General features: G+C 65.3%; 97 protein-coding genes and 3 pseudogenes (1 of these 100 only partly in view). 49 read left to right on the forward strand and 51 right to left on the reverse strand.

What is annotated here, in order from left to right:
* Window positions 1-95: 95 nt before the first annotated feature.
* Window positions 96-326: a LysR substrate-binding domain-containing protein gene (locus tag ACXIZN_RS15710; protein ID WP_457960523.1), complete on the forward strand. Its 231-nt coding sequence runs from the start codon at window positions 96-98 to the stop codon at window positions 324-326.
* A 26-nt stretch (window positions 327-352) separates the two neighbouring features.
* Here ACXIZN_RS15710 and ACXIZN_RS15715 read toward each other — a convergent pair whose 3' ends face one another.
* The 7 genes from ACXIZN_RS15715 to ACXIZN_RS15745 form a co-directional block, all read right to left on the reverse strand.
* Entirely contained in the window at window positions 353-1291 is a 939-nt protein-coding gene (locus tag ACXIZN_RS15715) for a LysR substrate-binding domain-containing protein (protein WP_457955282.1), read from the reverse strand.
* A gap of 58 nt (window positions 1292-1349) precedes the next feature.
* A complete protein-coding gene (locus ACXIZN_RS15720) occupies window positions 1350-2834 on the reverse strand; it encodes a CoA-acylating methylmalonate-semialdehyde dehydrogenase (protein ID WP_457955283.1) in 1485 nt (494 codons plus the stop codon).
* A 45-nt stretch (window positions 2835-2879) separates the two neighbouring features.
* On the reverse strand, window positions 2880-3779 hold the full coding sequence (locus tag ACXIZN_RS15725; RefSeq protein WP_457955284.1) for an MFS transporter: 900 nt from the start codon (window positions 3777-3779) through the stop codon (window positions 2880-2882).
* Window positions 3779-4306, reverse strand: a complete 528-nt coding sequence (locus ACXIZN_RS15730; protein WP_457955285.1) for an MFS transporter — start codon at window positions 4304-4306, stop codon at window positions 3779-3781. The genes ACXIZN_RS15725 and ACXIZN_RS15730 overlap by 1 nt, the downstream gene beginning before the upstream one ends.
* Complete coding sequence (locus tag ACXIZN_RS15735; protein WP_457955286.1) at window positions 4303-5280, reverse strand: NAD(P)H-dependent flavin oxidoreductase; 978 nt, start codon at window positions 5278-5280, stop codon at window positions 4303-4305. The genes ACXIZN_RS15730 and ACXIZN_RS15735 overlap by 4 nt, the downstream gene beginning before the upstream one ends.
* A gap of 532 nt (window positions 5281-5812) precedes the next feature.
* Window positions 5813-6181: a hypothetical protein gene (locus ACXIZN_RS15740; protein ID WP_457955288.1), complete on the reverse strand. Its 369-nt coding sequence runs from the start codon at window positions 6179-6181 to the stop codon at window positions 5813-5815.
* 345 nt (window positions 6182-6526) lie between these two features.
* The gene (locus ACXIZN_RS15745) at window positions 6527-6991 is read right to left on the reverse strand and encodes a DUF4238 domain-containing protein (RefSeq protein ID WP_457955290.1); all 465 of its coding nucleotides are present in this window, start codon (window positions 6989-6991) and stop codon (window positions 6527-6529) included.
* A 1806-nt stretch (window positions 6992-8797) separates the two neighbouring features.
* On the opposite strand from ACXIZN_RS15745, the gene ACXIZN_RS15750 reads away from it, so the two are divergent.
* Window positions 8798-9157 carry a hypothetical protein gene (locus tag ACXIZN_RS15750; protein WP_457955291.1) on the forward strand — a complete coding sequence of 120 codons (360 nt, stop codon included), beginning with the start codon at window positions 8798-8800 and terminating at the stop codon, window positions 9155-9157.
* Window positions 9158-9218: 61 nt separating this feature from the next.
* Here ACXIZN_RS15750 and ACXIZN_RS15755 read toward each other — a convergent pair whose 3' ends face one another.
* Entirely contained in the window at window positions 9219-9677 is a 459-nt protein-coding gene (locus tag ACXIZN_RS15755) for a hypothetical protein (RefSeq protein ID WP_457960742.1), read from the reverse strand.
* On the opposite strand from ACXIZN_RS15755, the gene ACXIZN_RS15760 reads away from it, so the two are divergent.
* Both ACXIZN_RS15760 and ACXIZN_RS15765 read left to right on the forward strand, forming a co-directional pair.
* Window positions 9629-10312, forward strand: coding sequence for a tyrosine-type recombinase/integrase (locus ACXIZN_RS15760; RefSeq protein ID WP_457955292.1), 684 nt, complete (start codon window positions 9629-9631; stop codon window positions 10310-10312). The two genes, ACXIZN_RS15755 and ACXIZN_RS15760, sit on opposite strands and share 49 nt — an antisense overlap.
* Window positions 10313-10608: 296 nt before the next feature.
* On the forward strand, window positions 10609-12456 hold the full coding sequence (locus ACXIZN_RS15765) for a zinc-ribbon domain-containing protein (protein ID WP_457955294.1): 1848 nt from the start codon (window positions 10609-10611) through the stop codon (window positions 12454-12456).
* 54 nt (window positions 12457-12510) lie between these two features.
* Here the strand turns inward: ACXIZN_RS15765 and ACXIZN_RS15770 are convergent, their stop codons facing one another.
* Window positions 12511-13578, reverse strand: a complete 1068-nt coding sequence (locus tag ACXIZN_RS15770; RefSeq protein WP_457955295.1) for a HigA family addiction module antitoxin — start codon at window positions 13576-13578, stop codon at window positions 12511-12513.
* Window positions 13579-14096: 518 nt separating this feature from the next.
* On the opposite strand from ACXIZN_RS15770, the gene ACXIZN_RS15775 reads away from it, so the two are divergent.
* From ACXIZN_RS15775 to ACXIZN_RS15785, 3 genes are read left to right on the forward strand one after another with little or no spacing between them, the layout of a single operon-like run.
* A complete protein-coding gene (locus ACXIZN_RS15775) occupies window positions 14097-14360 on the forward strand; it encodes a multiubiquitin domain-containing protein (protein ID WP_457955297.1) in 264 nt (87 codons plus the stop codon).
* Window positions 14335-15543: a ThiF family adenylyltransferase gene (locus ACXIZN_RS15780; protein WP_457955299.1), complete on the forward strand. Its 1209-nt coding sequence runs from the start codon at window positions 14335-14337 to the stop codon at window positions 15541-15543. The genes ACXIZN_RS15775 and ACXIZN_RS15780 overlap by 26 nt, the downstream gene beginning before the upstream one ends.
* On the forward strand, window positions 15521-15952 hold the full coding sequence (locus ACXIZN_RS15785) for a DUF6527 family protein (protein ID WP_457955301.1): 432 nt from the start codon (window positions 15521-15523) through the stop codon (window positions 15950-15952). The genes ACXIZN_RS15780 and ACXIZN_RS15785 overlap by 23 nt, the downstream gene beginning before the upstream one ends.
* Before the next feature lie 666 nt (window positions 15953-16618).
* Here the strand turns inward: ACXIZN_RS15785 and ACXIZN_RS15790 are convergent.
* Genes ACXIZN_RS15790 through pglW form a run of 6 tightly spaced genes read right to left on the reverse strand, consistent with a single transcriptional unit; the run spans window position 16619 to window position 34487 of the window.
* A complete protein-coding gene (locus ACXIZN_RS15790; protein WP_457955303.1) occupies window positions 16619-18724 on the reverse strand; it encodes a DEAD/DEAH box helicase in 2106 nt (701 codons plus the stop codon).
* Window positions 18721-20043: a BREX system ATP-binding protein BrxD gene (gene brxD, locus ACXIZN_RS15795; RefSeq protein WP_457955305.1), complete on the reverse strand. Its 1323-nt coding sequence runs from the start codon at window positions 20041-20043 to the stop codon at window positions 18721-18723. Before brxD ends, ACXIZN_RS15790 begins: the two co-directional genes overlap by 4 nt.
* Window positions 20040-22709, reverse strand: a complete 2670-nt coding sequence (pglZ, locus tag ACXIZN_RS15800; protein ID WP_457955307.1) for a BREX-2 system phosphatase PglZ — start codon at window positions 22707-22709, stop codon at window positions 20040-20042. The genes brxD and pglZ overlap by 4 nt, the downstream gene beginning before the upstream one ends.
* Complete coding sequence (locus ACXIZN_RS15805; protein WP_457955309.1) at window positions 22706-26497, reverse strand: PglY protein; 3792 nt, start codon at window positions 26495-26497, stop codon at window positions 22706-22708. The genes pglZ and ACXIZN_RS15805 overlap by 4 nt, the downstream gene beginning before the upstream one ends.
* The gene (gene pglX, locus ACXIZN_RS15810) at window positions 26497-30144 is read right to left on the reverse strand and encodes a BREX-2 system adenine-specific DNA-methyltransferase PglX (RefSeq protein WP_457955311.1); all 3648 of its coding nucleotides are present in this window, start codon (window positions 30142-30144) and stop codon (window positions 26497-26499) included. The genes ACXIZN_RS15805 and pglX overlap by 1 nt, the downstream gene beginning before the upstream one ends.
* Entirely contained in the window at window positions 30141-34487 is a 4347-nt protein-coding gene (gene pglW, locus ACXIZN_RS15815; protein WP_457955313.1) for a BREX system serine/threonine kinase PglW, read from the reverse strand. The genes pglX and pglW overlap by 4 nt, the downstream gene beginning before the upstream one ends.
* Before the next feature lie 614 nt (window positions 34488-35101).
* Here pglW and ACXIZN_RS15820 point away from each other — a divergent pair.
* The 7 genes from ACXIZN_RS15820 (at window position 35102) to ACXIZN_RS15850 (ending at window position 48037) form a co-directional block, all read left to right on the forward strand.
* Window positions 35102-35725 (forward strand): relaxase domain-containing protein, encoded by a 624-nt coding sequence (locus ACXIZN_RS15820; protein ID WP_457955315.1) that lies wholly within the window; start codon window positions 35102-35104, stop codon window positions 35723-35725.
* A 38-nt stretch (window positions 35726-35763) separates the two neighbouring features.
* Window positions 35764-38550 (forward strand): AAA domain-containing protein, encoded by a 2787-nt coding sequence (locus ACXIZN_RS15825; protein WP_457955317.1) that lies wholly within the window; start codon window positions 35764-35766, stop codon window positions 38548-38550.
* A 225-nt stretch (window positions 38551-38775) separates the two neighbouring features.
* Complete coding sequence (locus ACXIZN_RS15830; RefSeq protein WP_457955319.1) at window positions 38776-40254, forward strand: UvrD-helicase domain-containing protein; 1479 nt, start codon at window positions 38776-38778, stop codon at window positions 40252-40254.
* A 255-nt stretch (window positions 40255-40509) separates the two neighbouring features.
* Window positions 40510-41904: a hypothetical protein gene (locus ACXIZN_RS15835; RefSeq protein WP_457955321.1), complete on the forward strand. Its 1395-nt coding sequence runs from the start codon at window positions 40510-40512 to the stop codon at window positions 41902-41904.
* Window positions 41901-44516 carry a hypothetical protein gene (locus ACXIZN_RS15840; protein ID WP_457955323.1) on the forward strand — a complete coding sequence of 872 codons (2616 nt, stop codon included), beginning with the start codon at window positions 41901-41903 and terminating at the stop codon, window positions 44514-44516. The genes ACXIZN_RS15835 and ACXIZN_RS15840 overlap by 4 nt, the downstream gene beginning before the upstream one ends.
* A gap of 207 nt (window positions 44517-44723) precedes the next feature.
* Window positions 44724-46592: a DNA/RNA helicase domain-containing protein gene (locus ACXIZN_RS15845; RefSeq protein ID WP_457955325.1), complete on the forward strand. Its 1869-nt coding sequence runs from the start codon at window positions 44724-44726 to the stop codon at window positions 46590-46592.
* Between the two features lie 17 nt (window positions 46593-46609).
* Complete coding sequence (locus ACXIZN_RS15850; protein WP_457960524.1) at window positions 46610-48037, forward strand: EVE domain-containing protein; 1428 nt, start codon at window positions 46610-46612, stop codon at window positions 48035-48037.
* A gap of 153 nt (window positions 48038-48190) precedes the next feature.
* Here the strand turns inward: ACXIZN_RS15850 and ACXIZN_RS15855 are convergent, their stop codons facing one another.
* Complete coding sequence (locus tag ACXIZN_RS15855; protein WP_457955327.1) at window positions 48191-49285, reverse strand: hypothetical protein; 1095 nt, start codon at window positions 49283-49285, stop codon at window positions 48191-48193.
* Window positions 49286-49830: 545 nt separating this feature from the next.
* Between ACXIZN_RS15855 and ACXIZN_RS15860 the strand changes: the two genes are divergently transcribed.
* Both ACXIZN_RS15860 and ACXIZN_RS15865 read left to right on the forward strand, forming a co-directional pair.
* Window positions 49831-51693, forward strand: a complete 1863-nt coding sequence (locus tag ACXIZN_RS15860) for a DNA/RNA helicase domain-containing protein (protein WP_457955329.1) — start codon at window positions 49831-49833, stop codon at window positions 51691-51693.
* A gap of 81 nt (window positions 51694-51774) precedes the next feature.
* The gene (locus ACXIZN_RS15865; RefSeq protein ID WP_457955330.1) at window positions 51775-52032 is read left to right on the forward strand and encodes a hypothetical protein; all 258 of its coding nucleotides are present in this window, start codon (window positions 51775-51777) and stop codon (window positions 52030-52032) included.
* 337 nt (window positions 52033-52369) lie between these two features.
* Here ACXIZN_RS15865 and ACXIZN_RS15870 read toward each other — a convergent pair whose 3' ends face one another.
* Entirely contained in the window at window positions 52370-52984 is a 615-nt protein-coding gene (locus ACXIZN_RS15870; protein WP_457955331.1) for an SMI1/KNR4 family protein, read from the reverse strand.
* Window positions 52985-53087: 103 nt separating this feature from the next.
* Window positions 53088-54440: a hypothetical protein gene (locus tag ACXIZN_RS15875; protein WP_457955332.1), complete on the reverse strand. Its 1353-nt coding sequence runs from the start codon at window positions 54438-54440 to the stop codon at window positions 53088-53090.
* Window positions 54441-55967: 1527 nt separating this feature from the next.
* Between ACXIZN_RS15875 and ACXIZN_RS15880 the strand changes: the two genes are divergently transcribed.
* From ACXIZN_RS15880 to ACXIZN_RS15895, 4 genes are all read left to right on the forward strand, one after another.
* Window positions 55968-56390: a hypothetical protein gene (locus tag ACXIZN_RS15880; RefSeq protein WP_457955333.1), complete on the forward strand. Its 423-nt coding sequence runs from the start codon at window positions 55968-55970 to the stop codon at window positions 56388-56390.
* 368 nt (window positions 56391-56758) lie between these two features.
* Complete coding sequence (locus tag ACXIZN_RS15885; RefSeq protein WP_457955334.1) at window positions 56759-57490, forward strand: NUDIX hydrolase; 732 nt, start codon at window positions 56759-56761, stop codon at window positions 57488-57490.
* A complete protein-coding gene (locus ACXIZN_RS15890) occupies window positions 57487-58623 on the forward strand; it encodes a 5'-methylthioadenosine/S-adenosylhomocysteine nucleosidase family protein (protein WP_457955336.1) in 1137 nt (378 codons plus the stop codon). Before ACXIZN_RS15885 ends, ACXIZN_RS15890 begins: the two co-directional genes overlap by 4 nt.
* Window positions 58620-60620: a hypothetical protein gene (locus ACXIZN_RS15895; RefSeq protein WP_457955337.1), complete on the forward strand. Its 2001-nt coding sequence runs from the start codon at window positions 58620-58622 to the stop codon at window positions 60618-60620. The genes ACXIZN_RS15890 and ACXIZN_RS15895 overlap by 4 nt, the downstream gene beginning before the upstream one ends.
* A 530-nt stretch (window positions 60621-61150) precedes the next feature.
* Here the strand turns inward: ACXIZN_RS15895 and ACXIZN_RS15900 are convergent.
* A complete protein-coding gene (locus ACXIZN_RS15900; protein ID WP_457955338.1) occupies window positions 61151-62530 on the reverse strand; it encodes an MFS transporter in 1380 nt (459 codons plus the stop codon).
* Complete coding sequence (locus ACXIZN_RS15905) at window positions 62527-63915, reverse strand: glycosyltransferase (protein ID WP_457955339.1); 1389 nt, start codon at window positions 63913-63915, stop codon at window positions 62527-62529. Before ACXIZN_RS15905 ends, ACXIZN_RS15900 begins: the two co-directional genes overlap by 4 nt.
* 28 nt (window positions 63916-63943) lie before the next feature.
* Here ACXIZN_RS15905 and ACXIZN_RS15910 point away from each other — a divergent pair, with 28 nt between their 5' ends.
* A complete protein-coding gene (locus ACXIZN_RS15910; RefSeq protein WP_457955340.1) occupies window positions 63944-64756 on the forward strand; it encodes a glycosyltransferase in 813 nt (270 codons plus the stop codon).
* A 5-nt stretch (window positions 64757-64761) separates the two neighbouring features.
* On the opposite strand, the gene ACXIZN_RS15915 is transcribed toward ACXIZN_RS15910, so the two are convergent.
* Window positions 64762-65235, reverse strand: coding sequence for a MarR family winged helix-turn-helix transcriptional regulator (locus ACXIZN_RS15915; RefSeq protein WP_125737160.1), 474 nt, complete (start codon window positions 65233-65235; stop codon window positions 64762-64764).
* Between the two features lie 91 nt (window positions 65236-65326).
* On the opposite strand from ACXIZN_RS15915, the gene ACXIZN_RS15920 reads away from it, so the two are divergent.
* The 3 genes and pseudogenes from ACXIZN_RS15920 to kgd form a co-directional block, all read left to right on the forward strand.
* Complete coding sequence (locus ACXIZN_RS15920; protein ID WP_457955342.1) at window positions 65327-66130, forward strand: ABC transporter permease; 804 nt, start codon at window positions 65327-65329, stop codon at window positions 66128-66130.
* Between the two features lie 148 nt (window positions 66131-66278).
* Window positions 66279-66395 (forward strand): annotated as a pseudogene (locus ACXIZN_RS15925) (2-oxoglutarate dehydrogenase E1 subunit family protein); the annotation flags it as partial.
* A 270-nt stretch (window positions 66396-66665) separates the two neighbouring features.
* Window positions 66666-67235 (forward strand): annotated as a pseudogene (kgd, locus tag ACXIZN_RS15930) (multifunctional oxoglutarate decarboxylase/oxoglutarate dehydrogenase thiamine pyrophosphate-binding subunit/dihydrolipoyllysine-residue succinyltransferase subunit); the annotation flags it as partial.
* Between the two features lie 38 nt (window positions 67236-67273).
* Here the strand turns inward: kgd and ACXIZN_RS15935 are convergent.
* From ACXIZN_RS15935 to ACXIZN_RS15970, 8 genes are read right to left on the reverse strand one after another with little or no spacing between them, the layout of a single operon-like run.
* Window positions 67274-68047 carry an SDR family NAD(P)-dependent oxidoreductase gene (locus ACXIZN_RS15935; protein WP_457955343.1) on the reverse strand — a complete coding sequence of 258 codons (774 nt, stop codon included), beginning with the start codon at window positions 68045-68047 and terminating at the stop codon, window positions 67274-67276.
* Between the two features lie 30 nt (window positions 68048-68077).
* Window positions 68078-68836, reverse strand: a complete 759-nt coding sequence (locus tag ACXIZN_RS15940; protein WP_457955344.1) for an SDR family NAD(P)-dependent oxidoreductase — start codon at window positions 68834-68836, stop codon at window positions 68078-68080.
* A 21-nt stretch (window positions 68837-68857) separates the two neighbouring features.
* Window positions 68858-69892: an amidohydrolase family protein gene (locus ACXIZN_RS15945; RefSeq protein WP_457955346.1), complete on the reverse strand. Its 1035-nt coding sequence runs from the start codon at window positions 69890-69892 to the stop codon at window positions 68858-68860.
* Window positions 69889-70962: an amidohydrolase family protein gene (locus tag ACXIZN_RS15950; protein WP_457955347.1), complete on the reverse strand. Its 1074-nt coding sequence runs from the start codon at window positions 70960-70962 to the stop codon at window positions 69889-69891. The genes ACXIZN_RS15945 and ACXIZN_RS15950 overlap by 4 nt, the downstream gene beginning before the upstream one ends.
* Window positions 70959-71405 carry a Rieske (2Fe-2S) protein gene (locus ACXIZN_RS15955; RefSeq protein WP_457955348.1) on the reverse strand — a complete coding sequence of 149 codons (447 nt, stop codon included), beginning with the start codon at window positions 71403-71405 and terminating at the stop codon, window positions 70959-70961. The genes ACXIZN_RS15950 and ACXIZN_RS15955 overlap by 4 nt, the downstream gene beginning before the upstream one ends.
* The gene (locus ACXIZN_RS15960) at window positions 71405-73195 is read right to left on the reverse strand and encodes an acetyl/propionyl/methylcrotonyl-CoA carboxylase subunit alpha (protein WP_457955350.1); all 1791 of its coding nucleotides are present in this window, start codon (window positions 73193-73195) and stop codon (window positions 71405-71407) included. Before ACXIZN_RS15960 ends, ACXIZN_RS15955 begins: the two co-directional genes overlap by 1 nt.
* 26 nt (window positions 73196-73221) lie before the next feature.
* Entirely contained in the window at window positions 73222-73419 is a 198-nt protein-coding gene (locus ACXIZN_RS15965; RefSeq protein ID WP_457955351.1) for an acyl-CoA carboxylase subunit epsilon, read from the reverse strand.
* On the reverse strand, window positions 73416-75002 hold the full coding sequence (locus tag ACXIZN_RS15970) for an acyl-CoA carboxylase subunit beta (RefSeq protein WP_457960525.1): 1587 nt from the start codon (window positions 75000-75002) through the stop codon (window positions 73416-73418). The genes ACXIZN_RS15965 and ACXIZN_RS15970 overlap by 4 nt, the downstream gene beginning before the upstream one ends.
* A gap of 174 nt (window positions 75003-75176) precedes the next feature.
* Here ACXIZN_RS15970 and ACXIZN_RS15975 point away from each other — a divergent pair, with 174 nt between their 5' ends.
* On the forward strand, window positions 75177-75689 hold the full coding sequence (locus ACXIZN_RS15975; RefSeq protein WP_125737575.1) for a flavin reductase family protein: 513 nt from the start codon (window positions 75177-75179) through the stop codon (window positions 75687-75689).
* Between the two features lies 1 nt (window position 75690).
* Here the strand turns inward: ACXIZN_RS15975 and ACXIZN_RS15980 are convergent, their stop codons facing one another.
* Genes ACXIZN_RS15980 through ACXIZN_RS15990 form a run of 3 tightly spaced genes read right to left on the reverse strand, consistent with a single transcriptional unit; the run spans window position 75691 to window position 79336 of the window.
* Window positions 75691-76599 carry an MBL fold metallo-hydrolase gene (locus ACXIZN_RS15980; protein ID WP_457955352.1) on the reverse strand — a complete coding sequence of 303 codons (909 nt, stop codon included), beginning with the start codon at window positions 76597-76599 and terminating at the stop codon, window positions 75691-75693.
* A gap of 10 nt (window positions 76600-76609) precedes the next feature.
* Window positions 76610-78523, reverse strand: coding sequence for a flavin-containing monooxygenase (locus tag ACXIZN_RS15985; protein ID WP_457955353.1), 1914 nt, complete (start codon window positions 78521-78523; stop codon window positions 76610-76612).
* Window positions 78524-78550: 27 nt separating this feature from the next.
* Window positions 78551-79336, reverse strand: coding sequence for an SDR family NAD(P)-dependent oxidoreductase (locus ACXIZN_RS15990; protein ID WP_457955354.1), 786 nt, complete (start codon window positions 79334-79336; stop codon window positions 78551-78553).
* A 176-nt stretch (window positions 79337-79512) separates the two neighbouring features.
* Here ACXIZN_RS15990 and ACXIZN_RS15995 point away from each other — a divergent pair, with 176 nt between their 5' ends.
* Window positions 79513-79971 carry a nuclear transport factor 2 family protein gene (locus ACXIZN_RS15995; RefSeq protein WP_125737578.1) on the forward strand — a complete coding sequence of 153 codons (459 nt, stop codon included), beginning with the start codon at window positions 79513-79515 and terminating at the stop codon, window positions 79969-79971.
* Window positions 79972-80016: 45 nt separating this feature from the next.
* Here the strand turns inward: ACXIZN_RS15995 and ACXIZN_RS16000 are convergent, their stop codons facing one another.
* Both ACXIZN_RS16000 and ACXIZN_RS16005 read right to left on the reverse strand, forming a co-directional pair.
* The gene (locus ACXIZN_RS16000) at window positions 80017-80826 is read right to left on the reverse strand and encodes an SDR family NAD(P)-dependent oxidoreductase (protein WP_457955355.1); all 810 of its coding nucleotides are present in this window, start codon (window positions 80824-80826) and stop codon (window positions 80017-80019) included.
* The gene (locus ACXIZN_RS16005; protein ID WP_457955356.1) at window positions 80804-82105 is read right to left on the reverse strand and encodes a glycosyltransferase; all 1302 of its coding nucleotides are present in this window, start codon (window positions 82103-82105) and stop codon (window positions 80804-80806) included. Before ACXIZN_RS16005 ends, ACXIZN_RS16000 begins: the two co-directional genes overlap by 23 nt.
* Before the next feature lie 179 nt (window positions 82106-82284).
* Here ACXIZN_RS16005 and ACXIZN_RS16010 point away from each other — a divergent pair, with 179 nt between their 5' ends.
* The 4 genes from ACXIZN_RS16010 to ACXIZN_RS16025 are packed head-to-tail and all read left to right on the forward strand — an operon-like array spanning window position 82285 to window position 86023.
* Window positions 82285-83550 (forward strand): beta-ketoacyl-[acyl-carrier-protein] synthase family protein, encoded by a 1266-nt coding sequence (locus ACXIZN_RS16010; protein WP_457955358.1) that lies wholly within the window; start codon window positions 82285-82287, stop codon window positions 83548-83550.
* On the forward strand, window positions 83547-84770 hold the full coding sequence (locus ACXIZN_RS16015) for a ketosynthase chain-length factor (RefSeq protein WP_457955360.1): 1224 nt from the start codon (window positions 83547-83549) through the stop codon (window positions 84768-84770). Before ACXIZN_RS16010 ends, ACXIZN_RS16015 begins: the two co-directional genes overlap by 4 nt.
* A 28-nt stretch (window positions 84771-84798) precedes the next feature.
* Window positions 84799-85044 carry an acyl carrier protein gene (locus ACXIZN_RS16020; RefSeq protein WP_125737583.1) on the forward strand — a complete coding sequence of 82 codons (246 nt, stop codon included), beginning with the start codon at window positions 84799-84801 and terminating at the stop codon, window positions 85042-85044.
* Between the two features lie 34 nt (window positions 85045-85078).
* On the forward strand, window positions 85079-86023 hold the full coding sequence (locus ACXIZN_RS16025; protein WP_457955361.1) for an aromatase/cyclase: 945 nt from the start codon (window positions 85079-85081) through the stop codon (window positions 86021-86023).
* 49 nt (window positions 86024-86072) lie between these two features.
* On the opposite strand, the gene ACXIZN_RS16030 is transcribed toward ACXIZN_RS16025, so the two are convergent.
* The 7 genes from ACXIZN_RS16030 to ACXIZN_RS16060 form a co-directional block, all read right to left on the reverse strand.
* Window positions 86073-86498, reverse strand: a complete 426-nt coding sequence (locus tag ACXIZN_RS16030; RefSeq protein ID WP_457955363.1) for a lipocalin-like domain-containing protein — start codon at window positions 86496-86498, stop codon at window positions 86073-86075.
* 3 nt (window positions 86499-86501) lie between these two features.
* Window positions 86502-86837, reverse strand: coding sequence for an antibiotic biosynthesis monooxygenase (locus tag ACXIZN_RS16035; RefSeq protein WP_158634314.1), 336 nt, complete (start codon window positions 86835-86837; stop codon window positions 86502-86504).
* A 28-nt stretch (window positions 86838-86865) separates the two neighbouring features.
* Entirely contained in the window at window positions 86866-87624 is a 759-nt protein-coding gene (locus tag ACXIZN_RS16040; RefSeq protein ID WP_457955364.1) for an AfsR/SARP family transcriptional regulator, read from the reverse strand.
* A 373-nt stretch (window positions 87625-87997) separates the two neighbouring features.
* Window positions 87998-89128: an acyl-CoA dehydrogenase family protein gene (locus ACXIZN_RS16045; protein WP_457955365.1), complete on the reverse strand. Its 1131-nt coding sequence runs from the start codon at window positions 89126-89128 to the stop codon at window positions 87998-88000.
* Window positions 89129-89157: 29 nt separating this feature from the next.
* Window positions 89158-90180 carry an LLM class flavin-dependent oxidoreductase gene (locus tag ACXIZN_RS16050; RefSeq protein WP_457955366.1) on the reverse strand — a complete coding sequence of 341 codons (1023 nt, stop codon included), beginning with the start codon at window positions 90178-90180 and terminating at the stop codon, window positions 89158-89160.
* A 22-nt stretch (window positions 90181-90202) separates the two neighbouring features.
* On the reverse strand, window positions 90203-90928 hold the full coding sequence (locus ACXIZN_RS16055; protein WP_457955368.1) for an SDR family NAD(P)-dependent oxidoreductase: 726 nt from the start codon (window positions 90926-90928) through the stop codon (window positions 90203-90205).
* A gap of 118 nt (window positions 90929-91046) precedes the next feature.
* Window positions 91047-92006, reverse strand: a complete 960-nt coding sequence (locus ACXIZN_RS16060; RefSeq protein ID WP_457955370.1) for an alpha/beta hydrolase — start codon at window positions 92004-92006, stop codon at window positions 91047-91049.
* A 191-nt stretch (window positions 92007-92197) separates the two neighbouring features.
* On the opposite strand from ACXIZN_RS16060, the gene ACXIZN_RS16065 reads away from it, so the two are divergent.
* On the forward strand, window positions 92198-93424 hold the full coding sequence (locus ACXIZN_RS16065; RefSeq protein WP_457955372.1) for a multidrug effflux MFS transporter: 1227 nt from the start codon (window positions 92198-92200) through the stop codon (window positions 93422-93424).
* A gap of 60 nt (window positions 93425-93484) precedes the next feature.
* Here ACXIZN_RS16065 and ACXIZN_RS16070 read toward each other — a convergent pair whose 3' ends face one another.
* Window positions 93485-94936: an MFS transporter gene (locus ACXIZN_RS16070; RefSeq protein WP_457955374.1), complete on the reverse strand. Its 1452-nt coding sequence runs from the start codon at window positions 94934-94936 to the stop codon at window positions 93485-93487.
* Here ACXIZN_RS16070 and ACXIZN_RS16075 point away from each other — a divergent pair.
* Window positions 94916-95530, forward strand: a complete 615-nt coding sequence (locus tag ACXIZN_RS16075) for a TetR/AcrR family transcriptional regulator (RefSeq protein WP_457955376.1) — start codon at window positions 94916-94918, stop codon at window positions 95528-95530. The genes ACXIZN_RS16070 and ACXIZN_RS16075 overlap by 21 nt on opposite strands.
* Here ACXIZN_RS16075 and ACXIZN_RS16080 read toward each other — a convergent pair.
* Both ACXIZN_RS16080 and ACXIZN_RS16085 read right to left on the reverse strand, forming a co-directional pair.
* The gene (locus ACXIZN_RS16080; RefSeq protein WP_457955378.1) at window positions 95524-96957 is read right to left on the reverse strand and encodes a SulP family inorganic anion transporter; all 1434 of its coding nucleotides are present in this window, start codon (window positions 96955-96957) and stop codon (window positions 95524-95526) included. The two genes, ACXIZN_RS16075 and ACXIZN_RS16080, sit on opposite strands and share 7 nt — an antisense overlap.
* A gap of 463 nt (window positions 96958-97420) precedes the next feature.
* Window positions 97421-97810 (reverse strand): MerR family transcriptional regulator, encoded by a 390-nt coding sequence (locus ACXIZN_RS16085; RefSeq protein WP_457955380.1) that lies wholly within the window; start codon window positions 97808-97810, stop codon window positions 97421-97423.
* Window positions 97811-98138: 328 nt separating this feature from the next.
* On the opposite strand from ACXIZN_RS16085, the gene ACXIZN_RS16090 reads away from it, so the two are divergent.
* Window positions 98139-98495 carry a DUF3644 domain-containing protein gene (locus ACXIZN_RS16090; RefSeq protein ID WP_457955382.1) on the forward strand — a complete coding sequence of 119 codons (357 nt, stop codon included), beginning with the start codon at window positions 98139-98141 and terminating at the stop codon, window positions 98493-98495.
* Between the two features lie 28 nt (window positions 98496-98523).
* Here the strand turns inward: ACXIZN_RS16090 and ACXIZN_RS16095 are convergent, their stop codons facing one another.
* Window positions 98524-98760 (reverse strand): NYN domain-containing protein, encoded by a 237-nt coding sequence (locus tag ACXIZN_RS16095; protein WP_457955384.1) that lies wholly within the window; start codon window positions 98758-98760, stop codon window positions 98524-98526.
* 234 nt (window positions 98761-98994) lie between these two features.
* On the opposite strand from ACXIZN_RS16095, the gene ACXIZN_RS16100 reads away from it, so the two are divergent.
* Window positions 98995-99558, forward strand: coding sequence for a hypothetical protein (locus ACXIZN_RS16100; RefSeq protein WP_457955386.1), 564 nt, complete (start codon window positions 98995-98997; stop codon window positions 99556-99558).
* Between the two features lie 517 nt (window positions 99559-100075).
* On the opposite strand, the gene ACXIZN_RS16105 is transcribed toward ACXIZN_RS16100, so the two are convergent.
* Window positions 100076-100201, reverse strand: a complete 126-nt coding sequence (locus ACXIZN_RS16105; RefSeq protein WP_457955388.1) for a DUF2695 domain-containing protein — start codon at window positions 100199-100201, stop codon at window positions 100076-100078.
* Window positions 100202-100536: 335 nt separating this feature from the next.
* On the reverse strand, window positions 100537-100935 hold the full coding sequence (locus ACXIZN_RS16110) for a hypothetical protein (RefSeq protein ID WP_457955390.1): 399 nt from the start codon (window positions 100933-100935) through the stop codon (window positions 100537-100539).
* A gap of 302 nt (window positions 100936-101237) precedes the next feature.
* Here ACXIZN_RS16110 and ACXIZN_RS16115 point away from each other — a divergent pair, with 302 nt between their 5' ends.
* From ACXIZN_RS16115 to ACXIZN_RS16125, 3 genes are all read left to right on the forward strand, one after another.
* Window positions 101238-102347, forward strand: coding sequence for an MBL fold metallo-hydrolase (locus tag ACXIZN_RS16115; protein ID WP_457960526.1), 1110 nt, complete (start codon window positions 101238-101240; stop codon window positions 102345-102347).
* Window positions 102348-102485: 138 nt separating this feature from the next.
* Window positions 102486-103145, forward strand: coding sequence for a DJ-1/PfpI family protein (locus tag ACXIZN_RS16120; protein ID WP_457955391.1), 660 nt, complete (start codon window positions 102486-102488; stop codon window positions 103143-103145).
* 39 nt (window positions 103146-103184) lie between these two features.
* Entirely contained in the window at window positions 103185-103502 is a 318-nt protein-coding gene (locus tag ACXIZN_RS16125; RefSeq protein ID WP_457955393.1) for a hypothetical protein, read from the forward strand.
* 542 nt (window positions 103503-104044) lie between these two features.
* On the opposite strand, the gene ACXIZN_RS16130 is transcribed toward ACXIZN_RS16125, so the two are convergent.
* Together ACXIZN_RS16130 and ACXIZN_RS16135 are read right to left on the reverse strand one after the other, a co-directional pair.
* Entirely contained in the window at window positions 104045-104446 is a 402-nt protein-coding gene (locus ACXIZN_RS16130; protein WP_457955395.1) for a peptidase inhibitor family I36 protein, read from the reverse strand.
* A gap of 55 nt (window positions 104447-104501) precedes the next feature.
* Window positions 104502-105539: a hypothetical protein gene (locus ACXIZN_RS16135; protein ID WP_457955397.1), complete on the reverse strand. Its 1038-nt coding sequence runs from the start codon at window positions 105537-105539 to the stop codon at window positions 104502-104504.
* Window positions 105540-105837: 298 nt separating this feature from the next.
* Between ACXIZN_RS16135 and ACXIZN_RS16140 the strand changes: the two genes are divergently transcribed.
* From ACXIZN_RS16140 to ACXIZN_RS16185, 10 genes and pseudogenes are all read left to right on the forward strand, one after another.
* Window positions 105838-107226, forward strand: a complete 1389-nt coding sequence (locus ACXIZN_RS16140) for a helix-turn-helix domain-containing protein (RefSeq protein WP_457955399.1) — start codon at window positions 105838-105840, stop codon at window positions 107224-107226.
* Between the two features lie 819 nt (window positions 107227-108045).
* A complete protein-coding gene (locus ACXIZN_RS16145; RefSeq protein ID WP_457955401.1) occupies window positions 108046-109257 on the forward strand; it encodes an MFS transporter in 1212 nt (403 codons plus the stop codon).
* On the forward strand, window positions 109254-110024 hold the full coding sequence (locus tag ACXIZN_RS16150; RefSeq protein ID WP_457955402.1) for a hypothetical protein: 771 nt from the start codon (window positions 109254-109256) through the stop codon (window positions 110022-110024). Before ACXIZN_RS16145 ends, ACXIZN_RS16150 begins: the two co-directional genes overlap by 4 nt.
* Window positions 110017-110634, forward strand: coding sequence for a CGNR zinc finger domain-containing protein (locus tag ACXIZN_RS16155; RefSeq protein ID WP_457955404.1), 618 nt, complete (start codon window positions 110017-110019; stop codon window positions 110632-110634). The genes ACXIZN_RS16150 and ACXIZN_RS16155 overlap by 8 nt, the downstream gene beginning before the upstream one ends.
* 3 nt (window positions 110635-110637) lie before the next feature.
* Complete coding sequence (locus ACXIZN_RS16160) at window positions 110638-110835, forward strand: hypothetical protein (RefSeq protein ID WP_457960743.1); 198 nt, start codon at window positions 110638-110640, stop codon at window positions 110833-110835.
* Window positions 110781-110987, forward strand: coding sequence for a hypothetical protein (locus tag ACXIZN_RS16165; RefSeq protein ID WP_457955406.1), 207 nt, complete (start codon window positions 110781-110783; stop codon window positions 110985-110987). Before ACXIZN_RS16160 ends, ACXIZN_RS16165 begins: the two co-directional genes overlap by 55 nt.
* A pseudogene (locus ACXIZN_RS16170) lies at window positions 110890-111087 on the forward strand (hypothetical protein); the annotation flags it as partial. The gene ACXIZN_RS16165 and the pseudogene ACXIZN_RS16170, both read left to right, overlap by 98 nt.
* Window positions 111088-111230: 143 nt before the next feature.
* Window positions 111231-111752, forward strand: a complete 522-nt coding sequence (locus tag ACXIZN_RS16175) for a phytoene desaturase family protein (protein ID WP_457955407.1) — start codon at window positions 111231-111233, stop codon at window positions 111750-111752.
* A gap of 123 nt (window positions 111753-111875) precedes the next feature.
* Entirely contained in the window at window positions 111876-112085 is a 210-nt protein-coding gene (locus tag ACXIZN_RS16180; RefSeq protein ID WP_457955409.1) for a LuxR C-terminal-related transcriptional regulator, read from the forward strand.
* A 139-nt stretch (window positions 112086-112224) separates the two neighbouring features.
* Entirely contained in the window at window positions 112225-112374 is a 150-nt protein-coding gene (locus ACXIZN_RS16185; RefSeq protein WP_457955410.1) for a hypothetical protein, read from the forward strand.
* A gap of 53 nt (window positions 112375-112427) precedes the next feature.
* Here the strand turns inward: ACXIZN_RS16185 and ACXIZN_RS16190 are convergent, their stop codons facing one another.
* Window positions 112428-113309, reverse strand: coding sequence for an SDR family NAD(P)-dependent oxidoreductase (locus ACXIZN_RS16190; RefSeq protein WP_457955412.1), 882 nt, complete (start codon window positions 113307-113309; stop codon window positions 112428-112430).
* Window positions 113310-113385: 76 nt separating this feature from the next.
* On the opposite strand from ACXIZN_RS16190, the gene ACXIZN_RS16195 reads away from it, so the two are divergent.
* Window positions 113386-113979 carry a TetR family transcriptional regulator gene (locus ACXIZN_RS16195; protein ID WP_457955413.1) on the forward strand — a complete coding sequence of 198 codons (594 nt, stop codon included), beginning with the start codon at window positions 113386-113388 and terminating at the stop codon, window positions 113977-113979.
* A gap of 35 nt (window positions 113980-114014) precedes the next feature.
* Window positions 114015-114662 carry a hypothetical protein gene (locus tag ACXIZN_RS16200; protein WP_457955415.1) on the forward strand — a complete coding sequence of 216 codons (648 nt, stop codon included), beginning with the start codon at window positions 114015-114017 and terminating at the stop codon, window positions 114660-114662.
* A 177-nt stretch (window positions 114663-114839) separates the two neighbouring features.
* Here the strand turns inward: ACXIZN_RS16200 and ACXIZN_RS16205 are convergent, their stop codons facing one another.
* Window positions 114840-115343 carry the 3' portion of an SDR family NAD(P)-dependent oxidoreductase gene (locus ACXIZN_RS16205; protein ID WP_457955416.1) on the reverse strand. Its footprint extends 264 nt past the window's final position, so 504 of the gene's 768 nt are visible here — the last part of the coding sequence; its start codon lies off the right edge, out of view — the gene reads right to left on this strand; it ends in the stop codon at window positions 114840-114842.

Raw genomic sequence — 115343 nt, forward strand, 5'->3', positions numbered from 1 at the left:
CCGCCCCCGCCCCCGCCCCCCCCCCCCCCCCCCCCCCCCCCCCCCCCACGACCGGCCCGTGGTCGTGGCCGGCGAACGACGGACCGGCAACGGTCATTGAGACCACTAACTTCGACGAGTGGATCGAATCCGTCGCCGCCGACCGCGGCATCGGCGTCGTCCCCGAGGTCGCCATGCGACGGAACATCCACCCTGCCGTCCGGTTCATTCCGCTCCCCGACGCACCGCCGAGCCCGGTGGCACTCGTGTTCCGTCCCCACGTCCACGAGACCATGCTCCGGCACTTCGTTGACATCTCGCTCACTTCCGCCGGGGCGCACTCCTGACGACGGAGTGAGGGTGGTGCCGGCGCTCATGCGGTGGTACTGACGGAGTGGAGCCCGGGCGGAGCGACCACGATGTCGATGCGCTCGAGGAACCGCATCATCGCCGGGCCGAGTGGTGCGTCAGCTCTCCGGACGAAGATGGTTTCCGCGCGGCCCTGGCCCTCCGGCAACGGTTGGATGCGTAGGTGCTTGCGCAGCGCAGACGTACGCACCACGTTCGCCGGCAGCAGGGTCACCCCCATCCCCGCCGCCACACAGCCGAGAATTCCTTCTAGCGATCCGAATTCGACGAGCGAAGGAACCACACCTTCAGGAGATGTCGTGAGGCTGACCAGATTCTTCCGGTAACGGCATCCCTCGCGGAAGACCAGCAGCCGCATGCGTGTTCCTTCCTCGTCCCGCCGAGTTTCCGAGGCCGTCCCTGCCCGCGCGGACCAGGACGGCTGCGCCCTGCGACGCGAGGAGACGAGGACAAGCTCCTCCACGAACACGGTCCGTTCCTCAAGGGTGTGCGCGCCTACCGGCCCGGCGACAAACGCGCCGTCCAGGCGGTGATCGAGGACGTCGCGCACAAGGTCATCAGTGGGACCGGTCCGGAGGCTGACGTCGACGCGAGGGCAGTCCTCGGCGAAGTCGGCGAGCAGCTCAGGCAGTCGCCAGCCCGCGGTGGTCTCCATGGAGCCGAGAGCGAGGTGACCCACCGGGTCGTCGGCATCTGCGATGACGTTGACGCTCTCCTGCATCAGCCGGACGATGCGGCGCGCATAGGGCAGGAAGATCTCTCCGGCGCCAGAGAGCGTCACGCCGCGGGCATGCCGGTGAAAGAGCTGCGCTCCCACTCGGTGCTCCAACGCGCGAAGCCGGGTGCTCACGTTGGACTGCACGGTGTGGAGCCGCTCTGCCGCACCGGAAATGCTCTGTGACTCCGTGATGGCGAGGAAGAGGGCGAGGTCGGTGGTCTCCATGGATGCTCCTTCCCGGCACGCGGGCGGGTACCGCACCGCCCGCGTGCGCTGCTTCCGGTCAGTCGTTGGCCGGGAATCCCATGTTGATCTGGCTTTCTGAGGCCAGCGGCCAGCGAGAGGTCACCACCTTGCTACGGGTGTAGAAGTGGATGCTTTCGGGCCCGTAGACGTGCGCGTCGCCGAACAACGACTCTTTCCACCCGCCGAAGGAGTAAAAGCCGACCGGAACCGGGATGGGCACATTGACACCGACCATGCCGGCCTCGACGTCGAACGTGAATTCGCGTGCGGACCTGCCATCTCGGGTGAAGATGGCAGCACCGTTGCCGTAGGGATTCTGGTTGATCAATTCGAGCGCGTCCTCATAGGTGTCCGCGCGCAGGACGGCGAGAACCGGGCCGAAGATCTCGTCGTCGTAGACCGCCATCCCTGGCCGGACGTGGTCGATGAGGCTGACCCCGATGAAGAACCCGTCGTTGTCGAAAACCCTCTCCCTTCCGTCCACGACGATGGTGGCGCCGTCGTCGACGGCGGAGTCGAGGTAGGAGGCGACCCGGTCCCGGGCTTGACGGGTGATCAGCGGCCCCATGTCGGAGTCCGGCGAGGTGCCCGGACCGATGGTGAGCTTGTCGATGCGCTTGCGGACCAATGCGATCAGCTCGTCGGCGATGTCACCCACCGGAACCAGGACGCTGATCGCCATGCAGCGTTCTCCCGCCGAACCATATGCGGCCGAGACCGCGGCGTCGGCGGCCGCATCGAGGTCGGCATCGGGAAGCACGAGCATGTGATTCTTGGCACCGCCCAAAGCCTGGACCCGCTTGCCGCCGCGTGCCGCGCGCTCGTAGATGTCCCGCGCGATCGGCGTGGACCCGACGAAGCTGACGGCGCTCACGTTCTCGTGATCGATAAGCGTCTCAACCGCCTCACGATCACCGTACACGACATTGAGAATTCCGTCGGGCAGGCCCGCCTGGGTGAACAGCTCGGCGATCAGCACCGAGGCCGAGGGGTCCCGCTCGCTGGGCTTGAGGACCACCGCGTTGCCGCAGGCGATCGCGGACGCGACCATCCACAGTGGAACCATCACCGGGAAGTTGAACGGCGTGATGCAGGCGACCACACCGACAGGCTGGAGTGCCTGGTGCACATCGATGCCACGGGAGACCTGCTCGGAGTGGGCCCCCTTCATCAGGTGGCCGATGCCGGAGGCGAACTCGACGTTCTCCAGGCCCCGGCTGATCTCACCAAGGGAGTCGCCGAGCACCTTGCCGTGCTCGGAAGTGACGATGGCCGCAAGCTCGTCTTTGCGCTCGTCCAGTGCTTGCCGAACCCGGAAGAAGACGTCTGCGCGCTTGGTCAGGCTCGTGCGACGCCATTCGCGCTGGGCACGGCGTGCGGTTTCGACCGCGGCCTCGACCTCGTCGACGGCCGCAAGGCAGACCTGCTTCTCGGCGGTGCCGGTCGCCGGATCGAATACTGGTGCCTTGCGTCCACTGCCGATGACCTGCTTGCCGTCGATGTAGTGCGGGATGGTGTGCATGGAATTCTCTTCTCCAGGAGGTGTGGGCGAGTGGATGGGTAGCAATCAGGTCGCCGGACGGTCAGCCACGGGTGCCTCCGTGATGGAGGACGCGGGTGATTCGGGAGCGCGTCGGTCAGCCGCTTCCCAGGCCCGGAGTGACACCGCACCGTGTGCCCCCTTGCGAAGCAGGATCAGCGCCACGAGTGCGGACACGGCGGTCACCACGATGGGATAGGTGAGGCCGTCGAGCGATGACGCACCTCCGGTCATGGACAACGCGATGAGGGGGGTCAAACCACCAAAGACGCCTGTGCCCAGCTGGTAGGCGACCGAGATGCCGGTATAGCGGATCTGGGGCGGGAAGAGCTCGGCGAGGTAGGCCGCGGTCGGTCCGTACACCATGGTGACGAACAGGACCTGGATGGTGACAGCCGCGGACACCTGGATAAAACGACCCTCACTCGCGCCGTCACGCATCCAAGCGAAGAGCGGTACGTACGACACAGCCGACAGCAATAGCCCCGCGACGATGAAACGCAGCCGGCCGAGTGTGTCGGAGAGCCGCCCGAAGAGCACGAAGAAGGGTGTGCCGATCACCAACGCGACGCCGACGCACAGGTTCGCCGCCAGGAAATCCATTTTCATCGCGGTCTGCAGGAAGTACAACGAGTAGAACTGGCTGGTGTACCAGGCCACGCCGAGACCGGCGGTGACTCCGAAGAGGACGGTCGCGACCAGGCGGAGAGCGCTGGGGACGGCCAAGGTGTCCTTGATCGGGGAGCGGGACAGCGTTCCTGTTGACCGCATCCGCTCGAACACGGGGGATTCGTGGATCTTCAGCCGGACCATCAGGGAGAACAGCACCAGGACGGCCGAGAGCAGAAACGGAATGCGCCAGCCCCAGGCTGCGAAGCTGCTTTCGCCCAGTGCCAATCGGCAGACCACGATGACGGCGATGGACATCAAGAGGCCCAGCGTTGCGGTGGTCTGGAGAAACTCGTGTAGAACCCGCGCCGATGAGCGGGTGCGTGCTCGGCGATGTAGATCGCGGCCCCGCCGTACTCGCCGCCGATCGCCAGACCTTGGAGCAGACGCAGCAGCACCAACGTGATCGGCGCACCCAGGCCGATCACGTCGTATGTGGGCAGCAACCCGGTCAACGTCGTGGCGGCACCCATGACGAGCAGGGTCGCGAGGAAGGTCCGCTTGCGACCGACGCGGTCGCCCATCCTCCCGAACAACAGAGCGCCCAATGGCCGGACCACGAAGCCTGTGCCGAACGCGGCGACGGTGACGAGCAGAGCCACCGCCTGATTACCCTGCGGGAAGAAGTAGCCGGAGAAGACCACGGCGAGGCTGCCGTAGATGTAGAAGTCGTACCATTCGATCAGGGTGCCCACGCTGGACGCGGTCACGATCTTGCGCAGTGCGGAAGTGCTGTGGCTGTCCTCTTCCGGCGCGGAGCCGGGCGCGGCCGTCGTGTCACTCATGAGCGCACCCGGTCCAGAACGGCAACCGCCGTGGTCACCATCGACTCGACGATGGCGTCGGCCGGCTCGATCGAGTGGACGAGGCCGATGGCTTCGCCGACGATCAGGTTGGCGGTCTCGAAATCCTGGTCACGCACCGCTATCTCGAACTTCTCGCGGGCCGAGTCGACTGCTACCCACAGGTCCTTCTCACGACCATGCCATGTGTCCACGAACTTGTTGTGCAGCACCCGTCCGGTGTATTCGGAAGGCCAGTCCTTGCCGCGGACGATGTCGAACACGGACTGCCGGATGGTGTCGTCGCCGCTCAGTCCGACGCCACGTCGGTGTGCCTGCTCGCTCATGGCGGCTTCCTTACTCGCCCAGAGCCGGGTTCCGACCACAACACCCTGGGCGCCCAGAGCAAGGGCAGCCGCCAGCCCGCGGCCGTCGGCGACGCCGCCAGAAGCGAGAACCAGCGCGTCGAAGCCGCGGCGGTCGACGAGGTCGACCAGGTCAGGCACCAGCGTGAAGGTCGAACGGGTGCCGATACCATGCCCGCCCGCTTCGCCACCCTGAGCGGCGAGTACGTCGGCACCCACATCCAGGGCGCGACGAGCGTGCTCCAGGTTCCCGACCTGGCAGATCAGCGGCACACCCGCAGCCTTGATCGCGGCAGCGAACGGTGCAGGGTCACCGAAAGACAGAAAGACGGCCGCCGGCTTTCGCTCGAGCACCAGGTCGAGCAACGTGGGTTGCCTGGCCAAGGACCACGTGATGAACCCGCAGCCGATGCGAGCGTCGCTGCCGCTGTCGAGCTGATCCAGTTGTCGGGTCAGCCACTCACTCTCCCCATATCCGCCACCGAGCAGGCCGAGGCCGCCGGCCCGGGACACTGCGTTGGCAAGGCACGCATCCGCGACGTAGTCCATCGGCGCGAGGACGACCGGGTGGCGGAGGCCAAGCCGGGTCGTGAGCTCGGTCGTCAGGGTCATGGTGCCTCCCATAGGATCGTTTCCAGCGATAGCCGCACGGGCCGAGCGGACAAACAGACGCTAGTTGTGGTCCGCGCAACAGGACCAACGGTTCTTTGCGCTCGCTTCCATCGCAAAAACAGATGGCTTCCGCGAAGGCCGACCTCGACGACGCTCGAGCGTGGACGATACGGCAGGAGCCCGTCGGGGAGAAATGCTTCGCGCGCACGTCTCATGCGTGGGGGTTATAACTGTTGGCGCAGGACAGGCCGACCCGATTGGTCAGCTCGATCCGGGCTTTCCATTTCCTTCGGTCGAGAGTTCAACAAGGGGATTACTCCCCGTGTGACACGGTCTCGTGCCACAGCACAGGGCGGGTCACCGTGCTGTGGCGGGCGAGATGCTTTCGCCATACGACGCTGCCCGTGTAGGCAGGCACGACGTACTGCCGAGGAAGCGCCGGCCCACCGGGGAGCACACGCCGTCGAACACGACGACCACGTCGTAACGCCACCGGGCACCACTGCCGGACTCGGCAATGACCTCGTCGCCGTTATCGGTCAGGCCGGTGATCTCGACGCCGAAAACGACGCGCGCCACCCTTTTCCGCGGCCCGGTAGAGAATTTCGTGCACGTCCTTGCGTGCGAGCCCGCAATTCGGTGGCACACCCTCGATACCAAGGGTCGAAGGCGCGAGCACGATCCGCTCGTCGTGCCGGTCGCGGTAGTCGTTGCCGTCAAAGACATAGCCGGCTGCCAGCACTTCGTCGCGCAAGCCGAGCGCGTCCAGCGCCCGCAGGGAGTTGCCGGGTTGATTGATGCCGACCCCGAGCACGCCTGCCGACTCGCGGCTGTCGGCCACGTCGACCGCGAACCCGCGTCTGCCGAGAGCAGCAGCGGCGGCGACCGCCGATTCCGGCACCCACCACGAGAACGTTCGCCACCGCCATGTTGACTCCTTCGTCACCCGGCTGGTCCGCCGCCGTCGCCGACGAGACTAGGAATTCGTTCCAGTGGCGATCGACATCCCTTTTGACATAACCACGACACCGTCGTAGCGCACCGCAGTCCGGTCGGCTGGCACACGACCGTCGGGGACAACCGTGTGAATCTGTTCGGAGAGGGCCACTGCAATCTGCCGGTTCGACGGAACCGGCAGATACGCCGAATCGGATATCGAATTGAATGGTTTCCATCGGGTGGCCTCACATCTGCGGAATCCGGCCACCGTCGGCGCGCTGGCTCTAGCTCTGTGAACGGCCGTGCATCACTGCCACCACCTCGGCACGGGCCAATCAGGCTGAAGCTCGGTGTTGGCCCACCGATTCGGCCGGTAGGTGCGGATGATCTCCTTGTCCGCGTCCGAATCCAGGCCGATTCGCTCGATCTCCGTCGGTGCGGCGGACGGCGGAATCTGACGATGGCGGGCCGTGTTCCGCGATGGGCGTTCGAAGGCCCACCGTGACGCGTTGGCCAAGATCTCGAGATTCACGTCGGCGGCCTCGGTGTGATCGAGTTCATGAGCGCCACGAGGTGCGATATCAGGACGAAACATCACAAGCACAGCATCCGGCGCGAGCGGGAACACGACAACACCCGCCGTCGTGACGCCTGGACGTTCGGCACGGGGCTGTCCAGGCCCCCCGATCAGGACGACCGGTTCGTCGCAGGTGAGCAGGACCGGAGGAGTGCGGTAAACGACCCAGTTGCGCGCATACAGATACTCAGCCATTCGCTCGGCCGATCTTTGCCGGCAATGGCGAAGCGACCGCCCAGTACCTGACCGAGCGCCAAGGACGGAAGCACTTCATCGGCTTCACGCACGCGGCCACCGGTAGCGTGCAGGACGCGAACCACACCCTCCTCGGCGAACGCTTCGTCGGCACCGACCACGTCTTCCGACTGAACGGCACCCGCGTGGAAGCCTTCTCTGGCGTAGAGACCGCACTATTCGATCTCTTGGCTCACGGAGGAGTGACGCAGTACCGCCACAAGATCTACGAGCACCGCTCCGCCTGGCCCAGCGATTCCTGGGACAGCTCATGGGGCGGCCCGGTATCAATTCACCCGGATGGAACCGTACTCGCCGTACGCCTGCTCCCCTGACGTGACAATCCGTCGCGGAGACGCGAGGCCGACCGCATCAACTTCTTGGCCGATCCCCGACCTCCGCGTCCTCAGAGGTGATTACTGACCTTGTCCAGTTCCTGTCCGCCTGGTCGCGGCGTAATGCCAGACTTTCCGGATTCCTCTTGTTGCCAGCGATGTCCGGAAATGTGCGCGACGAACTCACGAGTATACTTAACGTGAATCCTCGTCTACACGTCGTCTCACCAACATCATGCTCACCTTTGATCAACCGTTCCGATCATCGGAGACGTCCTGGCTGCGCTAACCGCCCTGTCCGACGTTCATCAAGCAACCGTCAATCGTTCGCCTGGTTGAAGGGCGACTTGGCGTCTCCATACGGCTTTATTCGGCTCCACTAGGCACTGCATCTGGCGGGCGAAGCCCGGCGACAAGCCCGATTCGCCGATGACTTCAGCCGGCGATCAGGTCTCTGATGAACGCGGCGATCGCTACGAACATACTCGCCCCAGCGATGGACATCATCGCCCAGTCGTAACCCGGCCTGTCCGCCCTCGAAGACATGGCTGCCGCGCCGCGGACAGCCGAGCTTGGTTGCCGCTCTGGCAAGGCACCACGATCGAAGGTGTCACGCGGCCACATCAAGGTCGGAAGCCCAAGAAAACCCCTACCGCGGACAAGAACAGGAAGCCCGCGCTTGTAACCGACGTGGAAGTCGCACGTGCCGGCGATACCCCGAACAAGCCAGAGACACGGCCGATGCTTGACCGTCTCGACTCTGCAACGAGTCAGCCGAACTACGGTCAAGTAGAGCAGCAAGGCTACGACTGCGAAAAGCAAAGGCTGCCACAGCCGTTCCGAATAAAAATAGTATGCCAGGACCGCGAGAACTACTCCCCAAGCCCTGAACGGAGCCTTACGACGACGTCCTTTTGCCACGGATACCTCCCCACATCGATCGTGGCGGTCGCCTATGCGGAGAAACGACCGCCGCTCGAGTGACGGGGGTGGCACCAGTCGTCCTCCTGATACGACACATGACGTGTCTATGAGCTAATCCTGAGACTGGTGTTATCACCTGTGAAGCATGCGGGTGACAGAAGCTCGATGTGTATCCAGCCAAATTTGAGGCTTGATGACACATGAGCGGCAACTATTGACACCTGGACCACCATGGCACGACTGCCGCCGACGAGTGCAACGAGTGGAGGCTTCCTCTAGCTCGAGGTTCACATAGCCCCTCCCAATCCTCACGAACGGGTGATTCTGGGGTCGCGGGGTTTGCGTCGATCATTCCGGACACCACCATGGCATGGTGGGACAACGCGTCCCCGGGACCGCACGTGCAGTCCGGCCCCGGGAGCAGTTGATCGCGGCACTGGTGCCCGACAGCACCCAGCGCCACCCCCAACCTGCCCGGCTACCGACTCTGCCCGAGCCGCGACTGCCGGTGGAATCAGGCCCTGACCTGCTGATCGGCGCCGTCCGCATCGACCGGACCGGCCGCGTCAACGAACGCCTCCTGTTCCGCGCACTCGGCTGGAACCCAGGCCGACGGCTGGCACTGGACACGCTGCACGGGCTGATCGTGATCGCACCCGACCCGTCCGGCCAGCACGTCATCGACCCGCGCGGAGCCCTCACCCTTCCCGCCGCCGCACGCCACCTGTGCGGGATCGAACCCGACCGGCCCCTCGTCCTCGCCGCCTCGATCCACGAACAACTGCTCATCGTCCACCCCGGCACGACCGTCGCCCACCTCCTGACCGAGCACTACCGCGACGTAACCGGACTGGATCATGACGCCTGACCCCGCCCAGATCCTCGCCGCCCGCCAGACACTCGCCGAACTGGGCGTCACCCTCGCAGACCTACAGGACGAACCAGCCGAGACACCCGGCATCCCCACCCTGGCCGACTACCTCCCCCAGGTCATCGCCGCCGCAGGCCCCGGAGCCGCCCGCACCTACGGCAACTATTGGACACGCATGGCCACAGCCTGGGGCGACCGGCGCCTCGACCAGATCACCGCCACCGACATCGAGGCGATGCAACACGACGCCGCCACCCACGCCCGAACTCGCCGCAACACCCGCAACGGCCGACACGCCAGCGAACACGTCGTCGCGGCCGCCCGCGCGATCTTCAACCGCGCCATCGCCGACGACCTCATCCCCGCCGCGGCCAGCCCCGCCCACCGCGTCCCCAAACCCCGCCGACTCCCCAGCCCACGCCGCGCGCTCACCGCCACCGAACTCGACCACATCAACACCGCCGCCCGTTGCAGTGGCAACGACCCCGTCCTCGACGCACTCCTGCTCCGCCTCCACACCGAAACCGCCTGCCGCCGCGGCGNCCCAAACCCCGCCGACTCCCCAGCCCACGCCGCGCGCTCACCGCCACCGAACTCGACCACATCAACACCGCCGCCCGTTGCAGTGGCAACGACCCCGTCCTCGACGCACTCCTGCTCCGCCTCCACACCGAAACCGCCTGCCGCCGCGGCGGAGCCCTCGCCCTCCGCCTCACAGACCTCGACACCACCCAATGCCTCGTCCGCCTCGCAGAGAAAGGCGGCACACTCCGCTGGCAACCCATCAGCCCACTACTCGCCAGCCGCCTCGCCGACCACGCCACCGCCCGCGGCGCACACGAACCATCCGAGCACCTGCTGCGCTACCGCGACGGCCGAGCACTCACCACCCGACGCTACGACCACCTCTGGAAACGACTCGGCCAGCAACTCCCCTGGATCACCAACCAAGGCATCTCCACCCACTGGCTCCGCCACACCACCCTCACCTGGGTCGAACGCCACTACGGCTACGGCATCGCCCGCGCCTACGCAGGCCACACCGACAACACCGGACCCGCCACCACCACCTACATCAAAGCCGACCTCCAAACCGTCGCCACCGCACTCGCCGCGATGACCGGGCAACCCCACCCACTAGCCCAGCCATAGCAATCATTCGTCGTGGCTTCGTAGGACGAGTTCGGCTTATAACAGACAATCGCTGGTGGCCTCTTGACTCTGCCTGGGCAACCATGTCTCCGTAGGACTGCCTGGACGAACTTCACGCTCAGTGCCCAGGCCGCCCCGCGTCAACATCAACATGCGGCAGGCGTTCACCTCAGCTGCCCCTGGAATTTCCCGATTCCGGCGCATGCCTTGCGACATCGGTCCTTACGTCACGATTTGCTCACGTCGGTCACAAAGATGACCTTGGGGGCGATGAACGGTCGACGACAGGAGGTGCGATGACCCGCGCTGCCATGCAGGAGTGCTCAACCAGCACGTGTTCGAACTCGGCCGCGTTCTCGACGCGAACAAAGCCGGCGTGGTGCCGCGACTGCATCGGCGAGTTCATCTACAACGCTGGACTTCGTGCCGACGAACCATTCCCCGGGCTTCGAGCGTGGTGGCTCACGACATGCTTGACCTGCGGTGTGCAGGCGCACTATCGGCTCGAGCACATCCTCGACAAGAACCGATCCGGCGAGAAGACCTGCCGCGCTTGCTTTTTTCGGCGCTGGGGTACACGCAACGACACAAGCCTACTCAGCACCTTTGAACGAGCGATCAGCGATCTCCTGCAACACACGCCAGAGCAGATCCTCGAAGCAGTCCCGACCGACACAGTCCGCGACTCCCTGAGTTCCAGACAATGGCCGATGGAACGGCTCATGGCTCATCTCGACGCCCACAACTTCGACCTTGTAAGGATCTTCGACGAAGTCATCACATCCAGCACTGTAATGGTGACGAAATGCCGGGCCTGCCAGAAGCTCGCCGTCGACCGCGTCTCCGACACTGGGTGGGGATGCACGTGCTCGCGCAACACCCGAGCTTCGGTCCCCAATACTCCCGCCGCCGCGAAGACCTTCCTTACCGACTCGGAGTCACCAGCCCTCGAGTGGTGGGATCACGATCGGAACGATGAAACGACGCTCAAGGCAGTGACTGTCCGGGCAACTCGTTTGTGTCACTGGATTTGTCCGCAGTGTTCCCTTCGTTTCACGGCGAAGGTCAGGGAGATGGCCCTGGCACCCTCTTGCCCAGATTGCAGGAGCCGGGAGCAGAGCGAATGGCGAGAAACACTGGCGCGCTGGGATGTCACCCCTGTCTCCGAGGTCCCAGAGCTGCTGGCAATGTGGGCAGATGAAGGGTCTCCCCGCGAGGTGATGGTCGGGGACTCGAGGCTTCGACGGTTCCGCTGTGACAGCGGGCACTATCCGCGGATTGCGCCAGGGCGCCTTCTCGACTCGGGCTGTCCACACTGCCGTGGCAAGAAGACCGCCGCAAACAAGAAGTGGCTCGCTGACACCCTTCCCGAGATCGCCGGTCAGTGGCATCCGACCCGAAACGGCAAGCTGACTCCACAGAATGTGGTCTGGGACTCGAAGCGGACAGTGTGGTGGCTTGCAAAATGCTGCGGACACGAATGGCAGGAGTCGGTGCGCGATCGCGACAAGTACCAGCGCCTCCGCTGTCCGAACTGCCGCACCATCCTTGGCTCGCTCGCCTGGCAGAAGCCCGAACTCGCTTCCACCTGGAGCCCCGCGAACCCAGTCAGTGCCTGGCATGTACGCCCGCACGCTACGCTCGCCTTTACACCGGAGTGGGCCTGCCCTAACAATCCAAGGCACGCATGGCAGATGCCTCTGAGCTCGCGTTCGAGCGGCGGCGACTGTCCCGAATGTCGCGAGGCCGGGAAGTCGCGCGTCGAACTGGCCCACTATGAGGCGGCTGTCGACACGTTCGGCCAGGCACGATCCGGCGCGATCTTGCGTACTACCGGGCCCGCGGCCCGCTCCTGGACTGCCGACATCAGCGTCGAGGTCGCGGGGCGCACAGTGGTGATCGAGTATGACGGGGCGTACTGGCATGCCGACAAGTCAGAGGTCGACGAGCGCAAGAGCCGCGACTTTCTTGACGCCGGCTACCCGGTCGTCCGCCTGCGTGAGGACGGGCTCCCGCCCTTGCCCGTCAATCATCCAGAGTACCGGGAGTTCGGCGTTCTTTCGACCGCGCCGCGGCCAGCAGAGGTCATGCACCAGATCCAGGAATGGCTGCATCTGGTGCTAACCGATGGCACTGCGCAGTAGATCAAACAGCATCAGTTACTAGAGCCCGACAGGCTTGTAATGTGGCGTCGATACTCACCACTTTTGCAAGTAGCTGACTGCCGAAGGCGCATCTTTTGCTAGGGCACTACGCCAACTGAGTGACCCGGCGTTCTGCAGCCTGCCTACGATCACGATGGGATGCACACCAAGCAAGTCCGCAGCCCGAGAGAGCCAACTCTGCCCGGGACGCTCTGGCAGCTGCGGCAACTGTCCAGGCAGTATCCACTCAGCAGCAAGCCGGTCTGCTTCTTCTTCAATCTTCCGACCACGAGGATGTTCGTCATCAAGAATGACGCCAGCGTCGATGTGCTTCAATAGAACATGAGCGGTCTCGTGCAGGAGCGTGAAGAGTACTTTGTCGAGCCTATGCCCGCGGCCGGACAGTCCAATGACTGGAGTCCCGCCTAGATCGAACGATGCACCATCGATTTTGCTTCCCGGGAAGGCCTCTACATAGACCAGGCGCACTCCGACCTCAGCAAAACGCGACGGCAATCGGGCAAAGGCAGCAGGCTCTCGCACCTCCCGGCTCAAGTGCTCAGCCAAAGTCGCAAGTGCACTACTAGAGTACGAATTCACGGTACGGGTTCTGGCCAGGCGTCGCACGCAAGCCAGCCAGGTGACTTGAGTCGGGGACACTTGCTCGGCGGCGTTGCTTCGCCGGGCTGCCATCGGGAGTTCTGGAGCTTGCTCCAAATGGTCGATTTCCAGCAGTTCGCACAGCTGCTTCGCTTGTTCATGCAATGCGGCCGCGGAGATGATTCCACGCTTACGCAAGACAGCAAGCGGCGCCCTTTGGTTGAGCAAGGCACGGAGTCGCACATCACCCAGCTGCTGTTGAATCTCACTGTCTTGCCCTTGCCTCCACAAGTGGTATTCATCCTGAAGGCGCAGCCAGTACGCAGGGTTTTGCCCCATGGCGGCCGCGATTTGAGCGGCCGACTCCCGAGTAATCTCTTTCTTACCTGAAATAATCTCCGAAACGACCTGCGCTGGACGGTCGATGATCTCGGCGAACTCCGCTTGAGACCATCCCCAAGCCTCAAGCTCTTCCAAGAGGTGAACACCGACCGGGAACACTTCAACCGGCCTCACTGTCATCGCACTGCCTTCCGAGCTTCAGACGACATGATCTCCACCACTGACACACAGTCAGCCATAGTCGAGTCGAAATCCAGCAACAGCCTCGCCCCATCCGCAAGCTTGATTGAGCATCGTTCCCCGACTCCAGACGCATGGACTCGAAACTCAAGAGACCGCAGCGCCTCGACTTCACTGCGGCCTCCTGCGGCCACCAAGGTCTGATGTCGCCGCCGGACGGCCATCACCACCGACGCCGACCATTCAGCTGACCGGTAGGCCGGGTCGAACACGAGGAGTCGGAGCGTCACGTCGGCGTAACGCACTCGCATGACGACCTCCACCCATCACCTATAGGCCGATGACCTGTACGCACGTCGGAGCGTAGCGGGTGATCACGGCGGGCATACCGTGGACACGCGCGACGTCGATCATAATCGGTTACCTGTATTCATGCCTTCACCCCTTGACTGAAGAGCGCCAGTCAGCTTATGGTACCGCCGATCAGGTCAAATTCTTCAGAGTCAAAGGAGGCCACGATGACCGCGGACACCGCAGCAGGCCGGAAGCACTACGAGATCGTCGTCAACGGCCGCGAGAAGGTTGTCGACACCGACGAAGTCACGTTCGAGCAGCTGGTCCACCTGGCGTTCAACCCTGTGCCCAGCGGACCGAACTGGGTCTTCACCGTCACCTACCGCCGGGGTCACGGTCACAAGCCGGAAGGCACGCTCAAGCCCGGCGAGAGCGTGAAGGTCAAGAAGGGGATGATCTTCAATGTCACAGCGACTGATAAGTCGTGACCCCGCACTGAAGCGTCTGCGCGACGAGGGATACGCCATCGCGATCACCGCCGGCTACCTGGTCATCGACCATGTGCCCTACGTGACACCTCGGCGCGAGGTCTCCTTCGGCACACTCGCGTGCCCGATCAACGCCGCCGGCGACCAGGTCCTGCCGCCACAAGACCACACGATGAGGTTCGTCGGTGAGCAGCCGTCCACGAGCGACGGATCACCCCTCGCGAAGATCATCAACAGCGACGGCAACTTCACCGAAACGATCACACCGGAACTTGTGGCGCACTATTCGTTCTCCAGCAAGCCACAGTCCGGTCAATACACCGACTTCTACGAGAAGGTCACGACCTACACAGCCATCCTCGGCACTGAGGCACACTCGCTCGACCCGACCGCGACCGCGAAGGCCTTCCGCCCGTGCCTGAACGACGGCACGGAGGACTCCGTCTTCCACTACATCGACACTGCGTCCAGTCGCTCCGGCATCAACGCAATCAGCGGCAAGGTCAGCGGCCAGCGAGTCGCCATCGTCGGACTCGGCGGTACCGGCTCCTACATCCTCGACCTGGTCGCGAAGACCTGGATCAGGGAGATCCACCTGTTCGACGGCGACGAACTCCAGCAGCACAACGCGTTCCGCACCCCCGGGGCGCTAGCGAAGGAAGACCTCGAAGAGGTCAAGACGAAGGTCAGCTTCCTCGCCGCCACCTACTCGAAACTGCGGACCGGCATCATCAAGCACGAGTACCCCATCACTGAGACCAACGTCCACGAACTCACCGACATGGACTTCGTGTTCCTCGCCTTGACCGACGGCGCAGCAAAGAAGGCGATCGTCGCCGCGCTCGAAGCGACCGAAATACCCTTCATCGACTGTGGCGTCGGCCTCTACCGAGTCGACGACGCTCTGGCCGGCCAGGTCAGGACCACGACCAGCGCTCCCGATCATCGAGACGTCGCCCGCCAACATATTCCGTTCTCCGACGGCGAACCGGACGAGTACGACCAGAACGTCCAAATCGCCGAGGTGAACTGCCTCAACGCCGTGATGGCTGTACTCAAGTGGAAGAAGCTCAACGGGATCTATCTCGATCTGGACCGCGAGTTCAACAGCGTATACGTGCTGGACGGCAACACCATGATCAACGACACCGGGAAAGCCGATGCGGACCACGATCACACATAAATTCGTCGAGACGGTCCCCGACCATGTCGAGGACGGCATCGTCTACGTCAGCCTCACGTACGCCACCGCGGTCCACCGCTGCTGTTGCGGATGCGGCCACGAAGTCGTCACCCCCCTGCACCCCAAGCAATGGTCGATCACCTTCAACGGCGAGGCGATCTCACTATCGCCATCCATCGGCAACTGGAGCTTCGCCTGCAGGTCCCACTACTGGATACGCGCTGGACACATCCATACCGCCCGCACGTTCACCCGCGCAGAGATCACACACCTACGCGCTGATGACCAAGTCCTGCTCGATCAGCACTACGCTCACCCACCGCAGAGGCCATCCGACGACCCGACCGAGTCCAGTCCTAAATGGCGGGGCGGCATCAAGGCATGGTTCCAACGCCTGCGCCGCCCGTGACACTGCGTCCACACGTAGCTAGGTGGTTCGGACGCGGGCCGGGATCGATGTCCGAAGTGAGTGCTCAGACTACCGGTCCATCAAGCAAGGTCGTGATGAGAACCGGCGGGAACTTCCTGGTCTACACATGTCGACCGCTTCAAGACGCCATTCGAACAACCTCTGAGCATTCCCACAGTACCTAGAAAGTCCATACCGCCCACGCTGTTCACCAGCAGAGCATCCAGCCCGCGCGCCGTCGCGCGAAGATGCCGAGGACGCGTTAGACCTCTGGGAGGCACTATTGGACTACATGTTTGAGCTGACCGCGAAATTCACTGCGTTTCAACAACGGCGCAAGACGCCCGCTGTCAGCGCAGACAAGCAGTGACAGGCCCTCCGACGCTGCTGGGTGGCGCAACGGTCTCGAGGTCATGTATCTTCCACACATGACCTCCCAGAAATTAGGAGATCTGCCAAGGATTCGTGACCGCGTCCCCCCTCGGACACGTGGGGGCTCAAGACTCTAGGGAATTGAGCCTGAAATTCTAACGAACAACGACCATGAGACCCTCATCGGTTTCATGGTCGTTTGTCGTTGACAGCAAACTAGCTGTTCCTGCATGTATTGGTCTTCACGATCAGACCAGCCACACCGACGTGGCGAAGCGGATCACGCGTCGGCGTTCATCCAGTGACGAACCGCGTGGGCTCCCTAAGCAGAGCCGCCGCCGCATCCAGATCCGCGAGCCGTGCTGCCAACGTGGCCATGGCGAGCTTTTGCGGCAGGGCCTCGCTGAACTTCAGCCCTTCCATCGCCCGCTCATCGACGTCTGGCAGACACAGGCGCTGCGCGGCATCCGCGACGCCTGACCGCCACATTTCGCGGGTCAGGCCGGAGCGAAGCCGGACGGACACGTCGTCGAACCGCTGCTTCTCGTCGGCCAGCGAGCTCAAGGTCGCAGCGAGGGTGGCGTTGGCGCGGAATCCAGCCCACGTAAACCAGCGCACGTCCATGCCCTGCCTACTGATCACCGTGCCGCCGGGGTGTACCGAGGCGAGCCGGTCCTCGCGCAGCTCCGCCATAACCCGCGTGGCTCGCTGCGTCAGCTTCACTGGCGGATCCTCGCCGAGCAAAACGTCACGCGCGGCGCGGGCGAGATCGAACCCCACGCCACCAACGCCCGGTGTCATCCAGCGTGCGCGGCCGCCAGACTCGGCAGGCTCCACGAAGCACCGGCGACGCTTCCAGTCGATCCACGTGACCTTCCAGCTGCGACCACCGAGCAACAGCAGGCGAGGGCCCTCGACTTTCTCGGTCAGCAACGCCGGATCGGTCCGGCCGATCTCGCGGCGCCCTTCGAGGACTGTGAACTGCGGCGGAGCCGTGAACACCGCGGTCATCCCCATGAAGTGCTGGCGGCCGAATCGACGTTCGGCCTCCTCGCCGATGAACAGGAGTTCGCCGTCTTGGTCGAGAAACCCCTCCTCGACGAGGTAACGGGTGATCGGCTCCGCGCTACGGTCGAACGGCGCGAGCCCGTTCCAGGCCTCGCCCCACAGCCGGTTGCCGACCGAATTCTCCTGCAGGCATAAGGCGAGGATCTGCTGAGCGACGATGTGGCGAGGCTGAGGTGGCGCGTGCACCGGCTCGACGAAACCGCGCCTCCACAACAGAACCAGCGCGTACGCCCAGAGCAGGGAGTTCTCCTCGAGGGCGAGAAAGAGGCAGTTCCGGGTGCTGCCCGGCCGACGACCCGTCCGGCCCAGGCGTTGGAGGAACGACGCCACAGTGGACGGCGCGTTGATCTGGATGACGCGGTCGAGGTCACCGACGTCGATGCCAAGCTCCAAGGTGGAAGTGGACACAATGACACAGTCCCGCGCCTCGGCGAACGCCTGTTCGGCTTGCCTGCGTTCGTCAAGGGAAAGAGAAGCGTGCGACAGGTAGGTTGTCACGCCCCGCTCGCGCAGCGCGGCCCCGATTTCCTCGACTAGCTGACGCGAGTCGCAGAACACCAGCCGTTTCTCGCTGCGGTGCAAGGCCGCGATCACGGTGGCTGCGTTGTGCACCGAGCCGACGTAATCGATCTCGAGCTCGCCCGGCGGAGTGGCCCCAGAGGCCGGCTTGACGTCCGGGGCCACCACGCGGCCCTCTCGCGTAGCTCGGTTCGAACCCTGCAACCAAGTCACCAGCTCATGTGGATTGCCGACCGTTGCCGAGAGGCCGATGCGCTGGATCGGCGCGCCGGTGAGCCGGGACAGACGTTCGAGGACGGCGAGGAGGTGCCACCCTCGGTCGTCACCGGCGAAGGCGTGTACCTCGTCGACCACAATCGCCCGTACACCGGCGAAAAGCTGCTTGTGGTCGACGTTGACGCTGACCAGCATCGCCTCGAGCGACTCGGGCGTGGTGAGCAACAGGTCGGGCGGGTCGCGGAGGATTCCACGACGGGCGCCCGCCGCGATATCGCCGTGCCAGAGCCCGACTCGCCGGCCCAGCCACGCGGCATAGGTCTCGAGCCTCGGCAACAGGTTGTTCAGCAACGCCTTGAGTGGACATACGTACAGCACCGACAGGCCGGTCCAGCGATGTTCCTCCATCGCGCTCAGCAGGGGGAAGCTTGCCGCTTCCGTCTTTCCTCCGGCGGTCGGGGCGAGCAGCACCGCATCGTCTCCATCGAGGACCGGATCGATCGCCTGCTCCTGCAGGGGCCGCAGCGATCGCCAGCCCAAGGTGTTGACAATGTGGTGCACCAGCGCGGGATGCAGCCGCGCCAACGCCTGGGTCACGACAGATCCAGCTCGACGTCGTCCGCGCTCGCGGCGGCGTTGCGCTCGGACTCGGTCAACTCCGTGTTCGACACGGTCAGCGCATAGTGGACGCGGGGATCGAAGTCCGCGAACTCGTCGACGCGGTCCAGCACATCGGCCACCAGCTTGCGCAGGTACAGCCGTGGCGCGACGCCCACCTTGCCGCCGAGCTGGCCGGTCAGCGCCGAGGCCAGGGTCCGCAGGTACGCGTCGTCGACTTCCCTCGCGATCCTTTCGGGTTGCTGCGCGACGCTCGCATACAGTTCACGGGTCCGTTGTCCCAGCTCGACGAGCCGATCCAGGTCGAAGCCGAGCAGTCGGAGCTGCACGGCGCGAGGAGAGTCGAACCGGGCGTCAGTACTGAAGTCCGTCGCCAGTCGTTGGGCCAGCGGTGGCAGGCGCTGGACACCTTGTTGCCCGTCAAAGAACGCCGGTGTTCCAGTCATGACAACGAAGAGACCGGGAAAGCGTCCCGCGTCGATTTCGTCGAGCAGTTGCCGGAGCGCGTTGAGCCCCTTCTCCCGCACGTCGCCGCGCACACGCTGCAGTGTTTCGGTTTCGTCGAGCACGACAAGCAAGCCAGGGTGCCCACAGTCGCGCAACACGGTGAGCAGTCCCTGGAGGAAGCCGAGCGCCCCGAAGTGATCGAGGTCGCCACGTACTCCGGCGGTCCGGCGAGCAGCTGCGGCGACTGATTTTTGCCCGCCCAGCCACGCGATGAGAGCCTCCGCGGTGGCGTTGTCGCCGGCGGTCACAGCCTGCTGGTAGCCCCGCAGCGCCGCGGCGAACGCCGGGGTGGTCCGAGCGACTTCAGCGAGGCGCTGCTCCATTACCTGGCCGACTGCTGCAGTCAACGCTTCTTCGTCGTCTTCGGCGACTTCACCGGTCTCGATGACCTGTTCTTCAAGGGTGTAGAGCCAGGAATCGACGACGGCGCGCAGAGCACTGGGCTGATGGGTGGCGGTGGTCAGCCGCTCGGTAAGGCGCCGGTACACCGTTTCCAGCCGATGCAGCGGTGTCTCGGTCTCGGAAATTTGAATTTCGGTGGTCGCGAGTCCCTTACGTTTCGCGCGCTCGGCAAGCCAGCGCGTGAAGAACGTCTTCCCGGACCCGTATTCACCCCGCACGGCGTGGAAGGTCGCGCCTCCGCGCGCTACGGTCGCCAGATCTTCCTCCATCGCGCCGGCGAACCGGTCCAGGCCGACGGCGAGCAGGTCGAGTCCTGACTGCGGCACTGTGCCGCGTCGCAGGGCATCCACCGCCTCGCGTCGCCGCGCCTCGCTTGCCTGGACGGTCATCGCGCTCGCACTCCGAACTGCGTCTGAAGCATCTCGCGATCAAGCTTGACGCTGCGGTCGCCGTCGCGCAGCGTGAGTACGGGGTAACCATCGACGTTCACCAAGCGCTCCAAAGCCCGGACGAAGAACTCCGGACGGCGCGCGGCACGGCCTGCGCGCTCCGCGACTGCACTGAGCGAGAGCGTCCCGTCTGCTTCGAGCAACGCGTCGATCACCGCCGCCACGACCTGCTTGTCCGGTGCTTTCGGCACGAAAGCCCGTTGAGCGGCATAGAGGTCGGTGGCCACGATCCGGGTACCGACGGATTCGCCCGGCGCATCCACCGCGAACAGCGGTACGGCCGAATCTGGCTCGGGCTTTCGACGGTTGGGCTTACGAGCCCGCGAGGGCTGCTCCGGCAGAACCGTACGCCTCTGCTCCCACCAAGCTGGGGTCACGGCTTCGGGAGGAAGGACGTGCCAGCCAGTCGGCACGAGCTCGTCGGACGGAAGGAGGACGAGGATGGGCACGATCATCTCGGCAAGCGACGCGCCTCCGTGGTACCCGGACTTCCGGGAGGTGTAGCGGATGTCCTCGCGCCACGGCACGGTCACCCGGCCGTCGCCGAGCAGTACGCGCGGTCCGGCCAACTCGATCTCGCCGTCGTCTGCCGGGCCGGTGCGCCATCGGGCCGACGTCCCCTCGGCCTTGGACAGCTTCTCCGCCGACCGTTCCAGGACGTGTCCATGGTCGGATACGAGCACGACCGGACGCCCATATCCTCTCGCGGCGTCCAGGAGTTCACGCAGGTAGGTGATGTCTCGGATCGACCAGCCGGTGCGCTCGCCCTCTTGCCCGTGGTCGAGGGCGTCGTCGATCGTGTTGAGGACGACACCGACGACACCGTCCTCGGCAAGTGCGGTCAGCAGCCCCTCGGAGAGCCGGTGGCCGGCGTCACCCGCGAGGTCGTTCTTGTGGAACAACGCGGCTTTCCGCCGGTGCTTTTGCCAGAACGCGATGAAACCGGCTCGCTCGGCTGCTTGGTCGCCGACCTTCGGCACTCCGGAAAGCAGGCTCGCGCGGCCTGCCTGAGTCACCGAGGGGAACATCGTCACCGCGGCGACGCGTTCGCCCTGGCGCGGAGAGGCTTCTCGCCAACCGCCGGTGGCGGCTTCCTCGGCGATCGCGGTGGCGATCGCGGCGCTCATCCCGTCGAGGACGATGACCAGCGGCGAGCGCTGGCTGGCGACTGGGCGGACGACGGTGTTGAGGACGTCTTCGACCAGCAGACAGCCGCCGGGGTCGATGCTCGACGCACGAGGAACCCACTCTGCCAGTCTCGCGGCGAACTGCTCGTCAAGCCGGTCCCGCCGAGCACGTGCAGCCTGGTGCAAGGCCCGGTAAGCCTGAGCAACGGCTGGATCGCCGCCATCGCCGACCCACAACGTCGTCAGGGCACGGTCCGTCCACGCCCAGTCCATGACCTGGCGGTTCGCGGCGACCGCGACCGAGCCGACGTCCGGAAGCGGCAACGCGAGCCATCTGTGGACCCGTACCGCCATTTCCGCTGCTTTGAGACGGTCCGGTTCGAGCCGCGCCAGGCCATGGTCGCGAATTTCGTCGAGCGCTCGTTCGACCTCGGTGATGCTGCCTTTGACGGGCGTCGGTGACAGCGCACTCGCCAGTGTTCCTAGCGCGGCTGCGTAGCTGGACGGCAGGAACCGGCTGTCGCGAAGGGCTTCGGTGAGGTGCGCGCTCGCAGCGAGCTGCTCGGCACGGTTCGCGACTTCGAGGATCCGCTTCCGGGCTGCCTCCCCGCCGGACTCGGCCTCGCTGAGCCAGCGCTCCAACGTTCCCTCGACCGCGTCGGTGAAAGCACGCAATGCCGGCGGCCGGACGCCGGCCAGTAGCCCGCCGAAGGCCAGCGCGGCCTCTGGAGAGGCGTCCGGACGAGTCGCCACCCTGCCGACAAGGCCGAGTGGCATGGCGTCGGCTGCCTTTCCCGCGGAGGCCAGCCGCAGGACGATCGGAGCGACTTCACCAACCGAATTCGCCAACCAGTCGGTCATACCGGATTGCTCGGATTCGGCGAAGCGTGCAAACCGGTCCGGCCCGGTCGAGTGGAGCGACCAGGCGAGCAGGGCACCGGCATCGAGCGCGTCCTCGCGCAGCGTGCCGATGCCGAGCCGGGCGCCGATGAGCGTGCGCATGGCCGTGTCGCGCGTGAGCACCGACCCGCTGCGGGGCCAGCCACCCGGCGGTTCGGCTTCGAGCAGCGCGTCGATCAGCCACGGCTCGGCGCGAACGCGCGGATCGACGTCCGTGGCACCGAATCGCTGCGCCACGATCCGGGCACGGTCGGCGGTGTGGGTGGAGCGCCCGAGCGCGTAGCCCCGGATGTCCCAGCCAAGCTGGTCGTCATCGAGGCTCGTGGTCACCACGAGGACGTCGTCAGCACCTCGCTCCGCCTGATGCCGCTGCCACGCTTCGACAATGCCGAGCACGGAGTGCTGATCGGTGACATGCACCCGCTTCCGGTCTTGCTCGGTGTTCAGGGAGAAATCGCAGCTCCCGTCTTCGTACCGACCGTAGATCAGCACGAGCCGACGCTCCTTGGCCCGCGGCAGCCAGTCCGTGAGCAAGGTTTCGATCATCCGTTTGGTCAGCTGCGGCGGTGCTGTGGTCACGGCCGGTCCTCGTGGACGATGTGCCAGTCCAGGACGATCTCGACGTCCGGATGGTTCTTCGCGTAGTCACGAATCTCGGTCGAGAAGTCGTCCAGAATGGCTTGCAGCCGCTGTTCGACGACGCTGGCCGTGATCCGGCGCGCGGCGGGCTTCGCCTGTCCGCTGACTGGTTGTGGGTTCTCCGCAGGGCGGGGCTGCGGCGAGTCCAGCGGCAACCCCTCCTGAACCGACGGGAGGGTCGGTGCAGGAGGAGGCGTCGCCACAGCGGCGAGCGCCGCGGCTTCCTCGATCAGCCCGACGGCGCGACGGCGGACACCGCTCAGCACCGGAGGCAACGAGCGGGTGAACTCGTCGACTGCGGCCGTGTCGCCGATGTCGGCGAGCAGCCGACGGGCCTGCGTGTCGACGGTGTCCCCCCGGCCGACGAACCTGCCTACGGATTCGACGAGCTTCCAGTCGACTTGGTCGAGCGCGTCGAGCACCTGCGGCGCGGTGGCGATGGCATTGCCCAGCACCTGGTCGTTCACGTCGTGATCGTCAGCATCGGCGAGTTCGCGCACGATAGTCGTGGCGTCGCGGGTAGCCGAGAGCCGGGCGAGCAGGTTGGCGGCGTAGCGAGCGATGGTGATGCGGGCTGCCGTCACGGGTACACCCAGCTGGTCAGCCCGCGTCTCCAGCGTCCGGCGGAGGTTGTTGACCGCTGTCTCCAGGCTTGTCACCTTTTCGCGAACGTCGGAGGCGAGGCGGTTGACGTTACGCGCGACCAGATATTCGGGCACGTTCACCCCGAAGAGCGCCGACGCCCGGGTGCGCGCGACGGCGAACTCATCCGCTGACGGGAGTTCCTGAGCCCGCAAAGCGTGCCCGGGACCGATTTTGTCCAGCTCCGGCGCCTCGCGCAGCGGTGAACCATGCATGACCCAGGCGCGGTCGGACAGCAGCGCGTAGGTCGCGATGATCAAGTTGGCGACCGCTTTGTCCAGCCCGGTGTAGCCGAGCTCCTCAATCCACAAGCGGATGTTCTCGACGGAGTAATCGCCGTCGACGCCGTGCTGTCCGGCTGCCTGATCGATGCGGCGCCGCCACTCGGCGGAGACGTTGAGCGGACCGTCGGAGACTTCACCGAGTTCGAGCGGATGCACGATCCGCCTGACCAGTGCCAGCTGCGGCCGGTCGACCACGACTCGCCGCTTGCCCTCCTCCATCGCCTGTGTGATCCAGCCGAGGACGGTCTTCAACTCGCCGATGGTGATCGCCTTGCGGTTCCCGGTCGTGTCGAAGTCCGGGTGTTTCGGGTAAAGGGCGGAGAACAAGCCGTCCGCGAGGGCAAGCCCGTTCTGCTCGAAGCCAGCGCCGGCCAGCAGCCGTGGCGTGTGCCCGGGCTGCAGCGACAGCACGTGTCCCTCATCGCCGACCTGCGCGCCGAGTGTGGACTCTTCGGCTCGCGCGATGCCGTAGACCTGCATCAGGGACGCCGTGAGCTGGGATTCGAGGGTGTCGGCCTGGGCTTGCAGTTGGTGGCGGATCTTTACCCTGTTGTCTGCGGACATTTCCCCGGCGTAGTCGTCGAGCCGGTTGCGCTCGAGCAGATACTGGATCTTGAGCAGCCGTCCCAGCTGGTTGACCTTCTGCGTGGACAGGAAGTGCGGGACCCAGGTGATCGTGGCGCCGGTGAAGCCCTCGCGTCGAAGCCGGTTCACGCGGGCGATGTCGTCACTCGGCGGGTGGCCGTGCTGGTCGAAGGGGTAGTCGAGGATGATCCGGATCCGCCCGGGCACGCTGGGACCGAACTGCACGTCCGGCAGGTCCTGGCTGTCGCGGATGTTGGCGAACACGAATTCCGCGGTTCGGCGTGTCCCCTTCCACACGACCTCGCGTTCGCAGACGAAGTTCTCGACATCGCGAATGCCGAGCTTCTGCCACAGCTGTCGTTTGGTCCAGATCCGTCGGGCGCCGATCGAGTCCTGCTCGCCGACGGCGTCCAGCAACGGCTCGATGTCCAAATCGGACAGTTGCAGGCGGAACACCGGGTCCTCGTCCCCTTCGGACCGCAGCTCACCGAATTCCGCAGCCAGCTCACGCATCCGGGTGACCACCATGGTCCCGGGAGCAACGGTACGCGAGCGGATGGAGCCGTGGTTCAGGGCCGCCAGCCGTGCTCCGGTCAACCGTGCCAAAGCGGACACGTCCGGTGCCAACGCAGCCAGCATCAAGGTTTTGACGAAACGATCGTCGGCGATGAACCGGGGGTCACTCTCACTGCCGTACTTGGCCAGCAGGTTCGCGCGTACTTTCGTATGGAGTCGCTGTGCTGCCGCCGAATCCTGCCGCAAGCGCTCGGTGAAGGCTTCCCCGGTGCCGTCGGCGAGAACGTCCCACAGGTCACCCAGCGGGATCAGCTCGCCGAGTTTCATGTCGGCGCGGCGCCGGTACAGCATTTCCTGCAGAAGCTTGAGGCCGGTGCGTTCACGCTGGAGCGCACCGGACAGCGCGACGAGCACGTTGAGCAGCGCAGGTGAGAGCGGGTAGACGGCGCGGAAGTCCGTCCAGTCGGCACCGGTGGCGCCGTTGGCGTCCAGCAACACATCGCGCACAGCCGAGTTCGTGGACTCGATGGCGGCGAAAGCGTCTTCCAACGTGGTCTTCGCCTGCGGTGTCTTCGGTTTGAGAACCCGTTCCTTGATGATCGCCGGCAGGTTGCGGTCTTCCAGCGACACGATGTCGAACCGCTCGGCCAGGTACTGCACCTGCGCCTCGAGGTTCTTCACGTCCGCGCCGGTGACGTCCTCACCGACGAGCTTGGACAGATCCCGCTGCCGGGAGATGAACGAGACGATCGGCAACGCGCGGTCGGCGTTGCCGGACTCGATCAGCTTGACGAGCTTGCTGACCTGCGTGTTGACGAACTCCTGGTCGGCCATGTGAGCCTGCAACCACAGGATCAGCTCGTCAAGGAAGAGGATCAGCCCGTCGTAGCCGAGACCGCGGGCGTGGCGGCTGATCACCGACAGGCCGTCCTCCAGCGGAAGGAACGCCTCGGCATCGCCCGTGGCACCGCGGCTGTACGCCGACATCGGTCCGGACAGCAGCGCCGAGACCAAAGCCTCGCGCACAGGATCGCCGGCGGGAGCGCTGAACGCCTGATCAAGTTTGGCGGACGTCCACGCCCGGACGGTGGAGCCCTCGATGACGTCCAGATCGTCGAGGTCGTCTTCCGCGGCTGCTGGCGCTTCGCTGCCCAGCCATTCGGCAAACCTCGCGTCGTCGGCGAGGAACTCCCGCTGTCCCCTGGCGTTGTCGAGCATCGCATCGGCACGGTAGACGGCTGGAGTGCCGTGCTGAGGGTGCAGACGACGGACGGTGCTGACGTATCCACCGAGGATCGCCGAGTCGATGTCGGTGGCGCCGACCAGGTGGTAGGGCACCATCAGGAACTTCTTGCCGCGCAACCAGTCGTCATGCTCAGCGATCACCGGCTGCAGCCCGGCCTTGGCGCGGGCGACCGGTTCGTTGTTGAGGACCGCGTGCAGCACGGTCAGGAAGTGGCTCTTACCGGAACCGAACGAGCCATGCAGGTAGGCGGCATGGGAAGCACCGTCTCGAACGGCGGCTCGCACGATCGACAGCGCCTTGCCGAACGCCTGCCGGAGCTGATCGGTCACCACGTACTCAGCGACGCGGGCGTCGGTCTCGACAAAACCCTTGGTGAGGTCGATCTTGAAGTCGCCGGCGTGGACGGATTCCGGGATGTCGATGACGTCCCGCAGGTAGATCTCGGGGCCGCTCACTACTGATCACCCTTTACGCTGCTGGTGCGGCGCCCGCGGCGCGGAGCCGTGGGACGCCATGTGGTCAGGTCCTGCATCGCCAGCTGATGCTTGGTCAGCTGCTCGTCGAGGAACGCCTGGTATTCCTCGGCCGGCACGCCGCCCCACTCTGCGTCGTACTCGCCGTGCCACTGCTTGACCCACGGCATGACCTCGGCGAGCCCGGCCAGCAACGGCTTCAGGCGTTCGGCTTCCCAACCGGCTTCCTGAGTGCGGTCGTTGATGACGTTGACCAGGGCCTGCGCTTGGTCTTTGTGATCCCAACCAGCCCAGCCGAGCAGCAGCGTCGGGTCACCGTCGGGACTCGCCTCGAGGTAGGAGATGAAGCGTTCCTTGGGCACGTCAAGCTTTCCGCGCTGAGACCAGTAGCTGGTCTTGCGGAAATCCGCGGAGGTGTACTTCGGCGGCACCGGGATGTCGAGACGCTCGCCTGTCCTGTCTTCTTCGCGCTGCTGTTCCCAGACCTTCTCCCACTGCGCGCGCTTGCGCAGCCCGGGGTCCTTATAGCGCATCGCGGCGAGGAACGGCACGTGCTCGCTGGCGATGATCTTTTCCAGAACCTGAGCCAGCGTGAGGTCGCGCTTGCTGAGATGGTCGGTGGCATAGAGCTGCGCGACCGACTGCATGTCTGCGTCGTCCCGGAACGCGTCGGCGAGCTGGCTGATCGTCAGTACCCGTGGCTGTTCAAACCCGTCCCGCAGGCTGTACCAGAGGCTGCGTCGCTCACAGCGGTCGAGCAGCCAGGTTTCGAGGGCTTCCGCTTCCTTCTTTTCCCAGGGCTGCGTTGCCCAGCGACGCTTGCACTCCGGACGCTCGATCAGTGCAATGTCGCGCCGCTGCTCGATAATGTCAATCCGGGCTTGGACGATCTGCTGGTACCACTCGGGCCAGTGCGCCGGGATTTCGGTGATGGGGGTCGAACCGTGGCGTTCGAACCAGGCGGTCTCGATCTCGCCTGCGGCGGCCTTGCGAGCCAATACGATCTCAAAGGCCCGCTCGCCAAGGCGCATTTCGGGAACGGTGTCACGGTCGGCGGCGATGACACGCGCGAGGTCGGCGGCCGTCAGCAGTTCATAGAGACCGTAGGTGTACCAGTCGAGTTCTTCCTGCAGCGCTATCAGCTGACTACGAACGTACTTGTGCTCGGCACAAGTCATGTCGAGTCGCTTGCGCGACGGCACTTCGCTACCACATAACACGCCCGGCTCTAGCGCCGTGAGCCGCCGCGCGAGCGAATCCAAGCTGCGGCCGAATTCGAGCGGCAGGGTACCTGGAAGCGGTAAATCCTGCAGTTTGGTGCCCGTGAACTCGTATCGCTCTTCCCAGTCTTCGTCCTGAAGTCCGCGTCCGAGCCCACTGCCACCCTTCCCTTGGCTCACCTGCTTAAGCCAGAAGCACGCCGTCGACGAGTTCAATACACCCAGCAGCGCCAGGTGATCGTCCTCGCTTGCTCGCTCCGGCAACTTGATCACTGGCGCAGACCGGTTGAAGACTTTGCCACCTCGGTCAAGTACGAAGTGGTTATGAGTAGCCACAAACGCAAATGCGATGGACAGCGGCACTCGGTAGCGCCTTTCGAAAAACATCGAGTACTCAAACCAGGATAGGCCGCGCTGAAGCTGGGTACTGCCGTAGGCAACACGATTCCGCAGGATTGCTCGATGTGGCCAGAGGAAGGTTTCAAGTGGTCTCGTTGCCTGCGGTTGCAGTGTCGCAGCGTCGTATGGCCAGAGCGACATGACTGGATCTGTGATCCGATAATCGCGCGTCACTTCACCCTCTACGATCGGCCGCAGATGTGCCGCATCAACGCCACTCCGTCGTAACGCACCGTCCCCGACCATATAGGCATTGTCCTCGCGCGTGACAGTGCCAAAACCGATCTCAGCCACTCGGTCTTCAAGTGTAGCTCTCGTCATGCGGTTAAGAACTTCAAGGAGACCACCGGCGCCTCCACCCGAAAGTGACCACGGATGTTGGCCGAAAACCTGACGGTCAGAATCTTCGACTGAGACCCATTCAGACTCACTGCCCGGCTTGTCAATCTGCTCGACAATCGCCGACCAGATCAGCCCATCTGAGGGTTCTGCTGGCTGACTCGGTTCACCTCGAACTCCGAGAACGGCCCTGACTGGGTCGTTCTGACGGTAGGGGTGGTTGCGGCCGACGAGGATTACTGTCGGCGTTCCGTGCCCAGGAATGTAAGCGCCGGAGGTGTCGATGATGTGACTCAATTGCACGGTCTTGAAGAAGTTCTCGATAAGCTTCTTCCCGAACTCGCGTTTCATGAACGAGTTTGCGGTGATCTGGCCGACGAAACCAGCGCTTCGGTCGTTGCCATCGCGGCGGATCGCGAGCTGGAAGAGGCGCTGGGCAAAGGGCACCGACAACGCGTAGGTGCCGGAGCAGGCGTCATAGCCTTCACGGTAGTTCTGATTTTCTCGCTTATCCTTGACCGTGATGTAGGGAGGATTGCCGACGACGGCGTGGTAAGAGGCACGGCCTAGGAGGTCGCACGAGTCTATGAACTCGGCGACGTCCTCGGTGGCGTATGTGTGCGGCTTTTCGGACGGGAACAGCTCGCCCTGGATACCCGGTGCTCCCCGGCCGTGCATCAGCGAGTCGCCAGCTGCGACGTTGATCGGGAACGTTGGGGCAGCGGCCAAGCGCGTTTCACCCGCAGCGCGAAGTGCAGTCACCAGTAGGCGAAATCGGGCAATAGACACCGCGAACGGGTTCTTGTCGCAGCCGTGCACCGACTCCAGCGAGCGCTTGATCAGCTCCCAATCATTGGTTCCAGGCTCAGCGATCCGCCAACTGGCAAGCAATCGGCGAAAGATGCCCAGCAGGAAGTGGCCCGACCCGCAGGCCGGGTCGATCGTCCGCAGGTCCTTAAGACCGAACTCTTCGACAGCAGGCTCCAGCGTCAGGTCGAGGATAAACTCCTCGACGAACTCCGGTGTCTGCAGCAACGCATAGGTCTTGCGAGCATGCTCAGAAAGATCTTGGTAGAGGTCACCGAGAAACCGAGTGTCCCACTCGGGATCGGTGAAGTCGTAGCGGAGCTCTTCGTCGGGGCGCCGCCAGAACTTAAGCAGCGTCGTCGCAGCCTCGTACGATGGTGTGATCTCCCACAGCGGGTTGTGTCGCTTGTCGATGAGCCCGGCAGCTGTGGGGTGAGTGTCGGCGAGGTGGTCGAATGCCGCAATCAGCCAGTCCCGGTCGTTGTGCCCCGTGAACTTGCGGTTGTATGCCTCGTGGTGCTCCTCCGCTTCCCTGAGCCGCTCGCCAGGGCCGGAGATGAACGGACGCTCAATGAGCCCGTTGTCCTCACAGAACCGCACGAACACCGTACCGAGTACCCATGCGGCCGCAACCTGGGTAACACGGGCGTCGAGCCACGACTCGTAGGTAGCAGCGGTGCGTTTCTTCTCGAAGGCGTCGTCGTATTCAGTCCGCAGCGCGTTGGCGAACTTGGGCTCCTCACCGGCGCGCTCCCGGAGGTCATCCTCAAGCAGCAGTACCTGACGTTGCAGGTCCTTCACCAGCTGCTTGCCGTCCACCGCGTGCCTTGCCGTCGTCACCAGTCGCCCTTGTCCTTCACTCACGCCGCACCATCCGTGGTGTGGAGCTCTTCGAGGAACGCGCGATCGAGCACCACACGTTCGCTGTCGGTCAGTACTTCGACGATCTTGCCGTCCAGCTGCGGTGTGTCGAGCGCCGACTCCCCCGGGCACAGCAGCCACAGGCCGTGCGGCGCCTCGTCGGGCCGGCGGGCCGCGTTCTGCAGCTCCGTCAGCAAGGCGTGGCCACCTTCGTCGAAGTAGCGTGCGACCATGCCCGCATGGTGCAGGAACAGCACCATGCCGGGCTCGCGCACCGAGTCGCCGATGCGGGATCGCACCCGGTCCCAGGTCGCCCGCACATAGGACGCCAGGCCAGGCGAGATGACGCCGGTCTCGCTGAACCGGGCGTCCAGTTTGCCGACTTTCGCCCAATCCTGTCCGCGCTCGGTGACCAGCGCCCGGAATGCCGCCACGAACTCACGGTCGACATCGATCGACCGCACCGGATACCGGGCGGCGATGCCCTCCGGAGTACCAGGCAGGTAAGCCCCTCTCAGGGTGAGAGCGAGGAATCCGCCACGCTCGATCGCCGCAGTGAGCTTCCGCGCCAGAACCTCATGGGGATCCGCGCCGGCAGCCCGCCAGTGTCCGTGTCCGCTGAGCGCTGACGCAGAGGCGGAAAAGCGCGGCTGCTCGAGCGGCGGCGGCCGGAACACCTTGTCCGACGTGTCGTAGTTCAGCGGAAAGCCGGCAGCGTGCAAAGCGTCTTCGAGTTCGACGTGAGTGAGCCGCTCGTTCACGTCGAGGGCCGGGAATCGGGCCCGGACCTTGGCGATCAGGTCGGGCTGGGTGATGCCGCGGTCACGCACGCCAGCCGCGGCCTGTGAGATCCGGAGCGCGCGCACCAGGTCCAGCTCACGCGGATACAGCTCCAGCCGCGGGGAGGCCGCCGCGTGCTCGGACATCACCGACGCCAGCTCGACGAGCAGGGTGTCTGCCAGCGGCTGCAGGCCCTCCGGTGCAGGCACCGCGCGCAACTCGCGTACGACGACCCCCCGGCCGGGCAGTGGCTCCCGCCCCACCAAATCGTCGGCGCGGACACCGAGAGCGAAGGCGTAGTCTGCCATCTCCGGGGCACTCGGGTCTTGGGAGCCCGGCAGCGACTCCAGCGCGATCAGCACCCGCTGCCCACGCCGCTGCACCGCCAGTCGCGGGCCGCTACCTTCGACGTCGTCGGTGTGCAGGCCGGCCCAAACCTCGGTCTCGACCGCGGCGCGCACGATCGCCATCGCCCGCGCCATGGTGCGTTCCGCATCGTCGTCGCCAGCGCCGTGCCGGGTACGCAGCGCGGCGGCCAGGGCTTGGACGGTAACGACCCGGCCGGCCTCGGCCACGGCGTCGACGAGCTCATTGCGGATCGTGGTCAGCCACGGCGCGGCCGCCCACTCCTTCGTCGCGGCGTTGAGGTGCCGCGACACCGACGGCTGCGAGATTTTGAGGCGCTTGGCGACCGCGCCTTGCGAGGCCCACGGCTCCAGCGGCTCGCCACCGTCAGGCAGACCGAGCGTCAACCGGATGACGTCGGCCTTCTTCGACCCCCGGCGTGTTTGCGCAGGTGACAGCAGTGCGGCCAGGTCCTCGATGGTCTGGTGGTCCTCGTCGGCCGTATGCGCGGCTGCGGACTCCACAGCATGCAGGAGCTGCTTGGACCACTGCTTGTGCCGACGGTTGAGCTCCTTGCGGACGACCGCGCCCGCGCCGCGTGCCTTGGCGATCAGGTGCAGCGGAACATCGAGCAGTTGGCCCACGGTGGTGGCCTCGAAGCCCTGGGCCACCGACACCGCGCGCGGTGTCAGGCCGGCCAGCTCGAGCGCAGTGTCCAGCTTGGCGGCGGCCGCGTGGGCGTCACGAGTGGCCTCTAGTGACCCGTTTTCCAGCCCGACCGTGGCCTGCGTGGTGGGTGGGGCGGCGGTGTCGGCATCGACGAACACCGCGCGCCACTGGTCCTCCATCTGCCGGTACGTGTCGAAGCGTTGGTCGACATCGCGATGGAAAGCACGCAGGAAGAACTCGGTGAGACCGTCCCGAAGAGCCGGGTCGAACAGGTCCGACGCGATCGTCGGCGTCTCGTCGTTCGTGGTCTGCGGATTATTCATGCCGTCGCCCCAAACCGGGCGCTGACCAGTGGCCATCTCGTGCAAGGTCAACGCTGCCGCGTATCGCTCGGCGTGGTCGTCGAAGGCAGGGCGCCGGACGGAGCCGAGGAACGGGTCGAGGTAGCCGCGAGTACCCGCGTGGACGTCACGATCGGAGGCGTCCGCGAGCGAGAAGTCGAACAGCATCAGCTGGGTGGACCGGTCAGCCCGCCGATATACCCCGAAGTTGTCCGGCTTGAGGTCCCGGTGCCGTACGCCCTTTCCGGCGAGGTGATCGAGGGCGGTGAACAGGTCTTTGCCGTAGCGGTCGAGGTTGTGGTAGCTGAGCTTGCCTTCGGCGCGCAGCAGCGCACCAAGCGTCGAACCGGATACGTCCTCACCACCGGCGAACTCGAGATCGAGCACGGTCCGGCCGGCGAGCTCGCGAGGACCGTCGAGCAAGCGGACGATCACGCCACCGCCGACTTGGCCCAGCGCCGCTGCCTCGGCACGCAGTCGAGCCGCCTTGGCGTCGTCCAGCGCGACCTTGAAGACGCGCCGCTCGCGGTGCGGCTTGCCGTCCTCGTCCTCAATGTCCCGTTTGACGAGCAGGGCTCGGGCCGTGGCGCCGGTGCCGAGGACCCGTTCGACTTCCCAGTCGCGATCGACCATCTGTCCGGGCGAGGCGGTGAGGGGGTCCACCAGCGTGGTGGCCTCTTCGACGGGAGCGGTGTCTTTCGCGGCAGCATCCAGGCGTGCCAGGAACGCCTCGGCCGAATCGAGCCGGTCTGCGACGTCGGCGCGGGTCGCGTCGAAGATCAGCGCGTCGAGGGGGTCGGAAACGACGTCGGAGACAGCGTAGGGGTGCAGGCCCTTGTCGGTGGCCAGCCGTTCGATCAGTCCACTGCGCTGGGTAGCAGGAGGCTGACCGGTCGTGACGAAGTAGGCGATTGCGCCAAGCCCGAAGACGTCGAGGTCAACAGGGTCAGCGAACGGTGTGTCGACCTCCGGCGCGAGGTACACCTCAGCGGAGTTCGAAACGTGCTCACCCGGCAGCGAGGTGTTTCCGATCGAGGAGAAACCGGTGGTGTCGAAGTCGCGTGCCGCCGCCTGCCAGTCGATGATCCGCATGACGGGGCGAGACCCATCATCTTTGGCCGACACATACACCGAGCGGGCGGCCAGCGCACGGTGGTAGAGCGAGCGGCTATGCGCATAGCGGACGGCTTCGGCGAGCTGGCGCACCATGTCGAGGCGAACATCGGCATCGAGGTGCTCACCATGGACCGCGAGGTACGAATCCAGCCGAAGATCGTCCGCACGATGGTGGAACAGGATCGCCGGTCCGCCCCCGTGGTCGCGAATCTGTACCGCCTGGGCGATACCGCGGTGGGTGATGCCTTGCAGTACCTGATACTCGCGGCGTGCCGCGCGTTCCACCGACTGCTGTCGTTCTTCACTCGCCTGCAGGGCAGTGAGGTAGATCCTCACCCTGCCCTCTTCGCGGACGATCCCCTTTCGCTCGGCAAGGCGGTCTTCCCAGGTGGGGCCCGCGTCGAGCAACTCCGAGTCGAGTGTCCAGTCGTCACCGAAGCGCAGATGCGCCGTTGATGCGCGGATACCGATCTCTTCGAGGAGCTTTTCCAGAACCGACGAGAAGGCCGGCGTGATCCGCTGCGAGTCCTGCTGGGGCGGACGGGACAGGAGGTCTCGCCACAGTTCCGGCAGACCATGAGGGACGCCGTCGCGACCGAAAACCTTGGTGTTCTGAACTTCATCCAGCTCGGACCGCAAGTCCGGTGCTGACAGGAACACAGCGGGTTCCACGCGTGGAACCCGCTGGCTGATCTGCAGCCGCTTCGCGGCCCACTCCAGCCTGCCCTTGAGCTCCTTGGACTTGAGGTCGGTGAGATGCAGAGGGTTGCGGAGGATGCGCGGCCGACGGGAGCCTTCTTGGAAGAACCGCCAGGTCTCGCCGTTGTTCACGACCCGCCCAGGGTGTCCTTTGAGCTCGACCAGGTACAGACCGCCAGGGACCGCGATCAGCAGGTCGCATTCGTTGACCCGGCCTGAGGCCCCCGTGAACGAGAAGGTCGCCCACGCGCGGTAAGGCTCTGCGTTGGGCATGAGCCTGCGTACGTGATCAAGCCCGTCTTGCTCCCACGGGTAGGGCGATGTCCGCTCCTGGAACCAGCGCTTCCGCTGCGATGAAGGTCCAGGTTTGGGTACAGATGGTCCACCGCCCGACACACAGCCTCCCCTTTTGCTGATCAACCGACCGCCGACGATCCTAAGTGCCTACGCCAGGTGGGTGCTGCACCCTACGAGGTCAGGCAGTCGATAGTCACTCACTCGCTATCGAGTCGACGTCACACTCCGTTACGTTACAACCTCCTCGTAATTCGTAACGGTTAGGTCAGGAGACTGACAGTGGGTGAGCAGCTCCGTCAGCGCCCCGGCCCGGCGTCCTGCACCCTCGAGAGCACTGGAGCGCCCTCATCTGCGTTGAGCAACATCCTGCTTCCCAACACGGCCCGGCCTCCGTCCGTGGCGGCAGGGGCTGCGCAAGACTTCTTGACTATGCCGGAGTCCCTCCACTGCAGACTTGTCCAATAGCTCCGGCTTAGGTTCGGACAACAAACAGACTCGCTGGCCGGGTCAGCTCACCCGACGGAAAGCATCAATTTCAAGCCGCGTTTTCTCGTGAATCAGTAATAGTATGCGGTGCGAACGGTGACAATCGTAGCGTGGCATACTTCAATTTAACCGCCCGCGCTCGACTTCTGCATCGTCGAACATGCAGGTGGCCCCGCGGCTCGGGCCTGCACTCTCACTCTCGACAACCGCATGTAAGGTCACCTGGCGTGTCCTTCTTGCGCCGCAAGCTCAAACGAATCGATCCCACTCGCTTGTTCGATGCCGCCACGCTGCCGAATAGAAGCGCCCCGGCGGCGGTCCCCCCAGGAACTCGCGACATCACGCTTGCGGCACCGAAATCGGTATCCGCGTTGCTGGCACTCCTCTCCCCTGACGACGACAAATTGAGTGCCGTGATCGCCGGTCACGAGGCAGCAGTGACCGACACTCTTCGCTGGCTCGACGAGAAGGCCGCATTCGCCCGCTCCGGGCCGGCGATGCTCGATTGCCAAGGACTCAACACGATGGTGGTCCCGCACTTCAGCAGCTCTGGTCGGCAACCACACATTCACGCCCACGTCCTGGTCGAACCCACCGTCACGGGCCTGGACGGCCGTGCCTACCCGGTGGACTGGGGCACGCTCGACCAGGCACTCGCTGTGGCGTCGCCGCTGTACATGGGCGCGCTGCGACGCAACCTCGTTGATTCACTGGGGGTGAGCTGGAACTCCGAACACCACGAGAGCAAGTGGCAGATTGACGGCATACCCGAGGCGTTGTTGTCCGGCTGGCCGGACACGACCTGCACCTTGCGTGCCATTCCGCAAACTCTCGTAGTTCGTCAGTACTAGCACGCCACTCCGAGGAGCGGTGAATCACTGGGGGCAACATGATCGATCCACGTAGCGAAGCGGTGCTGATCCGCGACCGCCAGACCGGTGTCTTCAAGGACAAAACCCGGAGCGTGGCGCGATACGAGTTTCAGCCTGCGAGTCAACGAATCCGAATCACCTTCAGCGGCCAAGGCAAGGTCTTCCCGTATGGGCCGGATCGCGTGCAGGTCCTGCGCAATGCAGTACGGCGCATAGTGACCGGCGAAGACCGGGTCGAGGTAGACGGAAGTCTGTGGGAGAGCGCGATCGAAACCGTCACGTTCTCCGGAGTCCACGGCGCATGGTGTCGGGTCTTCTATCGAACTCGCGCTGGAGAGTCGTACCGGACCTACCCCGCCGCTCAGGTCCGCGTCATCACGTCGGGAACTGCCATACCGATCGTCAACGACGTGCTGAACTATTGGCGCAAGATCGTGTCCCGCCTCGACCCCGCTGATCCCTTGCGATCAGCGTACGACCGGCTCGCCTTTGTCCACCCGGAGAGTGTGCTCAGTTCATACCTGACGGGGGCACCGATAGCGTCGCGGCCACTGGATACAACCCCGATCTTCCCGTTCCGTTGCAATCTCAGCCAACGCGAGGCCGTCGAGAACGCCCTGAGCAGGTCGATCTCGGTCATCGAGGGGCCACCGGGTACCGGGAAAACCGAGACGATCCTCAACCTGATCGCCAACATCACCGCCGTCCAGAACAAGACTGTAGGCATCGTCTCGTTCGGCAACGCCGCCGTCGACAACGTTCGTGACAAACTCGACGAGCTCGGGTTCGGACACATACTCGGCAACCTCGGCCGCAAACAGAAGCGAGAGGAATTCTTCACGCGGCAGCCGACCCGCAACGCGACAGTCTCACAGTTCGTGTCCGGTGCCCCGCAGCCCCCTGACCCGAGACAGCTGACAGATCTGGACCGACGACTGCGTGAGCTGCAGGAACACGAGCGCGTTCGCGCAGACCGGCGTCAGGCACTCGACGCTCACCGTCTCGAACTACAGCACTTCGAACGTCATCTCGAGCAGGTGCAGCTTCCTGATCTGGAAAAACTGCCACTACTGAGGAAGTCCGCCGACCGGATCATCGGCTACCTGGCCGAGAGTCAACTTGAACTGGCGGGCTCACGTCCACGACTACTACGGCGGATCAGCAACTACTTCAAGTACGGGTCGCTGCGGACACTCGACCCAGCCGACACCGATGTGGTACTCCGCCTGCAACTGGAGTACTACACCAAACGAATCGCCGAGTTGGAACACGAGGTCGAGCTTGTCGACGGCCGACTGCAACGAGCCGCCTTCGAGCAAATCGCTCAGGACCACCAACGGTTGTCCATCCAGCTCCTCCACTCAGCACTCGCCGATCGCTACCGAAAGCTGGCCCGTACCAACTACAACGCGGACTCATATCGAGACGGGCGCACGTTCGCGACCTTCATCGAGGACTACCCCGCGTTGTTGAGCACATGTCATTCACTGCGGGCCAGCATCTCCGACGGATACCTGCTCGACTACCTCATCATCGATGAGGCTTCTCAGGTCAATCTCCTGCTGGCCGGCCTGGCGATGTCGTGCGCCCGCAACGTCATCGTGGTCGGTGACCAAAAGCAGCTTCCGCCCATCCCTGTCGAAGCCGCAACCGACCTCACGCCGCCGATGCCGGCTTATGACTGCCGACACCACAACCTCTTGTCCTCGTTATCGGAGCAGTACGGCACAGAACTGCCGAGCGCACTGCTACGTGAGCATTACCGATGCGATCCCGCCATCATCGGGTTCTGCAACAAGAAGTTCTACGAGGGTGAACTGATCCCGTACACCACCAGTGGCGCCGAGCAGTCGATGATCGTGGTACGCACCGTCGAAGGCAACCACATGCGCCGCCACCACACGGGAGGTCGCTCGAACCAGCGCGAGGTCGATGTCATCAGCCAAGAGGTGATCCCGAATCACTGCCAGGGCTTCACAGACGCCGACATAGGGGTCACCACGCCGTACCGTCTGCAGGCCGACAAGACCACCGACGTGCTCGACCAGATCCAGGCAGACACGGTTCATCGATTTCAGGGCCGCCAAAAGCAGGTGGTCATTCTGACCACCGTCCTGGACGAGACCTGGCGCGGCCGCACCGGCCTGCCGTTCGTCGACGATCCACAGATGATCAATGTCGCGGTGTCGCGGGCGGTCCGGCGGTTCATCCTCGTCACGAACCACGACCTGATGCCCACCAGTCGTCACATCCAGGACTTGGTCGGCTATATCCGTTATCACAACCCCGGCGGCGAAGTCGTCGACAGCACCGTGGTCTCTGTTTTCGACCTGCTCTACAAAGCCTACTCACAGCGATTACGACCACTGGCCGCACGACTCAGGAAGGAACGCAAGTACCTGTCGGAAGACATCATCTGGACCGTGCTGCATGACATCTTCGCTGAGCGGCGGTACGAGCACCTGACGGCCGTTCCCCAGATGCTTCTGAAGAATCTGTTGCCCAGCATTGATCGACTTACCTCCGCTCAAGCCGCTTACGTGAAAAACCGGGCATCGCTCGACTTCGTGGTGTACAACCGGGTGACCAACCAACCGCTGCTGGCCATCGAGGTCGACGGGTTCGCCTTCCACGAGAACAAGCCGGCCCAGTTGGCGCGGGACGCACTCAAGAACGAGATCTTGCGCGTCTACGACCTGCCATTGTTGCGGCTACCGACCACCGGCAGCGGCGAACGGCAACGAGTTCTCGACGCACTCGCCAATGCTGAATCCCACTGGGCACGTCAGCCGACGCGCGAATGAACTGCGGAACTTTCATCTGACCAAAGAGGCCGCCTCGCGCGAGGTAGCCGCGGGTATGACCCACGACTACAGGTGAACCTGCCAGGAAGACTTCAAGGGAACCTTTCGTCGACTCTCAGCGCGGAGCCGCCGCACGGTTCCTGCTGATGGAAGCCGCCTTCCTCGCGAGTTGCCCTGCTGGTATGTGATCATGTGCCCGTCAACGGTTCCGGGGAGGGAACTTCGATGTCATCACGTCGTCCGACACCTGAGCAGGACGCGGCTGTGGAGGCGTTCCGCAGTGGCACGGATCTGGTGCTGCAGGCCGGTGCGGGAACGGGTAAGACCACCACGCTGACCATGCTCGGCGCGGCGACGCGCCGGCAAGGCCAGTACCTGGCGTTCAACAAGGCGATCGCGCAGGAAGCGAGGCGAAAGTTCCAGAGCAACGTGCGCTGCTCGACCGCGCACAGCCTGGCGTTCAAAGCGATCGGGCACCAGTTCGCCGAGCGGATGGATCGGCCTCGGATGGCCACGGTGAAGCTGGCACAGCTGCTGGGCATCAGGATGAACGTCACCATCGGCGCCCGGAAGCTGCAGCCTTCGACATTGTGCTCGATCGCCCGAGACACCGTGACGCAGTACTGCTACTCCGCCGACGATGTCCTCAACCGGCTGCACGTCCCCTGGCCCAAGGGCATCACCGACGAGAACGAGCACGACCAGCTGGTGGAGATCGTGCTGCCGCTGGCCGGCCGGATGTGGGCCGACCTGCAAACCCCCGACCGCGGCAAGGTCCCGTTCAAACACGACCACTACCTGAAGATGTGGGCACTGACCCGCCCCCGCATCAACGGCGAATTCCTGCTCTTGGACGAAGCCCAGGACACCAACCCCGTCGTCGAGCAGGTATTCCTCGACCAAGGCGCACACGCCCAGCTGGTCATGGTCGGCGACTCCGCCCAAGCCATCTACGGCTGGCGCGGCGCCCGCGACGTCATGACCGGCTTCCGCGCTCAGCAGCTCGCCCTGTCGCACTCCTTCCGCTTCGGCCCCGCGATCGCGGCCGAGGCGAACCGATGGCTCGCGATCGCCGGCGCACCGATCCGCCTCACCGGCTCCCCGCACGTCGACAGCGAACTCGCTCCGGTCACGGCACCGAAAGCGATCCTGTGCCGGACCAATGGCGGCGCGATCGCCGAACTCCTCACCCAGCTCGGCGAAGGCCGCCAGGTCGCGCTCGCCGGCCGCGCAGCCGAACTCCGCAAACTCGCCGAAGCCGCCCGCGATCTGCAGGCCGGGAAGCGCACCACCCACCGCGACCTGCTGCTGTTCTCCACCTGGGGAGAAGTCCAGGAATACGTCGAATGGGACTCCGACGGCCGCGACCTGCTCCCGTTCGTCGACGTCATCGACGAACACGGCGTCGATGTCGTCCTCCAAACCCTGGCCCAGCTCAGTGCCGAAACCCACGCTGAGGTCACGGTCTCCACCGCGCACGCCGCCAAAGGCCGCGAATGGCCCACCGTCCGGATCGCCGACGACTTCCCCGAGCCCGACGACCCCGAAGACACCGAACTCGGCGGCGACCCCATGCCCGGGAAGATCGAACCCGCCGAAGCCCGGCTCGCCTACGTCGCCGTCACCCGCGCCCAGCACCGACTCGACCTCGGCAGCCTCTCCTGGATCAACCAACACCCTGACGGCAACCCCACCCAGTCGTAGGCACCAACGCCAAGGACGGCCCTGCCTGGACCGCAACCGTCATTTGCCGGCGAGTGCGCAGACACGCGGCCGGATCGCGTGAAACGAAACAGCGGTGACCACCGACGGAGTGTTCATGATCCAGCGAGCACGTTTCGGGGGCGCGACAGGATGACTGCGACGCATGCCGAGGTCGCGGGTCCCGCGTGGTGCGAGCCAGGCCTGGACCTGGGAGGAGGCCGCTACCCTCTTTCGGTCGAGTCATCGGTGATGGGCATGGTCGACACGTTGGTGCCCGGCGTCTCGACGCTGACCAGGTTGGTGCGCTACTACTCCCTCTACTGGGCGCTAGCGGATATCGCGGGGCGGAGAGGTTGGGACGCCGAGCAGTGTCGGACGGTCCTGCGACGTTCTGAGGTCGCGTTGGCGCTCGCCTCACGCGGCAATGAGATCGCCGCGCACGGCGGCGACCGAGTCGCATCGCTGCTGGATGCCGGCAAGATCGACGAACTCACCGAACTCGGCCGAGGCTCCTATTCGCCTCGGGCCTGGGGCTTCTGGTCGCAGTACAACGGACCCAGTGCCGTCATGGGAACAGTAGCGGTCGAGAACGGCGCATTACGTCCTGGTCGTCGCGACTGTCCACTTGCCGTGCGGCAGATGTACGCACCTCTGCTCGAGACTGCGGCCGATCGTCCGATTCGGCCGGAGGAAGCCGTCGACCTGGCCGGACTCTCCATGGACGCGACCGGGACCGCCGATCTGGAACCACTGCGAGAGCTCTTCACCGCAACCCGTAATGGACTCCACCTCGCCGCTGATTGGACGGGAGACGACCGGACCCGGCGCTCGACGCTGCGGATCCTCGCCAGATCCGCACAACTCGAGCCGACAGCTTCCACCTGGACGGACGCGTTGTACCTCAGCGTCGCTTACGGCGGCCGAATCAGAACCGACCCGGTGCTGAGCGGCGAGGAACGAGCATCGGCTTGGCAGGGGACCCTTCTCCGGAGACTGTCCGTCGGTGCCTGGCGGCGACTCTGGGCCGATCTGGTCAGTGAGGTCCGTGAGAACGGCTCGGCGACGAAGAATGACCTGCACGAGTGGATCTCGGCGGAGGCGACCGCGGTGACCGTGCAGGACTTTGTCGCAAGCTGGCCTGCTCTGGTCGATGACGAGAACGAACCGAGCCCAGCCGAGCAACAACTATGGGCGGAACATCCGCCGGTCCTGGCAGATCTCGCCGTGTTGCTGGCCGGTGGACGGCGTAAAGAGCAGCTCACCGGGCGCAGCCGCGCCGCCTTTCTCGGCCGATATCCCGAGCGGAAGCAGTTCCTCGATCCGAATTGGGTGGCGAACCGGCACCACGAGCACGCAAGTGGAACCATGGCCGAGCTCGCTCGTTCCTTCGTCGACGACATGCTCGCGCAATCCCGACGAGTCGCGCTGCGCAAGCTCAAGTTCGACACCCATGGCCGTATGAAGCTGTTCACCAAGTTGCACGAGCGGAATGGCCGGTACTACGCGGTCGGTGCGGAGGGCGCGGGCAATGTCGGACTACGGGTCGAGCAGCTCGAGTTCATGGCCGGGCAACTGGGATTCACCGAGCCAAGCGGCGACAGCCTCGTGATCACACCGCTGGCCGAGTCATTGCTGGACCTGCACACATGAGCCAGACCAACTTTCGGTTCCATTCGCCACTGTCCCTCCTGCACGAATGGGAAGGCCGCACAGACGGTGCGCCGTTGCGCGAGGTTCTCGTCACCGGCTTCACTCTTGATCTCGTCTTCTTCGAACGCCATTGCGTCTCCATCGCACGCTCACTCGGTGCCAGGATCACGGTGCTCGGCGACGCAGCCCAAGCCGTCCACGAAGCCGTCGACGTGCGGCACGCGGGCCGGAACTATCAACACGGTCAGGTGAACTGTGGTGGAGCGTTTCACCCGAAACTCGTCGTCCTTGCCGGCGACGACGACGTCTGGGTAGCCATCGGATCGGGCAACCCGACCATGTCCGGCTGGGGCCACAACCACGAGTTGTGGCTCGTGATCCGGGCTTCCCGCCGGACGGGGCCACGGGCTCTGCATGACCTCGGGGCGTGGCTCGCCGACCTGCCACGAGTCGTTGACATGCCGTCTTGGATCGGCGACACCGTGGCGCTCATCGCGGACTGGATCACGCCGTCCGAGATGGACGACTCTCTGCCGGGAGTCCGGGTTCTCGGCAACCTCCGACGCTCGCTGATCGACCAGCTTCCGGCTGGCCCCGTGGATTCGCTGCGGATGACCGCGCCGTTCTTCGACGCGCGTGCCCGCGCGGTAGGGGCGCTGATCGGGAGAATGCGCCCTGACGAACTCTCCATAGCGCTCCAGGAAAGCCTTTCCCAGTACTGCGGTAAAGCCCTGATCGAGGCCACGTCCTCCGTGCCACGAACCGGTTTCTCTTTCCTCGACGAGAACCGAACCCGGCATGGCAAACTCGTGGAATGGAGGGTCGGCGGTACGACGACGGCCATGACCGGCAGCGCGAACCTCAGCGCCGCGGCACTGCTCACCACCACGGTGGACGGTGGCAACTGCGAACTCGTGACCATGGCCCCGATCCCCACATCGCTCCTGCCCTGGGAAGCACCAGTGGACCGGTCCACGCTCAGCCAAAAGAACACGATCCCTGCCGACCTGCGCGCCGACCCCACCGTGACGCTCGTCGTCCTGGGCGCGCGACGAGTCCAGCACACGATCACCGTCGAGCTGATCACCACCACCCACAAGCCGATCACCCTTGAATCATCCCCCAACGGCTCCCCCGACACGTGGACGGCCTTGCATGTCTTCACCCCTGACCGTTCCCCCCTCCAGAGGGTGCAATTCATCGCGCCGGAACAGCTCGGTGGTGCCGTTCGTGCCAAGACCCGAGTGGGAGACCGGCAAGTTGTCTCACCGGTCGTCTTCCTCACCGATACGGTTCGGTGCCGCCCTCGCACCGACACTTCCGACCAGCCTCGGATCACCTTCGTCGGCGACGACGACACTGTTCTCACCGACAAGGTCCTGGCAGGCCGGTTCAACGCCGACCTGCTGCGACTCCTCGGTCACGTGCAGGAACACAAGGCGGCCACTGCCACGGCCCCCCTTCGCACGGCGGCAGTCACGGCATCTGCTTCGGACTCCGACGATCGTTGGGGCATCTGGCTGGAATCCGTGGAACGCAGCTTGGGCCCCCACCTCACGGGTGTGCTTTTCCCCGGCGCTCTCGTCGGTCCCGCTACCATGGCAACCGAGTGGGCGGTCGGCCCCGAAGCCAACGATTCGGAGATCACCGAGGGAGAGTCCGACGAGACGATCGAGGATCTGGCCGATACCCCAGCCGAGCCTCGCCGCACCGCGCCGGACATCCCCACGTCGCAGAGGAGTCAGTATCGAGCCTGGGCGCGCCGATGGACGAAGGCGGCGACGGCCGTTCCCCGACCTCCCTTGGAACTGCGCATGCTCGTCGCCCGCACCTACTTGGTGCTCCTCGCCGCGTCAGTCTGGGGCAGGGACGAAAGCTGGAGACCCGAACTCCGCGACCTCACGTGCTCACTTGTTCCCGATGCCGACGAACAGTCGAGCATCCCCGGTCAGGCACTGGACTTTCTGAGCTCGCTGATGTCCGCATGCTTGGCCCTTTTGCTTCAGGACGCCACACTGCACGGTGGCGGCGAATACGACGTCATCGCGAAATCGGCTTGGGCGGGTACGGCAGAGCTGGTGGCCTACGCAGACCCGGAGCTCGCGGACGAATACCTTTACGCTCCGGACAAGCCCTATGCACGGGTTCCCACGTGGAGCGAGGTGAAGGGCGTGATCGACCTCGCCGCGACCACGGCCGACGATCCATATGCGGAAGATCGTGCCGCGCTGGAGCAAGAGGACCTACCCGCCGAACTGCTCGACGGCGTATGGGTCATCGACGGCACGTTCCGCAACCCGCGACGTGTCGCGGCCAGAGCCGCGACTCTCGTCCGTACACCGTCCGCGGTACTCGCACGGAACGAGCACAAAACCACCGTGATCCTGCGAGAAGGCAAAATGCTTGCCATAGCCGAGTCCACCGCACGCCGATGGCGCGTCTACGAACTGGCCCCCATGAGCACCCCGTTCTCCATGCTGGCCGGCGACGAGGGCTTTCCGCAGGGAGGAAAGGCCTATCCCCTTGAGCCAGTACCGGCGCGGATCCACGCACTGGCCGAGTCCTTGAGCGTCGACCATCAGCAGCTCGTGACGGCGCTGCAGGCATACTGACCGGGTACCGCCAGGGGCGGCAGCACAGCAGGTAGCTGCTGCGTCACTACCCCAGAGCTGGGCAAATACCGGAGTTGAACCGTCACGGGTTCACACTGCGGGTTCAACTCACCAGGGTTCGGTCTCATGGCCCATGATGGAGACATACGTCAGGTGACGCGGACGGGGGCGCTGCTTTCGTCGGTGTCGTCTGGTACCTCTGTGATCATGTTCGTTCATGGGGGGTCGGTCGCCGAGGCCGCCGACGCGATCGAGGCGTCGGTGGCGCAGTTCGTCAAGACGGCCGAGGACCGGTTCGCGATGCTGTATCGGCGGCCACTGAGCGAGTCCGAGCGGTCGAGCTGGGAGAACAGTTGGCCGGCGCTGCTGCGCACGCTCACCGAAGCAGGGCTCGGCGATCTGCGGCTGTTCTTCGAGTACGAACTGCCGGGCAGTGGGCAGCGAGTCGACGCCCTGCTGCTGGGTTCCCGCGGCGACGGCGGAGTGACCGCGGTCGTGATCGAGCTGAAGCAGTGGACGGAGCTGGACTCGACCACAGCGCTGTTCACCTGGGTCCGCCGCGTCAAATATCTGCACCCGAGCCGCCAGGCCGCGGGATACCGGACCTACCTCGACGATTGGATCGACGAACCCCAGCTTCGGCTGGAGACGCGAGCCGTCGCCTTTCTCCACGACGCCGGCAGCGACGTGGTGGGCCCACTGCGTGAGGCGGTGGCGAACAGCCCGGGCAGCAGCGACGTGTCACTCCTCGGGCGCGACGACGTCCGGCCGGCGCCCAGTCCGCCGGGACTCGCCGAGCTGTTCGGCGCCAACGACCTTCTGGCACCCGAGGACGTCCAGGTCCAGAGTTTTCTGACGGCCCGCCATCAGCCGTCGGGTGGGCTGCTCACACGTGTCAACGATGTGGTGAAGCGTAAGCCGGTCTTCCGCCTGGTCGGCGCTCAGCAGAACGCCTACCTGGAGGTACTGGACGCGGTGCGCCGTGCCCGGTCGGAGCCTCGTAAGCAGTTGATCGTGGTGTCCGGAGGCCCGGGAACCGGCAAGACGGTGATCGCGATCCGACTGGTGGCCGACATCCGTAGCGTCGTCGGCGACAAGGTCTACGGGTGCTATTTCACCCCGTCCGGGACCCTGCACCACCAGCTCAAACGCGCGATCACCACTCCCGGCGCAGACGGACTGGTCGGCCACGTCGACAACTTCGTCAGGCACGCGGGCAACGCCGTGGTGCCGATCGTCGACGAAGCACAGCGGTTGCGCCGGAACCAACGGCAGGTCGAACGGATGCTCGCCCGCACGAGGGTGTGCGTCCTGTTCCTCGACGAACGTCAGATCGTCCGGCCAGGCGAAGGCTTCACCACCACCGAACTGGAACACCAGGCGGCCCAGGCCGGTGCCGAGGTCACACACGTAAAGCTGGCCAGCCAGTTCCGGTGCAACGGTTCCCAGCAATACCTGGGATGGCTCGAGCAGCTGCTTTACGGCGAGGCGACGCCATGGACACCGTCGGACTACGACCTGGCGGTCTCCCCCACACCCGCCGTCCTCAGCGACTGGGTCGATCACCACACCCGTGCCGGGCACACCGCCCGCATCACCGCGGGCTTCTGCTGGCCCTGGACCAAAAACCCTGGCAAGGACGGCAAGCTTGCCACGGACGTCACACTCCCGTGGGGTTCGCCTCGGCCGGACTGGGCGATGCCTTGGAACGCCCTGCGAGAACTCCAGGACAACGAAGGGCCTGTCCCGAAGACCCACTTCTGGGCGACCGACGACGGTGGTGCTCGCCAGGTCGGCTGCATCTACACCGCGCAGGGCCTGGAATACGACTACGGCGCCGTCATCCTCGGTCCCGACCTCGTCCGTCGCGGCAACCGCTGGGTCGCCGTCCTCGAAGCGAACGAAGATCCGGTCATCCCGAAGGACATCGACCCTGACCACTACCTGCGGCTGGCGACGAACACCTACTGGGTCCTCGCCACCCGGGCGAGCCTCGGCTGTCGCCTCTACTCCGTCGACCCGAAGACTCAGAAGTTCTTGACGAGCCTGGTTCCCCCATCGGAGGGCACTTCCTGATCACGCCACTTTTGTCGGTGTCCGCCGCTACTCTCCGGATCATGAACGACAGGCAGTTGGTACTGCAGCCCCGCGGCCGCGCCCAGCTCAACGGCCCCGCGAACTTCGCTCGATCCGTCCGCCGCGGCGTACTCCTCGCCGACCTCGCGGACGTCCTGGGCACCGACCTGGCCGCGCTCACCGCTCTGTACCCGGACGGCGTGGTCAAACTGTGGGGCTCCACGCCGACAACGTCGAACAGCAACGCGAAAGCGGTCGCGCTTCGAGAACGCACAGCCGGCGATCGTGTGCTCTTCTACGCGGATAAGACGTTCATCGCCGAAGCCACCATCAAGCATCTTCTCCACAACCGTTCAGTCGCGGAGAGGGTTTGGGGAACGGACGACGAAGGTCATACGTGGGAACACATCATGGCTCTCGGCGACGTCCGTGAATTCCAGCATCCGATCCCCGCTGAACAGATTCTGTCCCCGCTGGGCATGACGCTCCCCTTGAGAAGCCTCACGCTCGTATCGGCCGAGAAACACGGCTCGGTGGCCGACCTCGTGGCGAACAGCGAAGCCCGGCGGCCCCGGCACTGGATCTTGCAGTGCAACCCTGAGAAATGGGACGTGTGGTCGTGGCGGGAGCGACAGGCCGAGACTTCGACTACCTGGACCGTCGACCGGCACCTCGACGACCTTCACATCGGCGACAGCTTCGCGCTGTGGGTCTCAGGTCCTGGCGGAGGCGTCTGCGCACTCGGCACCCTCATTTCGGAGCCCTACCCGACCAGCGATTTCGACGAGTACTGGGTCCGTCGTCCGGAGCGGCGCCAGGTGATCGACGTGCGGTTGGAGCGCTTCCTGTTCGACCGGCCGATCACCAGACAGCAGCTGGTGTCGGATCCGGCTTTCGCCGGCGCGCTGATCATCCGGATGCCCGGCACCGCGAACCCGATCCCGCTGGAGCCCGGTGAATGGGCTTCGCTCGAGCTGCGAGCGGGGAACGCGAGCCGACCGGTGAGCACCGAGCCGGCCAAGACCGTGGTGACCTCGCGCCCGGTCGGCAGCATCCCCGAGGCGACAACGGCGAACAACCATTCGGGTCCCCGCGAGATTGGCTTCCCTGAAGCGAAGCTGGTGAAGCAGTACGAGGGCTTCGTGGACAACGAGCTGCGCTGCCTCAGCGCGCTGCTGCCCTCCGGTGAGCGGCTTGTCTGCGACCTCTTCGACCCGGCGGCGAACACGCTCATCGAAGCCAAAGCCTCCAACAGTCGGCAGGACGTCCGCATGGCGCTTGGGCAACTGCTGGACTATCACCACCACATCAAGCCCGATGCCGAACTGGCGGTGCTTCTCCCGGACCGTCCAGCGCCGAGCATCATCGAGGTCCTCCATGCACACGGCGTGACCCTTATCCACCCCGACGAACAGGGCTTTCGCAGCGTCGTACCCGAGAAATGACGGAGCCACCGCCTCTGGCCAGCTGCACGACACGCAAACGAACACCGGGAGGAAACACCCAGTCTCGGCGATCAGCCATGGGTGCACCTATTCGGCTCACGGGGTGGGAGATACGCCGCTTCGTCAACCGGCCACAGCAAGCACACGCCGGCTTCAGTTCCTAGGCGGTCTGGCAAGGTCGTACGACACTCGGGCCGGAAGACCGGCGATAGCGTCGTAGCAACGCAGGCAAAGCACTCCGCCCGGACCGGCTGACGAACGGCCGCACTTCGAGCACATCTTGACCTCGACGGCGAGATCCTGCGAGGTGTGCGGATTGGCGCACGCGGTTGTGCGTGGTGCACGACCGCCTCGCCGAGCCCGGGTGTCAGGCTCGTACTCGCCGAGTGTCCCTGTCAGTTCGCGGAACAACTCAAGATCAGAGTGCGGTATGAGGCGGACATTGCCTCTCAAATCGCGGATGGGAACGATCTCCCGGGCTGGGACCATGCCGGCTACATCGTCGACAGTCAGCCCTCCCCAAGGCTCGGGGATGGGATGAAACCGCCCGCACGGTCGTTTCGGCTTTTTGCCGGTCGTGACAGGGCAAGTGTCCATGTTGGCGATGGTGCAGCGCGTCGCGACCAATCGACGCGGGCCGATCGCGGTGGCCGCACGCCGCGGCGGCATCGAACTCCATGGGCGCGGGTTGCTGCCGACGCTCGGCACCTCGAAGAACCACGGCGACGGGCGGTCGGAATCAAGAAACCACACCGGCAGCCAGCCCCCATGAAACGACTTCGTCGTGCGGGCTTTCACCGACCTGGTTTGGATCGACGAGCGCTGTACCTCGATGCCGGTACGCCGAGGGCCTTCGATGGCGACGTCGAGGATCGTGCCGTGCCCGGTGCTGCGCTCCTGCGTGACGTTGAAACCGGCATCTTCCGCGGCACGTTGCCAATAGTCCTTCTGATAGCGGTGCTCATCCGATTCGTGTTCGACCGCGTGCTCGGCGGCACAGTCGCTTCCCGGGAAGTGCACAGCCCAGTAGCGATCACGGATCTTCTTGATGTACATCGCCGCACCGTCGTCGCCACCACCGTCGCGACCCTCTCGCTCCAAAGCCTGCTGACACAGCAGAATTCGATCCTTACGGCCGATTTGCCCGTGCAATGAGGAGATCAGCGCGAAATCCGCAGCGTTCAGCTTCGCGAGGTCGAGAAGTCGTTCCTCTTCGCAACCTTGGGTGTACCGAACGAGCGTCGACATGCGTGGACCTCCCTCAGCTGACTGACCAGCATAAACCGGACGGCCTCTGGTTCCACTCCGCTCGGCCTGCCAATCGCCGGGCGCAGCAACCGACGCACAGCTGAAATCCGCAGGTGAACGAACCCCCGCGACCTGCCGGTACACCGGGCGTCGGCACCCGTTTTGCCGACATCTCGACGCTGATGTCCGACGGCACCGCAGCGGGGCTGGTCAAGCGGCACGCCGACTTCGTGATCGAGAACTGTCGTACCTCAGCGCCCTCTCCCCCATCAGGGAGCGGCTCATCTGTGATACGGCCCCTCAACCCTGCGCCGAACTGGCAGTCCTGCTCCGTGGCCGAACCCGCATCCAGCGTCATCGAGGCACTTCGAGCGCAGAACGTGGCCTTGATGTACCCGGGCGATGACAAATTTCGCGACGACCGCGCGCGAACCGGCGGGTCATCTCCGGGCTGGCCACGAACTCCTGTACCTTGATCGCCATACAGCCGCCTGGCTTCCACGGGTTCGCCCGCGGACATGCCACACATGTATGGGAGTTCCGTCGTGTCGTCGTTCCTGCTTTCCAGGTCCGCGCAGAGCGTTCTGCAGCTCGCCGCGGGTGACACCCTCGCCGATCAGCTCACCGCCCAGTTCGTCGTCAAGTACGGTTTCCGCCCGTCCGTCTCCGAGCAGCGCTCCTGGCGGTTGAGCCTGCCGGCGCTCGCGCAGGAGCTCGTGGAGTGCGGACTGGGCGAGGTCGAGATGCTCGTCGAGTATCAACTGCCGCTGTCCAGCCTCCGCGCCGATGTCGTGCTCGCCGGCGTCCATCCCGGGACCGGCAGGTCGTCCTACGTCGTCGTGGAGCTCAAACAGTGGAGCAGTGCGACCGTCGAGGAGGACGAACCCCGGCTGTGCACCGTGCCGGGAGCCAAGCGCGCGTTGCTGCACCCGGTCTCCCAGGTCGAGCAGTACTGCGAGTACCTCGTCGACTTCACCCGTGTGCTGCACGGCAGCCCTGACGACGTCGTCGGTGTCGCCTACCTGCACAACGCCGACGACGCGGGGGTCGCGTCGCTGCTCGAGCTGCCGCCCCGGCAGTACGGGCAGATGTTCACCGCGTCGAACCGCTCCGCGCTGCGGACGTTCCTGAACACCCGCCTGGCCCCCAAGCCCGGTGTCCAGGCCGCCGAAGACCTCGCGAACAGCAGGATCGCGCCGAGCAGGCAGCTGATGGCGGTCGCCGCCGACGAAATCAAGCACCAGCGCAGCTTCGTACTGCTCGACGAGCAGCAGGTCGCCTACCTCATGGTCCTGCGAGCGGTCCGGCGTGCCCACGACGCCGACAGCAAAGAAGTCATCATCGTCAACGGTGGCCCGGGTTCCGGCAAGAGCGTCATCGCGCTCGAACTTCTCGGCGAGCTCTTCCGGAACGGCTACAGCGCGATCCACGCGACCGGGTCGAAGTCGTTCACCACCACCCTGCGCAAGGTCGCGGGCAAAGGCACCACCCGGGTGCAGAAGCTATTCCAGTACTTCAATAGTTTCTCCCAGGCGGGACACAACAACCTGACGGTCCTGATCAACGACGAAGCCCACCGCATTCGCGAGACCTCCAACAACCGCTACACCCCGGCCGCGAAGCGCAGCACCAAGCCCCAGGTCGAAGAACTCATCGACGCCGCCCGCGTACCCGTCTTCCTACTCGACGAGCATCAGGTTGTCCGGCCCGGCGAACTCGGCTCCTACGACGAAATCCGGGCCAAGGCCGAGGAGAAGGGCCTCACGGTCCGGCGGATCGATCTCGACGGTCAGTTCCGCTGCGGCGGCAGCCGCACCTACGAACAGTGGGTCCTGGACCTGCTGGGCCTCTCCGGCAACCCTCCCGCCTCGTGGCAGAGCGACGACCGATTCGAACTGGCCGTCGCCGACAGCCCGGCCGCCCTCGAAGCCCACCTCGCCACGAAACTCGACCAAGGCTTCGGCGCGCGTATGACCGCCGGTTTCTGCTGGCCCTGGAGCGACGCCCACCCCAGCGATGGCCTGGTCGACGACGTCGTCATCGGATCCTGGAAACGTCCTTGGAACGTCAAGGGCGACCGCGGGGTCAACGGCGCGCCCCCCTCCCAGCTGTGGGCGACCGATCCCGCCGGCTTCGGCCAGGTCGGCTGCATCTACACCGCACAAGGCTTCGAATACGACTGGAACGGCGTGCTCTTCGGCCCCGACCTGGTCTGGCGAACTGACCACTGGGTAGCCGACCCCTCCGCCAGCAAGGACACCGTCGTCGCCCGCGCCAAGGCGGATGAATTCGAGCGGCTCATCAAACACACCTACAAAGTGCTGCTGACCCGCGGCATGCAGGGAACAGTCCTGTACTCGACCGACCCCGAAACGCAAGCCCTGTTCAACACACTGGTCGGCGTCTGAAGCCTCGATGACCCTCGCGAACCCCAGCGCGGACAGTCATCGAACGCCACCGGCCCGGTACGCGCCACAGTACGCGCGCTGGTGAGCGACACGACGACGTCTGTGCCGCGGTTCGCCACCCACGAAAGGAAGCCCATGTGGGCTTGGTTCGTCGGCGGCTATGCGGTGCTCATCGCGGTCCTCATCGCGTATTCAGCACACGTCGCCATTTCCTGTCACGACAAACAGCGTCGTGCCGACGCGTTCAAGGTCCTCAAACTCCTATGGGTCACCGCAACCGGCACCACTGGCATTGCACTCACTGCGCTACGCCTACACGAAGCCGGCATCCTTCCATGAGCCGAACTACGTGTTGTCTAAAGTCGCCTGCGACGAGTGAAAGACTTGCCGCAGAGGACAACTGCGCCAATGAACCTCAGCCCCAGCTAGGCGAGCACCTGAACGTGGCCGATGGCGTATCACGACCACAGGACCTAGCCATATGCCACGCGAGGGTACCGAGCGGGGTGGTCCCGGCGGGAAGCTGCCCAAGAGACAGGTAGCTGCGTTCTCCCGACGCGTCCGGAGCTGGTCCCGGGTGAATCACATCGTCGTACCGGTCCCTGGAGGTCGTTTTCGCGCGGGCTGGATTGGTCTCGGCGCAAGGCTATTGCCTGCGCGATTCAGCCATGTTCTCTTATGGCCATTGGAGCATGCCCTCGTCGTTGACCGTAGGATGCTTTTCGCCGTAGGGAAGTTCGGCTTGACGGGCGTAGGCGTCCAGTCGTTCAGCGATCTCGGCGAGCATCTCGGTCACGCTTCCCCAGTGCGTCGCGCTGAAACCGTCACCAGGCGCCAACGTCATGACCATGCCGTGGTCGGTCCCGGCACGCAGATCCACGCACAGGGTGGTGCCGGTGATATCACGACAGATCGGCACAAGCGCGGTGCAGAACGGGCCTCCGTCATCGCCTGCCTGGTTCTGATGTACCTGGCCTGGGCCGCAGCATGTCGGGTCCGTGGCGGCGGACTCCGACATCCGCCGGTATTCCTCGCGAACTCGTCGTACCGCGAGGGGAACGAAAGCGGGCGGCACCAGGTCCCCAGCTCGTTGGTCGTAGCGATCGACGATGCCGTCCATGAGCGTCCACCAGCCGACGAGGTCATCGGGGAGCGCGAGTCCGACGAGGCGCTGAAGCTCCCGGATATCGCCGGTGGGGCCGGGAGGCCGGATCTCGCGGGCGGTGGCCGGGGCGTGTTCCCGCAGCAGGTTCATGATCTGCTGCCACAGCTGGTTCACCGGTGCGGTCACGAATACCCACCTTCTCGTCGTTACGTCCGGGGCTCTGCGCAGGTGAGATGCGCCCGGTATGCCGGGCGCATCTCACCTGGTCATGAATCCAGCGTGCCCGATTCTAGGGCGTGATCGGAACCCAGAAGCGTTCCTGGTCGTTCGGGTCCAGGACCTTGTTCCACTGCGGAATCAGGCGGTCCACGTCGAGGATCCGGTGGGTTTGATTGAAGGAGCGCAAGCGGTTGCCGGCTTCCGAATTGTGTTGCCTGTTCACCCAGCGCACGGCGAATTCGTCTCGGTACTTGTTCGGATCGAAAATGCCTCCGGGGTCGCGCCACCCAGCGGCTCCCTCGTAGGTGGAGGCGTAGGCGTACTCGTCACAGTCGAAATCGGGCCCCTCCTCGGGCAGCGGAGCGGGCATCCCCGGCCGGCGGCAGGCGGCTAGCGCCGTCGCGTTGTTGCGATCGAGCACGATGTCATGACCCTTGGACCTGGTCACCCGGTGCAGCGAGTCGGCATGCAGCGGCGACCCACCGAGCAGTCTCTTGCCCGCCTTCGGAGGCCAGGAGGCGCCGGGGTTGGCGCGCGCGTCATCGACGAATTTGGCGTGGCGGGACACTTTGGGATCGCTCTTCGAGTAGCCGAGGCCGGGCACGGCGCGGTCGAAGATGCTGCCTTGCTTGTCCCACAGGTAGTCGGCGCTATCGAAACGCAGCCCACCCTCATAGCTCTTCTTGCTGGGGTCGGTGTTCACGCCGGGGAAGTCGAAGTCGTACTCGAAGTGAAAGACTCCCTGGGCGATCTGTTCCCCGTACTGCGGACCGGGAGGCTGCCCTTCAGAGAAGAGCTCGTAGTGGGCTTTCGGGTCCAGGCCCCATCCGATGAAGCTCTTGTCATGCCGCTCCAGGCCGGGATTGGGGTAGCAGGCCTGGGAGTTGCCGAGCCCGATGTTGACCCGGTACTCACCGGCGCACTTGACCGCGATCTCCATCTCGCTGCGCGGGTCAAGGAAGATCCCGTTGGGTTCGAGCACCTCCGCGGTGAAACGGAAGTCAGCGAAGCGTCGCGTGGCGTGCCCGGGATAGGGGCCGATCTTCCCGTACCCGATGATCGTGTTCTGGATGGTCGCCGTACTGGTCAGGCCGGTGGTGACGTCGTAGTACGAGATCGGGAACAGAAACTTCTGACAGTAGGAGAACCTGTTCTTGATCCAGCCGATCGGCCGGGCAGCGTCGTCGTTCGCCCGGCAGTCCGGGTACTCGATGTACCGGAAGGGATTCTCAGGCTTGGCACCGTTGTCGAACTCGGCGCTGTCCACGATGTAGCCGGGATCCTCGGTCTCGGCGGTCCGCCTGCTCGACCTGTCGACATCCTCAGCATCCGGTTTCAACCCGAGAGCGTCCAGGTCGCCGTCCCGCTTGAGCACCTCCGTCACCTTAGCCGGGTTGTTCACAAGCGCCGGATCGGTGATCATGTACGTCAGCAGCCTGGATCTTTCCTCATGCCCCGCTGCCCCCGCACTCGCTGGAATCACACCAGCGAATAACGTCAAAGCAGCCGTTGCGACGAACAAAATCCGTCGCCAACCATGCGGTTTCATACAACTCCAACCCTCAATTTCGAAAGGTTCACAAATCCGCAAAAGGCGGCATTTGCCAGTCGGCTATCATGACAAAACACATCGATCAACTAACTTTTGCGCACGCCGCAGCGATCAGCCCTGATGACACAGCAACGAAGCGCCTCACAGGGGGCTTGCAATACACTCAATCCCGGCCGCCCAGCGCCGGCACAGTCACTAGTTGACCAGCCCACTCGTACGCCGAGCACAGAAATTGATTGCACAAAATGACCCGCCAAGCGGCCACCGGCTTACCGCAGCTCTTACTTGAAGTAGCTGAAATACAAAGTGTTTCGCCCAGCCCCCTAGGTTGAGAACCAACACAGTCTGTCTACCAACCAGAAAGTCTCACTGTCAACAGTTGAAGGTCCGACGACAAAGTAAAACTGAACGCACTACGGATTCCCTTGATCTGGGACCATTGAGAAACGGAAACGTTTCCCGACGGCATCCCATTGGTTCCCGTACGCGTACGTAGATCTGACCGCAGGCATCCCGAAGGTCCAGTGATCGGTTTAGCTATCGCCAGCGGTGAGAGCGAGCAGGTGTCGTCGCCGAGGTTTCGAGCTGGTGGGATGACGGGGTGTCTACTCGAGGACGTGAAAGTCCGGGGCGGCGTTCCACGTTGCCATCGCCGATGCGTCGAGATAGGCGTAGTCGTTGACGCGGATTGCAACGGCCCGCGTTCTCCAAGTGACCGAGCAGGCTCGCTGAAGGTGGAGCCTGGAACTCGGCGAACACCCAGCCCTCGGTTCGTACCGCAACACGCTGCGCCGGCTTGCCCAGCACAGGCCGACCAGCGAGGTCTCTGACGAAGATGTGCAACATGATGTCGCAGCACATCGCCCTGCCGTCCACCCACTCAAGGAGTCGGAGTTCCGCCGGGTCCTTCTCACTGTCCGGTGCGCTGGGCGAGTAGCCGTAAGGCAGCCTGTTGGAGGAATGCCAGTACTCCGGGTGGGAGAACTCTGATTCAAGCCTTCGCCAGCCATCTCCGCCACCACGACCGGCTCGACACGCTCTGCGGTGTACGGACTCAAGACACACAACACAGTCCCCCCAGGGGGAGGAGTGGAACACGCCGAGCCTGCGGCCGCGATCATGATTCAACGAACATCCCCCATCTACCACGAAGCGCACGTTCGTTCGACCACCCGCCCATGCCGATGTCAATTCAGACAAGTCAGGAAGCTTGGCGCACAACGTAATTGCGAGGCGAGACTGGACGAGGTCGCGCGATACTCCCTGGTTGATCACGATGCAGCCCGTTCTGGAGGCCCACGCGACAGGCGGCTTTGCCCTCTGGCCTGTCGCCGAGGTCGAATCGTTCGGGTATATGCCGCTCAGCGGAGAGCTCACGTCCCGCGAGGTCGGTACAGCGTGAAGAGCAGCGCCGGCTGCAACGACATCGACCCTGAGGACGGCGTCAGCCCGCCCCGTCCCGCCGACCCGCTGGGGTCGTCGTTCCTGCACGGCCTGCTCACCTTTGACATCCTCTTCGCGGCCGGCGGCTTGCGGGTGACAGACAGTGCCACGGGCGTGGCGTTCATGCCGGGCTGCTGCAACGGCCTGGAGGACTGGCGCGAGTGGCACCAAGTCCTCGAGGACAACGACCAGGTCTGGTTCGGGCACAGGCCAGATCCGCGCGCCGAACGCCACGGCGCTACCGTCCGGTTGACCGTTGACGCTGAGCAGAGCGCCAGCCCGGTGATCGAGTTGCCTGCCACCGATCTCCGACACCTCCTCGCTGGGGCCGAGCATGACCTCGCAGGCTTCCTCGCGCTGGCAGCCGACTGGGCCTAGAGGAACCTGCCCCGCCATGCCGCCGTCCCGGTCATCGCGGCCCTTGCACGCGCACTCGACCTGCCTGCACCCGCCGCACCGCCCGTCGGAAACCCATGACGCACCGACCCATCCTTGACTCGAAGCGAGATACCGAGGAGCACAAGACCGCGTCGACCGATCTGTCGAACCTCTTGGGAACTGAACAAGCAGCCCCCGCGACCAGCGTGGAATGAGCAACATCCGGCGCGGCGGCGTTTGCGGACGGTTGAGGAGAAAACCGGCGGACACGAGGGCCGCCGCCACAAGAGCCCTTCGACACGCTCCCGATCAGACACCACCCGAACGCCGTATTTACTGTCTACATGACAGTAAATACGGTCAGGGACATGCCGGATGACGACTGGACTCCCCCGCCGGTGCTGCTGGCCGTGGACCTGGTGATCTTCACCTTGCGCGAGTCGGTGCTCCACGTGTTGCTAATCGAACGGGGCATCGAGCCTTTCCAAGGCGCTTGGGCGCTGCCGGGCGGTTTCTTGGGCAACGACCGGGAGGACGTACTCGCCGCAGCCCATCGCGAGCTATGGGAAGAGGCGAATCTTGATGCGTCACAACTGCACTTGGAGCAGTTGGGTGCCTATGGAACCCCAGACCGCGATCCACGCGGCCGTGTCATCTCGGTGGCGTACCTGGCCATCGCTCCCGGTCTCCCGGAACCACTGGCGGGCACTGACGCAGCCCGCGCGGCGTGGACGCCGGTGCCGGACATCCTGCGCGGGCGGGTTCGGCTGGCGTTCGACCACGCCGAGATCCTCGGTGATGGCTTGGAGCGAGCGCGATCGAAGCTCGAACACTCGGCGCTGGCAACGGCTTTCTGCCAGGAGACGTTCACCATCAACGAACTGCAGCAGGTCTACGAGGCCGTGTGGGGCTGCCCGCTCGATCTGCGGAACTTCTACCGGAAGGTCCAGGCCGTCACCGGCTTCATCGTGCCCGCCGGCGCCGAACGCCGCACCGGCAAAGGCCGTCCCGCCCGGCTGTTCAAGGCCGGTGATCGCACGACACTTCACCCGCCACTGGTACGACCCGCCACGGCGACAACACGAGAGGGGAACCCGTGACCGACGACCTGGTGGTGATGCTGACCGCCTTGAATCCCGAGTACGAGGCGGTCCGAAACCGGCTCGAAAACCTGCGACCGGACCGGCACGATCGCGGTACCCGTTTCGAGGTCGGCACCATTCGCGGTACATCGTGCCGCGTCGCGCTCGGCCTCACCGGCAAAGGAAACCACTCTGCCGCGGTGCTGGCCGAACGCGCCATCTCGCACTTCTCCCCTGCCACCCTGATGTTCGTCGGTGTCGCCGGCGCCCTGTGGGGCACTCCGCTCGGTGACGTCGTCTTCGCGACTCACGTCTACGCCTACCACGGCGGCACCAGCGAGGACGATGGCCTCAAGGCCCGCCCCAGGACGTGGGAAACCTCGCACGAGGTGGCCCAGATCGCGCAGCACGTCGCACGTATCGGCGACTGGACGCGAGACGTACCCGACGGCACGAATGCCCATTTCGGCCTCATCGCCGCCGGTGAGATCGTGCAGAACTCGACCATTTCCGCCGAGGCGCGATGGATTCGCGACCACTTCAACGACGCGCTCGCGATCGAGATGGAAGCCGCGGGCGTCGCGCAGGCCGGTCACCTCAACGGCGCCCACGTCGCAATCGTGCGCGGCATCAGTGACCAGGCCGACGGAACGAAGAACTCCGCCGCGGACCGGAACTGGCAACCACGGGCCGCCGCGAACGCCGCGGCGTTCGCGACCCACCTCGCCACCGAGCTACTCAAGGAAGGGGAACACGCCACCATGCGGAACTCGAACGCCTCGGGCGGGCCGCGTACTGTCCACATCAGTGGGACCGGCACGGTCGGGATGCAGGCCGGGACCATCACCGGGAGCACTGTCGTGCAGAACGTCTCCTCCCGCTCCGAGGGCACCCCGGATTTCGCGACCGAGTTGTCGCGCCTGCGCCGTGATCTCGAACGGGAGCACTCGCGCGGACAGCTCGACGACGACATCTACGAAGCCGCCCGCGGTGAACTCGACATCGCGGACAAGGCGATCGCGTCCGACACGCCGGAGGGCAGAAAGACCTTCGTGCTTGCACTCAAGCGGCTCGGCGGGCTGATCGCGGGACTCGTCGGTCCCGCGGCGAAAATCGCCGCGCTCGTGGCCGCGGCGAAGGGATTCCTGTGATCCCACCGAATCAGTCCACGTTCACAGCTGAAACCGGCTCGACGGTCGGGATGCAGGCCGGTGAAATCCACAATTCGACGGTCTATCAGGTCCTACCCGACGCTCCACCCGAGGAAAAGTACAAGGTCGGCGTCGCGTATCTGCAGGACGGCGTCCCGACCCGCGCTCGCAAACTTATCGACGAAGCACGCGCCCACGGATACGACAACGCCGAAGTCAGGTTCCACTGGGTACTCGCGATGCTCAGCAAACGCTCCTACCGCGATCTCACCCCGGAAGAACGACAGCGCCTGGCATCCGAAATACACTGGTGCGCCGACCTCCCAAGCGACGAGTGGACGCGCTCGCTCTCGGCAGTACACGACCTGCTCGACTGCCTCATCGGCACCGACAAAGATCCCGAGCACGCGCTCACGCAGCTGGCCGGCTTGCCGTCACCGCAACGCGAGCAGGTCATCCACCACCTGGACCTAATACTCACCGGCGGCCTGAAAGACCGGTTCTGGGCGGACATCCGTCGACACGCGAAAGAAACACGCACAAGCCACGACCGGCAGAACCGCGTCTGGGCCTACTTCGAGCCATCCCCGATCGGCCCGCGAACCCGACAGCCGACACCCGCCACGAGCACGACACGCGATCGCGTCCGAGCCGGATTCGCCACAGTAGCGGCTGTCCTCGGCGCCGGCTACCTGGCCAAAGCGGTCTTCTTGACCGCACGACCGCTGCCGATAGTGGCGTATCTGGCCGCGCTCGCCCTAGCGTGCTTCGCGATCCGGAGCGGACTCCAATGGCACTACCTCAGCGGACGCCTCGCCGAGCACGAACGGCGATACGCGGGCCGGAGCGGAACCACAGAAACCTCGGACCAGGGCTTTGCCGCCAGCGTGACCCGGCAGTTCGAGTACTACTTCAATCGATACCCACCCAAGGGCATGGATCGCACGCACTGGACGAGGACAACCGCCGGTATCCGATCGTGGTTACGCAACGAGATCGTCGATCTCTACCGCGAAAGCAGAATCCCCGCCGGCCGGGTCAAGTGGCTCGTCCGCTTCCTCGCGCGAGATGTGCGCGACAAGTGGCACAAGGGTGAGCTGTTCGCGTACCGCGAAAGGTACCAGGTCGCCGTCTCCACGAAGATCGTCTGCACACTGTCCACAATGGCCTTTCTCGGCCTCGCCTACTACGCCGTCTCGGCGGCGCTCGAAACCGAGCTCCTGGCCACCGTGGCCGCGACTCTCGTCATGCTCCTCGGAGCGGCGTACGCACTCCGCGGCTGGTCGGACATCATCAGCGAACGCCGACGATTTGCGGAAGACCAGCTCGAACGCGAGCAGGTGCATCAGGCCCGCGAGGGCGAGTATCAGCGCTGGAAAGAAAAACTGGACGCGCTCCGACCATCGGAAACCGAAATGGAAACGTGGCTGACCGCCGACAAGACGATCGTCGTCGAACGGGCACTGCACCACTACCGTCTCGCTTGGCGTGACGTGCTCACCCACGCAGTCCTTCAGACACCGGTCAAGGATAGCAAACACGCGCGCGTCCGCGGTGGCCCGCGACGATACGCGAAGTACGACATCCGCCTCTTCCTCATCACCCTCGACGGCGTACGTGAACTGGGCACCTCGATCGACTTCGAGCACCTGACCTTCACCGACATCGAACGCAACAACTTCCGCTTCGACGCCGTCTCCTCGGTCTACGTAGCGACACCGACCGACCTCAGCTGCGACCTCCAACTCACCCTCACGAACGGCGAACCTCGCGGCATCCACATCACCGACCCCACCGGCGACCAGACCGCCCCCGACGAGAGCCCGCACGTGGTCGCACAGATGAACCTCGACGTCACCGGGTTCACCCACACCCTGCACATCCTGGAAGGCATCGCCGCAGAAGGAAAACGGTGGATCGAGCGCGACCCATACCTCACCAAGCCCGTCGAAGGGCTCGCGGACGAGCTCAACCGTCCCGAACCCGTCGAGCGCTGACGGCGCGAAAGCTCATAATTAGGAGGAACGGGAGACGAAGGCCTGCAGAGGCATAGAAACACCTGGTCAGGAGCTAGTTCGATCTTCCTGACATGGAAGTACTCACTTGCCGACTACAAACACACTCAACTACCAATCACGACTTCAGCCAAAGGCGTGTGGATAGTGAGCAACTCGCCCCTCGGACACCGCTTTAGGTGAGATCTCACCAGTTGCGAGAACCTTCACTCAACACTACCGAGTGAAGGTTTCTTCATTTTCTGGGGCTCCACCACCGCTCTTCGGCGTTTCGACCGGAGTAGACGGCGGGCGCACGACGGATGCCAGAGTCAGACTCGTGGGGTCGCGCGGGATTCGTCCGCTGCTGGAGCGGTGCTCCCGGCAGAAGGCGTACTTTTGCGAACCCACCGAAGCTTTAGGCATGTCCAAACCCGCAACTTGAACTCTGGTTGCCGTGCTCCGCATCGCGGTCGACTCACCCGCCTTGCCGTTGTGGGACGCGGTGCACAGTGGTGAGCAAGTGGTGTTGCTCAGTCGGCTTGCACGAGCGGCTTGGACTTGGCCGGAATCACCAGGGCCAGGAGTCCTGCCACGATGACCATCAGCGCTGACACCAGGTAGCCGACCGAGAAGTCAGTCGTCTCGGCGCCGACGAAGATCGCGACCACGGGCGCGACGGCTGCAAGTCCTAGTGCCGCTCCCAGCTCTTGAGTCGTGCTGATCAAGCCCGCGGCTGCTCCTTGGTCGCCTTCTGGCACTGCGGTGGCGACCGAGTACGCCGGGGTGTACGACAATCCGTTGCCGGCTGCGACGAGGGCCAATCCGGGCAGGATCCCCGCCCAGTAGTTCCCGAAGGCTGTGGCAGTGCTCCCGAGAAGAACCATGCCCACCGCGGCGATTCCCGTACCCAGGACAAGCATGTTCCGCGCACCAAGACGCCAAACCAGCGCGCCCGCACGGGGAGAGACCAGAAGCACGATCGCCGTCACAGGTGCGAAGCCCAAGCCGGTTTGCAGCGGGCCGTATCCCATGGCTCCCTGCATGGTCAACGTGGTGAAGTAGATGGCGGCGGTAGTGGCACCGGCGGTGAGACCTTGGACGACATTGGCGACAAGGACCGGGCGACGCCCGATGAGCCCCCCAGGTAGTACCGGCGCTGGATGCCTTCGCTCGACCACAAACAGCACTGAGACGAGGATGAGCAGGACCACGATTCCCATGACGGTCGCGATGGTGCTGTCCTTGGTCACGCCGGCCAGCAGCAGACTCAAGGCGGCGAGTGACATGGTGAGCAGCATGGCGCCGCGCAAATCCAGCGTCGACGAGCGATTCATCTTTCCGCTGGGGAGGAACCGGAGCGCCACGACGAACACAAGCACCCCGAGAGGCACGTGCAAGAGGAAGATCGCGCGCCAGCCGGCCAGTTCAGTAAGCACACCGCCCAGGAGCTGGCCCGCGATCGCGCCGCCCGCGCTGGCGGCGATCCAGAAGCCGAGCGCTCGGTCGCGCTGCTCGCCTTCTCGGCTCGACGAGGTGAGCAGCGCCATCGCGTTCGGGGAAACCATCGCCGCGCCGATTCCCTGACCGGCACGAGCGGCGAAGAGCTGCCATGCCTCGTCAACCAGGCCACACAGGCCGGACGCCACCGTGAAGACGAGCAGACCGCACAGAAGTAGTCCGCGACGTCCGAACCGGTCTCCCGCCCGGCCCGCGACGATGAGCAGGCTGCCGAAGACGACCGTGTAGGAGACCGCGGTCAGCTGCAGCGTTCCCTGCGGCACGCCCAACTCGCCCTGGATCGACGGCAGCGCCACGTTGACCACGACGACATCCACCATCACGGCGAACTGGGCCGCGCACAACACAGCGAGAAGGGCCGGCCTTCGTAGATTGCCTTCGGCCGCCTTCACGAGCCCGCCCTGGCGACCGGGGCCGGAGCCGACTTGCGACTGTCGACCCAATCCTCGAGCAGGTCAGCCGCGGCCGCGACACCGCGATCGGCTTGGACGTAGCCACTGAGCTGCATCGCCCTTCGCTTGAGTCGGACGTCGGAAAGGGCCACGGTGATCGAGGCGTGCAAGTTCTCGGCGGCGATCCCCGGCAAAGGGACAGGAGCGGCGGCCACACCGACTTCGTACATTCGCCGTGCCCAGAAGGGCTGGTCCACCAGTGCCGGGACCGCGACCTGCGGCACGCCCGCGCGAAGAGCGTCGCCCATGGTTCCCGGGCCGCCGTGGTGAATCACCAGCGCCGAGCGGGGAAACAGCCAGCTGTAGTCCACCTCGTCGATCTGGAACACGTGAGGCGGCAGCCCATCCTCGTGTTCGCCGACGAAGACGAGCCGTCGGCCAGATGCGGTCACGGAATCGATCACCATGCGCAGGAGATCGAAGTTCCGGTGGATCGGCCACATGCTGCCCAAGGTGAGCACCACGGGCGGTGTGCCGGTCTCCACGAATCGCGCCAGGTCACGCGGTGGATGCCACGGGCGGTCCCAGAACCAGAACCCGGTCATGTGGCTGTTCTCTGGCCAATCGCGTACCGGAGGCATGATGCTCGGACTGAACGGGTGGAACAGCGGGTTCTCAACGCCCAGACCGCGCAAGGGCGAGACACGCCCCAACGGCGCGAGCCCGGCTGCCTGTCGGTGGTTGTTCACCGCGCGGCGTGCCCAACGCCATTCCAATTGGGACCGCACCGCGTAGGTGAGCCGGTTGTACGTACTGCCCAGGCGTAACCGCGGCGCGCCGAAAGCAGGGAAAGCTCCCGTCGTGGCATGGGGCCAACCGGACAGACCCGCCCAAGGGGTCTCGTCCCCTGTCATGAGGTGGACCGGCCGGGTCAGGATGGCGTTGACCACGACATCGGCATCCGCTGTCGCGGTCCGGATCGCCGTCACCAGGCCGAGGGGGTCTTCTCGAGGACGCTGGGGCAGGACGTGGAGGGCTCGGCTCAGCCGAACGGCCGATGTGGTGTGCCGGACCTTCTCCGTCAGGTCGGGAGCTCCGAGCGAATCCCACGGTTTTCCTGGCAGGAACTCACTGGGAGCGCCGCCCAGGGGAACATGGTCCAAGGATGCCTCGGCCACGATGTCGGCGTAGTCGGCGGGAGCCGCGACCCGGACCTCGTGGCCGCGGGAACGCAGTTCGTATCCCAGTGTCACGAACGGCTGGACGTCGCCGCGTGAACCCAGAGTGGTCAGAGCTACCCGCATGGCTCCACAACAGCTCATCACGAGGCAGTGGCGCTTGAGAATCACCAGAGCGCATGCGGCCGGGCCGCGGTCCAGCGGCACTCAAGGAGTGCTTGTCACCGTTCGGATCGTGATACCGAACGTCATCCACTTCGTTTTCGGCCTGTCCCCCGACTTCGGCGGAAAGCCGTTCTCCTTGGTACACCATCTCGCCGTCAGATCAGCGTACGAGGTCAACCGGCCGGACAAGATCTACCTGCATTGCAAACACCGGCCGTCCGGCGAGTGGTGGGATCGGAGTCTCCCCTATCTGGAACTGGTGGACCTGGAGCCGCCCACGGCCGTGGCCGGTGTCCCCATCGAGCACGTCGCGCACCGTGCGGACGTGGCGAGACTCGACATCCTGTGTGCGCGAGGAGGGATCTACCTGGATCTGGACGTCCTGTGCGTCCGCCCGTTCACTCCGCTGCTGGATCACCAGGTGGTCCTCGGCGCTCAGGAATCCATCGACCCGGCGACACCCGGCGGCCCGCTTCGACGCGACGGCCTGTGCGCCTCCGTCATCCTGGCCGAGCCCGGCGCCGAGTTCATGCGAACGTGGCGTGATGGCCTCGATCCGGCGAAATCGCTCTGGTCGGGTTTCCGTTCGACCGGCTATGACGAGCATTGGGACGAGTACTCGGTCCGATATCCGGAGATGCTGGCTAATCGTCATCCGGATCTGGTGCACGTGGAGGGACACCGCAGCTTCTTCTGGCCTTCGTGGAACGCCCCAGGGCTGAGCATGCTCTTCGACGAAGGTGACGAGGAATTCCCCGATGCGTACTGCCATCACTTATGGGAGATGAACGCCTGGGAACCGTACCTCAAAGATCTCACCGTCGCGGACCTCAAGCGCGGAAAGACGCCGTTCAGCAGACTCGCCGGACGGTTCCTCGACTGAACCCTTTACAAGGGTGGCGGGGCGCCCACTACCGCCTTGTCTTGCCCACCGTGCTCGGCGACCTGCAGCATGAGGCCCGCGGCGACCCGCAAGATCTCACGTTCCGCATGCGTCAGCTCCGCTTCCAAGGCGTCGGAGAGCCAGCGATTCCCCTCTTGAACGTGGTCATGGAGCGCGGCCCGTCCCCGTTCGGTGATCGAGATCCTCTGCGCACGACGGTCCTGCTCGTCCGGACGACGCGAGACGCAGCCGTCCTCTTCCAGGGAGTTCAGTACACGTGTCAGCGACTGTGGCTGCAGGCCTTCGATCCCCGCCAACGCCGAGACCGTCAGCGAGCCGCTGTGCCGAAGATTCGCCAGAACGGACGCGCCGACCCGCGTCAGGGTCCGGGTGTCGCCGGACTGCTGAGCCCGCAACCTGGACGCGAGCCGGGACACCGCCCAGCGCACCGACTCCGCCACCTCAACCGCCTCACTCACCAAAACACGCTAACACTTCGGACCACTGCACTCCGTGGTCTGTTCACCCCGTCGGGCTGCCGGGCGAAAAGACCACGCATAAGCTTATTATATGCCTTCCAGGACGATCGGCGCCGGGATCCACCGGCCACCCCCGTGGCGAGTGTTCCGCGGTCTGCTCGAACGCGATCTGCTCATCACCCGGAAGCAACTCCTGGGAGTGATGGCCCAGGTCCTGATGCAGCCCTTGCTCATGCTCTTGGTGTTCGGCAAGGTCCTCGGCGCGCTCGGATACACACCGCCCAGTTACACCCGGCTGCTATTACCCGGCCTGATCGCCTTGAACGCGTTCTTCGCCGCGACCCAGAACGCGTCGTTCCCGCTCGCCATGGAATTCACCACCCGGACGATCGAAAACCGGCTTCGCGCGCCGGTGACCATCCCCTGGATCGTCGCCGAACGTGTCGTCGCGGCGAGCGCGCGCGGGATCATCACGGCAGTTCTGATGGCACCGATCGGCGCTTTGCTGCTCGGCGGACTCGACTGGACGGCTTCGGGGCTACCTGTCGCCTTGCTGTTCACCGTGGTCGGCGCGCTGACCGGCGGCGCCGTCGGTGTCACGATCGGCTCGCTCGTGTCTCCCGCGCGTATCGGGATCACCTTCTCGCTGGTGATGCCCCCGCTGCTGTTCACCGGGTCCGCCCAGTTCCCGTTCCCGGAACTCACCGCGGTCCCCTGGTTCCGCGTGCTGTGCACGCTGAATCCGATGACCTACGTGAGCGAGGGGCTCCGTGGCGCCCTCACTCCGGAGATCCCGCATCTTCCCGGCTGGATCTGCGCCGGCGGCCTCGCGATCGCCCTGCTGATCTTCCTGCCCGCAAGCCTGTGGTCATTCAAGCGCCGAGCGATCGTCTGACCCGCCGCATGGGTTACGACGCGAGAGCTTCTTGCCCTCCGAGGCGAGATGACTTCGACAGGTACTAAGCTTATACTTACTACTTGCCGACGTGGGCGCAACGTGGAGTCCGCGGTGACCACCGACTGAACGAAAGTATCTGGTATGCATGCTCACTGAAGCCTTCCGTGACCGGTTCGGCGCCAACGAGTGGCTCGTCGAAGAGATGTACGAACGATTCCTGGCCGATCCCTCCTCCGTGGATAGCGCCTGGCACGAGTTCTTCGCGGACTTCACCCCGGCGAAGCACGAAGTCGTCGAAGAGCCGCCCGTGTCGCAACCGCTCCCGCCACGGCCGCTGTCCGATGTCGACGGAAAGCAGCTCCGCGGCGCGGCGGCGGCGATCGCGAAGAACATGGACGCGTCGCTGTCCGTGCCGACGGCGACGAGCGTGCGTGCCGTGCCGGCGAAGCTGATGGCCGACAACCGCATCGTCATCAACAACCACCTCAAGCGCACGCGCGGCGGCAAGATCTCCTTCACGCACCTCATCGGNGGCTCGATGACCGTCGCGGTCCCGTCCACCCCGGCGAACTACTTCCACCTGCTCCGCCGTCACGCCCTCGACGGAATCCAGCGCCCACTGATCGTCTTCACGCCGAAGCGACTGCTGAGGGATAAGAAGGTCAAGTCCACACTGGACGAGTTCACCGGCACCTCGAAGTTCATGTCGGTCATCGACGACCCCGACATCGACCCCGCGAACGTCCGCAAGGTAGTACTCAGTTCCGGAAAGATGTACTGGGAGCTGGTGGCCGAGCGCGCCAAACGCGAGCAGAACGACGTCGCACTGGTCCGCATCGAGCAGTACTACCCCTTGCCCGACAGGAAGCTTCGGGCTGCCTTGGAACGGTACTCACGGTCCGCCGAAGTCGTTTGGGTGCAGGAGGAGCCCGAGAACCAGGGTGCTTGGCCGTTCTTCGGCCTCCATCTCCCGCGGCGTTTCCCCGATCTGCTCAAGAGGATGGACGTGGTGGCCCGCCGGCCTATGGCGGCACCCTCGGCCGGTTCCAACGCGGTCCACGACATCGAGCAGAAAGCGCTCATAACCCAGGCACTCGGCTGAGGGACAGGGGCGCTTCCGCGAGGAAGCGCCCCTGCTCCTCAGGAACCTCCGTCGACGTGGACGTTTTCCCCGCAGATGTTCCCGTTCGCCGCGGACACGAGGAACGTGATCGTCTTCGCGAGTTCGTCCGGCGTGCTGAACCGGCCGGTGCAGATCCGGGCCTGGAGCCGTTCGAGACGTTCGGGGGTCAGCCAAGCGGTGAGTTCCTCGTTCATCACCCCTCCTGGGGTGACGACGTTCGTGAGGACACCACGCCTGCCGAATTCGACGCCGAGGCTGCGGGCCGCACCGGTCAGCGCGGCCTTCGCGGAAGCGGCGGCGACCTCGAACGGGAAGTCACCCGCCCAGCCACGCTCCGCGCCCAGGGAGGACACGAACACGATCCTTCCCCAACTTCGCTCCACCATGGACGGAATCACTCGTTGCACGGTGAGCAGGACGGCTTCCAGATCGGTGGTGAGCCGACGCTGGATCTCCTCGCGCGGAACGGCTTCGAACGCGGTCTTCGACATCGGCGCGGGCGCGGACATCGCGTTGGCCACGAAGATGTCGATGGCTCCCCACTGAGCCAGGACGGCCGCGATACTGCGGTCGATCGTTTCGGGCTGCCCCAGGTCGTACTCGACGGCGATCGCCTCGCCTCCTTCGGCCCGGATCTGCTCGGCCAGAGCGGCGCCCTTCTCTTCGTTGGTCCGGTAGGTCAAAGCCACCTTCGCACCGTTGCGCGCGAGTTCACGGCAGGTGGAGGCACCGATGCCGACACCCGAACCGCCGGTCACGAAGGCGACCTTGCCGCTGATACCCAGTTCCATCGGGACTCCTTGCTTCGGGGTTTCTTCGGGTTACCAGGTGACTCCGCCGCTCAGATCGACCTCTTGGCCGGTCACGACCCGGTTCTGGGTCGAGGCGAGCATCACCACCATCCGGGCGACATCGGCGGCGTCGACGAGATCACCGAGCGGTGACAGCGCGGCGAATTCCTCGCGGTACTCCGGATACCAGGGTTCGCGCACGTTGCGCGCCGTGCGGGTGAGACCGAGCACGACGACATTGGACAGGATTTCGCCCATCGCTCCGGCGCTGAACGCGAGGGACCTGCTGAAACCGTGCAGCGCCGCCTTCGCGGTCGTGTAGAACTCGAATCCGCGTTTTCCTTGGGCGACCAGGCTGCTGGAGACGTGGACGAATCGCCCCCACTTCGCCTCGCCCATGTGTTCCAGGACCGCACCACTGAGCTCGACAGCGCTTTCAATGTTGTCCCGCAAGGTTTCCCGCCAAGGGAATCGTTCTAGCTTGCCGATGCCGGCGTCCGGTGGCGACATCGGCGACAGCGCGTTGTTGATCAGCACTTGAACCGGGCCACCCCAGTTCAGCACGTCTCCGACGAGGCGGACGCCCGCTCCCGGCTCGTTCATCGCGTAGCGGAAGGACCGCACCGCACCGTCGGTCTCCTCTTCGACCGTTCGAGCCGAACGGTCGTCCGCGTGGTAGGTGAAGGCCACCTGCGCGCCTTCGGCGGCGAAAGCACGCACCAGCTCGCGTCCGATCCCGCCACTTCCTCCGGTGATCAAGACCGTCCGGTCTCGCAGGCCAAGGTCCACTGGTCGGCTTCCTTTCCGCGGTCAGCGCCGGGCGAGGCGCGGATAGTGTTCGAGCGCGTTCTCCCGGAGGACGCGCCCCCGGTCTCCGTCCGCGAGCAGGTCCAGCATGCGCCGGGAGCGACTGCCCGGGACGTGGGGGAAGTCGCTGCTGTACATCACGTGGTTCGAGACGGCGGCAAGATCGGCGACCTCGCGGATCTCCTCGTCTCCGGGTGGAAGATGACCCGGTTCGAGGGTGAACCGGATCCGCTCCGTCACCACGTCCGACGGCGGCCGATCGAGCCACGGGACCTCGCGCCATAAGCTCTTCCAGTCCTTGTCCAGCCGCCACAGCAAGGGATGCAGCCAGGAGAATCCGCACTCGGCCATGGTCACCCGTAGCGTCGGTGTCCGGGCGAACACACCACCGGCGAGCAGGCTCACCAGCTGGTTCTGAGTAGCCAGATGCTGATCGCCCAGTAATTGTTCGACGTACCCGGCTGTGTATCCGGTCCCCGCGGCACTCAAGCCGGTCCGGCCGCCGGCGTGGAAGCACACGACCAGGCCGGCTTCGGCCGCGACATCGAACAGGCGGTGATAGCGCCGGTCTCCCCACCGGTTCTCGATCCGGACCGGAAGGATCACCTGTACGAAACGGTCGTCCTCCGCGACCCGGGTCAGCTCCGCGACCGCGGCGTCGACGTCCAGAAGCGGAAGGACGATCCCGCCGAGGAGCCGGTGGTCCCGGTCGAGGAACCGGTCGCGCTGCCAGTCGTTGACCGCGCGAGCGCACGCGGTCTCGAAATCCGGGTTGCGTGAGAGGTCGAACAACACTGTGCAGGACAGCAGGGCGGCCGCGACCGCGCCCCCGGTCCAGTGCGTGGAAAGCTCGCCAAGAGTGGCCGGCACTCTTGGCGGCGATTCTCCGTCGTCGGGTGCGGGCCGCTCGGCTCGATGTTCCGGCCGGAGCCGGACCGAGCCCTCATCGACGTACTGGCGCCAGTAGTCCGAAAGGCGCTCCCGGATCTCCGAGATGTCACGAGGTGCGACGTGGACGTCGGTGTCGATGGGGTTCACGCCGGCACCGCCTTCTCGCGAGAGCGGTACAGCCCCGCGGCGTTCCGATGGAAGATCTTCTCCCGCAGAGCCTTGGGGAGGCCTCGGAGAGAGTGTTCGGGTGAGTCGAAGTCCCAGTGCGGATAGTCGGAAGCGAACAGGATCCGATCGGCCATCCCGGTGTGCCGGACTGCCGTCACCAGGTCCGCCGTGCGCGTCGGCTCTTCGATCGGTTGGGTGGTGAGCCAGAAGTGCTCGCGGAAGTATTCGGAGGGCGCTCTGGACAGGATCGGAAGATCGCGGTGCCAGGTCCGGTGTAGCTCGTCCATGGACCACATCAGTGGCCCCGCCCAGCTGACGCCGCCCTCGACGAGGACGACCTTCAGATCCGGGAAGCGATCGAACACCCCGCCGAGGATCAGGCTGATGACGACCGCCTGCATCGCCCCGCTGAACTCGACGTGTTCTTCGAGGTAGTAATTCGGCGGACCCGTCAGCGGATAGGTCGCCACGCCGCCACTGTGGACACTCACCGGCAGGCCCGCCGCGCAGGCCGCTTCGTAGATCGGCCAGTAGCGTGATGATCCGAGCTGCAGCTCCGTGCTCGCGGGCGCCAGAACCTGCTGGAAGGCGGGATCGCCCGACCTCGCCTCGATCTCACCCACCGCCAACGACGGTGTTTCGAACGGCACGCAGACCGAACCGACGAACCGGGAATCCCTGGCGAGGAACTTCTCCTCCTGCCAGTCGTTGAGGATCTCGCTCAATGCCGCGGCGAGCTCGGGATACTCGGCGCCGAAGGCGTGGGCGTGCAGCGGAATGAGCACGGCCGAGGTGATCCCGTACCGATCCAGGAGCTGCTCGATCATCAGGTCGACGTCGTTCCCCGGAAAGGAGCCTTCCGGCCAGGAGTCGGCGCGGTAGCCGCTGTTGCGCATCCGCGGGTAAATCGCTCCGGGAACGGGTGGTCGCATCCCGTATCGTTCGAGCCTGATCCGCCAGGTCTCCGGCAGCCTCGCCGCCACCTCGTGCGGCAGGATGAACGGATGCACGTCGGCGTCCACGATTCCCTCAGGCGATGCCTTTTTCACCAGGTTCCCTCCTGCTCGCGGTCGTTCGCATCGGCCCGCCGTGAGGTATCGACGACGACGTCGCCGTCCTCGACGGTCACGACGTAGGAGTCAGCCGTGTACGGGCCAGGGCGGCGACCGGTTTCGGTGTGCACGCGGTAGGTACGGGCCGGCGCGTGCCCCGCGCCGAAGTACGACTGCCCGGTCCGGATGTCGTATTCCCAACCGTGCCACGGACAGGCGATGTACAGCGTCGACTCGTCGACGCTCGCCGGCTTCTCATCGGCCCGCAGTCCCGCGAGGATGTGCCCTTCGCACAACGGAGCCCCCTGGTGCGGGCAGTAGTTCCGGATGGCGAAGAATCGTCCGTCTACTCTGAACACTCCGATCGACTTGCCGTCGATCTCGACGATCTTGCCGTCCCGCTCGCGGAACTCCGAGACCTTGCCGACAACGTGCAGCATCAGCCATCCCCCGTTCCGGCCGGACCGTCGACGATCTCGCACAGCGTGGTGCCCGCCTGCACTGTCTGGCCGACTTGGGCGTTCAAACCCCTGACGGTGCCGTCACGGTGCGCGTGCAGTGGTTGTTCCATCTTCATCGCCTCGAGGACGAGGATGAGATCTCCCTCCGCGACCATTTCCCCTTCCGCCACGGCGACCTTCACCACGGTTGCTTGCATGGGGGAAGCCACCGCCGTGCCGCCTCCGGCGGTTACCGCCCGGCTCGCCGGCACGGCGCGGCGCGGCGATCGTCGTGTGCCGGCAGGCCCGCCGACGGCGATCGCGACCGCGGGCAGCGACACTTCGATCCGTTGCCCCGCGACCTCGACCACGACTGTTTCCCGCATCTCGGCCGGTGCGGGTTCCTCCTGCCGGGCCGGGTCGGGCGGGATCCGGTTGTCGAACTCTGTCTCGATCCACCTGGTGTGCACCGTGAACGGGCCTTCGGTCTCTCGGACCTCAGGCGCGAAGGCGATGTCTCGGACAACACTGCGGTGGAACGGCAATGTGGTCGGAAGGCCTTCCACTACGAATTCGTCGAGCGCTCGTGCGGCGCGGCGGAGGGCCTGTTCCCGATCGGCTCCGGTGACGATCAGTTTGGCCAGCAGGGAATCCCAGGCAGGCCCGACCACCGTGCCCGCCTCCACTCCCGCGTCGACACGGATTCCAGGCCCGTCGGCGGGCGCCCAGCGCTCGACCGTTCCAGGCGCGGGCAGGAATCCGCGGCCCGCGTCTTCGCAGGTGATCCGAAACTCGAAACTGTGCCCTCGCGCGGGCGGGTCGTCGAAGGAAAGCCGCCTCCCCTCGGCGATCCGGAACGTTTCGAGCACCAGATCGATACCTGTCACCTCTTCGCTGATGGGGTGTTCGACCTGCAGTCGCGTGTTGACCTCGAGGAAGGACACTGTTCCGTCCGCGCCGATGAGGAATTCACAGGTACCCGCCCCGACGTAGCCGGCCTCACGCAGGATGCGTTTCGACGCGGTGTACAGGAGTTCTGTCTGTTCGATGGTGAGATACGGCGCGGGGGCCTCCTCGACCAGTTTCTGGTGCCGCCGTTGGAGCGAACAGTCCCTGGTGGACACGACGACGACGTTGCCGTGAGTGTCGGCGAGGCATTGGGTCTCCACGTGACGGGGCCGGTCCAGGTACCGCTCCACGAAGCATTCACCACGCCCGAAGGCACCCACTGCCTCACGGACCGCGGACTCGTACAGCTCCGGGATCTCCTCGATCGTCCACGCGACCTTCAGTCCCCGCCCTCCACCTCCGTACGCTGCCTTGATCGCGATCGGAAGCCCGTGTGCCGCGGCGAAGGCGACGACCTCGTCCGGGCCTCCGGCCGGTTCGTCGGTCCCGGCCGCCATGGGCGCACCGGCGAGCCGGGCGATCCGCCGGGCGGACACCTTGTCACCGAGGGCGCGGATGGCCGAGGGAGGCGGGCCGATCCAGATCAGGCCCGCGTCCAGGACAGCCTGCGCGAAGTCGGCGTTCTCGGAAAGAAAGCCGTATCCCGGGTGGACGGCGTCCGCACCGGCCGTCACCGCGGCGTCGATCACCTTCCGGATGCTCAGGTAACTCTCCGCCGGAGTGTCACCCCCCAACGCGTAGGCGGTGTCCGCGGCGCGGACATGTGGCGAGTCCCGGTCCGGCTCGGCGTAGAGGGCGACGCTCTCCAACCCCGCGTCACGGCACGCACGGGCGACACGGACGGCGATCTCGCCGCGGTTGGCGATGAGGACCTTGCGCATGCCCTCTCCTTTTCGTCGATACGCCTTCATCCGATCGTCCGCCACCCAGGCAGGGGCCACGAGGACCAAGAAGCAGGGCCGCCTCCGTCGAAGGGGCCGACCCGGCGCTCGTTCGTCACGGCGACCGTCTGCCGCCGGGTGGCCAGGACCGCGACGACCGCTGCCAGCTCGTCCGGCTGGGGCCTGCCACGGACGATCTCGAAGGTCGTGGCTTCGCGGCTCATTGCGGCTGGTTCCCGTGTTTGCGGCTGGGTAGGTGTACCTGTTTCCGCCGCAGCATGGCCAGTGCGTCGATGAGGCGCGGTCTCGTTTCGGCCGGATCGATGACGTCGTCGACCAATCCGCGTTCGGCGGCGTAGAAGGGGTGCATCAACTGGTCGCGGTACTCCTCGATCAATTCCTTCCTCACCGTGTCCGGATCGTCGGCCGCCGCGATCTGCCGCCGGAATACCACGTTCACCGCGCCTTCCGCGCCCATGACGGCGATCTCGTTGCCCGGCCACGCCAGCGAAAGGTCCGCGCCGATCGAACGCGAATCCATCACGATGTAGGCACCGCCGTAGGCCTTCCTCAGGATCACCTGGATCCGCGGCACTGTCGCGTTGCAGTAGGCGTAGAGCAGCTTCGCGCCGTGGCGGATGATGCCACCGTGTTCCTGGCCTACGCCAGGCAGGAACCCCGGCACGTCCACCAGACTGATCAGCGGGATGTTGAAGGCGTCGCACATCGCCACGAACCGGGCGGCTTTCTCGGACGCCTCGATGTCGAGCACACCGGCCAGCGTGCTCGGCTGATTGGCCACGATGCCGGCCACCTCACCGCCGAGCCGGGTCAGCGCGCAGACGACGTTGACCGCCCAGCGTTCGTGTACCTCGAAGAACTCTCCGTGGTCGACGATCTCGGCGATTACGTCGCGGACGTCGTAGGCCCGGTTGCCGTCGGACGGCACGATATCGAGCAGGCGGTCCGAACGCCGGTCATGCGGATCTTCGGCGGGTGCCGACGGTGGTAGTTCTCGGTTGTTCGAAGGCAAAAGGGATAACAGGTAGCGGACTTCCTCGAGCGCGCTGTGCTCGTCGTCGTACACGAAACCGGCGACTCCGGTGATCCCGGCGTGGGTGTCCGCACCGCCGAGGGCGTCGTGGGTGATGACCTCGCCGGTCACCGCCTGCACGACATCGGGCCCGGTGATGAACATCTGCGAAGTACCGCGGACCATGAAGACGAAGTCGGTCAGCGCCGGCGAGTACGAGGCGCCACCGGCGCAGGGCCCGAGAATAACGCTGATCTGTGGCAGCACGCCCGAGTTGCGCACGTTCCGGCGGAAGATCCCGCCGTAACCCGCCAGCGCGGTGACCCCCTCCTGGATCCGGGCACCACTCCCGTCGCAGAGACCGACGATCGGCGCACCCGCTGATTCGGCGAGATCCATCAGCTTGTGGATCTTGTCCGCGTGCGCCGCTCCAAGCGCGCCCCCGAAGATCCGGAAGTCGTGCGCGTAGGCGAAGACGGTACGCCCGTGCACCTTGCCCCAGCCGGTGAGGACTCCGTCGGTGTGCGGCCGTCGGTCCTCCAGCCCGAAGCCGGTCGCCTGATGCCGGCGCAACGACTCGATCTCCGTGAAGGTTCCTTCGTCGAACAGCAGCTCCATCCGATTGCGGGCCAACAGCTTGCCCTTGCCCAGCTGGGCTTCGGTCGCCGCCGGCGCACCCTCCCTGACCTGACGGCGCAAGCGATGCAACTGTGCGCTGCGGTCCTTCAGGGAGGGGGCCGCGGCGGTTCCCACCGGCGGCCTGTTGTCCACCATGCTCATTTCGCGTCTCCCAGCTTCCGGAGTCGACCGACCTGACCGAGCCTGGCCCGCGTCGCCAAAGCGTCGCTTGAGCCGCTCAATACCTTCCGGTTTGGCTTGTCTCCGGTATTTCTCAACCGGCCGGCCACAGGCTGAAGGTCCAGGCGTGCCAACGGCGGATGAGGAAACATGACGATCTGCTCGGAATCGTTCCGCGATTTCTTCGGTGCCTTCCCGACCGCGGTGTCCATCGTGACCACTTTGGACGCCCGGGGCGAACCTCGCGGCCTGACCTGCAACTCGGTCGCGGCCGTGTCGCTCGATCCTCCACTGCTCTCGATCTGCGTGGCGAACCGGTCGAAGACGCTGGAGGCCTTCACCTCCACGGGCTCCTTCGTGGTCAACGTCCTCGCCGAAGGCGGCGAGGAACTGTCCACGGCATTCGCCGGGAACTCGCGAGACAAGTTCGCCGGCGTGGAGTGGGTACCGTCGGCGATCACGGGCGGTGTTCCGGTGCTGGCCACGGGAACACTCGCATACGCCGAATGTTCGGTGGTGCAGAGCGTCCGGGCTGGAGACCATCGGATCCTGATCGGGCGGATCGACGGCTCGGCCGTCTTTCCCTCTCGGCCCCTCCTGTATCAGCGCAGCACCTACTCGGTGTGGCGCCCTGCCCCGCCGGTTTCAGCGGGGCAGGACTGACTCAGGCGTGACAGACGGGGAGACCACCGTGATGGCGGACCATTTCTCCGAACAACGCGCCCACATCGAGCGGGGTGCCGGGTTCGGCCCCGTCGTACTCGATGTAGGCGCGATGAAGGTTCGGCACCAGCCGCTCGGCGTCGAGCAGGTCCTGGAACTCACCGAGATCGGCCTCGGCCGCCAGTTCCAGCGGTGACAGACCGGCCGCGACCCCTTCTTTCGCGAGTCGCTGCAACCAGCCGAAGTAGCGCTCGGTTTCGTCCAGGAGTTCCGGGCCGCCGATGCGGCCATGACCCGGAACGATCACCTTCGGCTTCAGCGCCCGTAGCCTCGACACGGCGGCGAGGGAGCCCGCGACCGATCCCATCAGGCAGAACGGGGTCGCGCCGGACAACACGACGTCACCGGTGAACAGGACGCGCTCGGCGGGCAGCCACACGACCGTGTCGTCGGTGGTGTGGGCGGGGCCCACGTGCAGCAATTCCGCCACAACGTCACCCACGTGCACCACCATCTTGTTCGTATACGTGAGCTCGGGCAGGACGAGGTCAACGCCGCCCCAGCTGACATCGGGCCAGAGGCCGGTCAGATGCAATCCCGCGGCCGCCATCTCCTCGCGGGTGCGCTCGTGCGCGACCACCACCGCCTCGGGGAAGACGAAGTTGCCGAAGGTGTGATCGCCGTGGAAATGCGTGTTGACGATCACTCCCGGCATGACCGACGAGACCTTGGACACCGCCGACCGCAACGCACGGGCGCGGGCTTCGGTCGCGACGGTGTCGACCAGAGCGGTCCGCGCTCCCGAGGTGATGATGCCGGCGTTGTTGAGGCACCAGCCGCCATCGGGCTGGACGTAGCCGAAGACCCCGTCGCCGATCTCTTCGCAACGGGCCGTGACGGACACTGTCATTTCGTCCTCTTCAAGAGTAGGTGCAGGCGTCCGGATCGAAGCGCCTTGTCCGGTTCCAGTACTCGAAGGCCGAGAACGGCCAGTTCTGCACGGACCTGCCGTGCTCGTTCTTGAACCACGAGGAGACCGACGACCAGCCCCACGCCCGGAGTGGCTGTGTCGCGTCCACCCAGGCCTGATACTCCGCGCAGACGTCGGAGCGGACACTCAGGCTTCGCCGCCCGGACGCGAGCAGGTACCGGATGGCGCCGAGTAGATAGGTCATCGCGCATTCGGAGAAGTAGAGGACGCTGCCTCCTTGTCCGACCAGATTCGTATTGGGGCCGTAGATGCTGAACAGATTCGGGAAACCGGGTACGAGCATGCCGAGATAGGCCGCCGGCGCGTCGCCCCAGTGCTCGTGCAGGTCCCTGTTCCCCGGGCCGGTGACCTTCATGGGGGTCAGGAACTCAGATGCGCGGAAGCCGGTGGCGAAGACGAGGACGTCCGCGTCGTACTCCGTCCCGTCAGCCGTACGGATACCGCGCGTCGTGACTTCACCGATCGGGTCGGTGACCAAGGTGACGTCGTCACGTTTGAGGGTCTTCAACCAGGTCCCGTCGTCCCTCAGCACTCGCTTGGCCCCGATCGGATACCTCGGGATGACCTTTTCGCGCAGGTCCGGCGCATCGGCCAGCTGCGCCTCCATCGCGGCCGTCAACACTGCTCGGACGTCGTCGTTGGCGGCGGAAACCGCGCGTTCGGTCGGCGGGTAGCCGGGATCCACCACCCACGGCGCGCCCTGCAGTCCAGGGGCGAACAAGCCGAATCGGTACCAGGCCGCGTAATACGGGACGTGCTCCTGCAACCAGCGTTCCTCGTCCGGTACGTGGTCCCGATAGTGCGGTGTGGCGCGCAACCACGGCGGAGTGCGCTGGAAGACCACGAGCTCCTCGCACTCGGGGGCGATCTCCGGGACGAACTGAAAGGCGCTCGCGCCGGTCCCGATCACAGCCACCCGCCGACCGGACAGGTCGACCGTGTGATCCCACGCGGCCGAGTGGAAGGCGGGCCCATCGAACCGGTCCGCTCCGGGGATGTCGGGCATCTTGGGGCGGTTGAGCTGACCGACGGCGGTGATCACCACGTTCGCCGTGCTCAGCTCCTCGCCGTTCTCCGTGCGGGTTCGGATCCGCCATTCGCCCTTCTCTCCGTCCCACTCGAGGGAGCGCACCTCCGAGCCGAACCGGATGTGCTCGTGAAGCCCGTTCTCCTTGGCGAAGGCTCGGAGGTAGGAGAGGAACTCGTCCTGTGTGCAGAACCGCTCCGGCCAGTCCGACCTCGTGGCGAAGGTGTAGCTGTACAGATGGCTTGGCACATCGACCCGGCAGCCGGGGTAGCTGTTCTCCAGCCAGGTGCCGCCGAGCTCGTCGTTCTTCTCGTGGATCACGAAGGGAATGCCCGCCTGCGCCAGCCGATGACCCGCGAGCAGGCCACTGGGACCGGCGCCTACGACGACCACGCGGAACTCGCGACCCGGCGCGAGTTCCGCGAGTGTCCAGTCCGGCGCCTTCGGGTCCGCGCCGGACGGCACGATCTCCTCCGCCAAAAGGGGAAGCTGGCCGACGGTGTCCCAGCCCATCGCCCAGGTCGTGATCCGACGCAGTGTCTCCGGGGACGGTGGCACAGGTGGCGGCAGTGAACCGTCCCGCAGGGCCCTCAGGAGCCGGAACCCCAGCTCCCTGGCGTTGTCCTGTTCTGCCGCGCTCAGACCGCCGTCAGGGTCCGGGAGCCACCGGCTCGGGTTGTAGTCCTCCGGCAGGACATCGACGTCGCCGGTGAGGTGCGCCACGGTCATCAGCAAGGTCGGCAGATCCGCTCGGCTCAGAATCCGCCTGAGCTCCGCGTCGCCGGCCCGGACCGGTGATAGGGGTGGATTGATCACGATGCGGCCGCTCCTCCGGTCGAGCACTCAGTAGTTGCCCAGCCCGCCGCAGACGTTGAGAGCTTGAGCCGTCACCGCCGCCGCCCGGTCGCCGATCAGGTATTCGACCATCGCGGCCACCTCGTCGGGATCGACGTAACGGCCGATCGGTACGCGCGCGGTGATCCGATCGAACGTCTCCTGGGTGGAGACACCCCAGATCTCCGAATAGTGCTCGCGGACGCGTTCGGCCATCGGGGTCTCCACGAAACCGGGGCAGACGGCGTTCACCGTGACTCCCGACTTGGCCAATTCCAGCCCCAGGGCTTTGGTCAGTCCGACGACACCGTGTTTGGACGCGCTGTACGGCGCGGCGTGGATGACACCCTGCTTGCCTCCGGTGGAGGCGATGTTGACGATCCGGCCCGAGCCGCGCCCGAGCATTCCGCCGGTGGTCAGCACCTGCTTGGTCATCAGGAAAGTACCGTTGAGATTCGTGTCGATGACGTCGAGCCACAACGCGTCGTCCAGTTCCGCGGTCGCGCCACCTCCGCTGCGCCCGGCGTTGTTGACCAGGATGTCCACCGGGCCGAACTGCTCCACCGCCGCGGCGACGAACTCCCTGACATCATCAGGGCGCCGTACGTCGCACGCCTTCCCTTCGACTGTGAAGTCTTTCTCCTGCAGCGACTTCACCGTCTGCGTCAGCCGTTCACCGTCCCTGCCGCAGAGATACACCCGGTGCCCGAGTTCAGCGAGCCTGGTGGCGATCGTCAGCCCGATACCACTGGTCGCTCCGGTCACCAAAGCCGTCCGCTGCTCGCCTTGCGTCATTTCTCCTCCATCAGTGACGGGTGCGGGTACGGTCCGAGCCTGACCGGCCGCTCTTGAAGCACACCCGAATCGTTCTGAACCCGGCGGTTTCCTCGTTCTTTCTGGCGTCGTTCAAGAACCCCGTAACAGAGTGGACGGAGAGACCGAGCCGGAGCAGTGAATCGGAGGAAGACCAGATGACCGAACCCAACCAGTCCGGCCAGTTGTACGCCGAGGTGCAGCATTTCTACGCTCGGCAGACACATCTGCTGGACGGCCGGGAATTCGAGGGCTATGCCGCGACATTCACCGAGGACGGCGAGTTCCTCCATTCACCCGGCAGGCCCGCCGCCAAAACCCGGCAAGGCATCGTCCGGGAACTCCGCGACTTCCACCGGAAGTTCGACGAGGACCCGGTCGTACGCCGGCATTGGTTCAACATGATCGTGCTCGATCCCGCGCCGGACGGCGTGCTCAACGCGACGTTCTACGCTTTGGTGGCCACGACCCGGCCGGGTGGGCGGATCGACGTCTCACCCAGCTGCGTGGTGCATGACGTGCTGGTCCGCGAGAACGGCGAGCTGCGTACCAAGTCCCGTCGCGTGGTACAGGATCGTCTGTTGTTCGAGGAGTCCGCGGTCGGCGCGGCGAGCTGATCCTGTCCACAGGGGACGTCCGAACCGGACGTCCCCTGTGGACGATCAGAGGGTCTTGATCAATCCCCCGTCGAGTACGACGTCACTTCCGGTCATGAAGGACGCCTCCGGCGAGGCCAGGAACACAGCGACCCGCGCGATCTCCTCAGGAGTGCCGAACCTGCCGAGGGATATCCCGCCCATGCCGTCGGCGACGGCCGTCATAGCTTCCTCTCGGCCGATTCCCAGCTGGGCACCGATCTGATCACCGATTCCGCCTTCCCGGGTCCAGACGGACGTCCGGACAGGGCCTGGTGACAAGGTGTTCACGCGAACCCCTCGTCCGGCGAACTCGATGGACAACGCCTTCGCGAGGTTGCGTACCGCCGCTTTGGCGGCCGAGTAGTCCACCAGTTGAGGGTCCGGCCGTAAGGCGTTGACGGACGAGATGTTCACGATGGAACCGCCTCCGCCGGTCAGCATCGACGGAAGTGCGGCGCGGACGACGCGGATCAGGCTCATCAGGTTCAGCTCCAGTCCGGCGATCCATTCCTCGTCGGATACGTCCAGGAACCCGCCGAAGCGCGGTGTTCCGCCGGGCGGCCCGCCGACGTTGTTCATCACGATGTCGATCGTTCCGAACCGGGACAGCGCCGCGTCGACCAGATCGCTCGCGCCGTCCGGCCGAGAGAGGTCGACGTCGACCGTGTGGAGTTCGTCCTGTGCGGACCGGAGGTCGGCGAGATCCCTTGTGGCGTTGCGGCTTCCTGCCAGGACGAACGCGCCGGCGTTCAGGAGTTCGCGGGTGATCGCGCGGCCGATTCCCCGGCCCGCACCGGTCACCAGTGCCGTCTTACCCTTCACGGTCGACGTCATCTTTCTCGTCCTTTCCCTGACCCCAGCGTTCGATCACGTCGGCGGCCGACTCCACTCCTCGGTCCGCCCGGACATGGTGTGCGAGCAGCTCCGCGCGTTCGGCGATCCGCCGGTCCGTCAGCGCGGACAGGATCGAGGTCGTCAAGCCACGTTCGGTCAGCTTCGGCGCGGGCAGCGGTGTCGCCGTGACTCCCAGCTCCCGGAGCCTCGCCGCCCAGAACGGCTGGTCGACGCCGCTGGGCACGACGACTTGAGGCACGCCTGCGCGCACGACCTCGCCCGTCGTCCCGAGCCCACCGTGGTGCACGACCGTCGAGGCGAGCGGGAACAACCAGCGGTAGTCCGTCTCGCCGATCTGGAAGACGTCGGGTGCGTGTTGTCGTGAACAGCCACCGACCAGCACCACCCGCCGTCCGCAAGCCCGTGCGGCCCCGATCACCATTCGTGCTCGGCGGTCCTCGATATCCGTGGCCCAGAACGTCCCCATCGTGCAGACGACCGGGGACGACCCCGCGGCCACGAACCGAGCGAGTTCCCTCGGCGGGCTGTGGAACCGGTCCAGATACCAGTAGCCGGTCACATGCGCGGACGGCGGCCAGTCGGCCGGAGGCCGGTACACCGCCGGGCTGAAGGGGTACAGGACCGGACGCTCGACGCCCAGTGCGCGCAGCGGGGAACGGAATCCCAGCGGCCGCAAACCCCGACGTCGCCGAATCACATTGACGGCACTTCGTGCCCGAAGCCACTCGACACTCGCCCGGGCACCATGAGTCAGACGGTTATAGGCAGGCCCCAGCGGGACTGGCCAGGCACCGAGGGCGGGCGCCGCGGCCGTCGTACTGCCGGGCCACCACGACACGCCGCACCATGGCGTCGGCGGTTCCTCCGTGAGGGCGACCGGTCTGGTCAGGATCGCGTTGACCACCAGGTCCGCGCCTTCGGCGACCTCTCGAAGCCGTTGCCATACCTCGGTCTCGCCGTCTCGGGCGAGTTCCGGAAGTACTCTCAGTGCCGCGGACAATCGAATGGCACTGGTGCTCTTCCTCAGCGACCGCACCAACTCGGCGTCGTCCATCGACGGTCTGGCGCCGCCGGGGAGGAATTCGCTCGGCGATCCGGGAACCGCGGCGAACTCGACTCGGGCTTCTGTCGCCAGTGCGCGGAATTCCGCCGGCGCGGCCAGTGCCACCTCGTGGCCACGCTTGCGCAGCTCCTCCCCCAGCGCGGCGAATGGCTGCACGTCGCCGCGCGAACCCAAGGTGGTGAGCGCGATCCTCATGTCGACCGAAGATCCCGGGGGCGCCCAGAGGGTTGGTGGAGGATCACCCGACGGCCACTACCCGGTAGTGGGTACTCCTGCCCGCTTCAACCACCCCTCTGGCTGTCGAGTTCATCGTTTTCCCAGACCGGCCATCCGATCAAGCCGGGTGCGCCTTCATCCTTGAGGAAACGAGCAGCATGAATCGACGTGCAGTCATCACCGGGATCGGTGTCCGTTCCCCGGGCGGCGTGGGCCAGGAGAAATTCTGGGACCTGCTGTCCGCAGGCCGCACCGCCACCCGCACGATCTCGTTCTTCGACCCGGCGGCGTTCCGCTCACAGGTCGCGGGCGAAGTCGATTTCGACGCCGAGGCGGAAGGCTTCACTCCGCGCGAGATCAGGAAGATGGACCGGGCGACCCAGTTCGCGGTCGCCTGTGCCAAGGAGGCACTGGCCGACAGCGGCTCACCAACCGATGTGGCACCGCATCGGATAGGGGTCTGTCTCGGCAGTGCCGTCGCTTCGGCGACCAGCCTCGAAAACGAGTACCTGGTCCTGTCCGACTCGGGCGCCGCGTGGGAAGTCGATCCCGGCTACCTGTCCCCGCATATGTTCGACTACCTCAGCCCGGGCGTGATGCCCGCCGAAGTCGCCTGGGCCGTCGGCGCGGAGGGACCCGTGACGATGGTGTCCGATGGATGCACTTCGGGACTCGACTCGGTGGGTTACGCGGCGCAGCTGATCCGCGAAGGCACTGTCGACCTCGCGCTCGCCGGTGCCACCGACACCCCGATCACGCCGATCGTCGTCGCCTGCTTCGACGCCATCAAGGCGACGACCCCACGTAATGACACCCCCGAACAGGCTTCGCGCCCCTTCGATGGCACCCGTAACGGGTTCGTCCTGGCAGAGGGAGCGGCGATGTTCGTCATCGAAGAGTACGAAGCCGCGAAGGCCCGAGGGGCCCGGATCCACGCCGAAATCGGCGGGTACGCGACCAGGTGCAACGCCTACCACATGACGGGGCTCAAGAAGGACGGCCGTGAGATGGCGGAGGCGATCCGCGTCGCGCTCGACGAGGCCAAGACCAACCCCGGTGAAATCGACTACGTGAACGCGCACGGCTCCGGCACCAAGCAGAACGACCGGCATGAGACCGCGGCCTTCAAGCGAAGCCTGGGTGAGCACGCGCGAAACGTGCCGATCAGCTCGATCAAATCCATGGTCGGGCATTCACTGGGCGCCATCGGCTCCATCGAGATCGCCGCTTGCCTGCTCGCCATGCGGTACTCGCTCGTCCCTCCGACGGCGAACCTCCACGAGACCGACCCCGAATGCGACCTGGACTACGTGCCTGTTCAAGCGAGGGAGAAGAAGCTCGGCGCGGTGCTGACCGTCGGCAGCGGATTCGGCGGCTTCCAGAGCGCGATGGTGCTGCGCAAACCTGAAGGAGTACGCGAATGAGCACGCGAACAGCGGTCACGGGGATGTCCGCGGCCACCGCACTCGGTCTCGGCACCGAGGAATACTGGAAGGCGATTCTCGCCGGCCAGAACGGGCTCCGTGAACTCAGCCGATTCGACACGGCCGGACATCCGGCGAAGCTGGCGGGCGAGATCACCGAGTTCCGGGGTGCCGACCATCTTCCGGGGCGGCTGTTGCCACAGACCGACATCTCGACCCAGATCGCGCTCGCCGTCGCGGATTGGGCCATCGAGGACGCCGCGCTCGACCCGGAGAAGATCCGTGACTACGACATGGGCGTGGTGACCTCGAACGCCCTGGGCGGATTCGAGTTCACCCATCGGGAGTTCAACAAGCTGTGGAGCCAAGGACCGCAGTCGGTGAGCGTTTACGAGTCGTTCGCCTGGTTCTACGCGGTGAACACCGGCCAGATCTCGATCAGGCACAAAATGCGCGGCCCTGGTGCCGCGCTCGTGGGCGAGCAGGCGGGCGGGCTGGACGCGATCGGGCACGCTCGCCGGACCATCCGGCGTGGCACCCCGCTCGTCCTCACCGGTGGAGTGGACTCCGCGTTGGACCCGTGGGGATGGGCGTCCCAGCAAGCGGGCGGACAGGTCAGCGTCGAGTCCGACCCTCGCTACGCCTACTTGCCGTTCGACGAACGAGCCGCGGGCTACGTGCCGGGTGAGGGTGGCGCGATCCTAGTACTCGAGGAACTCACCGCGGCCATGCGTCGCGGCGCGCCCCGCCTGCACGGCGAAATCGCCGGATACGCCGCCACCTTCGACCCGAAGCCTGGCAGCGGCAGGCCGCCGGGCCTCAAGCAGGCCGCCGAGCTGGCGATCGCCGACGCAGGTTTGACTCCGGACGCCATCGACCTGGTCTTCGCCGACGCGGCAGGGCTGCCGGAACTGGATCGAGCGGAGGCCGGCGCCCTCAACGACCTTTTCGGGAGGCGCAAGGTTCCGGTCGCCGCGCCCAAGGCCGCTTTCGGCCGCCTCTACTCGGGCGGTGGCCCGGTGGACGTCCTCACCGCCCTCCTGTCGATCAGGGACGACGTCGTCCCTCCGGTCGCGATCCCTGAGCCCTCTCGGCATTTCCACGGTCTCGACCTCGTGGTGGGAGAGCCACGGAGCGCCGATGTCGACACCGTCCTCATCCAGGCACGCGGACGCTGGGGTTTCAACTCGGCGCTCGTGATCCGTGCCTTGCGTGCTTGATCCGGTAGACCGAACGAAGGAGACGATCATGACTCTCGAAGATCTCAAACGCATCTTGATCGACTGTGCCGGTGACGACCCGGGAGGGCTCGACGGCGAAATCCTGGACACCCCGTTCGAAGACCTCGGTTACGACTCGCTGGCCTTGATGGAGAGTGCGGCCCGCATCAAACGCGACTTCGGGGTCGATCTTCCCGAGGACGACGTCGCCGAAGTCGAGACGCCGCGAGACCTGCTCGAACTCGTCGGCAGCGTGGGCGCTGCCGCGCGGTGACGTCCGTCGGCTGACGGCTGAGGAGGAGAATCTCATGACAAGCGGAACACTTCAGGAAACCGAACACACCCGGACCGTCGCGGCACCGGCCTCGGTGCTGTACGACCTGATCGCCGACGTCACTCGGTGGCCGGCGATCTTCGGTCCGAGCCTGCACGTCGAGCACATCGAGCGCGACGAGCGGGAAGAGCGCTTCCGGCTGTGGGCACTGGTGAACGGAGCGGTGGCGGACTGGACATCCAAAAGGAGCCTGGAACCCGAGAGCTTGCTCGTCCGATTCGGCCAGGAACGCAGCCACCCACCGGTGGCGTCGATGGGCGGCGAATGGGAATTTCGCGAGAAGAGCGCCGGTCTCACGGAGGTGGTACTGCGGCATCACTTCAGCCTGCTTGACGACAAACCCGCTACCGCCAGGTCCCTGCGCAACGCGGTCGACCGGAACAGCACCGAGGAACTGGAGGCGCTCGCCCGGATCGCCGAATGCGGTCATCCCGTGGACGAAGTGCTCTTCTCGTTCACCGACACCGTCGATCTGCCTTGCGGGTCCGATACCGCCTACGACTTCATCAACGAAGCCGACCTCTGGCCGCAGCGACTCCCCCATGTCCGGCGGGTGCGGCTCGACGAGGACACTCCGGGTGTCCAGCAACTCGAGATGGAGACGCTGACCGCGGACGGTTCGACCCACACAACCCGGTCGATCCGTATCTGCCAGGACAACGCGTGGATCGCCTACAAACAGCTCAAACCTCCACATCTCCTGCTCGGGCACAGCGGCTTGTGGACCTTCCACGACGGCAAGGAGGGCAGCCGGGCGACCGCCCGGCACACCGTGGTCATCGATCCCGTGGCGGCCGCGGAGATGTTCGGCAAGGACAGGGCGCTGGCGGACGCGCGTGAGTACCTCCGCTACGCACTCGGCCGCAACAGCCGGACCACGATGCTGCACGCGGCTCGAACGGATCTGAAAGTGAAATGAAGAACGGGGATGAGGTGCCGACGGGCACCTCATCCCCGGCTCATGCCGTTCAGGAAACGCCGAACCGCCTCCAGCTGAGCACGCGCTCCCTCGGCCTCCCGGCGATCATCGCGGTGCCTCGCAGCACCAGCTCCCCGCTCCCGAACGTGACCCGGCGTTCCTGCAGGGTTCCCACCATGTGCTGATGGGAACTCACCCGGATGTCATGGAAAACGCTGCGTCCTTCCGTATGCCAAGAGCCGGCGTAGCCCATGAACAGCTCGGTGTGTCCGGACCGACCCGACACCCCCGTCCGCATCATCGACACGGACATGAAGCCATCCTCACGGTAGAGCAGCAGTCCGGACGGCTCCGGACCGAGCGGGCCTTCACGTACCTCACCCTCGGAGCCCAGATCGTGATAGGAGCGGAGCTCCCAGGTACCGACCAGGCTCTCCACGGGGATCGAATCGTCGACCGGTCGCTCCGCGGCCACGAACTAGCTCCCCGGCTCGAACGCCGAGCAGCGGAAGGCAGTGGGCGCCGCGAGCGCGTGCTCGGCGATCGCCTTGTCGAGCCCGGCCTTTCGCGGGTCGGCGAGGAACTTCGACTCGTAGTGGTCGGTGTCCTTCCAGCGAGCGTGGTTCACGATCCGGGTTCCGTCGTTCGACAGGTGCAGTCGCGACGAAAGGAACCCGGGGCAGGTGCGGATCCACGAATCGATCTGCGCCTGAACGGCGTTCGCGAGCTTGTGCTGCTCTTCCCTGCCGGGGATCTGAAGGATGATGAAGACGGCGAGTTCCTTGTCGCCCGCGCCGTCGGATCCAGTGGTCATGCCAGCACCTTCTTCCTGTTTCGTGGGATCAGCCCGCGGTGCGGTACTGGTAGTCCTCGTTGAGGATCGAGTTGTGCAGGTGTCGCAGTCCGAGCGCCGGCTCGACACCGAGTTGCTCGACCATCGCCCGGTGCAGCTTCCGGTAGATCTCGAGTGCTCGCACCCGATATCCGGAGTTCGCCAGAGCCCGCATGTACTTGTAGCTCAGCCCTTCGTGCAACGGGTGCATGGCGACCATTTTGGACAGCTCGCCGAGGACCTTGTGGTCACGACCCAACGCGAGCTCCGCTTCGATGCGTGTTTCCGTGACCGACATACGGGACTGCTCCAGTCCTTCGATCTCGGCCTGGACGTATTGCCCGGCACGCACGTCGACCAGAGCCGAGCCACGCCACAGCCCGAGCGCGGCGTCACACTCATGGACCGCCGCCACGTAGTCCTTCTCGTCCATGTGCCGGTAGATCCGGCGCTCCATGGCCCGATACGCGGTGATGTCGAGCCCCAGGTCGTCGAATCCGAGCAGATACCCGCGAGCACGATGGACGAGGTGGGTACTCGAGACCACATCGGACGACTCCCCGGTGAGGTGCACGAGAAACTGCCTGAGGTGAGCGATGTAGGTCTGCAGTGTCGCCATGGCACTGCGCGGAGCGGATTCAGGCCAGAGCTCACCGATGATCATGTCCGTCGACGTGATGTTCGGCCGGTTGAGCAAAAGCAGCGACAGCAGCTGCTTTTCCTTGTTGGACGAGGGAGCGTCCTCTCTCTGCCCGTTTCCTATGGTCAATGGTCCGAGCAAACGTGCGTGCATATTTTGCCCCCTAGCGAACTTTCCGTGTGCCCCAGGTCGTCCACCTTGCCGCAAGAGGACATACCATTGCGCTCGAACTTGCATGACGACATACCGTTATGCAAGAATACTTCCCAAGCGCAGCACAACGCCTCCCAGGCGAAATGTAAGTCAGGGTTGCGCGTGTATTTCGGGCTTGCTTTACCATTTGGTTATTCTCAATGTGCCACCCTCCTTGATCTTGCTCAATCCGCCATCAGGGTGAGGCGGTGGGAAATTAACCACCGCCACTGACCGTCGGACACGGCGACCGTGCTATCCCTGGCCATGCGACAGTACCGTGTCGAAATAACTTGTTCACCGCCGCGAATCATCGAGTTTCCGAGAAGACTTTTCCGCCGAACAATCCAGCGGCATTGGTGAAACTCAGCGCGAAATGACTGGACGCGCTGTGGATATCACGCCAGAATCGCTGCAGCTCGTGACTTTCATGGTGTGCCGACGTGCCGGATGCCGAGAAGATCAGATCCGCCGCGTCTCGGATCAGGGTCGTGGCGAATGACCAGTCCAGCATATTCCGTTCGATGTCGTCCGTGGACGTTCCTCCGCCGTCCGCTCGCCGGGCGACGTTTTCGAGCAGGAGAGCAGCGGCTCCGATTCCCGCGGTACTGCGCGCGAGATCGTGCCGTACGTTATCCCGCTCGGCGGGACGCCTCCCATCCGGGCCGGCTTTCTTGACGGTCATCCACGTCGTCCAGCGGTCGACCATTCCTTTCGCCGCACCGAGCAACGGACCCGCGAACGACAGGCCGTTCACCGCCTTCAGCGGCACCCGATGACAAGCGGGTTCGCCCGCCGGAAGTCCAGCCTCGAGAGAAGCACGCTCGAACGCGTGGCCACGTGGTACGAATACGCCGTCAAGCACGACCGTATTGCTCCCGGTCGCGCGCATGCCGAGATTGAACCAGGTGTCTTCCACGACGAGACTCTTCTTCGGGACAATGAAGCACCAAGGCTTCTTGTCGGCCCCATCGGCAGCGAACGATGACAGCAGAGTCCAATCCGCCAGGTCCGCGCCACTGACGAACGTCCAACGTCCCGAAATTCGCCAGCCGCTGCCGTCGGGGCGCATTTCGCCGCCGGGAACGAGCCCGCTGGCGATGTACACATCCGGCCCGCCGCTCCACAATGCCTCCTTTCCCTCCTCGGGAAGGTGCGCCACCATCCTGCCGCCATGTGCCAGGAGCGACGCCATCCAAGCGGTCGACGGGCAGGCGCGGCCCAGGATGTCCACTGCCTTCAGCAAGTCCAGGAAGCCCCCTTGCCTGCCACCGAACGCGGCGGGAACGAAATGCCGGAGGAAACCTCCTTCCGCGAGGGCCTCGACGACTTTCGGTTCGAGATGACGTCGTGCGTCCGCGACAGCGGCGTGTTCGTCGGCGAGTTTCGCGATCTCCTCGGCCTTCGTCGAGAGCAGGCCATCGGGGACGGTGGTGAGCACGATCGATTCCTCCTTGGGTGGTCGGACGATCACGCCGCGATCCCGGCCGCCTTGACGGCGTGAACCTGTGTGATCTTCTCGATGGTGTCCGCTTTGGCGGCGGTGATCATGATGCCCAGCGTCGTGGCGCCCGCCTCGGCATAGGCGGCCATCTTCCGCCGGACTCGCGCCGGCGGCCCGAGCAGTGCGGTGTTGTCGATGAACTCGAGCGGCACCACCGCCGCCGCGCCTTGTCGGTCTCCGGCTCGCATCCGTTCGTGGATTTCGACGGCCTGCTCTCCGAACCCGTCCCGGGTGAGGGTCTTGCAGAAGAAGTTCTCGTCGACGCTTCCGACCGCCAAAAGTTTCGCGTAGTGGTCCCGGAGGCGGTCGGCGGCGGCTTCGACGTCCTCGTCGATGTACGTGGTGACGCAAGGCAGGACATCGAAGCCGGCCATGGTCGCATTTGCGGCGGACCGTCCCTCGGCCAGCTCGGCCACGGCCGCGCGGACCTCTTGCGGGGAACAGAAGGCGCCGATCCAGCCATCGGCTATCTCACCGGTCAGGCGAAGGTTCTTCGGCCCTACGGCACCAAGGTAGATGGGCATCGCGCCCGGCAACGGCCGAGTGGCCAGCGCCAGTGGAACGCCGCCGTGTCTCCCAGCCGGCAGCCGGAAGTGTTCTCCGTGGACCTGAACGGCTTCCCCGGCCAAGGCCCTCCGCAAGATCCTGACGTACTCCCGGGTCCTGCCCAGTGGCGCATCGAAGGGAACGCCGTACCACCCCTCCGAGACATGGGGATTCGATACACCTAGACCGAGGCTGAACCGGCCCCCGGAAAGCACCGCGAGGGAGGCCGCCGCGAGCGCCGTCGTGGCGGGTGGCCGTGCGGGGATCTGCATCACGCCGGACATCAGCCGGATCCGTCGAGTACTCGCCGCGACGTAGGAGAGAACCGTCAGCGCGTCGGTGGCGAAGTTGTCCGAGGCGAGAGCGATCGAGAAGCCCGCCTCTTCGGCGGCCCGCGCGATTTCCACCGCACCGTCGATGCCGAGATTGATCGCCAGTTCCATGATCCTCCGTTCGCGGGTACTTCTACAACAGGTGTGCGCCGCCGTCCGCGCCGAGCACTTCTCCAGTGCTGTAGGGAGCCTCCGCGAGCCACAGGACGGCGTCCGCGATCTCCTCGGAAGTCCCGATCCTCCGCAGCGGGGTGTGTGCGCGGACCTCTTCCCGGATGTCGGCGAAGTCCGCCGTCCACTTCGTATCGATAAGTCCGGGGGCGACGGCGTTCACTCGGACTTCCGGGCCCACCGCCTTGGCGAGCAGCCTCGTCAGGTGTTCGACGGCGGCCTTGCTCACCGCGTAAGGAATGCTGCTGCCCGCGGGCCGGCTTCCCGCGATCGAGGAGATGTTCACGATGCTGCCGTTCACCGTGCGCAAGGGCGACAGCGCCGCCTGGATGACGTTCCATGTGCCGAGGAGGTTGACGTCGAGGATCTCCCGCCAGACCTTGCCGTCCACCGCGTCGATGTCCTGATGGGGAATCCGCCGGGTGGTCCCGGCGTTGTTCACCAGCACGTCCAATCGCCCGTGGTGCGCGACAGTCTCGTCCACGAGCCGCCTTGCCTCGTCCGCGTCCGAGATGTCGGCACGTACATAGTGGGCGTCCGGCAAGGACGCCGCGAGGTCACGGCCTTCGGCGACCGATCGACTGGAGTTGATCACGACACGCATCCCCCGCGATGCCGCGAGCTTCGCGATCTCCGCCCCGATCCCCGACGATGAGCCCGTGACAAGGATGACCCGTTCGTCACGCATCCTCGTTCTCCCGTCTGCTACCTGTTGGCTTCGGCGAGTCCGACGATCGCAGCCACTTCTTGAACGAGGCTTGAGCCGGTCCTACGATGGGATGTTTCTTGCCGCGGCGGTGAAAGGTTCAGCGCGACGACCCGGGCAGCAACGCCCGACGAACCGCCGAGTGCGCGTCGTTCCGCATCCGGCGCGCCACATCGGCGTGGGGAATCCTTGTACAGCCATGGAAAGTCCCCGGGTAGAGGTGGATTTCGGTGCTCACACCCGCCTCGACCAGACGGCGCCCGTAGTCGAGCCCCTCATCCCTGAGCGGATCGAATTCGCATACGGCGACGTAGGCCGGCGGCAGGCCCCTGAGGTCGTCAGTGCGTGCCGGTGCCGCGTACCGCGCCCAGCCCACCCCGCCGTTTGCTTTGCCCTCGGCGAGGTAATACCGCCAACTGAGCAGGGCTTGCGCGCGCGTCCACAGTGGCGTGTCGACGAACGTCCGCATCGAGGGTGTTTCGAGCCGATCGTCCAGAGCGGGCATGTTGAGCAACTGGAAACCGACCGGCGGCCCGTTCCCATCCCGCGCGGCCAAGGCCACCCCGGCGGCCAAACCTGCGCCGGCGCTGTCGCCGCCCACCCCGATCCGGCGAGGATCCGCGTCGACTCCCGCGTCTCCGGCCACCACCCGCGACAGCACACAGAGACAGTCCTTCAACGCCGCGGGAAAGGGATTTTCCGGAGCGAGCCGGTACCGCACGGAGACGACGACCACGCCGGTCTCGGCGGCGATCTCCGCTGCCGTCACGTGGACCGTGTCCAGGCCACCGAGAACGAACCCACCGCCATGCAGGTAGAGCAGCACCGCGGATCGACCGCCGGTCCCGGCCGGACGATAGATCCGGACCGGAACGTCCGGTTCCTCGCCGAAACCGGGGACCGTCCGTTCGGAAACGTCTGCGCCGCAAGGAAGAAAGCCATTCGATACGTCGGATTCAGCCGACCTGAGCTTCGCTCTGGTGCCGGCCAGGTCGGCCAGATCCACATCGGGCAGCATCGCCAATGCTCTCGTAAGCTCAGGGTCGTAGGTGTAGCTCAAACCCACCTCCCAGTTTGCCCCCAACAGCCCCAGTACCTCTCCCCCACCCTGAGTGCCATAGTACGCGAAAGCGTGCCAATTCGACTCTGCCACTAGGGAAACGTCGAGAGACTACGAAGTGTTAGCGTTGCTCTCATGGCTACGCTGACCTCGCATACCCCGCCGCGCACAGGCCGCTGGACGAGTGCGCGGTGACACGCACCACACACGATTCGCCCACTTCGGGTGTCACGCACCGTTCACGTGACGGCTTGATCATCATTGTTCTCGCCACTCTCACGGCGGTCGCTCCTTTGGCGACGGACATGTATGTTCCCGGCCTCCCCGATCTGAGCAGATCGCTCGGGGCGAGCGTGTCGTCGGCACAGCTGTCGCTCACGATGTTCCTGATCGGCGTCGTGGCCGGACAGCTTCTACTCGGACCACTCAGTGATGCGGTCGGGAGACGCGGAGTACTTCTTTGGGGCAGCACGGCGTTCGCCGTCTGCTCCGCGTTATGCGCCGTCTCGCCAACCATCGAGGTACTGAACGCGGCTCGGCTCTGCCAGGGCATCGCGGGAGCCGCGGGCATCGTCGTCGCCCGGGCGGTGATCACCGACCTCTTTCAGGGGGACACCGCGGCCAAGAGGTTCTCCGCTCTGGCCGCCATCGGCTCGGCTGCGCCGATCCTTGCCCCCATGCTCGGCGGCGCGATACTGAGCGTCTCATCCTGGCGCGCGGTGTTCGGGGTGCTCGCCGCGGTCGGCCTCCTGCTCGTCGGAGGTGTCCTTCTGTGGGTCCCGGAGTCACTACCGCGCTCGCGACGAAGCAAAGGTGGGCCGGTCGCCACGGTGAGAATGGTCGGCGTCCTACTCCGGCGCCGGCGGCTCATGGGGCAGGTTTTCAGTCTGTGTTTCGGCTGCGCGGGCGTCTTCACCTATCTCGCCGGGTCCTCGTTCGTCTTCCACGAGGTTCATGGCGCGTCCACTGGCCTGACCAGCTTGATCTACGGCGTCAACGCTGTCGGCAGCATGGCCGGAAGCTTCCTCTTCGGACGACTGGTCCGTCGCTTCACCGTGGAAATCCTGCTCCTCACGGGAATCTCGGGCGGGTTGGTCGCCATCCTGTTTCTGGTCGGCGCGTCGCTCCTGGGCGTGAACTCCCTGGCGCTGACCTGGTCGTGCCTGTTCGCGTTCATCATGGCTTTCGGGCTCTACTTCCCTGCCGTCATGACGTCGGCACAAGAACTCGGACGCGATGCGCCCGGAGCGACGTCCGCGTTGCTCGGAGGCGGGCAGTTCTTGCTCGGCGGGATCACCTCCCCCTTGGTCGGCGCCTTCGGCACCGGAAGTGCTCTCCCGATGGCGGTGATCATCGCGATCTGCCTCGCCTTCGGCACGGTGGCGGCGGTCTTTGCGAGAGCGCCGAAGCGCGTGTGAACCACGGAAGCTCACGCAACAGGCATCCGGGGCGACACCTCGGCCTGGTTTCACTGCCGCTCATTCAGTCACCCGGCCATCGCGACGTGCAGGGAGCAGGAAAGCGAGCACGGCGACCATCAGCATCAACGCGGCAATGATCAGGAACGCCTTCCGGTGATCCACCGATCCCGCGACGGACACCAAGATCGCGAGGCCGAGCGCTCCACCAACCTGCTTCGTGGTGTTCATCAACCCGGAGACGGCGCCGCCGTCCGCGACATCGACCCCGGAGGTGACCGTCGTGGTGAGCGGGGTGTTGAGGAGGCCTCCTCCGATCGAAAAAACGACAGCGGGCGCGAAGATGCCGCCCAGATAGTCGCTGCCCACTCCGAGGCGGCTCTGCCACAGAAAGCCCAGCGCGGCCAGCACGGCACCGATAGCCACCAAAGTCCGGCTGTCCAGGTAGCGCATCAACCAGGGCGTCAGCCAAGCCGCGACGGCGATCGTGACCAAGGTGTGCGGGAGGAAACCGAGCCCCGTCTTCACCGGTCCGTACTGCAGGACGTCCCGCATCGCGAGCGCGAGAAAGAACCACATCGGGTTCAAACACGCCCCGGCGAGCAGCATCATCACGTTGCCGACGCTGATCGCCCGCGACCGGAACAACCGCAGCGGGAACAACGGATGCACCGCCGCTTTCGCTTCGATCGCCACGAAACCTCCGAGCACCGTGACAGCCATCCCCAACGGCACGAGGGCCGCCGGCGCCGACCAGCCGACCGAACGGGCCTGGTCGACGCCGTAGGCCAGAGCGATCAAGCCGGTCGTCGCCAAGACCGCGCCGAGGAAGTCCAACCGTGGTGGAGTCGCCGGCCGCCCATGACCCGCCAAAGAGCGCACGGCCAAGGCCACGGCGGCCATGCCGATCGGAACGTTGATCAGCAGGATCGAACGCCAGGACCAGAACTCGGTCAGCAGGCCGCCCAAGAGGTTCCCCGCGGTTCCACCGGCGACTCCTACCGCCGTCCACAGCGCCAGCGCCCGGCTGCGCGCGATCCCCTCGGGAAAGGTGCCGGTGAGGACAGTGAGCGTGGCGGGTGCCAACACCGCCGCGCCGATCCCTTGTACAGCTCTCGCCGCGACGAGCAATCCAGCACTGTCTGCGAGCCCGCCGACAAGACTCGCTCCGGTGAACAACGCGAGGCCAGCGAGGAAGACACGCTTCCGGCCGTACAGGTCTGCCAGGCGCCCGCCGAGCAGGAGAAGGCCGGCGAACGGAAGCGCATAAGCGTTGACCACCCATTGCAAGGCGTCGCCGTGGAAGCCGAGCGCCAGCTGTATCGCGGGCAACGCGACATTCACGACGGAAATGTCGAGGACGACCATGAACTGGGCGCTACAGGCCAAAGCGAGGACGATCTTGTCGCGGTCGGAACGCGTCATGACGTTATGGTACATACGTATCATATACACGCGTATCATCTCGCGGCACGGAGAAGGGAGAGACGAGTGCCCAAGACGGTCGACCACGAGCAGCGCCGCGCACAGATCGCCGACGCGCTGGTACGGGTCGCGGCCCGCGACGGCCTGCACGCCGTGACGATGCGGGCGGTCGCCTCGGAGTCCGGAGTGTCACTGCGTCTTGTTCAGTACTACTTCGAGACCAAGGAACAGTTACTGCTCGGCGCGTTGCGGCACTTGGAGCGGCAAAGTCACGAGCGCTGGCAGCGACGTTTGGCCGCGCTATCCGATCCAGCGCCCCCGCGAGCGTTCGTCGAGGCGTTCCTTGCCGAAGCGTTGCCCACCGACGACGAGAGCAGAGCCTTCCATCTGGTCGGCTCCGCCTACGCGGCACTCGCGATGACCGATCCGGGCCTGGCAGCCGAACCCTTCGCGACTTCGGTCGACGGGCTACACCGCCGGCTCGTGGACGCCCTGCAGCGCGCTCAAGCCGACGGCCAGCTGGCCATCGACACGGACGTCGATCTCGCCGCCGCACATCTGGTGGCGCTCAGCCACGGCGCCGGTACGAGTATCCTCATCGGACAGCTCACCGTTCACACCGCCGAGAGGATGCTGGGCGCCCACCTGGACAACCTGTTCCAGAGCTCAAGCGGTCAATGACCGCCGACGAGTTCACCGGAGAGTGTCCCGTGCATGCGGGCGCTGTGCTTGTTCAGGCCGACGATCTCGACGGTCTTGCCTCGTGATTCGTACTTGGTGGTGATCGCGTCGAGGGCGGCGACGGTGGAGGCGTCCCAGATGTGGGCGTCGGTGAGGTCGATGACGACCTTGTCCGGGTCGTTGGCGTAGTCGAACTGGTAGACCAAGTCGTTGCTGGAGGCGAAGAACAGCTCGCCGGTGACCGCGTACACGACCTGGGTACCGTCCGGATCGAGGACGGCGGTGACCTCGACCAGGTGCGCGACCCTGCGGGCGAAGATCACCATCGCGACGATCGAGCCGACCACGACGCCGATGGCGAGGTTGTCGGTGGCCACCACGACGCCCACGGTGACGACCATGACGATGATCTCGCCCGCGGGCATCCGCTTCAGGGTGGCCGGGGCGATGCTGTGCCAGTCGAAGGTGCCGAACGCGACCAGGACCATGATGGCCACCAGGGCGGACATCGGGATCCGCGAGACGAGCGGGCCGAACACGATGCACAGGATCATCAGGAACGTCCCGGCCAGGAACGTCGAGAGCCGGGTCCTCGCTCCTGAGGTCTTCACGTTGATCATGGTCTGGCCGATCATGGCGCAGCCGCCCATGCCGCCGAAGATCCCGGTGACGACGTTCGCGATTCCTTGGCCGACGGCCTCGCGGGTCTTGTTGGAATGGGTGTCGGTGATGTCGTCGACGAGCTTCGCGGTCATCAGCGATTCCATCAGCCCAACGAGCGCGAACGCGAGCGCATAAGGCGCGAGCAGGCCGAGAGTGGCGAAGGTGAACGGCACGTCCGGCACACCCGGCACCGGCAGCGAGGAAGGCAGCGCGCCCTTGTCTCCCACGGTCGGGATCGCGATGCCCGCGGCGATCGTCAGCGCCGTCAAGGCCACAATGGACACCAGTGGCGCGGGGACCACTTTGGTGAGTTTGGGAAACAGCACCATCAGCACGAGGCCGGCCGCGAACAGTGGATACACAGGCCACGGTACGTCGATCAGCTCCGGCACCTGCGCCAGGAAGATCAGGATGGCCAGCGCGTTGACGAAACCGACCATGACGCTGCGCGGGACGAACCTCATCAGCTTGGCCACGCCCAGCGAGCCGAGCACGATCTGGAACAGCCCACCCAGGATGACCGTGGCGATCAGGTAGCCGAGACCGTGTTCCCGAGCCAGCGGCGCGACAACGAGTGCGATGGCACCGGTCGCGGCGGAGATCATCGCCGGGCGACCGCCGACGATCGAGATCACCACCGCCATGGTGAACGAGGCGAACAGCCCGACGCTCGGGTCGACGCCCGCGATGATGGAGAACGAGATCGCCTCCGGAATCAGCGCGAGCGCGACCACCAGGCCGGCAAGGATCTCCGTGCGGGCCACCTTCGGAGACAACCACGAAGGCCTCGAAACACGCAGACGCGACGACGTCCGGGACGCAAGATTCGGCACAGGCAGACGACCTGACTTTCTCGGGCGCCCCCGCAGGGCGCTAAGTGAGCTCACGCCTCCATGGCGTGTTGAGAGACTTGGCGAGAGCGGATGGCGCTTGTCAGCCTGTCCTGGCATCGCCCGCCCGGGAGGGCTAACCCGGAGCAGTCACAGCGGCCAGTCCTGCACGCAAGGAACACTCCTCGGCTCAACATTCGAAGGCGAAAGCGTCGATGCCCTCGGCACAGCGGCGGGCACCCCATCAGCAACTCTCACCTTACGTTAGGGTAGAAATCCCTCACTCGCGAAGTCGCCTGACTTGAATGAGGTTCAGATCACGTTCCGCCTCGCAACGCCCCTGCTTCCACTGCGGTAGTCCCAGCGCATTCCGGCGACGATCTCCAGAAATATGAGATCAGTTCGACCGGGTACGAGCGGAGACGTGCGAGCGCAGAAGATCGGCGAACTCCTCGGCGATGGCCAACTTCGCACGCAGCTCCGCACAGGCCTTGTCAGCGGTCGCACCGAACTCCGCCAGCCGGGCCGTCGGGTCCTTCACCGTCGGGCTTCCCGGGACCGGGTCGAGGATCGCCAACAGGTCGCGCATCTCCTCCAGCTGAAATCCCAGCGGCTTCATCCGCTTGATCAGCTCCAGCCTGTCCACGTCCGGGTCGGTGTAGAGCCGGAAACCGCCCTGACTGCGAGCGCTGGGAACTACCAGGCCCACTTCCTCGTAGTAGCGGATAGTCCGCAACGACAGCCCGGTGCGCTCGGCCACCTCGCCGATCTGCATCTGCTCGCCCACACCGGTTCCCTTTCTCCTGGCGACCCGCCGCACTCGACCCGTCGACGGTGAGGCCATAACCGCACCCCCCGTAACAGTACTGTCGCGCCTCACGGGCCACGGCCGCAAACGCCCCGGCGATGTGTCGATCACAACCGCCCAGGATCCTGCGGGCAAGGCGCCACCGGCAGCGCTGGCGTCCCGACACCGCGGTGCCGCAATCCACGGGCGTAGTGGAAGCCTTCAATGCTATTCCGATCAGATCGGCACTGAGCGTTTGGGGCCTAGTAAAATTAGATTCGAAGCTCTCAACTTTCACCGCATGGCACCGCGACCACGATTCGCGCACATGGTCGACGCTTCTCGCGATGAAGCGCAGTTCGCCGTGCGCTTGTCCAACGCTCCATCAGAGGTCCGTTCCTTCGAGGGCTTTGTAGTTCACATGCACCTTGCCTGGCTTTACCTCCTACACGCCGAACTCACTCGGGACAGCATCGACTTCCGGTACTGGCGCGCTCGGGGACGAACACGGCGGCTGGAACGGATCGAAGGTGAACCGAAGCGCTGGGATCTGGCCACCTGTGTGCAGCACCGCTGGCCCGACAAGTCCGCCCCGGTGCGGGCGAACCTCGAATTCCTCGTCGCGCTGCCAACAAGATCGAACACCGGTACGCCCGCGAGCAGCAAGCACTTGCCGTCGCCGTGAGCGGCCAGAACCAGGCACTCCTACTCAACTACGAGCAGTAACTCACTGACCAATTTGGAACCGGATCGTCCCTCGCTACCCGCCTGCGGTTCCCAGTCTTCGTGGGAGGCTTCACCGACGACGTTTCTGCGCCGACGCCGATCACGTATTTGCCGAATTCGCGCAGCTTCGACACCAGCGGTGAGAAGTCGTTGTCGCCGCTGGCCAAGACGAACGCGTCGACCGACGGGTGCACGATCAGGGTCTCCATCTCGTCCACGGTCATCCGGATGTCCGCGCCGTTCTTGCGCGAGGACCCTATCCCAGCTGTACTAGGTCGACCCCGTTGCGCTCCAGGGCCTGCTGGTAGCGACCGAACCGCGGGTCGGCCCAGTCGGCGTACGCCCGGCACAACCAGGTCAACGCCTTCGCTGGGACCGGAGGGAGCCGCCATGTCAGATCTTAACCGCGCCATTAAGATGCTGGACCTGTCCGAAAACTTCGCGCCGAGGAACCAATCATGAGCATCGACCTCGACGATCTCGTCGACCGGGCCAAACTTGGCTTGTTACACAAGCGGGAAATCGCCGAAGTGGTACGCGAACTCCAGTCCACCGACGATGAAGAACGGACCTACCGGCTTCTCTACATTGTCGGCCGTTCCTCCGCCACGGAGCACGAAGACCTCGTCGCCAGTTTCCTTACTGGGGGTGACCCGGAACTTGCCAGGCTCGCCCTGCAGACTCTGTGCACGTTCTGGGGTCTGACGGAGACTTATCTGGACTCGATACGGATATTTCTCCGCGGCGTTTCTTGGGATCACATTGGCGAAGTCCGGCACGTTGCCGCCTCGATCGCGGGCGAATATTTACGTGACCACGCAGACACCGGGCTCCTCACGCGGTTGATCGAGCTCGCTCACCCCGGGAATGACGACCCGGTGGAACGACGCATCGTGCTGGAAGCCCTTGCGCGGGCGCTCGGTGACCCCATCCAGGAGACGCTCCGCGCCGGCGGCAAGGACCGCGAGAGCTGGTCAGCACAGGTGCTGACCAGGGCCGAAAACCGACTCGCCACCGAGTAACACCAACAAATGACACCGTCACATGGTCCACACCGTGCTGGTCCGGGCTACGGGTCGTCATCGGTGTCCTTCGGCGTCGACCTGCCGCGCGCGGCCGCGATGATCGTCGCAATGGCGGCGCCGAGCGCGGGACGAACGCCCGCACGGCTGGGCGGCTATCGGCATCGACGGCAGCCATCCATACATCCGACTCCTGTCCGCGCAGCGAGCACACCCTGGCGGCGAACTTACGGGCATCGCCAACCAACGCTGTCGTGACCGAACACGCGGCGTTGGTGTCCCACCTGTTCCGGCGTTGGTCGAACCCGCCCGCAGTCGCGGCGGCAGCGCACTCGACTGAAGTGGAACGGGGCGGTGGCCACCCAATTCGACGAATTATCCGTCCGGTACGAGGCCACCACCATGATCGCCGTGCTTGGCGAATGGCTTCGACCCACCCGCCAAACAGTGCCTACGCCGTCTGATCCGGGTCCGTGTTGGCCGAGACCTCGCAGTCGCAATACCCGCCGGCATCCCCCTAGAGCCTCCCGCAGCGTCGGCCAGTCGATACCCGCTCCGACGCCCACACCTCGGTCAGCCGGAGGCTGTGGTCACAGCCTTCGACGCCAAGCCGCTCATCCAGCCAGTCGTACAACGCGTCCAACTCAGCACGATCAAGCCCCAGAGCATTCCAAGCGGTGACACGTGCTGCTCCTTGTACGCGTTGCGCCGCGCCTTCTCACCCGAATNCCTCGGTCAGCCGGAGGCTGTGGTCACAGCCTTCGACGCCAAGCCGCTCATCCAGCCAGTCGTACAACGCGTCCAACTCAGCACGATCAAGCCCCAGAGCATTCCAAGCGGTGACACGTGCTGCTCCTTGTACGCGTTGCGCCGCGCCTTCTCACCCGAATCCACAAACACAGTGTTCATCACACCAGGATGACTCTGCTGTCCCGCTCGACACGCAAGCATGCGGTTTCCACGGGAAATCCGGCGCGATCAGAAGTCCTGGAAGGTCAGGCCGACCGGGCGGTCGACGCGCTCGGCGTGCAGGGTTTCGATCGTGCTCTGCTGACGGCGTATGTCACCGGCAGCACTCGGGGTACCACTCAGCGTAACCAACTGGTCACCGCGATACTTCCACGGCCTCCGTGGAGACGCAGCAGGAACGCGCGGCAGCGTTACTTCCCCGAACTCCCGGCGCCCTACCTGGGACTCGGATTCGTCGGTGTCGAATTGCCTGATCTGTTCGCGCTGGCCGACGTTGTGATCTCCCGTAGCGGCGCTGCTCGCCACGGCCATCACGGCGGCGGGCTTGCACGACGCCGTGACGCGGCTGCCGGCAGGTCCGCTACTGCGTCGTGCCTGGCTGATCGTGCACGCCAGTGGCGCAGGCACTCTGCGAGAGGTGACGGCCTTCGGGGACAACAACATTATGAATGCCGCGGCAGTTGGCCATATTCCGCTGGTAGTTGTCCACAAACGAGTGTCGGGTCGGCGCACAGCTGCTTAGAGTCGTTATCAGGTTCGGCGGTCGCGTCTCAGCGGAAAACGTTGGGATGAGCGTGTTTTCGCCCGCGGCACTTCCTCCGGCCCGTAGCGTACTCGACAGAAAGAGCACCATGTGTGATGTGATCGCCCGTGCCGTGATCGAAGCTCAGGCACAGGACGGCTCCAGTCGCCGCCGTTTCCTCAAAGTCATGGGTGCGACCGCAGCGGGATCTCTCGCAGCAGGAACCGGAATCGCGAACGCGGCTCCCGAACGAACGGATGTGGGCAGCCGAGCCAGTCGGACCCGGCTCGTCCTTTTGGGAACCGCGGGTGGCCCGACAGTTCTCGACCACCGAAGGTCCGGTACGTCCACTGCCATCGTCTATCAAGACCGCGTCTACGTCGTCGATCTGGGGATGGGTGCCTACCAGCGCCTGGCGCAGGCCGGGCTACCGCCGGGAATCGACGCGGGCAACATGCTCGGCAACGTGCGCGGGCTGTTCTTCACCCATCTCCACAGCGACCACGTCACGGACTGGCCCGCGATGTACAGCACCGGCATGTCCAATTCTATCGGCCGCACCGCACCGCCTATCGAGGTGTGGGGACCGGGAAACCGGAACACCCTGCCGCGGGTCTTCCCTCCCGGGAGGCCGCAACCACCGGTGGTGAATCCCGCCGATCCGACACCAGGTCTGGTAGGCATGACCGGCTACCTCCGGCAAGCCTTCGCGACCGATCTCAACGACCGGGCGCGGGACAGCGCACTCGCCGGACCCGACGGTCTGTTCCGGCTCCACGATGTCGAGCTGACCGGAATCTGGACACCCGATCCGGAAGGCCGGCCACCGCGCCTTCCCACCCCCATCCACATCTGGCAGGACGGCGACGTCAAGATCACGGCGACTCTCGTCGATCACCACCCCACGGCGCCGGCCTTCGCCTACCGATTCGACACCCCCGACGGATCGATAGTCGTCTCAGGGGACACCACGGTCAGCGAGAACCTCATCGACCTCGCACGTGACGTCGACTATCTCGTCCACGAGGTCATCGACGTGCAATTCGTCGAGCGGCTCTTCTCCGTGCTGCCACCCGAAACGGCCAACGCGTTGCGTGAGCACATGCTTTCGTCGCATACGACGATCGAGCAGGTCGGGGCTCAGGTCGCCGAGCCCGCCGGCGCGAAAACCCTGGTACTCAGCCACCTCGTCCCGGCGAACAATCCGGTGCCCCGCTGGCGGCTGGCACAGCGGGGATATTCAGGACGCCTGATCGTCGGTACCGATCTCCAAAGCCTGAACGTGCGCCCGATCTGAGCCGAGTGCACGCCTCCGCTCACCGAAGTGATGGGCCATATCCGATCGAATGCTTCATCCAGCCTGCGGTCCATAAGCCCGAACCAGCCCACCATGGCGATAACCGGCAACTCGCCGAAACGATCACAAGGAGTTCCGTTGACGACCCAAGCCGCGCAAATCGTGCTGTTCGACGGGTTCGACCCACTGGACGCGATCGCGCCGTTCGAAGTTCTTGCCGCCGGCAGCGACGAGGCCGGTCACACGTTGCACATCGAGTTCGTCTCCGCGGAGGGGGCCCGGCGGGTCGTGTCGGGAACCCGCGGCATGGCGCTGGAAGCGACCGGCGTGCTCGACCCGGACCGGCCGGGCTACATCGTCGTTCCGGGTGCCTCCGGGCCGGTGGACGGCGACCCCGAGGAAGCGGAAACGATCCCCGTTCTGCTGAACAGGTTCGGCGAAAGCGCCGCCACACCGCTGCTCGAACAAGCACTGGCCAATCCCGACGTGACCGTGGCGACCGTGTGCGGAGGCTCGCTCGCCTTGGCCATGGCCGGGCTCATCGAAGGCCGCCACGCCGTAACACACCCGCTCGGCATGGAAGTACTCGAAGCCACCGGTGTGCAGGCCGTCCACGCGCGAGTCGTCGACGACGGGGACCTGGTTTCCGCCAGCGGGGTGACATCCGGGCTGGACCTCGGCCTTTACCTGCTCGAACGCGAGTACGGCTCACACGTCGCTCACGCCGTCGAAAAGCTTTTTGTCCACGAACGCCGCGGAACGCCCTGGCGCACACCGTCCGCCGCGCAAACCCGCTGACAAGGCCGTCTGACATCGACCCGAAGGGACCACGCTCACATGAACGCCATCGCCGGGGCCTGGGAGCTGAAGCTCAAAACCCCGATCGGCACGCTCGCCGTCACCTACGATTTCGTCGAAACAACAGAGGGACTGACCGGCACCGCCACGACCAAGGACGAAACCGTCACCCTCACGGATATCACCACCGAGGAAATCTCCGAAGGCGAGCGCGTCACCTGGCGCCAATCGGTGACACGCCCCATGCGCCTCGACCTCGACTTCGACGTCATCGCAATCGGCGACGAACTCACCGGCCACTCCCGGGCCGGACGCCTGCCCCGCACCAAGGTCACCGGCAGCCGGCTCAGCCACTGAACGATCACGAACACCTCGAGCCGGCCAACGCGCATTCAGCGGGTGCTCACCGCGATCCGTCCCTTTGCCCGGGACGTTTCCAGGCTGTGACCGACCGGGGCGGTTCGGCGCGCATGTGGTCGCGGACGCGGGTCATGATGGTTCTCACCACCGAGGACATGTCGATCTTGGGCGACCTCGCGGTTTCTCGGCTTGTCTCACGGTGACATCACCATGACCAGCCTCAAGCTCTTGGCGTTTCCTCTGCTGAGGCTGCGGGGCCGACGGCTGGCGTGCGCTGGCCGAAGGCGTAGCGGCGAACCGGTAGGTCAGTACGCGGATGTGTGCGACACATCCGATCCCGGCCAAGCGCTGCTGGCTCCAAATCCAGGCACTCGAAGCCAGCAGCGCGGACGCGTGTCCGATTAGCAGCCTTTAAGGAGGGAGCTGATCGTATTCTCCACAGGCGGTAGCACCGGCGTCGTCCAGTCGCCGATCCGCAACATTAGACAGCGATAGTACGGCTCACGGTTGGCTTAACGCGTGGGCATCGACTCCCCTGCTCAGCAGCCGCGCAGCGAGCTGATGCGGTCGTTCATGTGGGCGGGCACGTTTCCGTGCCAGCCGACGGAAACACGCCACAGGGTGCCGCCGTAGTTGGCGTCGGTGTAGGTGCACCAGATCCTGTTGGTGTGGTTGTAGACGGAGGAAATCTGGTCGTTGAAGTTCTGTCCCTGGAGATTGGCGGAGCCGGTCTGGAAACGAACCATTCGGCCCTGAGCGTTGGCGTGCTCCCAGGCGCAGAACCAGCCGGACGGGCAGTCCGAGTAGGCGGTGATCGACACACCACCTTCTTGCGACGCCGGGGCGGCCCCTGCCGTCGTTTCAGCGCTCGCCGTTCCGGCGAATGCCACGCCGGCGGACAAGGCCGCACCAGCGGCGATCGTGGCGAAGAGTTTCTTCATTTCATCTCCTGTTTGTTGTTGGTACGCCGTTTGTGGCGGCGCGGTTTCCCGGTCATCAGCTCTTGACCGGGACGACGAACACATGGCTCATGCCGGCGTTGTGGGTCGTGGTCGACCCGCGTGAGTCGGTCAGGCCTACCGCGGTTCCCTGCACCCCGCCGTCCATGCCGTCTTTCCACTTCACCAGGACGTAGGCGTTGAACCGCTGTTCGCAGTCGGCCCGGACTGGGAAGTCGGGCAGGTGCAGCGGCACGTAGTGGTGGTGCACCGAGTAGGACATCCGGCGGGTCGTCGTGGTGGCGTTGCTGGTCTGGCAGAGTTTGTCGCCGTTCCACTGGTTGACGAAGAGCGTGAAGGAGGCCGTCGAGGCCGGTGGGATGTTGCAGTCCTTACCCTTCACCGGGTAGCACGTCTTGTACTCGGTGTCGGCGAAGACGCTGAGTTTCGTGAATCCCGGCGCGAGGGTGAAGTACGGCAACGCGGGCTCGCGCGCCACGACCTCGGGGTCCGGCCCGACACGCACAAGGCCACGGGGCGTGGCCCGCTGGGCGGGCAGACCGTCCGCGGTGTTGGCCACGGACGTGTCCGCGAACTCGAGGAATCCGTCGTGCAACTGGAACCGGGCGTCGAGTTCCTTGCGCATCGTGGCGGCACGGACGTACGCGGTGCAGGTGACCGTCGTGTCGACACCGGGGTGGACCAGGAAGCGGGTGGTGAGCTGGACGTCCTCCTTGTCCGGCTCCAGGGACGCGTCCTTCTGGAGGATGTTCTGCCCCGTTACGTAGCTCTGTTCGCCGCCTGGCCAGGTGCACCGCACCTCGTTGTCGAACAGCGAGCGGTAGGTGGCGGAGTTCGCGCGCATCACCGATCTGACGTAGGCGGTTTGCGTCGCCGACATCTCCAGGTCCACGCTGCCCAGCTCCTTGACCTCCTGGTCGAACTTCACCGGCTCACCCGGCTTTGTCTCGGGCACCTTCGGCGCGAGCACCTGTTGCGGCGTGAACTCGACATAGGTGGCATCGCTCGCGATCGCCGCCGGCGCGAGCACGACCAGCACCACGGCACCGAGAATGAAGGACAGTATTCGTCTCACCCGCGGTCTCCTTTCATCAGTGAGAATTTAGGGTGACGAACTATTCCCGCGATAAAACATGCACGCCTTCATGGGGCGTGGTGTCGAGTTTCTGTGTCTGCGGATGATCCTGACGTGAATTTGTTTCACGGCCCACGAGGGGTGCGGAACAACCATGTCGGGTGACGGGCAGTGGCGGCAAGGGCCGCCGGGACGTGTGTCGTCCCGGCATGCGTGAAATGGGCCTGAGCAGGGGGTTCTCGGGAGGCGTGGGACGGTGTCATACTGGCTCGCGGCACCGGAGACTTGGGGAGGGTCGATGGATGTGTCGAGCACGCGCAGCGAGCTTGCGCAACTTCTCGCTGCGCTCAAGGAGCGCAGCGGACTGAGCTATTCAGAGCTTGGCCGAAAGTCACATATCAGCAGTTCCACCCTGCATCGATACTGCTCTGGAGTAACAGTTCCACCCGATTACCGGACGATTGCCGCAATCGCCACCGCATGTGGAGCGACTGACCAAGACCTCGCCGATTTACTACGGCACTGGAATGTGGCCAACGGCAAGATCACCATGGAGACACCAGTTTCCTCGGTGGAAACCCCCGACCTGGCCTCCGGCTCTGGCCGGCGGCGCCCACGATCACTCGCGGCCGCCGCTGCGGTCCTCGTGGCGATCGTGATCCCGTCGAGCACGGCATTCCTTGATTCAGCCCCCTCCACTTCCGCGCCCGCCGACGCCGTCGTCCGATACGACTTCGCGCCACGTCGCATACTCGCGCCGCGGACGCCCAAGGCCGTGCCTGGCGGATCCTGGAAGCCCGATCATGAGGTGGTGGCGCTGGGCAGCGTCGAGCTCGAGATGTCGACGACGCAGACCGCGCACGTGGTGTCGGTGATGCGCGCGAGCTCGGCGACCCACCGCTCGCTGTTCGACAACGAGGTGCGGTGCAGGTGGCCTGGCGGTGAGCAGAACCATGTGACCGGACAGAACCTCCTGCAGGAAGGCATGTCGTCGGAGCGGGAGAAGGAAGAGGTCCAGCTGACCACACGCTTCCTGCTGCATCCCGGTGTGGCCACGAAAGTCGCCTGCACCGCCTACGTCCGCGCCGCGGCGCTCAGGGAAGACCTCGACGCGCAGTTCCGGCTGGACAGCGGGAGAATCGAGGTCGCCGACACGTCCGTGGACAACACGACCACAGGCGCGCCCGCACAGAGTGCGGTGCCACGTGGCCTCCTGCACGTGGGACCGGCTCCCCGCATGATCGCCCGGGAGCCGGTACTCAGGTCCGTCACCTTCGCGCCGGGATTCACCCACCTCAGCGTCGTCGCCGACACCCAATTCCAGGTCTGCTATCCGCAGAAGTACAAGCTCTGCGACACGCCCGATCCGACCGCGTCGACGGCCACCTTCACTCTGTACGTCACCCAGTGGAAGGGCAACGAGGTCTGCCACAAGGACCGGGCCACCGGGGAACTCCGCGAGATGTCGTACGCGGTGCACCGCCATCACGTACCACTGCACCTGCCCAACTTCACCGTCCGCGCCGACTGTGACCCGCGGTTCAGCGCCTACGTCATGGTGAAGTGGGTAGACGGGATGGACGGCGGGGTACAGGGCGCCGTGGAAGACCTGACCGACTCACGCGGATCCACCTCAACGCACAACGCCAACATGAGCCACATCTTCATGATCCCCCACAAAGGCTGAACAGGCCATCGGCGGACCGGGACGTTGTTCAACGACCGCGCACACACTTCTCATAAATGGTGCCGCCGGCGAGTCCGGCGGTGGCCGTAGCCCTGCGCCATCGGACCCTTCTGGCCGCCGAAGTCCACCTACGGGGGCGCGGCGGAGCAAGCAGAGTCAAGAAGAAGTAGCCGTCGCCGCAGCACCGACCGCACCTCACCTGTCGACCCGGCGACGTCGGACCTAGATGTGATGGGCCGTCGGCGAAGCAGGTGGCCCTCGCTTCCGAGTTGGTGGTATTTCGTGGCTTTGATATGCGTACCGGCATAGCTGATGCCGTTGTCCTCGACGGTGAACGCCACGGGAGCAATAGATGCATCGGTCACGGAAACCCCACAGCAAGAAGAAAGGGAAGACGCCATCAAACGGTTTCAATGACGAGAACGATCACCATGAACGTAGCACCCGTGTTCGATTAGACGCAACGAAGAGCGCAGTGCGACAAGCACTGCATCCATGCCGACATCCGAGTGAAGCACGCATCGAGACGTATTACTCCTTGTTCAACGACGCGCCGGTTTGGATTACCGCGCTGCGGGTATCGCGCGAGGCCACCCCGCACCAAGGGTTACGCCAAGCAGGTGGGACACCTCGAGGGTCACCGTCGAAATCGGGTTTGCCGGTGCATCCAGACCTGGTCAGCGGGATACGCCAGGTCAAACGAGGGGCATATTCCAGCAGTGGCATCATTTCCGGCCGCCGACGAGGTGCCAGTTACTCCAAACCGGTGAAACTGCGATAGCCGGTGTGTGAGCGAACGGACCAGGGGTAATCGGAGCCATGCACACCGGAACAGCGGCCGCAACGACGCCGGAATCGGGCGGCGAATGGGCCGCCCCGTGGCGCCTCGGTCTGTGCGGATTGGCGACACTCGCTGTCGCCTACGGATTCGGACGATACGGGTATGGCCTGTTCCTGCCGCGCTTTCAGGTCGAGTTCGGTGGCTCGGCCGGACTCCTCGGCGCCGTGACCAGCATTGGCTATCTCGGAGAGCTGGTCGCTCTCGGCGTCGTCGGATGGTGGGCGGGCCGGAGGTCACCGCGGTTGCCGATCGGCGTCGGGCTGGGCTGCGCCGGGGCTGGGATGCTGCTGATCGCCGTGGCCCCGAACACGGGCGTCCTGGTCGCGGGAGTGGCCGTGTCCGGAATGGCTCCGGGATGGGTCTGGACGCCGTATTCCGACGTCGTGGAGGATACCGTCGCCCCTGGTGCGCGCGCACATGCACTGTCGTTGATCAGCACCGGCACCACCTTCGGGGTCGTCCTCGCCGGCCCTGCCGCCTTGTTCGCGACCGACTCTCGTTGGAGGGTGGTCTGGCTCGGTGCGGCCGTGGCGGCGTTACTCGTGATGGCGTGGAATCTCCGTACACTGCCGTCTGCGCCGGCGACGCGCGCGCGACCACGTGAGCCGGTTCGGTGGCTCGAATTGACGCGCAGGCGAGGCACCTGGGCCCTGTTCGCCGCGGCGGCCTCGTCGGGGCTCGTCGGCGCCGTCTACTGGTCGTTCGCCGGGCTCGCCGTCGCGACGGCCAATGGCGGGGACGAGCGTGTGGCCCCGGCGCTGTGGACGGTCATCGGGATCGCGGGCGTGGCAGGGGTGTTCACAGGCCGTTTCGTACGACGTCACGGTCTTCGCTCGACCTTCGTGGTCGCCCAGCTCGTTCTTTCCAGCTCGACAGCCATTCTCTGGCTGGCGCCGCAGGGCTGGGAATTCGCCTTGACCTCAGCGGTTCTCTACGGCGGCGGGTTCATGGTCGGCGGCACTTTGCTGTCGGTGTGGAGTTCGATGGTGTTTCCGGACCACCCCACCCGCGGCTTCAGCGTCGTGGTCGTCTTCATCACGCTGGGCGCTGCCGCGGGGCCTGCAGCGCTCGGACTCGTCGTCGATCTCGCCGGTCTCACCACCGCCTTCGCCATCACCACGCTGCTCGCGCTGGCCACCCTGGTGGCCCTTCCTCGACACACACTCACACGATCGGGAGAGACACGGTGACCACAGCCATCGAACTGACCCGCAGCGACATCCTGGGCCGCCCCAGTTTTTGGAAGGTCTCCGAGCTGGGGGTCCGGCAATTCGAACATGGTTACCCCGCGGACCTGCTGACGACCATCCTCACCAAAGCACTCCACCTCAGAGTGAACGCGGCGAAGACCAACCTGGACCTGCGTTACCTCCGCGACGCGCATCGTCACATTCCCGAAGTCGCGCAACTGATGTACGACAAGGAAAGACTGCGGCGTCTCAGCGATCTCGCCGGTGTCCCTCTCGAGCCCTATCCGGTGGACTTCCTCAGCTCCATGATCACTTTCATGGGCCCCGAGGACGGCACCGTCGATTGGCACGGCGACAGCGTGCCGGTCACAGAGCTTATCGCATTGTCGGCGGACGACGTCTCCGGTGGAGAACTGGTGCTATATCGCGGCGAGCTCGACGAAGGCCGCGTCCGACTGGCTTCGGAGGGGTTCCTGCCCGAAGACCGGACCACCCGGATCACCCACCGCGTCGGTCACAGCGTTTTCGGCCAGCTGATGGGTGTTCTGCACAGAACCGCTCCGATGACAGCCGGTACCCGGGTGACCCTGAACCTCAACCTCCGCTCGGCGGTGCAGCCGCACATCGACGATCAGCGGCTGAGTCACCTAGCGGCCGAGAGCCCGGAGTTCGACTGGCTCGACCACTACGTCAGCGATGTTCGGTTCCGCCAACTGCGCTCGCTGCGAACCAGCGCCGCGGCCGCCGGGAAGGATTCGGATGCCTGAACCACTGGAGCACATCGGCGGACTCGCCTGCCTGGACTTCGCCAATACCGTCGGCCCTCGCCGGGCTCGCGCAGACAAGGATCCCCACGACTATCTCGCCGACTTCACCAGCCTCGTCGAGTGGTCCGCGAACGCCGGTACCATCGGGACGAACCGAGCGGGTCTGCTGCGCAAACGCGTCGATCGCGATCCCGACGCGGCACGCGACACACTGTCGCGGGCCAAAGAACTCCGCGAGTCCATCTACGTGGTCTTCGCCGCCATCGCCCAAGGTGATGAACCGCCGGGCTCAGCACTCGAATACCTTCAACAAGAGTTCACCGAGGCGATGCGACGCGCCAGCCTGGTCTCCACGCCGGCCGGTCTGAACTGGAGCTGGTCCCCCAGAGGCGAACTCGACTGCGTTCTCTGGCCGATCGCACAGTCCGCGGTGGAAGCCGCGATCAACGCCGATTTCAGCCGGATCAAGGAATGCCTCGGCCACAACGGCAGCTGCGGCTGGCTGTTCTACGACACCAGCAAGAACGGAGCCCGCCGGTGGTGCAGCATGAGCGCCTGCGGCACCTGGGCGAAGACCAGCCGTCGCCGGTCCTCCGGCAGGAAGGGGTGAACCATGTGCGGCATCGTCGCCATCCACGGTGAACCCGTTCCCCTGCTCGGACGGCACATGCTCGACCGCATCGCCCACCGCGGCCCGGACGATCACGGGAGCGTCGAGCTACCGAACACCGGTTGGGCCACCGACGATTATCCATTGTGGACACTCACGGTGGACACCAGCCGCTCGTCGATCACGGGGGCAATCACCTGATCGGCAACGGCGAAATCTACAACCACGCGACTCTGCGCTCGCTGTTCCCGGGCTATCGCTGGTCGACGGGTCCGACAACGAAGTCGCTCTGCGCGTCGCCGTCAACGGCGGAGGGCAGGCGCTTTCGGTTCTGCGGGGCATGTTCGCGTTGACCGCCGCCGGCCCGGGACTGCCGTTCCTCGCGGCCCGGTAGGCATCAAACCACTCTACTGGGCGCATATTCCTGGTTCGGTGCTGTTCGCTTCCGAGATGAAGGCCTTCGACCCTGAGCATCGCGGCCGCGTAAGGCCCTTCCCGCCAGGATTCTTCCGGAGCCCGATCGCGCGAGCCTACCGCAGGTTCCGGTTCGGCCCGGCCGCGTTCAAGGTCGATTTCGCCGTGGAAGGCGATGTCCCGTGGACCGCTCCGGCCGCCCGGCGCGCGGGCACCGTCCACCGCGGCGGATCCGCCGCGGAGATCGCCGCCACCGAGCGGGCCGTCCACAAGGGACACTGCCCGAGCAGCCGTTCGTCCTGGTAGGACAGCAATACCTCGCGGACCCGAGTCGATCCGCGGGAAACGTCCACCCCGTTTGGGCCTACGCCCACGTTCCGCACGGGTACGACGGTGACGCGACCGGACCCATCACCGCGCAGCTGGAACGCTTCGCACCGGGATTCCGGGATCGTGTCTTCGGAACCGCCGTCCAGACACCCGCGTCGTTCGCCGCGGACAACCCCAACTTCGCCGGCGGGAACATCCTCACCGGGGCCAAGGACTTCCGGCAGCTGCTCTTCGGCCCGCGCACCACCCTGAATCCCTACGACACCGGTCTGCCGGGGCACTGCCTCTGTTCCGCGGCGACACCGCCCGGACCGGGCGCGCACGGCATGTGCGGGGCCGCGGCCGCCCAACGCGCGCTGCGAAAGGTGCGCTAGGAGTGGTCGGCGGCCTCGCGGTTGGCGGCGAGGCTGGAGTTGTGCCGCACGTCCGGGCGGTCCTGATGTCGGGGGAGGAAGGCTGTCGGCAGCGCGGCCGCGATCGCGGCGACGATCCGGCGGGTGGAGGAAGGGGCGAAAGTCTTCGCGAAGGACGCTTCGTCGACCCTGCCGGAGCAACTATCTCAGCGGGAACTGGCCGTCCTGCAGCACCTCGCCACGGGCATGAGCAACGTGGAGGTCGCCGCCCGTCTACTGCACTGGCTCGACTGCGGCCGCGGCCACTGCCTGTACCTGTACCCCTTCATCGCCTGGGCCCGGACCACAGCTTGAAGCCTCAGGGCATCCGCACCATTCCAGCGATACCCGGCACCACTCTCACTGCTTGACGACAACGACCGCCTACTCCCACCTACACAGGCGTCTCGATGAAGACCTCACACTCCTCTTTGGACTTCCCGCCACTGCGATCGTGCGGCCGCATCACGACCAGGTGATCACGACACCTACTTGGCCGGTCGCGACGGCGGCGTCGTGCACGCGCCGAGTACGGGCCCGCCAGGCGCCGGCGACCGCGTTCGGCGTGCTGGAGACCGGCGTCGTCGTCTTCGAACAACCCTGAGAAGAGCGTTGCAGTGGGTCATGTCTCGCTTACCCGGTCGCATGATGGCGGGCTCACAACGCAGTCACCCGGTCGCGATGTGTCGCACACAGATCCCAGATGGTGTTTCGCGTCGTTTCGTCCAGGACAGCGTCGGGCCACCGGGCCGGGATGACCTTGCTGTTGAAGTAGGTCCCGCTGATTCCGCGAACGTCGGCGCTGGACGCGAGATGGACACTGGACCGTGTGGCCTTGAGCAGTGCCCGTCGGCCATAGACGACCGGCATCGCGAGCCGCAACAGTGGCACGATCGGCCGGGCCAGCGGCGGGTAGGTGTCGATGGTGAGGCTCTTGTTCATGGAAGTGTAGGCATGACCGGGGTACGCCACGTTCAGCGTCACCGGCTTCCCTTCGAGCTCCTGGGCGAAGCGGTAGCTCATCGCCATCTGTGCCAGCTTGGTCTGGTTGTAGAACGACAGGCCGACGTAGTACTTCTCGCCCTGAAGATTGTCCAGGGCGATACCGCCTTTCGGGATGCCGCCGGTGATGTTTATGACCCGAGCAGCACCCGAGGCCAACAGCGCCGGCATCAGCCAGTGCGTCAGACAGAACGGTGCCACTACGTTGACCGCGAACGCGGTTTCGAGGCCATCCTCGGTCACCTCACGGTGAGACCTGGTCGCTCCCGCGTTGTTGATCAGCACATCGACGCTGCCGTTCCGGCTGCGGACCTCGTCGGCGAGGCGCTTCACCTCGCCGAGCCGGGACATATCGGCCGTGATCGCCTCGACGCTGTCATTCCCGCTGGAGCCACGGAGCTCCTCCGCGGCGGCATCGGCGCGGTTCCTGTCACGCCCGACAAGGACGACGTTCGCGCCGAGCCCTGCCAGGCGTCGCGCGGTCTCCTTCCCGATCCCTCCCGTGCTCCCGGTTACCACCACAGTCCTGCCTTCCACGTCAGCACTCCACTCGCTCAACTTATGTCACTCGGTGACACTATCGTCTTCGAGTGTAGAGAAGTAGTCTGAGTGCATGAGCGAAGGGCTGCGGGAACGGGCGAGACGAGTTGTGCGAGCGGAGATCGCCGAGATAGCCATCGACCTGTTCACCCGCCAGGGCTTCGAGAACACGACCGTCGATCAGATCGCTCGAGCGGCCGGCATGACCAAGCGCAGCTTCTTCCGGTATTTCCCCACCAAGGAAGACGTCGTCTTCGACGGCGTCGACCTCACCGGCGAGGACGTGGTCGCCGACATCGCCGCCCGACCTGCGGACGAAGACCCCTGGGACTCTCTACATCACGTATTCCGCGCCCGGCAGGACGACATCCAGGCGAGCGAGCAGGTCCTCGTCACCCTGCGGCTCATCGAAGCCACGCCCGCACTTGTCGGAAGACTCCACCAACGACGAGCAGAATGGCGACGGCGAGTCAGCGACGCGCTCAAAGACGGACGAGGCGCCGAGATCGACGCGTACACAGCCGACCTGCTCACCAACACCGCAACCGCCGTACTCGATGCCGTGTCCAGCCACTGGGTGCGATCAGGCGGGAAGTCGGACCGGCGAAGGCTCCTCGACCAGGGATTCACCCAAGTCCATGTTGCCCGCGACACGCCGCAGCCCTGACGACCGCACCTCTGCCCGACCTCACCCGCGCACGGATGGCCTTCGCCGACGCCAAACTCGACCTCGAACCGGATGAGATCCGTCGCCGTCTCGCCCGCGACATCCGTCGCGCCGACGCCGTCGCGCGCACTTCCACCCGCCTCTCGCGGGGGCGCCGCGTCACCAGCACCTGCGACCTCGATGTCACCGGATCCGGAACCGCCGCGGCGTTCCTCGCCTGGTTCAACGACACCGGACGGGACGACTACGCCCGCAGCATGATCGCCGCCAACCCGGACCACTTCCTGATCGACACCGCACCCGACGGACGACAGGAAGTCATCGAAACGACCGGGGGCAGCCCACTCGCGACCCGGTTCCTGATCGACTACGCCGACACCGCGGAAATCATCACCCACCGGAACCCCGAGTTCCCGCTCGATGCCTCCGGTGTCGCCCGAACCGGCACAGGCCTGGCCATCGGCGGCGTCCGGCACGAGTTCCGCGACCACGCCGACGGCTTCCACGCCCACCTGTGCGTCGAGTCCCTCGGCTCACCTTGCCCACAATGGTCACCCAGCACCGGATGCACCTCGCCTGCGAGTTCTCGAACTGGATCACCCTGGCCTTCACCCGCTAACGACACCGCACCCGCGGAAGCCACCAACCCCGCGTCGAAGCCGACCCCGTCCTTGCTCCAGTAGCGGCCACCCAACGCCGGTGCACCCCGGGCCCGTTCCAGTGTCCGGACCATCACCCACGACTTATCGCAGCGTCGTCACCAAACGGGCAGATAGCGTGGTCGAACACAGCGGCTCCGCCTCTTTCGGATTCTCGCCCGACGGAGTTCCGGTGAAGCGGTCGTGCCAGGCAAAGACTGCTCAGAGCAGTTCGAGCCCGCCATCGAGGGTGAGGACCTGGCCGGTGAGCCAGCTGGATGCCGGATCGGCCAGCCGCAGGAGCCAGGTGGCCACTTCGCCGGGTTCGCCTCGGCGTCCCAGCGGGATACGGTCCGCTTCGTCGTTCTTGATCTGTTCGACCATGTCCGTCGTCAGGCCGGCGGACGCGAGGGCTTCGCTTTCGGTGGGTCCCGGGGCCAGGGCGTTGACCCTGATCCGGTCGGGCGCCAGTTCCAGGGCCCAGCTGCGCGTGAGGTGCTCAAGCGCGCTCTTGGTGGCGGCGTAGTGAGCCGCGTTGGGCAGGGGCCGATGACCGTAGGTGCTGGACACATTCACGATCGCCCCGCCGGTTTCGCGCAACTGTGGCAGCGCGGCGCGCGCGAGCAGGCTGGGGGCGGTGACGTTGAGGCGGAACAGGTCGTCGATGCGGGGACCAGTGGCCTCGGCCAAGGGCATCAGCGCGGTGGCACCGGCATTGTTCACCAG

It is taken from the genome of Amycolatopsis sp. TRM77291, from assembly GCF_054166285.1.

Excerpts from the sequence above, each read along its gene's own strand:
- ACXIZN_RS15835 (WP_457955321.1), top strand. The coding sequence starts at position 40,510 with ATGGTCGACACGTTGGTGCCCGGCGTCTCGACGCTGACCAGGTTGGTG.
- ACXIZN_RS16125 (WP_457955393.1), top strand. The coding sequence starts at position 103,185 with ATGAACGCCATCGCCGGGGCCTGGGAGCTGAAGCTCAAAACCCCGATC.
- ACXIZN_RS16010 (WP_457955358.1), top strand. The coding sequence starts at position 82,285 with ATGAATCGACGTGCAGTCATCACCGGGATCGGTGTCCGTTCCCCGGGC.
- ACXIZN_RS15720 (WP_457955283.1), bottom strand. The coding sequence starts at position 2,834 with ATGCACACCATCCCGCACTACATCGACGGCAAGCAGGTCATCGGCAGT.
- ACXIZN_RS16115 (WP_457960526.1), top strand. The coding sequence starts at position 101,238 with ATGGGTGCGACCGCAGCGGGATCTCTCGCAGCAGGAACCGGAATCGCG.
- ACXIZN_RS16195 (WP_457955413.1), top strand. The coding sequence starts at position 113,386 with ATGAGCGAAGGGCTGCGGGAACGGGCGAGACGAGTTGTGCGAGCGGAG.
- ACXIZN_RS16025 (WP_457955361.1), top strand. The coding sequence starts at position 85,079 with ATGACAAGCGGAACACTTCAGGAAACCGAACACACCCGGACCGTCGCG.
- ACXIZN_RS16035 (WP_158634314.1), bottom strand. The coding sequence starts at position 86,837 with ATGACCACTGGATCCGACGGCGCGGGCGACAAGGAACTCGCCGTCTTC.
- ACXIZN_RS15960 (WP_457955350.1), bottom strand. The coding sequence starts at position 73,195 with ATGCGCAAGGTCCTCATCGCCAACCGCGGCGAGATCGCCGTCCGTGTC.
- ACXIZN_RS16100 (WP_457955386.1), top strand. The coding sequence starts at position 98,995 with ATGAGCATCGACCTCGACGATCTCGTCGACCGGGCCAAACTTGGCTTG.
- ACXIZN_RS15765 (WP_457955294.1), top strand. The coding sequence starts at position 10,609 with ATGACCCGCGCTGCCATGCAGGAGTGCTCAACCAGCACGTGTTCGAAC.
- ACXIZN_RS16160 (WP_457960743.1), top strand. The coding sequence starts at position 110,638 with ATGTGCGGCATCGTCGCCATCCACGGTGAACCCGTTCCCCTGCTCGGA.
- ACXIZN_RS15745 (WP_457955290.1), bottom strand. The coding sequence starts at position 6,991 with ATGGCTGAGTATCTGTATGCGCGCAACTGGGTCGTTTACCGCACTCCT.
- ACXIZN_RS15735 (WP_457955286.1), bottom strand. The coding sequence starts at position 5,280 with ATGACCCTGACGACCGAGCTCACGACCCGGCTTGGCCTCCGCCACCCG.
- ACXIZN_RS15980 (WP_457955352.1), bottom strand. The coding sequence starts at position 76,599 with ATGACAGTGTCCGTCACGGCCCGTTGCGAAGAGATCGGCGACGGGGTC.
- ACXIZN_RS15995 (WP_125737578.1), top strand. The coding sequence starts at position 79,513 with ATGACCGAACCCAACCAGTCCGGCCAGTTGTACGCCGAGGTGCAGCAT.
- ACXIZN_RS15825 (WP_457955317.1), top strand. The coding sequence starts at position 35,764 with ATGATCGATCCACGTAGCGAAGCGGTGCTGATCCGCGACCGCCAGACC.
- ACXIZN_RS15885 (WP_457955334.1), top strand. The coding sequence starts at position 56,759 with ATGCCGGATGACGACTGGACTCCCCCGCCGGTGCTGCTGGCCGTGGAC.
- ACXIZN_RS16095 (WP_457955384.1), bottom strand. The coding sequence starts at position 98,760 with ATGACCGTGGACGAGATGGAGACCCTGATCGTGCACCCGTCGGTCGAC.
- ACXIZN_RS15990 (WP_457955354.1), bottom strand. The coding sequence starts at position 79,336 with ATGACGCAAGGCGAGCAGCGGACGGCTTTGGTGACCGGAGCGACCAGT.
- ACXIZN_RS15970 (WP_457960525.1), bottom strand. The coding sequence starts at position 75,002 with ATGGTGGACAACAGGCCGCCGGTGGGAACCGCCGCGGCCCCCTCCCTG.
- ACXIZN_RS15715 (WP_457955282.1), bottom strand. The coding sequence starts at position 1,291 with ATGGAGACCACCGACCTCGCCCTCTTCCTCGCCATCACGGAGTCACAG.
- ACXIZN_RS15965 (WP_457955351.1), bottom strand. The coding sequence starts at position 73,419 with ATGAGCCGCGAAGCCACGACCTTCGAGATCGTCCGTGGCAGGCCCCAG.
- ACXIZN_RS16200 (WP_457955415.1), top strand. The coding sequence starts at position 114,015 with ATGGCCTTCGCCGACGCCAAACTCGACCTCGAACCGGATGAGATCCGT.
- ACXIZN_RS15975 (WP_125737575.1), top strand. The coding sequence starts at position 75,177 with ATGACGATCTGCTCGGAATCGTTCCGCGATTTCTTCGGTGCCTTCCCG.
- ACXIZN_RS15845 (WP_457955325.1), top strand. The coding sequence starts at position 44,724 with ATGTTCGTTCATGGGGGGTCGGTCGCCGAGGCCGCCGACGCGATCGAG.
- ACXIZN_RS15855 (WP_457955327.1), bottom strand. The coding sequence starts at position 49,285 with ATGTCGACGCTCGTTCGGTACACCCAAGGTTGCGAAGAGGAACGACTT.
- ACXIZN_RS15770 (WP_457955295.1), bottom strand. The coding sequence starts at position 13,578 with ATGACAGTGAGGCCGGTTGAAGTGTTCCCGGTCGGTGTTCACCTCTTG.
- ACXIZN_RS15840 (WP_457955323.1), top strand. The coding sequence starts at position 41,901 with ATGAGCCAGACCAACTTTCGGTTCCATTCGCCACTGTCCCTCCTGCAC.
- ACXIZN_RS15920 (WP_457955342.1), top strand. The coding sequence starts at position 65,327 with ATGCCTTCCAGGACGATCGGCGCCGGGATCCACCGGCCACCCCCGTGG.
- ACXIZN_RS15830 (WP_457955319.1), top strand. The coding sequence starts at position 38,776 with ATGTCATCACGTCGTCCGACACCTGAGCAGGACGCGGCTGTGGAGGCG.
- ACXIZN_RS16050 (WP_457955366.1), bottom strand. The coding sequence starts at position 90,180 with ATGGAACTGGCGATCAATCTCGGCATCGACGGTGCGGTGGAAATCGCG.
- ACXIZN_RS15775 (WP_457955297.1), top strand. The coding sequence starts at position 14,097 with ATGACCGCGGACACCGCAGCAGGCCGGAAGCACTACGAGATCGTCGTC.
- ACXIZN_RS16130 (WP_457955395.1), bottom strand. The coding sequence starts at position 104,446 with ATGAAGAAACTCTTCGCCACGATCGCCGCTGGTGCGGCCTTGTCCGCC.
- ACXIZN_RS16015 (WP_457955360.1), top strand. The coding sequence starts at position 83,547 with ATGAGCACGCGAACAGCGGTCACGGGGATGTCCGCGGCCACCGCACTC.
- ACXIZN_RS16020 (WP_125737583.1), top strand. The coding sequence starts at position 84,799 with ATGACTCTCGAAGATCTCAAACGCATCTTGATCGACTGTGCCGGTGAC.
- ACXIZN_RS16005 (WP_457955356.1), bottom strand. The coding sequence starts at position 82,105 with ATGAGGATCGCGCTCACCACCTTGGGTTCGCGCGGCGACGTGCAGCCA.
- ACXIZN_RS15935 (WP_457955343.1), bottom strand. The coding sequence starts at position 68,047 with ATGGAACTGGGTATCAGCGGCAAGGTCGCCTTCGTGACCGGCGGTTCG.
- ACXIZN_RS15725 (WP_457955284.1), bottom strand. The coding sequence starts at position 3,779 with ATGTCCATCGCCGTCATCGTGGTCTGCCGATTGGCACTGGGCGAAAGC.
- ACXIZN_RS15785 (WP_457955301.1), top strand. The coding sequence starts at position 15,521 with ATGCGGACCACGATCACACATAAATTCGTCGAGACGGTCCCCGACCAT.
- ACXIZN_RS16090 (WP_457955382.1), top strand. The coding sequence starts at position 98,139 with ATGGTCGACGCTTCTCGCGATGAAGCGCAGTTCGCCGTGCGCTTGTCC.
- brxD (WP_457955305.1), bottom strand. The coding sequence starts at position 20,043 with ATGACCGTCCAGGCAAGCGAGGCGCGGCGACGCGAGGCGGTGGATGCC.
- ACXIZN_RS16155 (WP_457955404.1), top strand. The coding sequence starts at position 110,017 with ATGCCTGAACCACTGGAGCACATCGGCGGACTCGCCTGCCTGGACTTC.
- ACXIZN_RS15955 (WP_457955348.1), bottom strand. The coding sequence starts at position 71,405 with ATGCTGCACGTTGTCGGCAAGGTCTCGGAGTTCCGCGAGCGGGACGGC.
- ACXIZN_RS16000 (WP_457955355.1), bottom strand. The coding sequence starts at position 80,826 with ATGACGTCGACCGTGAAGGGTAAGACGGCACTGGTGACCGGTGCGGGC.
- ACXIZN_RS16140 (WP_457955399.1), top strand. The coding sequence starts at position 105,838 with ATGGATGTGTCGAGCACGCGCAGCGAGCTTGCGCAACTTCTCGCTGCG.
- ACXIZN_RS15875 (WP_457955332.1), bottom strand. The coding sequence starts at position 54,440 with ATGATCACCGATCCGGCGCTTGTGAACAACCCGGCTAAGGTGACGGAG.
- ACXIZN_RS16145 (WP_457955401.1), top strand. The coding sequence starts at position 108,046 with ATGCACACCGGAACAGCGGCCGCAACGACGCCGGAATCGGGCGGCGAA.
- ACXIZN_RS16055 (WP_457955368.1), bottom strand. The coding sequence starts at position 90,928 with ATGCGTGACGAACGGGTCATCCTTGTCACGGGCTCATCGTCGGGGATC.
- ACXIZN_RS15730 (WP_457955285.1), bottom strand. The coding sequence starts at position 4,306 with ATGAGTGACACGACGGCCGCGCCCGGCTCCGCGCCGGAAGAGGACAGC.
- ACXIZN_RS15780 (WP_457955299.1), top strand. The coding sequence starts at position 14,335 with ATGTCACAGCGACTGATAAGTCGTGACCCCGCACTGAAGCGTCTGCGC.